Source organism: Paenibacillus sp., assembly GCF_035645195.1.
Classification (GTDB): Bacteria; Bacillota; Bacilli; order Paenibacillales; family YIM-B00363; genus Paenibacillus_AE.
The window spans coordinates 1-111,729 of the sequence record NZ_DASQNA010000013.1; the positions used below are offsets into that span (position 1 = coordinate 1).

At 60.8% G+C, this 111,729-nt stretch carries 116 protein-coding genes and 1 pseudogene (1 of these 117 only partly in view); 12 read left to right on the forward strand and 105 right to left on the reverse strand.

Features of this window, described 5'->3' with window-relative positions; translation table 11 throughout:
* Positions 1-281: 281 nt before the first annotated feature.
* From VE009_RS05455 to xerA, 3 genes are all read right to left on the reverse strand, one after another.
* Entirely contained in the window at positions 282-749 is a 468-nt protein-coding gene (locus VE009_RS05455; protein ID WP_325006386.1) for a hypothetical protein, read from the reverse strand.
* A 144-nt stretch (positions 750-893) separates the two neighbouring features.
* Entirely contained in the window at positions 894-1,280 is a 387-nt protein-coding gene (locus VE009_RS05460) for a hypothetical protein (protein ID WP_325006387.1), read from the reverse strand.
* Positions 1,277-2,431, reverse strand: coding sequence for a site-specific tyrosine recombinase/integron integrase (gene xerA / locus VE009_RS05465; protein ID WP_325006388.1), 1,155 nt, complete (start codon positions 2,429-2,431; stop codon positions 1,277-1,279). Before xerA ends, VE009_RS05460 begins: the two co-directional genes overlap by 4 nt.
* A gap of 246 nt (positions 2,432-2,677) precedes the next feature.
* Between xerA and VE009_RS05470 the strand changes: the two genes are divergently transcribed.
* Positions 2,678-2,806: a hypothetical protein gene (locus VE009_RS05470; protein WP_325006389.1), complete on the forward strand. Its 129-nt coding sequence runs from the start codon at positions 2,678-2,680 to the stop codon at positions 2,804-2,806.
* 60 nt (positions 2,807-2,866) lie between these two features.
* Here VE009_RS05470 and VE009_RS05475 read toward each other — a convergent pair whose 3' ends face one another.
* The 56 genes from VE009_RS05475 to sucC all read right to left on the reverse strand — a co-directional run bounded on the left by VE009_RS05475 (position 2,867) and on the right by sucC (position 58,245).
* Complete coding sequence (locus VE009_RS05475) at positions 2,867-7,177, reverse strand: PolC-type DNA polymerase III (protein WP_325006390.1); 4,311 nt, start codon at positions 7,175-7,177, stop codon at positions 2,867-2,869.
* A 144-nt stretch (positions 7,178-7,321) separates the two neighbouring features.
* On the reverse strand, positions 7,322-8,779 hold the full coding sequence (gene proS, locus VE009_RS05480; protein WP_325006391.1) for a proline--tRNA ligase: 1,458 nt from the start codon (positions 8,777-8,779) through the stop codon (positions 7,322-7,324).
* Between the two features lie 8 nt (positions 8,780-8,787).
* Positions 8,788-10,068: an RIP metalloprotease RseP gene (gene rseP / locus VE009_RS05485; protein ID WP_325006392.1), complete on the reverse strand. Its 1,281-nt coding sequence runs from the start codon at positions 10,066-10,068 to the stop codon at positions 8,788-8,790.
* Between the two features lie 122 nt (positions 10,069-10,190).
* Complete coding sequence (locus VE009_RS05490) at positions 10,191-11,330, reverse strand: 1-deoxy-D-xylulose-5-phosphate reductoisomerase (protein ID WP_325006393.1); 1,140 nt, start codon at positions 11,328-11,330, stop codon at positions 10,191-10,193.
* 10 nt (positions 11,331-11,340) lie between these two features.
* Positions 11,341-12,135 carry a phosphatidate cytidylyltransferase gene (locus VE009_RS05495; RefSeq protein ID WP_325006394.1) on the reverse strand — a complete coding sequence of 265 codons (795 nt, stop codon included), beginning with the start codon at positions 12,133-12,135 and terminating at the stop codon, positions 11,341-11,343.
* A 31-nt stretch (positions 12,136-12,166) separates the two neighbouring features.
* On the reverse strand, positions 12,167-12,931 hold the full coding sequence (locus VE009_RS05500; protein ID WP_325006395.1) for an isoprenyl transferase: 765 nt from the start codon (positions 12,929-12,931) through the stop codon (positions 12,167-12,169).
* 84 nt (positions 12,932-13,015) lie between these two features.
* Positions 13,016-13,570 carry a ribosome recycling factor gene (gene frr, locus VE009_RS05505; protein WP_325006396.1) on the reverse strand — a complete coding sequence of 185 codons (555 nt, stop codon included), beginning with the start codon at positions 13,568-13,570 and terminating at the stop codon, positions 13,016-13,018.
* 5 nt (positions 13,571-13,575) lie between these two features.
* Entirely contained in the window at positions 13,576-14,301 is a 726-nt protein-coding gene (pyrH, locus tag VE009_RS05510; protein WP_325006397.1) for a UMP kinase, read from the reverse strand.
* An 87-nt stretch (positions 14,302-14,388) separates the two neighbouring features.
* On the reverse strand, positions 14,389-15,039 hold the full coding sequence (gene tsf, locus VE009_RS05515) for a translation elongation factor Ts (protein WP_325006398.1): 651 nt from the start codon (positions 15,037-15,039) through the stop codon (positions 14,389-14,391).
* 109 nt (positions 15,040-15,148) lie between these two features.
* A complete protein-coding gene (gene rpsB / locus VE009_RS05520; RefSeq protein WP_325006399.1) occupies positions 15,149-15,847 on the reverse strand; it encodes a 30S ribosomal protein S2 in 699 nt (232 codons plus the stop codon).
* A 221-nt stretch (positions 15,848-16,068) separates the two neighbouring features.
* Complete coding sequence (locus VE009_RS05525; protein WP_325006400.1) at positions 16,069-16,563, reverse strand: hypothetical protein; 495 nt, start codon at positions 16,561-16,563, stop codon at positions 16,069-16,071.
* Entirely contained in the window at positions 16,550-17,185 is a 636-nt protein-coding gene (locus VE009_RS05530) for a DUF6115 domain-containing protein (RefSeq protein ID WP_414694786.1), read from the reverse strand. Before VE009_RS05530 ends, VE009_RS05525 begins: the two co-directional genes overlap by 14 nt.
* 32 nt (positions 17,186-17,217) lie before the next feature.
* Positions 17,218-17,541 carry a hypothetical protein gene (locus VE009_RS05535; protein WP_325006402.1) on the reverse strand — a complete coding sequence of 108 codons (324 nt, stop codon included), beginning with the start codon at positions 17,539-17,541 and terminating at the stop codon, positions 17,218-17,220.
* Positions 17,542-17,586: 45 nt separating this feature from the next.
* Complete coding sequence (locus VE009_RS05540; protein WP_325006403.1) at positions 17,587-18,999, reverse strand: FapA family protein; 1,413 nt, start codon at positions 18,997-18,999, stop codon at positions 17,587-17,589.
* Positions 19,000-19,025: 26 nt separating this feature from the next.
* A complete protein-coding gene (locus VE009_RS05545) occupies positions 19,026-19,817 on the reverse strand; it encodes a FliA/WhiG family RNA polymerase sigma factor (RefSeq protein ID WP_325006404.1) in 792 nt (263 codons plus the stop codon).
* Between the two features lie 16 nt (positions 19,818-19,833).
* A complete protein-coding gene (locus VE009_RS05550; protein ID WP_325006405.1) occupies positions 19,834-20,214 on the reverse strand; it encodes a hypothetical protein in 381 nt (126 codons plus the stop codon).
* A 3-nt stretch (positions 20,215-20,217) separates the two neighbouring features.
* Complete coding sequence (locus tag VE009_RS05555; RefSeq protein ID WP_325006406.1) at positions 20,218-20,712, reverse strand: chemotaxis protein CheD; 495 nt, start codon at positions 20,710-20,712, stop codon at positions 20,218-20,220.
* Complete coding sequence (locus VE009_RS05560) at positions 20,709-21,296, reverse strand: chemotaxis protein CheC (RefSeq protein ID WP_325006540.1); 588 nt, start codon at positions 21,294-21,296, stop codon at positions 20,709-20,711. Before VE009_RS05560 ends, VE009_RS05555 begins: the two co-directional genes overlap by 4 nt.
* A gap of 36 nt (positions 21,297-21,332) precedes the next feature.
* Positions 21,333-21,794, reverse strand: a complete 462-nt coding sequence (locus tag VE009_RS05565) for a chemotaxis protein CheW (protein ID WP_325006407.1) — start codon at positions 21,792-21,794, stop codon at positions 21,333-21,335.
* Positions 21,795-21,822: 28 nt separating this feature from the next.
* On the reverse strand, positions 21,823-23,943 hold the full coding sequence (locus tag VE009_RS05570) for a chemotaxis protein CheA (protein ID WP_325006408.1): 2,121 nt from the start codon (positions 23,941-23,943) through the stop codon (positions 21,823-21,825).
* A gap of 3 nt (positions 23,944-23,946) precedes the next feature.
* Positions 23,947-25,176, reverse strand: coding sequence for a chemotaxis response regulator protein-glutamate methylesterase (locus VE009_RS05575; RefSeq protein ID WP_325006409.1), 1,230 nt, complete (start codon positions 25,174-25,176; stop codon positions 23,947-23,949).
* A gap of 21 nt (positions 25,177-25,197) precedes the next feature.
* Positions 25,198-26,112 (reverse strand): MinD/ParA family protein, encoded by a 915-nt coding sequence (locus VE009_RS05580; RefSeq protein ID WP_325006410.1) that lies wholly within the window; start codon positions 26,110-26,112, stop codon positions 25,198-25,200.
* Positions 26,102-27,391 (reverse strand): flagellar biosynthesis protein FlhF, encoded by a 1,290-nt coding sequence (gene flhF, locus VE009_RS05585; protein ID WP_325006411.1) that lies wholly within the window; start codon positions 27,389-27,391, stop codon positions 26,102-26,104. The genes VE009_RS05580 and flhF overlap by 11 nt, the downstream gene beginning before the upstream one ends.
* A complete protein-coding gene (gene flhA, locus VE009_RS05590) occupies positions 27,388-29,421 on the reverse strand; it encodes a flagellar biosynthesis protein FlhA (protein ID WP_325006412.1) in 2,034 nt (677 codons plus the stop codon). The genes flhF and flhA overlap by 4 nt, the downstream gene beginning before the upstream one ends.
* A 42-nt stretch (positions 29,422-29,463) precedes the next feature.
* Positions 29,464-30,570: a flagellar biosynthesis protein FlhB gene (flhB, locus tag VE009_RS05595; protein ID WP_325006413.1), complete on the reverse strand. Its 1,107-nt coding sequence runs from the start codon at positions 30,568-30,570 to the stop codon at positions 29,464-29,466.
* A gap of 21 nt (positions 30,571-30,591) precedes the next feature.
* Positions 30,592-31,377 carry a flagellar biosynthetic protein FliR gene (gene fliR, locus VE009_RS05600; protein ID WP_325006414.1) on the reverse strand — a complete coding sequence of 262 codons (786 nt, stop codon included), beginning with the start codon at positions 31,375-31,377 and terminating at the stop codon, positions 30,592-30,594.
* A 6-nt stretch (positions 31,378-31,383) separates the two neighbouring features.
* Positions 31,384-31,653, reverse strand: a complete 270-nt coding sequence (fliQ, locus tag VE009_RS05605; protein WP_325006415.1) for a flagellar biosynthesis protein FliQ — start codon at positions 31,651-31,653, stop codon at positions 31,384-31,386.
* 22 nt (positions 31,654-31,675) lie between these two features.
* Positions 31,676-32,431: a flagellar type III secretion system pore protein FliP gene (fliP, locus tag VE009_RS05610; protein WP_325006416.1), complete on the reverse strand. Its 756-nt coding sequence runs from the start codon at positions 32,429-32,431 to the stop codon at positions 31,676-31,678.
* The gene (locus VE009_RS05615; protein WP_325006417.1) at positions 32,428-32,985 is read right to left on the reverse strand and encodes a flagellar biosynthetic protein FliO; all 558 of its coding nucleotides are present in this window, start codon (positions 32,983-32,985) and stop codon (positions 32,428-32,430) included. Before VE009_RS05615 ends, fliP begins: the two co-directional genes overlap by 4 nt.
* A complete protein-coding gene (locus tag VE009_RS05620; protein ID WP_325006418.1) occupies positions 32,986-33,348 on the reverse strand; it encodes a response regulator in 363 nt (120 codons plus the stop codon). It abuts the gene before it with no gap.
* A 72-nt stretch (positions 33,349-33,420) separates the two neighbouring features.
* The gene (gene fliY / locus VE009_RS05625) at positions 33,421-34,734 is read right to left on the reverse strand and encodes a flagellar motor switch phosphatase FliY (RefSeq protein ID WP_325006419.1); all 1,314 of its coding nucleotides are present in this window, start codon (positions 34,732-34,734) and stop codon (positions 33,421-33,423) included.
* On the reverse strand, positions 34,724-35,722 hold the full coding sequence (gene fliM, locus VE009_RS05630) for a flagellar motor switch protein FliM (RefSeq protein WP_325006420.1): 999 nt from the start codon (positions 35,720-35,722) through the stop codon (positions 34,724-34,726). Before fliM ends, fliY begins: the two co-directional genes overlap by 11 nt.
* A gap of 60 nt (positions 35,723-35,782) precedes the next feature.
* Positions 35,783-36,250, reverse strand: coding sequence for a flagellar basal body-associated FliL family protein (locus VE009_RS05635; protein ID WP_325006541.1), 468 nt, complete (start codon positions 36,248-36,250; stop codon positions 35,783-35,785).
* A gap of 9 nt (positions 36,251-36,259) precedes the next feature.
* Complete coding sequence (locus tag VE009_RS05640; protein ID WP_325006421.1) at positions 36,260-36,481, reverse strand: flagellar FlbD family protein; 222 nt, start codon at positions 36,479-36,481, stop codon at positions 36,260-36,262.
* An 82-nt stretch (positions 36,482-36,563) separates the two neighbouring features.
* Positions 36,564-37,385 carry a flagellar basal body rod protein FlgG gene (gene flgG, locus VE009_RS05645; RefSeq protein ID WP_325006422.1) on the reverse strand — a complete coding sequence of 274 codons (822 nt, stop codon included), beginning with the start codon at positions 37,383-37,385 and terminating at the stop codon, positions 36,564-36,566.
* A gap of 82 nt (positions 37,386-37,467) precedes the next feature.
* A complete protein-coding gene (locus tag VE009_RS05650; RefSeq protein WP_325006423.1) occupies positions 37,468-37,851 on the reverse strand; it encodes a TIGR02530 family flagellar biosynthesis protein in 384 nt (127 codons plus the stop codon).
* Positions 37,848-38,291: a flagellar hook capping FlgD N-terminal domain-containing protein gene (locus VE009_RS05655; protein WP_325006424.1), complete on the reverse strand. Its 444-nt coding sequence runs from the start codon at positions 38,289-38,291 to the stop codon at positions 37,848-37,850. Before VE009_RS05655 ends, VE009_RS05650 begins: the two co-directional genes overlap by 4 nt.
* A 16-nt stretch (positions 38,292-38,307) precedes the next feature.
* Positions 38,308-39,774 carry a flagellar hook-length control protein FliK gene (locus VE009_RS05660; RefSeq protein WP_325006425.1) on the reverse strand — a complete coding sequence of 489 codons (1,467 nt, stop codon included), beginning with the start codon at positions 39,772-39,774 and terminating at the stop codon, positions 38,308-38,310.
* An 85-nt stretch (positions 39,775-39,859) separates the two neighbouring features.
* Entirely contained in the window at positions 39,860-40,777 is a 918-nt protein-coding gene (locus tag VE009_RS05665) for a hypothetical protein (RefSeq protein WP_325006426.1), read from the reverse strand.
* A 30-nt stretch (positions 40,778-40,807) separates the two neighbouring features.
* The gene (fliJ, locus tag VE009_RS05670; protein ID WP_325006427.1) at positions 40,808-41,248 is read right to left on the reverse strand and encodes a flagellar export protein FliJ; all 441 of its coding nucleotides are present in this window, start codon (positions 41,246-41,248) and stop codon (positions 40,808-40,810) included.
* Positions 41,249-41,256: 8 nt separating this feature from the next.
* Positions 41,257-42,588 (reverse strand): flagellar protein export ATPase FliI, encoded by a 1,332-nt coding sequence (fliI, locus tag VE009_RS05675; protein WP_325006428.1) that lies wholly within the window; start codon positions 42,586-42,588, stop codon positions 41,257-41,259.
* A complete protein-coding gene (locus VE009_RS05680; protein WP_325006542.1) occupies positions 42,585-43,421 on the reverse strand; it encodes a FliH/SctL family protein in 837 nt (278 codons plus the stop codon). Before VE009_RS05680 ends, fliI begins: the two co-directional genes overlap by 4 nt.
* Position 43,422: 1 nt before the next feature.
* On the reverse strand, positions 43,423-44,445 hold the full coding sequence (gene fliG / locus VE009_RS05685) for a flagellar motor switch protein FliG (protein ID WP_325006429.1): 1,023 nt from the start codon (positions 44,443-44,445) through the stop codon (positions 43,423-43,425).
* Between the two features lie 14 nt (positions 44,446-44,459).
* On the reverse strand, positions 44,460-46,046 hold the full coding sequence (gene fliF, locus VE009_RS05690) for a flagellar basal-body MS-ring/collar protein FliF (RefSeq protein WP_325006430.1): 1,587 nt from the start codon (positions 46,044-46,046) through the stop codon (positions 44,460-44,462).
* Between the two features lie 44 nt (positions 46,047-46,090).
* Positions 46,091-46,411 (reverse strand): flagellar hook-basal body complex protein FliE, encoded by a 321-nt coding sequence (gene fliE / locus VE009_RS05695; protein WP_325006431.1) that lies wholly within the window; start codon positions 46,409-46,411, stop codon positions 46,091-46,093.
* A 44-nt stretch (positions 46,412-46,455) separates the two neighbouring features.
* A complete protein-coding gene (gene flgC, locus VE009_RS05700) occupies positions 46,456-46,905 on the reverse strand; it encodes a flagellar basal body rod protein FlgC (protein ID WP_325006432.1) in 450 nt (149 codons plus the stop codon).
* On the reverse strand, positions 46,905-47,282 hold the full coding sequence (gene flgB / locus VE009_RS05705) for a flagellar basal body rod protein FlgB (RefSeq protein ID WP_414694787.1): 378 nt from the start codon (positions 47,280-47,282) through the stop codon (positions 46,905-46,907). Before flgB ends, flgC begins: the two co-directional genes overlap by 1 nt.
* A gap of 399 nt (positions 47,283-47,681) precedes the next feature.
* On the reverse strand, positions 47,682-48,464 hold the full coding sequence (gene codY, locus VE009_RS05710; protein WP_325006434.1) for a GTP-sensing pleiotropic transcriptional regulator CodY: 783 nt from the start codon (positions 48,462-48,464) through the stop codon (positions 47,682-47,684).
* Between the two features lie 25 nt (positions 48,465-48,489).
* Complete coding sequence (gene hslU / locus VE009_RS05715) at positions 48,490-49,893, reverse strand: ATP-dependent protease ATPase subunit HslU (RefSeq protein WP_325006435.1); 1,404 nt, start codon at positions 49,891-49,893, stop codon at positions 48,490-48,492.
* A 9-nt stretch (positions 49,894-49,902) separates the two neighbouring features.
* Positions 49,903-50,454: an ATP-dependent protease subunit HslV gene (gene hslV / locus VE009_RS05720; RefSeq protein WP_325006436.1), complete on the reverse strand. Its 552-nt coding sequence runs from the start codon at positions 50,452-50,454 to the stop codon at positions 49,903-49,905.
* Positions 50,455-50,479: 25 nt separating this feature from the next.
* Positions 50,480-51,385 carry a tyrosine recombinase XerC gene (xerC, locus tag VE009_RS05725; RefSeq protein ID WP_325006437.1) on the reverse strand — a complete coding sequence of 302 codons (906 nt, stop codon included), beginning with the start codon at positions 51,383-51,385 and terminating at the stop codon, positions 50,480-50,482.
* Between the two features lie 68 nt (positions 51,386-51,453).
* Entirely contained in the window at positions 51,454-52,773 is a 1,320-nt protein-coding gene (gene trmFO, locus VE009_RS05730) for an FADH(2)-oxidizing methylenetetrahydrofolate--tRNA-(uracil(54)-C(5))-methyltransferase TrmFO (RefSeq protein ID WP_325006438.1), read from the reverse strand.
* Between the two features lie 18 nt (positions 52,774-52,791).
* Positions 52,792-54,891: a type I DNA topoisomerase gene (topA, locus tag VE009_RS05735; RefSeq protein WP_325006439.1), complete on the reverse strand. Its 2,100-nt coding sequence runs from the start codon at positions 54,889-54,891 to the stop codon at positions 52,792-52,794.
* Between the two features lie 20 nt (positions 54,892-54,911).
* Positions 54,912-56,006, reverse strand: coding sequence for a DNA-processing protein DprA (gene dprA / locus VE009_RS05740; RefSeq protein WP_325006440.1), 1,095 nt, complete (start codon positions 56,004-56,006; stop codon positions 54,912-54,914).
* Positions 56,007-56,114: 108 nt separating this feature from the next.
* The gene (sucD, locus tag VE009_RS05745; protein ID WP_325006441.1) at positions 56,115-57,047 is read right to left on the reverse strand and encodes a succinate--CoA ligase subunit alpha; all 933 of its coding nucleotides are present in this window, start codon (positions 57,045-57,047) and stop codon (positions 56,115-56,117) included.
* A 37-nt stretch (positions 57,048-57,084) separates the two neighbouring features.
* The gene (gene sucC, locus VE009_RS05750) at positions 57,085-58,245 is read right to left on the reverse strand and encodes an ADP-forming succinate--CoA ligase subunit beta (protein WP_325006442.1); all 1,161 of its coding nucleotides are present in this window, start codon (positions 58,243-58,245) and stop codon (positions 57,085-57,087) included.
* A 290-nt stretch (positions 58,246-58,535) separates the two neighbouring features.
* Between sucC and VE009_RS05755 the strand changes: the two genes are divergently transcribed.
* The gene (locus tag VE009_RS05755; RefSeq protein WP_325006443.1) at positions 58,536-60,134 is read left to right on the forward strand and encodes a YifB family Mg chelatase-like AAA ATPase; all 1,599 of its coding nucleotides are present in this window, start codon (positions 58,536-58,538) and stop codon (positions 60,132-60,134) included.
* Between the two features lie 19 nt (positions 60,135-60,153).
* Here VE009_RS05755 and VE009_RS05760 read toward each other — a convergent pair whose 3' ends face one another.
* The 13 genes from VE009_RS05760 to VE009_RS05820 all read right to left on the reverse strand — a co-directional run bounded on the left by VE009_RS05760 (position 60,154) and on the right by VE009_RS05820 (position 69,324).
* Positions 60,154-60,528 (reverse strand): YraN family protein, encoded by a 375-nt coding sequence (locus VE009_RS05760; protein WP_325006444.1) that lies wholly within the window; start codon positions 60,526-60,528, stop codon positions 60,154-60,156.
* The gene (locus tag VE009_RS05765) at positions 60,525-60,821 is read right to left on the reverse strand and encodes an EscU/YscU/HrcU family type III secretion system export apparatus switch protein (protein ID WP_325006445.1); all 297 of its coding nucleotides are present in this window, start codon (positions 60,819-60,821) and stop codon (positions 60,525-60,527) included. Before VE009_RS05765 ends, VE009_RS05760 begins: the two co-directional genes overlap by 4 nt.
* Positions 60,818-62,728 (reverse strand): hypothetical protein, encoded by a 1,911-nt coding sequence (locus tag VE009_RS05770; protein ID WP_325006446.1) that lies wholly within the window; start codon positions 62,726-62,728, stop codon positions 60,818-60,820. The genes VE009_RS05765 and VE009_RS05770 overlap by 4 nt, the downstream gene beginning before the upstream one ends.
* A 75-nt stretch (positions 62,729-62,803) precedes the next feature.
* Positions 62,804-63,421, reverse strand: a complete 618-nt coding sequence (locus VE009_RS05775) for a ribonuclease HII (protein WP_325006447.1) — start codon at positions 63,419-63,421, stop codon at positions 62,804-62,806.
* A 99-nt stretch (positions 63,422-63,520) separates the two neighbouring features.
* Positions 63,521-64,393, reverse strand: coding sequence for a ribosome biogenesis GTPase YlqF (gene ylqF / locus VE009_RS05780; RefSeq protein WP_325006448.1), 873 nt, complete (start codon positions 64,391-64,393; stop codon positions 63,521-63,523).
* A 50-nt stretch (positions 64,394-64,443) separates the two neighbouring features.
* The gene (lepB, locus tag VE009_RS05785; RefSeq protein WP_325006449.1) at positions 64,444-65,022 is read right to left on the reverse strand and encodes a signal peptidase I; all 579 of its coding nucleotides are present in this window, start codon (positions 65,020-65,022) and stop codon (positions 64,444-64,446) included.
* 100 nt (positions 65,023-65,122) lie between these two features.
* Entirely contained in the window at positions 65,123-65,467 is a 345-nt protein-coding gene (rplS, locus tag VE009_RS05790) for a 50S ribosomal protein L19 (RefSeq protein ID WP_325006450.1), read from the reverse strand.
* Between the two features lie 160 nt (positions 65,468-65,627).
* Complete coding sequence (trmD, locus tag VE009_RS05795) at positions 65,628-66,395, reverse strand: tRNA (guanosine(37)-N1)-methyltransferase TrmD (protein ID WP_325006451.1); 768 nt, start codon at positions 66,393-66,395, stop codon at positions 65,628-65,630.
* A complete protein-coding gene (gene rimM, locus VE009_RS05800) occupies positions 66,392-66,913 on the reverse strand; it encodes a ribosome maturation factor RimM (RefSeq protein WP_325006452.1) in 522 nt (173 codons plus the stop codon). The genes trmD and rimM overlap by 4 nt, the downstream gene beginning before the upstream one ends.
* A gap of 85 nt (positions 66,914-66,998) precedes the next feature.
* Positions 66,999-67,229, reverse strand: coding sequence for a KH domain-containing protein (locus VE009_RS05805; RefSeq protein ID WP_325006453.1), 231 nt, complete (start codon positions 67,227-67,229; stop codon positions 66,999-67,001).
* 23 nt (positions 67,230-67,252) lie between these two features.
* On the reverse strand, positions 67,253-67,525 hold the full coding sequence (gene rpsP, locus VE009_RS05810) for a 30S ribosomal protein S16 (RefSeq protein WP_325006454.1): 273 nt from the start codon (positions 67,523-67,525) through the stop codon (positions 67,253-67,255).
* A 36-nt stretch (positions 67,526-67,561) separates the two neighbouring features.
* Positions 67,562-68,947 carry a signal recognition particle protein gene (gene ffh, locus VE009_RS05815; RefSeq protein WP_325006455.1) on the reverse strand — a complete coding sequence of 462 codons (1,386 nt, stop codon included), beginning with the start codon at positions 68,945-68,947 and terminating at the stop codon, positions 67,562-67,564.
* Between the two features lie 17 nt (positions 68,948-68,964).
* On the reverse strand, positions 68,965-69,324 hold the full coding sequence (locus VE009_RS05820; protein WP_325006456.1) for a putative DNA-binding protein: 360 nt from the start codon (positions 69,322-69,324) through the stop codon (positions 68,965-68,967).
* A gap of 151 nt (positions 69,325-69,475) precedes the next feature.
* Here VE009_RS05820 and VE009_RS05825 point away from each other — a divergent pair, with 151 nt between their 5' ends.
* On the forward strand, positions 69,476-70,114 hold the full coding sequence (locus VE009_RS05825; protein ID WP_325006457.1) for an MOSC domain-containing protein: 639 nt from the start codon (positions 69,476-69,478) through the stop codon (positions 70,112-70,114).
* A 524-nt stretch (positions 70,115-70,638) separates the two neighbouring features.
* Positions 70,639-71,469 (forward strand): IS1595 family transposase, encoded by an 831-nt coding sequence (locus VE009_RS05830; protein WP_325006458.1) that lies wholly within the window; start codon positions 70,639-70,641, stop codon positions 71,467-71,469.
* Between the two features lie 313 nt (positions 71,470-71,782).
* Here the strand turns inward: VE009_RS05830 and ftsY are convergent, their stop codons facing one another.
* From ftsY to VE009_RS05915, 17 genes and pseudogenes are all read right to left on the reverse strand, one after another.
* Positions 71,783-72,799, reverse strand: coding sequence for a signal recognition particle-docking protein FtsY (ftsY, locus tag VE009_RS05835; RefSeq protein ID WP_325006459.1), 1,017 nt, complete (start codon positions 72,797-72,799; stop codon positions 71,783-71,785).
* 17 nt (positions 72,800-72,816) lie between these two features.
* Positions 72,817-76,389, reverse strand: coding sequence for a chromosome segregation protein SMC (smc, locus tag VE009_RS05840; RefSeq protein ID WP_325006460.1), 3,573 nt, complete (start codon positions 76,387-76,389; stop codon positions 72,817-72,819).
* A gap of 72 nt (positions 76,390-76,461) precedes the next feature.
* The gene (gene rnc / locus VE009_RS05845) at positions 76,462-77,148 is read right to left on the reverse strand and encodes a ribonuclease III (protein ID WP_325006461.1); all 687 of its coding nucleotides are present in this window, start codon (positions 77,146-77,148) and stop codon (positions 76,462-76,464) included.
* A 9-nt stretch (positions 77,149-77,157) separates the two neighbouring features.
* A complete protein-coding gene (gene fabF / locus VE009_RS05850) occupies positions 77,158-78,396 on the reverse strand; it encodes a beta-ketoacyl-ACP synthase II (RefSeq protein WP_325006462.1) in 1,239 nt (412 codons plus the stop codon).
* A 134-nt stretch (positions 78,397-78,530) separates the two neighbouring features.
* Positions 78,531-78,764 carry an acyl carrier protein gene (gene acpP, locus VE009_RS05855; protein ID WP_325006463.1) on the reverse strand — a complete coding sequence of 78 codons (234 nt, stop codon included), beginning with the start codon at positions 78,762-78,764 and terminating at the stop codon, positions 78,531-78,533.
* 62 nt (positions 78,765-78,826) lie between these two features.
* The gene (gene fabG, locus VE009_RS05860; protein ID WP_325006464.1) at positions 78,827-79,567 is read right to left on the reverse strand and encodes a 3-oxoacyl-[acyl-carrier-protein] reductase; all 741 of its coding nucleotides are present in this window, start codon (positions 79,565-79,567) and stop codon (positions 78,827-78,829) included.
* 19 nt (positions 79,568-79,586) lie between these two features.
* Complete coding sequence (fabD, locus tag VE009_RS05865; RefSeq protein WP_325006465.1) at positions 79,587-80,528, reverse strand: ACP S-malonyltransferase; 942 nt, start codon at positions 80,526-80,528, stop codon at positions 79,587-79,589.
* A gap of 62 nt (positions 80,529-80,590) precedes the next feature.
* Positions 80,591-81,580, reverse strand: a complete 990-nt coding sequence (locus tag VE009_RS05870; protein ID WP_325006543.1) for a beta-ketoacyl-ACP synthase III — start codon at positions 81,578-81,580, stop codon at positions 80,591-80,593.
* Between the two features lie 7 nt (positions 81,581-81,587).
* On the reverse strand, positions 81,588-82,589 hold the full coding sequence (gene plsX / locus VE009_RS05875) for a phosphate acyltransferase PlsX (protein WP_325006466.1): 1,002 nt from the start codon (positions 82,587-82,589) through the stop codon (positions 81,588-81,590).
* The gene (fapR, locus tag VE009_RS05880) at positions 82,573-83,169 is read right to left on the reverse strand and encodes a transcription factor FapR (protein ID WP_325006467.1); all 597 of its coding nucleotides are present in this window, start codon (positions 83,167-83,169) and stop codon (positions 82,573-82,575) included. The genes plsX and fapR overlap by 17 nt, the downstream gene beginning before the upstream one ends.
* Positions 83,170-83,321: 152 nt before the next feature.
* A complete protein-coding gene (gene rpmF, locus VE009_RS05885) occupies positions 83,322-83,498 on the reverse strand; it encodes a 50S ribosomal protein L32 (protein WP_324893331.1) in 177 nt (58 codons plus the stop codon).
* Between the two features lie 47 nt (positions 83,499-83,545).
* A complete protein-coding gene (locus tag VE009_RS05890) occupies positions 83,546-84,043 on the reverse strand; it encodes a DUF177 domain-containing protein (protein WP_325006468.1) in 498 nt (165 codons plus the stop codon).
* Positions 84,044-84,104: 61 nt separating this feature from the next.
* Complete coding sequence (locus tag VE009_RS05895) at positions 84,105-85,307, reverse strand: copper amine oxidase N-terminal domain-containing protein (protein ID WP_325006469.1); 1,203 nt, start codon at positions 85,305-85,307, stop codon at positions 84,105-84,107.
* 255 nt (positions 85,308-85,562) lie between these two features.
* Complete coding sequence (gene arsC, locus VE009_RS05900) at positions 85,563-85,985, reverse strand: arsenate reductase (thioredoxin) (protein WP_325006470.1); 423 nt, start codon at positions 85,983-85,985, stop codon at positions 85,563-85,565.
* 33 nt (positions 85,986-86,018) lie between these two features.
* On the reverse strand, positions 86,019-87,311 hold the full coding sequence (locus VE009_RS05905) for an arsenic transporter (protein WP_325006471.1): 1,293 nt from the start codon (positions 87,309-87,311) through the stop codon (positions 86,019-86,021).
* A gap of 12 nt (positions 87,312-87,323) precedes the next feature.
* On the reverse strand, positions 87,324-87,671 hold the full coding sequence (locus VE009_RS05910; protein ID WP_325006544.1) for a metalloregulator ArsR/SmtB family transcription factor: 348 nt from the start codon (positions 87,669-87,671) through the stop codon (positions 87,324-87,326).
* Positions 87,672-87,698: 27 nt separating this feature from the next.
* A pseudogene (locus tag VE009_RS05915) lies at positions 87,699-88,079 on the reverse strand (arsenate reductase ArsC); the annotation flags it as partial.
* A 222-nt stretch (positions 88,080-88,301) separates the two neighbouring features.
* On the opposite strand from VE009_RS05915, the gene VE009_RS05920 reads away from it, so the two are divergent.
* From VE009_RS05920 to VE009_RS05935, 4 genes are all read left to right on the forward strand, one after another.
* Positions 88,302-89,960 (forward strand): PhoX family protein, encoded by a 1,659-nt coding sequence (locus tag VE009_RS05920; RefSeq protein ID WP_325006545.1) that lies wholly within the window; start codon positions 88,302-88,304, stop codon positions 89,958-89,960.
* 147 nt (positions 89,961-90,107) lie between these two features.
* Positions 90,108-90,305, forward strand: a complete 198-nt coding sequence (gene tatA / locus VE009_RS05925; RefSeq protein WP_325006472.1) for a twin-arginine translocase TatA/TatE family subunit — start codon at positions 90,108-90,110, stop codon at positions 90,303-90,305.
* A 33-nt stretch (positions 90,306-90,338) separates the two neighbouring features.
* Complete coding sequence (gene tatC / locus VE009_RS05930) at positions 90,339-91,073, forward strand: twin-arginine translocase subunit TatC (RefSeq protein WP_325006473.1); 735 nt, start codon at positions 90,339-90,341, stop codon at positions 91,071-91,073.
* A 95-nt stretch (positions 91,074-91,168) separates the two neighbouring features.
* Positions 91,169-92,437 (forward strand): nucleotidyltransferase, encoded by a 1,269-nt coding sequence (locus VE009_RS05935; RefSeq protein ID WP_325006474.1) that lies wholly within the window; start codon positions 91,169-91,171, stop codon positions 92,435-92,437.
* On the opposite strand, the gene VE009_RS05940 is transcribed toward VE009_RS05935, so the two are convergent.
* Complete coding sequence (locus VE009_RS05940) at positions 92,389-93,447, reverse strand: PDZ domain-containing protein (RefSeq protein WP_325006475.1); 1,059 nt, start codon at positions 93,445-93,447, stop codon at positions 92,389-92,391. The two genes, VE009_RS05935 and VE009_RS05940, sit on opposite strands and share 49 nt — an antisense overlap.
* 92 nt (positions 93,448-93,539) lie before the next feature.
* On the opposite strand from VE009_RS05940, the gene VE009_RS05945 reads away from it, so the two are divergent.
* Complete coding sequence (locus VE009_RS05945) at positions 93,540-94,805, forward strand: nucleoside recognition domain-containing protein (RefSeq protein ID WP_325006476.1); 1,266 nt, start codon at positions 93,540-93,542, stop codon at positions 94,803-94,805.
* On the opposite strand, the gene coaD is transcribed toward VE009_RS05945, so the two are convergent.
* From coaD to VE009_RS05960, 3 genes are all read right to left on the reverse strand, one after another.
* Positions 94,802-95,311 carry a pantetheine-phosphate adenylyltransferase gene (gene coaD / locus VE009_RS05950; RefSeq protein WP_325006477.1) on the reverse strand — a complete coding sequence of 170 codons (510 nt, stop codon included), beginning with the start codon at positions 95,309-95,311 and terminating at the stop codon, positions 94,802-94,804. The genes VE009_RS05945 and coaD overlap by 4 nt on opposite strands.
* Positions 95,308-95,874 (reverse strand): 16S rRNA (guanine(966)-N(2))-methyltransferase RsmD, encoded by a 567-nt coding sequence (gene rsmD, locus VE009_RS05955; RefSeq protein WP_325006478.1) that lies wholly within the window; start codon positions 95,872-95,874, stop codon positions 95,308-95,310. The genes coaD and rsmD overlap by 4 nt, the downstream gene beginning before the upstream one ends.
* A 318-nt stretch (positions 95,875-96,192) precedes the next feature.
* Positions 96,193-97,782 (reverse strand): ATP-binding protein, encoded by a 1,590-nt coding sequence (locus VE009_RS05960; RefSeq protein WP_325006479.1) that lies wholly within the window; start codon positions 97,780-97,782, stop codon positions 96,193-96,195.
* A gap of 264 nt (positions 97,783-98,046) precedes the next feature.
* Between VE009_RS05960 and VE009_RS05965 the strand changes: the two genes are divergently transcribed.
* Positions 98,047-98,172 carry a hypothetical protein gene (locus tag VE009_RS05965; protein WP_325006480.1) on the forward strand — a complete coding sequence of 42 codons (126 nt, stop codon included), beginning with the start codon at positions 98,047-98,049 and terminating at the stop codon, positions 98,170-98,172.
* A gap of 76 nt (positions 98,173-98,248) precedes the next feature.
* Positions 98,249-99,820 (forward strand): sensor domain-containing diguanylate cyclase, encoded by a 1,572-nt coding sequence (locus tag VE009_RS05970; protein ID WP_325006481.1) that lies wholly within the window; start codon positions 98,249-98,251, stop codon positions 99,818-99,820.
* On the opposite strand, the gene abc-f is transcribed toward VE009_RS05970, so the two are convergent.
* The 9 genes from abc-f to VE009_RS06015 all read right to left on the reverse strand — a co-directional run bounded on the left by abc-f (position 99,811) and on the right by VE009_RS06015 (position 110,223).
* A complete protein-coding gene (abc-f, locus tag VE009_RS05975; RefSeq protein ID WP_325006482.1) occupies positions 99,811-101,685 on the reverse strand; it encodes a ribosomal protection-like ABC-F family protein in 1,875 nt (624 codons plus the stop codon). The two genes, VE009_RS05970 and abc-f, sit on opposite strands and share 10 nt — an antisense overlap.
* A 376-nt stretch (positions 101,686-102,061) precedes the next feature.
* The gene (locus VE009_RS05980) at positions 102,062-102,421 is read right to left on the reverse strand and encodes a YolD-like family protein (RefSeq protein ID WP_325006483.1); all 360 of its coding nucleotides are present in this window, start codon (positions 102,419-102,421) and stop codon (positions 102,062-102,064) included.
* A 47-nt stretch (positions 102,422-102,468) separates the two neighbouring features.
* On the reverse strand, positions 102,469-103,707 hold the full coding sequence (locus VE009_RS05985; RefSeq protein ID WP_414694788.1) for a DNA polymerase IV: 1,239 nt from the start codon (positions 103,705-103,707) through the stop codon (positions 102,469-102,471).
* A gap of 88 nt (positions 103,708-103,795) precedes the next feature.
* Positions 103,796-104,086, reverse strand: a complete 291-nt coding sequence (locus VE009_RS05990) for a stage VI sporulation protein F (RefSeq protein ID WP_414694785.1) — start codon at positions 104,084-104,086, stop codon at positions 103,796-103,798.
* 171 nt (positions 104,087-104,257) lie between these two features.
* A complete protein-coding gene (locus tag VE009_RS05995) occupies positions 104,258-105,163 on the reverse strand; it encodes an ABC transporter substrate-binding protein (RefSeq protein WP_325006485.1) in 906 nt (301 codons plus the stop codon).
* Positions 105,164-105,191: 28 nt separating this feature from the next.
* Positions 105,192-107,243 (reverse strand): ATP-dependent DNA helicase RecG, encoded by a 2,052-nt coding sequence (recG, locus tag VE009_RS06000; RefSeq protein ID WP_325006486.1) that lies wholly within the window; start codon positions 107,241-107,243, stop codon positions 105,192-105,194.
* Positions 107,240-108,100, reverse strand: coding sequence for a DegV family protein (locus VE009_RS06005; RefSeq protein ID WP_325006487.1), 861 nt, complete (start codon positions 108,098-108,100; stop codon positions 107,240-107,242). The genes recG and VE009_RS06005 overlap by 4 nt, the downstream gene beginning before the upstream one ends.
* Before the next feature lie 27 nt (positions 108,101-108,127).
* Positions 108,128-109,846, reverse strand: coding sequence for a DAK2 domain-containing protein (locus VE009_RS06010; protein WP_325006488.1), 1,719 nt, complete (start codon positions 109,844-109,846; stop codon positions 108,128-108,130).
* Between the two features lie 17 nt (positions 109,847-109,863).
* The gene (locus VE009_RS06015; protein WP_325006489.1) at positions 109,864-110,223 is read right to left on the reverse strand and encodes an Asp23/Gls24 family envelope stress response protein; all 360 of its coding nucleotides are present in this window, start codon (positions 110,221-110,223) and stop codon (positions 109,864-109,866) included.
* 162 nt (positions 110,224-110,385) lie between these two features.
* On the opposite strand from VE009_RS06015, the gene rpmB reads away from it, so the two are divergent.
* Complete coding sequence (gene rpmB, locus VE009_RS06020; RefSeq protein WP_325006490.1) at positions 110,386-110,574, forward strand: 50S ribosomal protein L28; 189 nt, start codon at positions 110,386-110,388, stop codon at positions 110,572-110,574.
* Positions 110,575-110,750: 176 nt separating this feature from the next.
* Here the strand turns inward: rpmB and spoVM are convergent, their stop codons facing one another.
* The 3 genes from spoVM to rsgA form a co-directional block, all read right to left on the reverse strand.
* Positions 110,751-110,831 (reverse strand): stage V sporulation protein SpoVM, encoded by an 81-nt coding sequence (gene spoVM, locus VE009_RS06025; protein WP_138196790.1) that lies wholly within the window; start codon positions 110,829-110,831, stop codon positions 110,751-110,753.
* A gap of 140 nt (positions 110,832-110,971) precedes the next feature.
* A complete protein-coding gene (rpe, locus tag VE009_RS06030; RefSeq protein WP_325006491.1) occupies positions 110,972-111,631 on the reverse strand; it encodes a ribulose-phosphate 3-epimerase in 660 nt (219 codons plus the stop codon).
* A gap of 1 nt (position 111,632) precedes the next feature.
* Positions 111,633-111,729, reverse strand: partial view of a ribosome small subunit-dependent GTPase A gene (gene rsgA / locus VE009_RS06035; protein ID WP_325006492.1) — the 3' portion only. 821 nt of this gene lie beyond the right edge of the window; the window shows 97 of its 918 coding nt (coding positions 822-918); the start codon falls outside the window, past its right edge; its stop codon occupies positions 111,633-111,635.

The following is a 111,729-nucleotide window of genomic DNA, read 5'->3' on the forward strand; positions in this document are numbered from 1 at the left end:
AACGTGCCAACTATACAGTGTCGGTTCCCCGACGATTTCAATTGGAGTTATTTTCATGTCTTTTAAAAGAGCTTGTGTAAGTCTAAAAAATATCACGGATACTCTTCCTTTCACTGTTTCGCACTGGTTTCACATAACGTCTTCTGCATTCACGAACCCTGAAGGGGTTGTCCGCAGCTCCAGCTTCCTTCGAATCATCGTCTGCGGACCGAGGGGCAGCGTAGCTGGCCTGATGCGTGAATGCGGTGTTATATGATGCCGGACACTTCGGAGCTTTACCATCAAAAATCTTTCATTGCTCGATAGTCACCAGTCTTATGGAATTGACTTACCCCGATTACTTCATTAATATAACCCTTGATTTCAATGATTGGGCTCTCTATATCAATATTCTTATTATCTTCGTACATTTCCTCGGGAGCAAATACTGAGAGTAGGACTTCTTCCCCTGGTTTGATATCAAGTTTATTATCCCTTGCCTCTATTTTAAATTCATTCCCCTTCAAGCCTGTTCCGGTTATAATCGGGAAACTCAAATAAACATTATTCTGTTTTATTACTTGCTTGGATTTGTTATGCAGTCTAAGTGTATAATTTATCCCACGTGGATTTTCTTGATGCTCTACTATCTCCAAACTTATATTATCGATATCTTGCGAGGTAACTATAACTTCATTGTTACACCCCGCAATAATCAGGGAGAGTAAAAATATAACAAAACAAGTTAATGTCTCAATATTCCGCTTCATGAGTTACCCCCTAATCAAAAAATGTCCGGTTTCATATAACTTCTTATTTGTGTATTTCTGGTAATTCCTCCGCCTCGGTTGGATTTGCGTATAAATGTTCTGCGAAGTGCTGATATTCCGGCGGAGTCGTAGGCCCGTGCCGCATCAATCAAACTTGTGCAACCAGTACCGCCAGATGGCCAAGGTCCAATGATTGTTCAGGAACGGGACCAGCTCGTCTACACTGTGGAAGCGGCGGTGAACGTACCATTCGCGTTCTTTTTCACGGTGGGTGAGCTCGTCGCTGAAGCCGTAAAACAGGACTAGGTAGGTTGGCTGCTTGCGCACACGGAAAGCCTCGGCTTCGTCGGGCGTGCCAATGCGGACGTCGGCACGTTCGTGCACTTGTGCGAGCACGGTTTGAACGTCGGTCTCCCCGGTGCCGGAAAAAACGAGAATGCGCACCGAGGGGAAAAAGACATCCTTGAGCACGGTAAGCAGGATCATTAAAGCAAGCACGGCGAGGTAAAACATCTTTAGCTTTTTCCTCACGGAAGATCCCCCTCCCGCAGGGCATCCTGGCCAGCCATCAAACGATCTAACGGGCTTTGGATGCGCCGAATTTCCCGCGTGCTGACATGGGTGTACAGCTCCGTAGTCTTGACGTTCTTATGGCCGAGCAGCTCTTGGATGTGGCGCAAGTCGACGCCGGCCTCCAACAGATGGGTGGCGAATGAATGCCGCAGGCTATGGACGGTAACGTCTTTCTGGATGCGAGCCTTCGTTTTCGCCTGCTCGAACACTTTTTGGACGGATCGCTCGCTTAAGTGCCTTCGGGGGTCTTGGCCTGGGAACAGCCACGTTTCCGGACGCGCTTCGGCAAGGTATTGCTGCACCAGAGAGAGCGCGGCGGCGGAAAGCATGCTATAGCGGTCTTTCCGCCCCTTGCTTTGGCGTAAAAACACGGTGTTTCGTGCGAGGTCAAGATCTTGGACGCGCAAGCGAACGACTTCTCCGACGCGGAGCCCGGCTGAGTACGTGAGGGACAAGATCGCGCGATGCTTCAGGAACGTGACCGCCTGCAGCAGCCGCAGCACCTCCGCTCCGGACAATACATTCGGCAGCTTCTTTTCCCGCTTCGGGCGAACATATCGGACAGTGGCCGGTGCTTGTTTGCAAACGTGACGCATGTAGAACGACACCGCGCTGATCGCTTGATTGACGTAAGAATGGGAATGACCGGTTTGGAGCAGCCGTTCGCTGTATTGAGTCACGACGTTAGCATCCCACTCGGTAGGCGTCCCTTCCGCTGCGGCGAGGAATCGCCTGACATGACCCGCGTAAGCGCGGATCGTTTTTGCACTGTACCCTCGGAGCCGCAGCTCCTGCAGCAGGACGTCTAGGTCGCGATCGGCCTCTACAGTAGCGGAGGCAGCGGAAGTGTCAACGCCCCGCTCCGCTTCGATGCGAGACGACGAAGGCAGTTCGGCATAAAGAACCCAAGCGTTAGCCATCTCCGCGCCGCGAAACAATTCAAGAAGCGCCACCGCATTCGTTCGCGTGCGCGGCACGAGCCACATGCGTCGGTCCGGGTCGTATTCCCGGAACGGGATCGTCCGGATGTGCGAAAGCACCTCTTCGTCCCAAGGGCGCCATGCAATGCCAAGCCTACGCTCGTCGATCGCCGTGAATGTAACTTTCATGATACGATGTCCTCCTCATTATATGGGAACTTCCCTATTTTGGAAATAAAAAAGACCGCAACGCCCCGGCGGGCGTGCGGTCTCCGATGCTTTCGGAAGTCCGTGTAACGTCGTATAAAATTACCATACCATGGAAAGCTGGAAATGTCGAGGGGCGCCGCTCGCCGTGAATGGAGGGATGACCTCCGGTACAAAATAAGGGCGTCGCGGTACGCCGCGTTCACATACGAAAGGGGTAGACGAACGATGGCTAAGCAAAGAAACAAGCAAAAGCAGCAACAGCAGCAAGATCAAGGCGGTCTGACCGGCGCAGTGAAGCAAGTGACGAAGTCCGTAAAGAACGCCTTCACGGGCGGCAACGACAACCAGCAGTAACAAAGCGAAGGGAACGCGTCCGGCTTCGCGGCCGAGGCGTTCCCTTGCTCCATACATAAGTTAGAATAAGGACAATTGATTCGTTTCCGGCAGGCCGCGGAAGCAGCCCATCCCGGTCAGCAGCTCGATGATCGTCTTGGACGCCTTCGAGCGCTGCTGGAAGTCCTCGATCGAGAGGAACGGACCGCCTTCGCGAGCGGCGGCGATGTTGCGGGCCGCGTTCTCGCCGATGCCGGCCACCGCGGAGAACGGCGGAATGAGCGAATCGCCGTCAACCAAAAATTTGCGCGCATCCGACTTGTACAAGTCCAAAGACTTGAACGTAAACCCGCGCGCGGTCATCTCCAACGCCATCTCGAGCGGAGAAATCATATTCTTCTCCTTCGTCGTAGCGTTGAAGCCCTTCTCTTCGATCTCGATGATTTTCGCAAGAATGGCGTCATAGCCTTGCGCGAGCAGGTCGAGATCGAAATCTTCCGCACGCACCGTAAAGTACGTCGCGTAGTATTGAATCGGGTAGTACACCTTGAAGAACGCCGTCCGCACGGCGGAAATGACGTACGCGGCTGCGTGCGCCTTCGGGAACATGTACTCGATGCGCAGGCACGAGTCGATGTACCATTTCGGCACGCCGCATTTTTTCATTTCTTCGATCCATTCGTCCGTGAGGCCTTTGCCCTTCCGTACGCTTTCCGTAATTTTAAACGCGAGCGCCGCGTCCATTCCGGCTTTATAAATCAAGTACAGCATGATGTCGTCGCGGCAGCCGATAACCGTCTTGATCGTACAGGTGCCGTTCTTGATCAGTTCCTGCGCGTTGCCGAGCCATACGCCGGTGCCGTGCGACAGACCGGAAATTTGGAGCAAGTCGGCGAACGTTTTCGGCTGCGTTTCTTCTAACATCTGGCGGACGAAGCGCGTCCCCATCTCCGGCACGCCATACGTCGCGACCGGGGAACGAATTTGCTGCGGCGTCACGCCGAGCGCCTCCGTCGACGAGAAGATGCTCATTACTTTCGGGTCGTTCATCGGGATCGTCGTCGGGTCGACGCCGGTCAAATCCTGCAGCATCCGCATCATCGTCGGATCGTCGTGCCCGAGAATATCGAGCTTGAGCAGGTTCGCGTCGAAGGCGTGGTAGTCGAAGTGCGTCGTTTTCCAATCCGCCGACGTATCGTCCGCCGGGAACTGCACCGGGGTGATGTCTTCGACTTCGATATAATCCGGAACGACGACGATGCCGCCGGGATGCTGGCCGGTCGACCGCTTCACGCCGGAGCAGCCGAGCGCGAGCCGGCTTTCTTCGGCGCTCCGCCAGCGGACCGCCTTCTCTTCCTCGTACTTCTTCACGAAGCCGTACGCCGTCTTCTCGGCGACGGTGCCGATCGTGCCGGCGCGGAATACGTTCTTCTCGCCGAACAGCACCTTCGTGTAGTTATGCGCATGCGGCTGGTATTCGCCCGAGAAGTTCAGATCGATATCGGGAACCTTGTCGCCTTTGAAGCCGAGGAACGTCTCGAACGGGATGTCCTGCCCTTCGCCCTTGAGCGGCTTGCCGCAGCGCGGACAGTCCTTGTTCGGCAGGTCGAAGCCCGAAGGATACGAACCGTCGAGGAACCATTCGCTATATTGGCACTCCAGGCACAAGTAGTGCGCCGGCAGCGGGTTCACCTCGGAGATGCCGAGGAACGTCGCGACGACGGACGAGCCGACGGAGCCCCGGGAGCCGACGAGATACCCATCTTCGTTCGACTTCTTTACGAGCCGTTCGGAAATGAGGTAGTTCGCCGAGAAGCCGTATTTGATGATCGGGACGAGCTCCTTCTCGAGCCGCGCCGTGACGACCTCCGGGATCGGATCGCCGTACAGCTTGCGCGCGGTGTCGTAGCACTTGCTGCGAATCTCTTCCTCAGCGCCGTCGATGATCGGCGTGAACAGCTTGTCCGGGAACAGCTCGAACGTTTCGAACCGGTCGGCGAGCTCCGACGTGTTTTTCACAACCACTTCGTGCGCGACGTCATCGCCGAGGAACGAAAATTCCGCCAGCATCTCCTTCGTCGTCCGGAAGTGCGCCTCCGGCTTGCGCTGATCCTTCAGCGGGCTGAAGCCGGTGATGCCGTGAATCGTAATGTCGCGGAATAGCTTCTGGCGCGGGTGCGCATAGTGTACGTTGCCGGTCGCGACGACCGGTTTGCCGAGCTTCTTGCCGATCGCGAGCACCGTTCGGATCGCCTGCTGCAGCTGCGCGGCGCTGCCGACGAGCCCTTTGTCGACCAAATGTTCGTAGAACGTCAGCGGCTGAATTTCGAGCACGTCGTAAAACTCCGCCACGCTCTCCGCTTCTTCGAGCGATTTGTTGAGCACCGCTTCGAAAAACTCGCCCTTCTCGCAGCCGGACATGACGAGCAGTCCTTCCCGCAGCTCTTCGAGCTTCGACTTCGGAATGCACGCGACCCGGTTGAAATATTCGGTATGCGACAACGAAATAAGTTTATATAAGTTCTTCTTGCCGACCGCATTGAGCGCGTAAATGTTGCAGTGGAACGGTCGCGTATTGGACAAATCGGTGCCGACATAATCGTTCAGCTGCGACAGCACCTTCATATTCCGGCCGTCCGCCTCTTTGAGCAAATGCGTCAGCACTTCGCCGAGCGCCTTCGAGTCGTCGATCGCGCGGTGATGGCTCTCTAGCGACACTTTGAACTTGTCGGCGAGCGTGTTGAGACGATGGTTTTTCATCGATGGGAACAACAGCCGCGCCAACTCGAGCGTATCCAGCACCGGATTCGGCATTTCCGGCAAGCCGTGGCGTTTGCACGCCGCCTGCAAGAAGCCGGTATCGAATCGCGCGTTATGCGCGACGAGCACTGCGTCCCCGACCCATTCGACGAACTTCGGAATGATCTCGGATTCCTCGGGAGCGCCCGCGACCATGTCGTCCGTAATGTTCGTCAGCTGCGTGATGTTGTACGGAATTTTCTCGTGCGGGTCGATGAACGTTGCGAACTCGTCGACAACTTTGCCGTCGACCATTTTGACGCCGGCGAGCTCGATGATTTTGTTGTTCACGACCGACAGACCCGTCGTCTCGACGTCGTACACGACGTACGTCGCGCCCGCGAGCGGCCGATCGTCCGGCTTCAGTACGACCGGGACGGCGTCGTTGACGACGTTCGCCTCCACGCCGTAAATCATCTTGATGCCGTTCTTTTTCGCGACCTTCGCCGCTTCCGGGTACGCCTGCACTGCCGCGTGGTCGGTGATCGCGATCGCTTTGTGGCCCCATTTGGCAGCCAGCTTCACGTATTCGCCGATGTCGCTCACCGCGTCCATCGTGCTCATCGTCGTGTGCAGATGAAACTCCACGCGCTTCTCCGCGGCGTCGTCCATCCGCTCCGGCGGCGCGAGCACCTCGTTCAGGTCGTTGACCATCATGACGAGCTCCGGTACCTGCATGAATCGGTCGTACTCGACCTTCCCGCGCAGACGTACCCATTTGCCGACGGTAAGCAGCTTCAGCGTCTTCACGTCTTCCTTCGTTTTGGCGAAGCATTTGCACTGGAGCGAATCCGTGAAGTCGGTGATCGAGAACTGGAACAGCGTGCTGCCGTTGCGCAGCTCCTTCACCTCGAGCTGGAAGACGGTGCCCTGAATCGTAACCTTCTTCTCTTCTTCTTGGATGTTCTGGATCGGCACCGGCTGGTCTTTGATGTCGTAGCCGTACATCAGCTTATCCGGCGCATCGCTGGCCGCCGGCTCCGGTTCGCCCCCGTACGCCGCCTCGGACAGCAGCTCCTGGGTGAACATCCGCTCTTCCTCCAGGATTTTCGCCTGAAACCGTTCGTACTCCTCCGCCCGGTTTTCCGTAACGGAAAATTTCACGCGCAGCTCGCGCGCGAAATATTTCGAGTAGAACGTCTTGATCAGCTCGTCGACGCCTTTCTTCTTCGCCAGCTCCAGCGCGGTGTTGTCCAGCAGCGTCACATTGACGAGGTTGCCTTCCGTCTCCACCTTCGCCTTCGCCAGCCAGCCGTTGACCGATGCGACCTCGCGCTGCGCCCAATCGACGAACAGCGGCCAATACGCGTCGATCAGCTCGGCGTCCGCGACCTCCGGATCGTAGACGAGCACGAAGCGAATCGCAGCGACCTGCGCGAACCGCTCGACGACCGCCTTGCAGAACGCGCGGTACACGTCCGCAGGCACGAGCGTCGATTTGCGCAGGACGAACGTCCACTCGCGGTTCGTCCGGCTCGTCTCCACCCGATCGATATACCCGTCCCGAAAAAAAGAATCGATTACGTCGGTCGGGATGCCCGCCTGCTTCATCAGAAGCTCGAATCGATTCCGTTTGTCAGCCACAACGCTCAAAAGGGTCTCCTCCTACATCTCATACTTTTGCAACCGGCCCTCTTGACTCTGCAACTTTGCCTCTTTAGTTTGTGAAAACGCAGCGCGAACGCAGCCGTCCCCGGGAGAATACCGGGACCGGCGCGTCCGCGCGGCGGGAAAAGCTTAGTACGCCCGAGCGAAGGCGACCGTATGCTTGGCGTCGCCGCCGCACACGAGACATTTCGTTTTGCGTTCGGTCGGCTCGAACGGAATGTTCCGGCTCGTCGCGCCCGTTTCTTCCTTCACTTTGGACTCGCAGTCGCGCGAGCCGCACCAGCCGGCGAGGACGAAGCCTCTCAGCTTCTCGTCGTTCGCCTTCAGCTCGTCCAGCGTGTCGACGCTGCGAAGGTTTTCGTTCATGAATTGCAGCGCCCGCGCATACAGCTCCGCGTGCACGTCGTCCAGCATCCGCTGCACTTCGGCAACGATGTTGTCCAGCGCGACGATGCGCTTCTCGCCACTGACGCGCGAAGCGAGGACGGCTTGTCCGTTCTCCAAGTCGCGCGGCCCGAGCTCGATGCGAACCGGAATGCCGCGCATTTCGTACTCGTTGAACTTCCAGCCCGGGCTCAGGTCCGAACGATCGTCCATCCGGATGCGCACGCCCGCTTTCTTCAGGTCGGACAGCACTTCGGCCGCCTTCGCCAGCACCGGCTCGCGCTTCGCCGGCGGACCGATCGGGATGAGCACCGCCTGCGTCGGCGCCACCTTCGGCGGCAAGACGAGACCTTTGTCGTCGCCGTGCACCATGATCAGCGCGCCGATGAGCCGCGTGGACACGCCCCAAGAGGTCGTATGCACGAACTGCTGCTTGTTCTCGCGGTCTAAATATTTAATGTCGAAGGCGCTCGCGAAATTCGTGCCGAGGTAGTGCGACGTACCGGCTTGGACGGCCCGTCCGTCGCGCATCATCGCCTCGATCGAATACGTGTCGACCGCGCCGGCGAACTTCTCCGATTCCGTCTTCTGCCCGACGATGACCGGAATCGCCAGCACGTTCTCGACGAATTCGCGGTACGTCTCTAGCATGAGCATCGTTTCCTTACGCGCGTCTTCCTCGTTCTCGTGCGCCGTGTGGCCTTCTTGCCACAGGAACTCGCTCGTCCGAAGAAACGGCAGCGTCCGCTTCTCCCAGCGCACGACGTTCGCCCACTGGTTGATCAGGACCGGCAAATCGCGGTACGAGTGAATCCACTTCGCGTACATATGCCCGATCATCGTTTCCGACGTCGGACGAATGGCGAGACGCTCCTCGAGCTTCTCCCCGCCCGCCTCGGTCACCCACGGCAGTTCCGGATTGAAGCCTTCGACGTGCTCCTTCTCTTTCTCGAAGAAGCTCTCCGGGATGAATAACGGGAAATACGCGTTCCGGTGACCCGTCGCCTTGAACCGGTCGTCGAGCTGACGCTGGATCAATTCCCAAAGCTCGTAGCCGTCCGGCTTAAAGACGATACAGCCGCGCACCGGCGCGTAATCCATCAGATCCGCCTTGCGGATCGCATCCAAATACCAACGGGAAAAATCTTCGCTCTGCGGCGTAATTTCCCGATTGCCTGCCTGATTGTCCGTGTTTTTCGTCATTAGACCCGTTACCCCCGAAACAAACGCAAAATATCGTTATATGTGACAGCGACCATAAGCAGCATCAGCATCGCGAAGCCGATGAAGTGGACGAGGCTTTCCCGATCGCGGTCGATCGGCCGGCCGCGAATCGCCTCGAGGCCGAGGAACAGCAGTCGGCTTCCGTCCAGCGCCGGCACCGGCAGCAGGTTGAAGATCGCCAGGTACAAGCTCAGCATCGCCGCCCACCACGTGTAATACAAAAGGCCGGCGTTCGCAAGCTGCAGCGTCATTTCCGCCATGCGGACCGGTCCGCCCAAGTCGTCCAGCGTGAACTGGCCGAGAACGAGCATTTTGAAGCCTTCGAAAATGGTTACCGTCGCCGCCCACATCGTCGTGAAGCCGTTCGTCAGCCCTTCCTGCAGCGTGGCCGGCCGGGTGAGCGGCATCATTTCGACGCCGACGCGGATTTGCGCATTGCCGTTCGGATCCTCCGCCTCGATCGGCGTCATCTCCACGGCCACAGGTTTTCCGTCGCGCAGCACGACCCACTCCATCGGCTGGTCGGGAGACGAGGTGACGAGCTCGCGGATTTTCGACGAATTCGGCCCGATCTCGATGCCGTTGATCGATTGAATGATGTCGCCCGAACGAATGCCCGCCGCTTCCGCCGGTTCGCCCGGCGTTACCTTGTTGACGACGACGTTCACCGCGACGCCGTTGAGGAACGCGAAGGCGATGAACAAGCCCGCCGCCAGGATGACGTTCATCATCGGGCCGGCGAATATCGCCATCGCCCGCTGCCGCACCGTCTTGCCGGCGAACTGGCGATCCCACGGCGCGATCTGCATCGCTTGGCCGCGGGCGATCGTCACCGCTTCGGGATCGATCCGATACCGCTCTTCGATGCCGTCGACGTCGAGCCGAAGCTCCAGCCGATGCTCGAGGTCGATCGATTTCACCTCGCCGCGCACCGCGTTCATCCGCTCGTCGATGCGGTCGAGATACAGCCGCTTGACGACGTCGCCGTCCGCCTCCACCGCGATCGTCTGGCCGGGCGCGACGTTCACCGTCTCCGGATCCTCGCCCGCCATGCGGACGTAACCGCCGAACGGAAGCAGCCGCAGCGTATATTTCGTCTCGCCTCTGCGGAACGCGAACACCTTCGGGCCGAAGCCGATCGCGAATTCGCGCACGAGAATGCCCGCCCGCTTCGCGAAATAAAAATGACCCCACTCATGAATCGTCACCAACACGAAAAACAGTAAAACCGTCAGGGCGATGTTCTGCGGAGTCAATTGAGCCGTCATCAAAGTAAGCCGTTCCTCCTTACGCTCCCGGATGCAGCACATCCCAATCCCGGGGCAGTATGTCCTTATAGCTTACCATTATTCCCGAGGACGCTTCAAGAGAACGGAAACCGGGAGAAATTTCACAATTTTGCCGCGAAATCCCTTGCCCACGCGTCGGCTTCCCGAATCGCGCCGAGATCGGCCGCGCCGACGACGTCGTGCTTCGCGAGCGTCGATTCGACGATCGACTCGATCGCAAGGAACGGCACGGCGCCGGATAAGAAACGCGACACCGCGACCTCGTTGGCGGCGTTGAACACCGCCGTCGCCGTCCCGCCCGCGCGGCCCGCTTCATACGCGAGGCGCATCATCGGGTACCGCTCGAAGTCCATCGGGCGGAACGTGAGCTTGCCGAGCGCCGCGAGGTCCAGCGAATCGGCCGGCGAGCTCGGCCGTTCCGGGAAGGTAAGCGCATATTGGATCGGCACCCGCATATCCGGAACGCCCAATTGCGCGATGACGCTTTTATCTAAAAATTCGACGTACGAGTGAATGATCGATTCCGGGTGGACGAGCACGCGAATGCGGTCGTAGTCGACGCCGAACAGCCAATGCGCCTCGATGACCTCGAGGCCCTTGTTCGCCATCGTCGCCGAATCGATCGTCACCTTCGCGCCCATCGACCAGTTCGGATGCTTCAGCGCGTCGGCGACGGTCACGTTCGCGAGTTCGTGCCGCCCGCGGTCGCGGAAGCTGCCGCCGGACGCCGTCAGCGTCAGCGCCAGCACATCGTCGATGCGCGAGCCGTTCAGCGATTGGAAGATCGCGGAATGCTCGCTGTCGACCGGGATGAGCGGCACGCCGCGCAGCCGCGCGCGCTCGGTGACGATGCGGCCGGCGGCGACGAGCGTCTCCTTGTTGGCGAGCGCGATCGCCTTGCCCGCGTCGATGGCGGCGAGCGTCGGCTCGCAGCCGGCGCTGCCGACCATCGCCGACACGACGACGTCGGCGTCGTTCTCCGCCGCCACCGCGCGCACCCCTTCGTCGCCGTACAGGACGCGGGTGCCCGCCGGCACGAGCGCCGCGAGCCGCTCGGCATGCGCCTTCGTCGCGACCGACACGATCTCCGGCCGGAACCGGTGCGCCTGCTCCACGAGCAGCTCCACGTTCGAGCCCGCCGCGAGCGCCGCCACGCGAAACCGCTCCGGATGATGCGCCGCGATGTCGAGCGTTTGCGTGCCGATCGAGCCCGTGCTTCCCAAAATCGCGATTGTTTTCATGAAACCTCTCCTATTGCGGCAGCAGCCCGAGCAGATGGACGAACGGAAACACGATGATCCACGAATCCGTCCGGTCCAGGATGCCCCCGTGGCCGGGCAAAATCGTGCCGGAATCTTTAATGTTGCGCACGCGCTTGTACGCGGATTGGATCAGATCGCCGAGCTGGCCGAGAACCGACACGAGCAAGCCGATGGCGACGGCTTCCCGCACGGTGAGCAGTTCGGGGCGAATCATCGCGAACGCGACCGCCGTCGCGATCGACACGAGGATGCCGCCGACGGCGCCTTCCACCGTCTTCTTCGGCGAAATCGACGGCCACAGCAGCTTCTTCCCGAGCAGCCTGCCCGCGAAATACGCGCCGACGTCGGTCAGCCAAATGCAGCCGAACAGCAGCAGCGTCCAGAAGAGCCCCTCCGGCATCCAGCGCGTGTAGATCATATAGTGAAACCCGACGCCTATGTAAACGACACCGATAAACAGCAGCGCGATTTTATCGATGCTCGTCCGATTTTGCGAAATGACCGTCAGCGCGAAAAACAAAAACATGAGCAGCCAGACGACCGTCTGCTGCGGCGGCACGCTCCAGCCGAACAGCATGTTCCATGGCACGACCAGATACAGGATGCCGGCGAAGCCGACGAGCGACGCGGGTTCCCTCGCTTTGGCCCCGTTCAGCCTCACGAACTCCTGGTAGGCGATGACCGCCAGCAGCGTGATTAGCAGCGTATACCAGCCGCTGCCCGCGGCCAGCATCGTCAGAAAGAAAAGCGCGGCAAGCAATCCCGTAATGATGCGTTGACGCATGTCAGCCGTACTCCCTTCTTCGCCGCCTCCGTTACAGCTTCCCGTATCGGCGCGCGCGCCCTTGATAAGAACGAATGGCTTCGTGGAAATGCTCCGTACTGAAATCCGGCCAGAACACGTCAGTAAACCAGAGCTCCGTATACGCGAGCTGCCATAGCATGAAGTTGCTGATGCGCACCTCGCCGCTCGTCCGGATCAGCAGGTCGAGCTCCGGCAAACCGTCCGACTGCAAAAACGCGTTGATATCGGCTTCCGTCAGCTCATCGGGGTCGAGCCGGCCGTCCCTCGCCGCCTCGGCGACTTGACGCATGCCGAGCAGCAGCTCGCGGCGGCCGCCGTAATTCATCGCAAAATTCAAAATAAGTCCGGTATTATGCCGAGTCTCCTCGATGGCCGCATCGACCGCCCGCAGCGTATGCTCAGGGAGCCCTTCCCGCTCTCCCATCATGCGGATGCGCACGTTTTTCGCCTTCAGCTCCTCGATTTCCAGCGGAAAAAATTCTTGAGGCAGCTTCATGAGAAAATCGACTTCTTCTTGCGGACGCTTCCAATTTTCGGTCGAGAACGCGTACAGCGTTAACGCCTTGATGCCGAGCGCATCGGCGGCGATCGCGATCGTCTTGACGTTCTTCATGCCGGCTCGGTGGCCGGCGATGCGCGGCATCCCGCGCTGCCGGGCCCACCGCCCGTTGCCGTCCATGATGATGGCGACATGCTTCGGAACGTTGTCAAGGCGCACCGGCTCGTCCGTCGACGGCTTCTTTCCCTCTCGGAACCACCCGAAAAGACGGTTCATGACGCTTCCCCTTCCGCTTCCCGCGTTAACGTGTTTATGCAACAACCCCCTGCCGCATGAAGCCAGGGGGCCGTTCGAGTACGATCACACTTCCATGATTTCCTTCTCTTTAGCGGCAAGCACTTTGTCGACTTCCGCCACGAACCGGTCGGTCAGCTTTTGGATGTCGTCCTGATGGCGCTTGGACTCGTCCTCCGAAATCTGATCCTTCTCCAGCTTCTTGATGTCGTCGTTCGCGTCGCGGCGAATGTTGCGGATCGCTACCTTCGCCTCTTCGCCGAACTTTTTCGTCATTTTCACGAGGTCCGCACGGCGTTCCTCCGTCAGCGGCGGCATCACGAGGCGGATCGCGTTCCCGTCGTTCGTCGGCGTAATGCCGAGATCCGATTTCATGATCGCCTTCTCGATCGCCGAGAGCGAGCTCTTATCCCACGGCTGGATGAGCAGCGTGCGAGAATCCGGCGTATTGATGTTCGCCAGCTGGTTGACCGGCGTCGGCGTGCCGTAATATTCGACTTGGATGCGGTCGAGCAGCGCCGGCGTGGCCCGGCCCGCGCGCAGCGTGGACAGGTCGCGCTTCAGCGCGCCGATCGCTTTCTCCATCCGTTCTTCTGCGTTCTTCTTAATCGTTGCCGGCATAGAAATTACACTCCCTTCAAGATCGTCGTGCCGATTTTTTCGCCCTGCACGACGCGGCGAATGTTCCCCGGTTCCGAGATCGAAAACACGACCAACGGAATGTTGTTGTCCATGCACAAGGAGGCTGCCGTCGAATCCATAACGCCAAGGTTTTGGTTCAGCATTTCCATATACGTAAGCGTATCGTATTTGACTGCTTCCTTGTTGACGAACGGATCCGCGGAGTAGACGCCGTCGACTTTGTTTTTCGCCATCAAGATCACTTCCGCTTCGATTTCGGCGGCGCGCAGCGCAGCCGTCGTATCGGTCGAGAAGTACGGATTGCCCGTGCCCGCGGCGAAAATGACGACGCGTCCTTTCTCCAAGTGCCTCATGGCCCGGCGGCGAATGTACGGTTCGGCCACCTGCTGCATGTTGATCGACGATTGAACGCGCGTCGGCACGTCCAGCTTCTCCAAGGCGTCTTGAAGCGCCAAGGAATTCATAACGGTCGCAAGCATGCCCATATAATCGGCGGTCGCGCGGTCGATGCCTTTGGCGCTGCCGGAAATGCCGCGCCAAATGTTGCCGCCCCCGACGACCACGGCCACCTCGACGCCAAGCCGCACGACTTCCTTCACCTGTTCGGCGATCGTCGAAATCATTCCCGCTTCGATGCCGTACCCCGCTTGGCCCGCGAGCGCTTCGCCGCTCAGCTTCAATACGACACGCTTGTAAACCGGTTTACTCAAATTGCCCAGCCTCCGTTTCGCTTCCCGTAAAGCACCTGCTTCTTCTCTTAAAAAAGAAGGAACACGCCGTGTTCCTTCCGTCTCTTCTTACTTGTTCACTTGCGCCATGACTTCTTCGACGAAGTTATCCTGTTTCTTCTCCAGGCCTTCGCCGAGCTCGAAGCGGACGAAGCGGCGGATCGAGATGTTCTCGCCGATGGTGGCGATCTTTTCGTTCACGAGCGTTTGGATCGTTTTTTCCGGATCTTTGACGAACGTCTGCTCCAGCAAGCAGAACTCTTCGTAGTACTTGCTCATGCGGCCTTCGACCATTTTGTCGACGATGTGCGCCGGCTTGCCTTCGTTGAGTGCTTGCGCGCGGAGAATTTCTTTCTCCTTCTCAAGCTCTTCTTGCGGCACTTCTTCGCGGGTTACGTACTTCGGGCTCGCTGCCGCGATTTGCATCGCGACGTCTTTCACGAACTCGCGGAACGAATCCGTCTTCGCGACGAAGTCCGTTTCGCAGTTAACTTCTACAAGAACGCCGATCCGTCCGCCAGCGTGAATGTACGACTCTACGAGACCTTCCGTCGCGATCCGGCCCGCTTTGTTTTTCGCTGCGGCGAGACCCTTCTCGCGAAGAATTTCGCTCGCTTTCGTCAAATCGCCGTTCGCTTCCTCGAGTGCCTTTTTGCAATCCATCATGCCTGCGCCCGTCTTTTCGCGCAGTTCCTTTACCAATGCCGCAGTAACCGCCATTATGGTATCCTCCTTTATATGGTAGAGCGTTAGTCTATGTATCCGAAAAAAAGGGGAGTGATCGGTTTGATCAACCCCCACCCACCCTTTTCTTAGGTCTTACATTCCATTATGCGCTCGTTTGCTCGCCTTGATGCGCTTCGATCACGGCGTCCGCCATTTTCGACGTGAGCAGCTTGACGGCGCGAATCGCGTCGTCGTTACCCGGGATGACGTAGTCGATCTCGTCCGGATCGCAGTTCGTGTCGACGATGCCGACGATCGGGATGCCGAGCTTGCGAGCTTCGGCAACGGCGATGCGCTCTTTGCGCGGGTCGATGATGAACACCGCGTCCGGCATGCCGCGCATATTCTTAATGCCGCCGAGGAACTTCTCGAGGCGCTCGTGTTCTTTCTTCAGCAAGATGACTTCCTTCTTCGGGAGCAGGTCGAACGTGCCGTCCGCTTCCATACGCTCAAGATCTTTCAAGCGGTTAATCCGCTTCCGGATCGTTTCGAAGTTCGTCAGCGTGCCGCCGAGCCAGCGCTGGTTGATGTAGAATTGACCGCAGCGAGCGGCTTCTTCCGCAACCGAATCTTGCGCTTGCTTCTTCGTGCCCACGAACAAGATCGTGCCGTTGTTTTCTGCGACGGATTTGACGAAATTGTAAGCCTCTTCGACCTTCTTAACCGTCTTTTGCAAATCGATAATGTAAATCCCGTTACGTTCCGTGAAGATGTACTTGTCCATTTTCGGGTTCCAGCGACGAGTTTGGTGACCGAAGTGCACGCCCGCCTCCAGAAGCTGTTTCATGGAAATTACTGCCATCTTACACGCACCTCCTCTAAAATGGTTTTTTTGGCCTCCGCCCTCCGCATCTTTCCCCCGGACTTCCGCCGAGCGGAAGCACCCCGAAGAAAATTGGAAAGGCGTGTGATTTTTCACACCGTCAACAAATATACCATATCCACCGAGTTGTTCGCAACCTTCATTTCTCAAAAAAACGCCGTCCTCCGCATCCATATGCTGGATCGGCGGAACCGGCGTCGTTACGGCGTCGTCAGCGCTTCGATGAGCTCGTCCGTCGTCGGAACGCGGTCGAACCGGTAATGCTTCGCTTGGACCTTACCGGCGAGTCCCCGCTCCTGCATTTCGAACAGGAAGCCGTTGTAATCGTCCACCAGCCCGAGCTCGTACACAAGCTTCGCCACGTCCTTCAGCTCCGAGCCGGAGCCCACCGTGAAGGCGTAGACGACGGCCGGCTTCGCCGCATCCTCGGGCGCCGCGCCTATCGCTCCTTCCGCCTCCAGCTCGGCGCGAAGACGTCGCTCCGCCTCGGCCGCCCGCTCCTGCATCTGCTGCTCCGTAAACCAGGCCACTCGGGCGTCCTTCAGCACATAGCCGCTCGCGGCCGCAGCCGCTTCCAACTGAGCTTCGGACATCGGACCGGCCGACGACTCGCCGATGGAAGCGAGCTGCAGCAGCACCGATCCGGCGATGAGGCCCGTCCCGAGCCCGTACAGATACGATTTACGGCTGACCATGCTGCGGTTCCTCCTGTTTGGCGAGCCCGATAATCAGCTGTACCTCGCCTTTGTTTTTCCCAAGTTTCTTCGCGATATATTCGATCGATTTGCCGGCGTCGTACAGCTCGAACAGCTCCTGATACCGAGCCTTGACGGTGCCGGCGAAACGCGAAGAACGCGGCGCCTTCGCTTCGTCGTCCGCCGCGGAGACCGCAGGCGCGCCTGCCGCGGGAACGCCTGCGCTTTCCGCCGCGGACGACGCTGCCGGCACAGGAGGCGAAGCCTGCGCTAGCGCGGCGGGAGCGGCGGGCTCCGGCCGAACGGCTTCCGCGAACGCGCTCCCCGCAGAGGCGGAGCGAGCCGAGTCGACGGCCGCGGCGGCGGGCGGCGCGGCTTGCTTCTCGAGTTGCTCGATTCTCGACAGCAGCGACGAGGTCCGCTTCTCGTGCTCGCGCTTCATGTCGCCGACCATGCGGAGCAGCTCTTTGTTTTCTTGTTCGATTTCGTCCGCGAACTGCTGCAGCGTATCGCCCATGGAATCGAGAAACTCCTCCGGCGCCGGCTTCCGCTCCTGCGTGCGGGGCAGCAGCGACGCGTAGAGCAAAATCACGAGACCGAGCAGCGAGACGATCATCCACATTTGCAACGGCCTTCACCCTAACTTTCCGCTTCCTATAATGAAATATCGATATGCCGTCCCTTGAACGGATGACCCGGTTCCGCCGCGCCGCGGCGTTCGTCATCGTCCGCCTTCCGCCGGCGGGCGTTCCCCTCGCGCGCGCCGCTTCGCGCGCCTCCGCCGTCCTCCCGCACGTTCAGGAAGTCGGCGCCGTCCGCGCGAACGGCTTGCGTTCGCTCCCGCTCCGCCCGCTTCGCGGTTTGGTTCGCGAGCGACGCTTGGTCGTAGCCCGGTTTTTGGTTGAGCTGATTTTGAACGTTCGTCGCTTCGGTGGTGCGCGGGACCGCGATTTGCATTTCGACGCCTTTCATGCTCATCTTCCCTACCCCCGTTTCCGAGCGCCGCCGTCGCCGGCGACGGCGTCACATGTGCGAAGATAACGTAATTTCGCCCCCCTGCAATTGGAAGGCCACGCGCGTCGTAGAATCCTTAATGAATCGGGTATATCGTCCGATGACGACTTTCGTTCCGGCGTATACCGTGCCTATGATTTCGACCTTCGCTTTTTCGATGTCTTCCAGGCTCGATTCGATCTCCCAGATTCGCTCCTTCGCCGCCGTCAGCTCCTCCGTCGTCGCTCGTCTCGCGGTTTGCAGCTTGGAGCGCATTTCGAGCTTCTCCTGCGTCAGCGTGCCCGCGGCCGCCATCTGATCCAGCAGCGTCAGCGCCTTCTCCGTTTTGTCCAAATTTTCGGAAATTTGTTTGATCGCCGAACGCAGCTGCACCAATTCCGCCCGCAGCTCCGGGCTGACGCCGACCTCGAGCGCCGTCGCCGTGGACGTCGTATTGCCGACCGTCCTCGCCTGGATATACTCTCCCGCTTGGACGCTGCCGCCGACGATCAGCCCCTTGGTTCCTTTGCAGACGACGCTTTTGCCGGCTCTGACGTTCGAATGCAGAATGCTTTGGCTGACGATGACGTTTTGGCCCGCGTAGACGTTCGCTTCCTGCATGAACGAGCTTTTCACGTCGAGCCCGGCTTTGACGAACCCTTTGCCCGCGGCGAAAATGCCGGAGGCGATATCGACGGACCCTTCCGCTTCCACCTCGGCGCCTTCGACCCCTCCGGTGATCCGGATGTCGCCCGCCGCTTTGATCCGAAAGCCGGTCAGCACGCTGCCGCGGACGACGACCGTGCCGATGAAATCGATGTTGCCGACCGAATAGTCGACGTCGCCGTTCACCTCGTATACGGGGAACACGTTGATTTTGCCCCGTTCGGTCACGGTGACGAGCCCGTCGATGACCGCGTACATGTTCATCTTCTCCGCGTCGACGACGACGTTTTTCCCTAGCTTGAAACGGACTTCTTTCCCGTCTTTGCCGGGGATCGTCTCGCCGGTGACGGCCATGCCGGGCGTTCCCTTCGTCGGGAGCACCCGCTGCGCGATCAGCTGTCCTTTCGACGCGTTATTCAGCTGCATCAGCTCGCGGTAATCGACCGCGCCGCCTTCCAGCTCCAGCGGTTTGCGCTGCCTGTTCTCCGAATTGAACAAATTCTCTATGAAACCGTCTTTGCCTGGAACGGGATGGGTGCCTTGCGCGATTAACAGCGGTGCGGAAACGTACGACAGCGGGTTGATCAAAAAATCGGCGAGCGCGCCCTCCAAAATGCCGAACACGACGCCGTTCGCCTTCAGGAGCTGCTCGAGCCCCTCCTTCGATAACGATCCTGCCGCATCCGGATCTATCAACTGCATGAACGCGCTCATCCGATCTTCCGAAACCGAAACCGCTACCGCCGCTCCCAAGTTCGTAGGAAAATCCGCCGCCACACCGTTCCCTCCTCGCCCTAGAGCATTTATTGCTGCATCAATTGATCCTTCGCGCGTCCCAATTGGCCCCGCAGCCGCAATATCGCTTTCGAGTGCAATTGGGAGATGCGCGAGGGCGAAAGCGACATCACTTCCGCGATTTCGCTCAGCGACAGCTCCTCGTAATAAAACAGCGACACGACCGTGCGCTCTTTCTCCGTGAGCCGTTCGATCGCCTTGGCGAGACTCTCCTTCAGGTACAGCTCCCTGACGCTGTCCTCTGGATTTTTCGCGCGTTCGTCCACGAGCATCGTCAGCCTCGTCTCCGATTCCTCGTCCCGAATCGGGTCTTCGAGCGAGCAGATCGACGCGACCGACACTTCTTGAAGCATCGTCTGAAACTCTTGTTCCGACACCTGCAAATACGCGCTCATTTCGCCGTCCGTCACGCTGCGGAGATGCTCCTGCTCGAGCTTCTGGTACGCTTCCTCGATTTTGCGCGCTTTCTCGCGCACCGAGCGCGGCACCCAGTCCGCCTGGCGCAGCCCGTCGATGATGCTTCCGCGGATGCGCCATGACGCGTACGTTTCGAATTGAAGCCCGCGCTCCAAATCGAATTTCTCGACGGCGTCGATCAACCCTATTATACCATAACTGGCAAGATCGTCTTTAGACACATTGCGAGGCAAGCCGATGGCGAGTCGGCTCGTCACGTAATCCACCAATCCCAAATAATGCTCGATCAGGCGGCTTTTCGCTTCCGGATCGCCCGAATGCTTCCAGCGCAGCCATAGCGCTCCGGTATCGTTCGCCTGAGCCTGCGGGGAGGAAGTTTCCATCGACTTGATTCACCTCCTACTTCTCCGACATGTGTCTTAGCGCTTGCGCGAGAAACTCGGGATCGATCTCTTGGTCGGTTTTCGTCAGCTTCGGCGGCGAGAGGGGCGTAAACTGCGGCGCTTCGTCTTCCTCCGGAGTGACGATGTCGATCGCTGCGCCTTTGCCTTCTTCTTCCGCCGCCTCGCCTTCCGCCGGCTCCGGCTCCGGAGGCGGAGTCAGCGCGATCGCTTTTCCGATCATCCATCGCACCGCATACGTAAGGGCGAACGTCATCGCGAAGCTGACGCCCGCGCGGTACGCCGCCGTGGACAACGGATTGTTCGAGAACGACAGCAGGAAGATGAGCGTTCCGAGCGCTCCCGCGGCGACCCCATTCCAGCGCCACGAGCCGATCATCGGTTACAGCTCCTTCGTCCCGTGCAGGACGCTGCGGACGTACAGCACGCCCGTAAGGCTCTCGATTTCGATCGTTCGTCCATAATTCCCACCCGTATCTTCCGCTTTTATCGGTATGTTGTACCTGACCAGCCCTTCCTTGCACGCTTCTACATTGCGAGGGCCGATGCGCATCGTGTCCCCCGCGGGGGACGAGAAGGTGAACATTTGGGCGCCGCCCGCCAGCTTCGCTTCGAGCCGCGCGATCGACGCGCCCAGCGCCCTCATCCGCGCAAGCAGCTCGGGCAGCGCCGTGTCGGCGTATTTCGCCTTGTTGATCGCCGCGTCTTTGGCGATCGTCGACGACGGCAGCATAATGTGCGCCATGCCGGCCACCCGGGTAACCGGATCGTACAGAGTTAAGCCGACGCAGGATCCGAGACCCGTCGTCCGCAGCGCGCCGCGGCTCGTCGCGTTCAGATCCGCCATGCCGACCTTCACCACGAGCTCTTCCGTCATTCGGGAGGCACTCCCAACGCGGCGAAGATGGTCGCGAACGACTCCGGATCCGGAATGAAAAACAAGTTGCCCTCTACGCGATCGATGCCATCGAAGAACGACGTCTCGATCAAGAGCGCCCGGTCGCCCATGTCCCCGAATTGGAGCAGCCCGTACGCCAGGATGGGGCCGGCCATGTCGACGGCGAAGCCCGGCACGGTCGGGGACAGCGACAGCCTCGTGAAGTCCGCGAGCGACGACAAGTAAGAACCTGCTAAAATGTTGCCGATTTCGGACAGCGCCGACACCTCGAGCTCGGTGAACGGCTCCCCGTCCGGCGATTCGATGCGCACCAGCTCCAGCAGCAGCTGCTTGGCCGATGTCTGCGACAGGATAAAGAACAAATTGCCGGGCGCGTCTCCCTCCACGCGAAGGAACACCGCGACGACGACCGCTTCCGGACCGCCGACCTGCTCGGCGATTTCGTCGAAAGGGACGACATTGACGCGGGGCACGGACATATCAACGGGTTTGCCCAACAGCTTCGACAATGCGGTGGCGGCATGTCCGGCACCGATGTTGCCTACCTCGCGCAGCACGTCCATTTGGGTGTCGCCGAAGCGTTCGAAATCGCTCAAGGGTCAGTCCTCCATTTGCTCCAATTGGATAATTTCGGATTTATTCAGCACCTCGGACAAATTGAGCATGACGAGCAAACGCGATTCGCCGACGCGGGCGATGCCGCGCAAATATTTCGCGCGAATGCCGCCGACGATTTCCGGCGGCGCTTCGATCCTCTCCGGATCGACGTCGATGACGTCGTTCGCCGCGTCGACGATAAAGCCTACGTCGATATCGCCTACGCTGACCATGACGATGCGCGTGTTCTCCGTCGGCTCCGATTCGGGAAGGCCGAACCGGGACGCGAGATGGATGACGGGCACGACGACGCCCCTGAGGTTCACGACGCCCTTGACGAACGGAGGCGTCTTCGGAACGCGCGTCATCGGCATCATCCGCTCGATCGTTTTTACGTGCTCCACTTCGATGCCGTACTCTTCGTTGCCGATGGAAAACACGATCGTTTTCACAACCGCTGCCATAGCTGCACTCCCTTTCTGCCTACGCAGATTATTTGATCAACGCATTCGGATCCAATATGAGCGCGACTTGGCCGTCGCCGAGAATGGTGGCGCCGGACACCGCGAATACGTTCGTTAAGTATTTGCCAAGCGATTTCAGGACGATCTCCTGCTGGCCGATCAGCTCCTCCACCGCGATGCCCGCGAGGCGGTCGCCTTTGCGGACGATGACGACTTCCGTCTCCTCTTCCCCGTCCTCCCGGTAGTCCGGCACCTCGAACAGCCGGCTGAGGCTGATGAGCGGAATGACGCTGGAACGGAATTCGAACATGTTGACGCCGTGCACTTTGCGGATCTGCTCCTTGCGGACGATCGCCGTCTCGACGATGCTGGAGAGCGGAATGGCGTACTTCTCGCCGCCGAGCTTCACCATCATCGCCATAATAATCGACAGCGTGAGCGGCAGCTGGATCGAAAATTTGGAGCCTCGGCCCGGCGTCGACGTGACGTGAACGCGGCCGCCCAGCGATTCGATCTTGGATTTGACGACGTCGAGTCCGACGCCTCGGCCGGAAATGTCCGAGATGACCTCGGCCGTGCTGAAGCCCGATGCGAACAGCAGCTGGTACACGTCTTCGTCGCTCATCAGGTCGCCCTGCTCTTTCGAGACGATGCCGTTCTTGATCGCCCGCTTCAAGATGACGTCGCGGTTAATGCCTTTGCCGTCGTCCTCCGCCTCGATGAACACGTGATTGCCGCTGTGGAACGCGCGAAGGTGAACCGTTCCCGTCTCGGGCTTGCCGGCTTTCAGCCGCTCCTCCGTCGATTCGATGCCGTGGTCGACCGAGTTGCGGAGCAGATGCACGAGCGGATCGCCGATTTCGTCGACGACGGTCCGATCCAATTCGGTGTCCGCGCCGCTGATGAGGAGATCGACCTTCTTGCCGAGCGTCTTCGCCACGTCGCGCACCATCCGGGGAAATCGGTTGAATACCGATTCGACCGGCATCATCCGAAGCTTCATGACGACGTTCTGGAGGTCGCTGCTGACGCGGCCCATATGCTCGACCGTTTCGATCAGATCGGCGTTCTTCACTTCTTTCGCCAGCGACTCGATGCGGACGCGGTCGATCAACAGCTCGCTGAACAAATTCATCAGCGCGTCAAGCTTTTCGATGTCGACGCGGATGGTGCGGGTTTGCGCCGGCGGCGCCTTCGGCGCGGCGCTCCCCGCCGCTCTCGGCTGCGCGTCGGCGGCCGGAGCCGCGGCGCGCTCGGGCGCGCTCCCTGCGGATGGCGCGGGCGCGGGAGCCGCCGCGGCGGCTGCGGCTTCGCGGGCGCTCGATGCGGCCGGAGCGGCCGGAGCGGCGCCGCCCGCTAAATCCGAAGCCTCGATCGGCGCGACCGTGGCGCTCGCGATCTCGGAGACGCCTTCGATGCTAGATTGGATCGCCTTCGCGTCCGACGAGCTCAGGAAGACGAGCGTAAATTCGTAGTCGAATTTATCCGCTTCGATGTCCTCCGCGGGCGGAGACGACTTGACGACCTCGCCCAGCTTGCCGAGCGCGTCGAACACCATGTACGCCCGGACCGCTTTCAGCACGCAATCTTTGCGAAGGGCGACGTCGATCCGATAGGCGAGATGGCCGGCTTCGATCGACTGCTGCACGATCGAGATTTGATACTGGTCCAACAAGGCGCGGACGCCTTGGGCGCCTTCGGCCGGCTGCGCGTTCCCCGCCGCCGGCGCGGCTTGTCCGGCCGCTGCCGGCGCCGCGCCGGCGCGGAACGAGCCGTCGACGATCGCCTTGAGGTCGGCGACGATCGCGCTTACGTCGGAGTTGCCGGTGCCCCCGGCGACGATGTCGGCGATCATCGCCTCCAGCGCGTCCAAGCTCCGGAAGACGACGTCGAAGATGAACTCTTCCATCTTCAGCTTCCCGTTCCGGACGAGATCGAGCACGTTCTCCATCTCGTGCGTCAGCGAAGCGATATCCTCGTACCCCATCGTAGCGGACATGCCTTTCAGCGTGTGCGCCGAACGGAACATATGTTGAACGAGACCGATATCGTCCGGAGCGTTCTCCAGCGCCAGCATATTGTCGTTCATCGCTTGCAGGTGCTCTCTCGATTCGTCAATAAACATGGATAAGTACTGGTTCGTATCCATCCGTTACACCTCCTCGGCCTGAGTCACTTCCTTCGTGATTTGCGCGGCGATTGCCTCGAGCGGGAGCCGATGGACGACGCAACCCAACTCGACCGCCGCCCGCGGCATGCCGTACACGATGCAGCTGGACGCATCCTCGGCGATCGTTCGCCGCACGCCTTGTTCGTACAGCAGCTTCATCCCTTTGGCCCCGTCGCTGCCCATGCCGGTCATCAGCACCGCCGTCCGGTCGAGCTCGCGGCATTCCGCGAGCGATTCGAACAGCATGTCCACCGACGGGCGATGACCGCTCTTCGGCGGGTCGTCCGTGAGGCGCAGCCTGTAGCCGCGGGGCTCCTTGCGCAGCACGAGATGCTGCCCGCCCGGGGCGATGTACGCCGTGCCGGGCAACGGCTCGATCCCGTCCTCCGCCTCCGCCACCTCGATGGCGCACAGCGTGTTGAGCCGCTGGGCGAGCGACTTCGTAAAGCCCGGCGGCATATGCTGCACGATGAGCACCGGCGCCGGGAAGTCGGCCGGCAGCCGGGTCAGCACCTGCTGCAGCGCCCGCGGGCCGCCGGTCGACGTGCCGATCGCCACGATGCGATTCGTCGGCCGGCTCGGCGGCTTCATACGAGGAGGCGGCGCCTCCGCTGCGCCGGACGACGCCGGCGGCCGCGCGAGCGGCTCGACCGGCTTGCGCACCGGCGCGAACGCCTTCGGAGGGCTTGCCGCGTCCGGCCGGCTCGGCTTCGGCGCCGGGACCGGCGGACGCGCGGGCTTCGCCGGCGGAGGCGCCGCGGCGGACGCGGGCGGCGGCGGAGGCGGAGGCAGCGGCGCCGGCTGCAGCCGCAGGGCGACCGTCTCCTTCTTGTGCTCGACGGCCGCCCGAAGCGTCGCCGTCAGCGTTTCCTGCATATGCCTGAGATCGGTCTTGGCGACGAAGTCGAAAGCGCCGAGCTCCAGCGCGCGAATCGTGGCGGCCGCGCCCTCGCGGGTCGAGCTGCTTAGCATGATGACCGGCGTCGGCGCTTCGCGCATGATGACCGGCAGCGCCTCGAGGCCCGTCATTTCCGGCATTTCGACGTCCATCGTCACGGCGTCCGGCTTCAGCCGCTTGACGGCGTCGACCGCTTCGAACCCGTTGCGAGCCGTGCCGACGACCTCGAGCGTCGCGTCCGCGTTAATGAGGTCGGACACGAACGTTCTCATGAAGGCCGAATCGTCGACCACCAGAATGCGATAGGGGGACATGAGCTCCCTCCTTCCCCGTGGTTATCTCATGAACGAGAGCATGCGGCTCAGGAACCGCTTGACGCCGCCGGCGGCGTCCATCGACGGTTCGGCAAGCGGCGCGCGCGAGGACGATTCGAACCGGCGCACCAGCTCCTTCAATTCGCGCGTCGCGGCCGTCTCCGGAAACATGACGGAGAACGGCGTCTGCTTTTTTACCGCTTTCGACACGTTCGCGTCGTCCGGGATGTACCCGAGCGTCGGGATGTCCAGCTGCAAAAACTGCTGAGACACGAGCCTGATTTTATCGGCGGTCTGCTTGCCTTCCAGACGGTCGGTCACCCGGTTGACGACGAGCTGGAACCTAACGCTCGGCTCCCGGGCGTGCACCATTTTAATGATCGCGTACGCGTCCGTGATCGACGTCGGCTCCGGCGTCGTGACGACGATCGTCTGCTCTGCCGCCGTGATGAACTTGAGCGATTCCTTGGATAACCCCGCGCCGGTGTCGAACAGGATGAAATCGACCGTGCCGCTGAGCGACATTACCTGGGACGAGAAATACTCCAGCTCCTCCGGCTTAAGCGACAGCAAGTCGTTGAAGCCGGACCCTCCGGCGATAAACTGCAGATCGTTGTAGCCGCGGCAGATGATTTCCTCGATCGTCTTCTCCCGTTTCAGCAAATGGTACAAATTGTACTTTGGCGACACACCCATCAAAACGTCGATGTTGGCCATGCCGATGTCGGCGTCGAACACGAGCACTTGATAGCCGAGCGACTGCAGCTGCAGCGCGAAATTGAGCGTGAAATTCGATTTGCCGACGCCGCCTTTGCCGCTCGTGATCGTGAAAATGCGCGTTTGGCGATCCGGCGTCTCCGTACCCGGGACCGGCATCCGTCCGCGTTCTTCCTGCCTTACGAGGTTGCGAAGCGCTTCCGCTTGGTCATTCGTCATGAGGTTCACCTACTAGTTCGTCGGCCATTTTATTCGGATCGGCCAAATGGATGTCGTCCGGGACGGTCTGTCCGTTCGTCACGTACGACAACGACAGCGGGTAGTCGTGGAGCAAGTTGACGACCGAGCCGAAGGACGCCGTCTCGTCCGCTTTCGTAAACAGCACCTTCTCGACGCCGAATTTGTAGAAATTGTCCGTTACGGCTTTCATGTCGGCATATTTCATGCTGAGCGACAGCACAAGGAACGTATCCCGCCGTTCTTCGATCCTGAGCAGCGAATGAAGCTCGGAGACGGCCATTTCGTTCCGGAAATTGCGCCCCGCCGTGTCCATCAAAATCATGTCGCGGTCTTCCAGCTTCTCGAGCGCCTTCTGCAGATCGAGCGCCGAAAACACGACCTCGATCGGCACGTTCAGGATCGAAGCGTACGTCCGGAGCTGCTCGATCGCGGCGATCCGGTACGTATCCGACGTGATGAGCGCGATCGATTTGCGCGCCTTCAGCGTCTGTTCGGCGGCGAGCTTGGCGATCGTCGTCGTCTTGCCGACGCCCGTCGGCCCGACGAAATGGACGAGCCGCGCATCCTCGCGAATGCGTTCGATCGGCCGCCTCGTCAGCAGCTCGACGATGCGCGCCTTGACGGCGTCCGCCGCCTCCTGCGCCGTCACGTCCGACAGCGGACGTTCGCCGAACGCCGCCGCGGCTTCGTCGACGAGCGACTGCGCGAGCGCCGGCAGCACGTCCTGCTCGATCAGCCGCGAGCGGATCGACGCGAACGGGGCCGGAAGGTCCGGCTCCGCGGCGACGCCGGACTGCGCGCTCGCGAGCTTCAGCATCATTTCCTTCATCTGCTTTACTTCCTGCAGCAGCGCGTCCTCACTCGCGGACGGCGCCGGCGCGGACAAGACGGCGGCCTGCGCCGCGGGCGGAACGAACGGCGCGGGCGCGGGCGCCGCATCGATTCCGCCGTATAGGGAGCCTCGCTCCGGAATCGCCGGGTCAGGCTTCGCGCGCGATGCGGGCGGCGGGCTCGGGCGCTGCGGCGCCGGCTTCGGCGCGGGAACCGCGGCCGGACGGCCGGAGCGAATCGGCGCGCTCGATTCGGGATGGGAATCGGTCGCGGCGACGACCTCGACCTTCTTCTTCGCGAACAAGCCGAGGAAGCCGCCGACGCGAATCTCCTTCGTATTGATGATGACCGCGTCCTTGCCGAGCTCGCTGCGAATTTTTTGCAGCGCGTCGGGCATCGAGTCGACCACATATTTTTTTACCTTCATACGTTCACCACCCCAATGCTTTGGACTTCGACGTTCGGTTCAAGCTCGCTGTACGAGAGCACCGTAATATCCTGCATCGCGCGCTCCAGCAGCTGCTTCAAGTACATGCGTATCGTCGGCGACGTCAGGACGATCGGCGTGCCGCCCGACTGGACGAGCTTCGACGCCTGCTCCGCCACTTTCTGCACGACGGTTTGCGAGCTGGCCGGATCCATCGCGAGATAGCTGCCGTGCTCCGACTGCTGCACCGCTTCGGCGATTTTCCGCTCGAGCGACGGGCCGACCGTCACGACGCGCAGCGTGCCGCTTCCGGGCGCGTACTGCTGCGTAATTTGACGGGATAAGCTCTGACGCACGTATTCGGTCAAAATGTCGGGATCCTTCGTGTACGTGCCGTAATCGGCCAGCGTCTCGAAAATCGTCACCAAATCGCGGATCGACACCTTCTCCTTCAGCAGCTTGGCCAGCACCTTCTGCACCTCGCCGATCGACATGATGTTCGGGATCAGTTCGTCCACGAGCGTCGGATACGATTCCTTCAGGTTGTCCACGAGCGACTTCGTCTCCTGGCGGCCGATCATCTCGTGCGCGTGGCGCTTGATGACTTCGGTCAAATGCGTCGCCACGACCGACGGCGGGTCGACGACCGTGTAGCCGGACATTTCCGCCCGATCCTTCGTCGCCTCGTCGATCCACAGCGCCGGCAGCCCGAAGGCGGGCTCCATCGTTTCGATGCCGGTCACGCTGTCGTCATCGATGCCGGGGCTCATCGCCAAATAATGGTTCAGCAGCAGCTCGCCCCGCGCCACCGCGTTGCCCTTGATTTTGATCACGTATTCGTTCGGCCGAAGCTGAATGTTGTCGCGAATCCGGATGACCGGCACGACGAGCCCGAGCTCGAGCGCGCATTGTCGGCGGATCATGATGATTCGATCGAGCAGGTCGCCGCCCTGCTGCTGATCCGCGAGCGGAATGAGTCCGTAGCCGAACTCGAATTCGATCGGGTCGACCTGCAGCAAATTGACGACGCTCTCCGGGCTGCGGACCTCTTCGATTTGCTGCTCTTCGACGAGCATCTCCTGCTCCGCTTCCCGCTTCTTCACCATGCCGTCCATCCGGTACGCGGCGAACGCGAGCATCCCGCCGACCGGCACCGTCAGCATCGGACCGATCGGCGTGAACAGGCCGAGCGCGACGACCGTGCCGCCGACGATGTACAAAAGACGCGGATACGCGGACATCTGCTCCGTCAAATCGGAAGCGAGGTTGCCTTCGGAGGCGGCGCGCGTCACGATGAGGCCGGCCGCCGTCGAAATGAGCAGCGCCGGAATTTGGCTGACGAGGCCGTCGCCGATCGTCATGATCGAGTAAATTTCCATGGCTTGTCCGAACTCGAAGCCCTTCATGGACATGCCGATGATAATACCGCCGATCAGGTTAATAAAGAGGATGATGATCGAAGCGATCGCATCCCCTTTGACGAACTTCATGGCGCCGTCCATCGCGCCGTGGAAATCGGCTTCCGATTCGATTTTTTTCCGGCGCTCGCGGGCTTGCTGTTCGTTGATGAGGCCCGAATTGAGGTCCGCGTCGATGCTCATCTGCTTGCCGGGCATCGCGTCGAGCGTAAAGCGGGCGCCGACCTCGGCGACGCGCTCCGAGCCTTTCGTAATGACGATGAACTGCACGATGACGAGAATGAGGAACACGATGAAGCCGACCGCGATGTTGCCCTGCGCGACGAACGAACCGAACGTCTCGACGACCTTGCCCGCATGCGCGTTGGCGAGGATGTTCCTCGTCGTCGACACGTTCAGCGCGAGCCGGAACAGCGTCGTGATCAGAAGCAGCGAGGGGAAGATGGAAAACTGCAGCGGCTCCTTCGTATTCATCGCCACGAGCAGCATCGTCAGCGCGAGCGAAATGTTGATGATCAGCATAAAATCGAGCAGATGCACGTTCACCGGCACGATCATCATGAGGACGATGCCGATAATGCCGATCAGTACCGCTAAGTCTTTGATTTTCATCCGTTTCCCCTCCCTTCCCGGCGATCGAATACGGACGCGGCTTTACCGTCTCGCCGCCGCGCCCTTTCCTTTCGTCTTATACACGTACGCGAGCACTTCCGCGACCGCATGGAACATTTCTTGCGGAACCGATTGGCCGATGTCGACCTGCGCGTACAGCGCGCGAGCCAGCGGCTTGTTTTCCATCAGCGGAACGTCGTGCTCCTTGGCGACTTGTTTGATGCGAAGCGCCAAGTAATCCGCGCCCTTCGCGATGACCCGCGGCGCGTCCATCTCGTTCCCGTCGTAGCGGATGGCGACCGCGAAGTGCGTCGGGTTCGTGATGACGACGTCCGCCTTCGGCACTTCCTGCATCATCCGCTGCAGCGCCATGCGGCGCTGCTTTTCGCGTATTTTCGATTTGACGAGAGGATCGCCCTCCGTCTTCTTATGCTCGTCTTTGATGTCCTGTTTCGACATGCGAAGGTTTTTCTCGTACTCCCACTTCTGATACGCGTAGTCGAGCAGCCCGAGGATGAGCAGCGCGGCGCCGGCAAACAGGCCGAGGCGCAGCGTCAACGACGCGATATATGCGAACATCGCTTCCAAAGGCACCGATGCCAAAGTGAGCAGCGTCGTCCGTTCGCCCCATAGAATAAAGAAAGCGATCGTGCCGATGATAAACACCTTCAGCATCGATTTCAAAAATTCGACGACCGAGCGCATCGAAAAAATTTGCTTGAAGCCTTGGATCGGATTGAGCTTTTCCAATTTCATTTTGAGCGGCTCCCCCGTAAAGAGGAACCCGACCTGCGCGTACGTCGACAGCAGCGCCATCACGACGCCGACCGCGAAAATCGGCAGAACGAGCAGAAATCCCTGCCGTATGAGCTGCGAAAACATGACAATAATATTGGCGTCGGTCACGTCCCAAAGAATGTACTCGGACAACCCCGCCCGGAACATGCTGACGATGCCGTCGCCCATCGAGGCGCCGTACATGGCGAGCAAACCGAAAGCGCCCAGCATGATGAGTGCGCCGGGCAGCTCCATGCTTTTCGCCACTTGGCCTTTTTGGCGAGACTCCTGACGTTTTCTTGGCGTCGCGGTTTCCGTTTTTTCTTGGGCGAACAACTGCAAATTCAGCGACAGCCGAAGCTCGCGCGGCATGGGGCACCTCCCGGTTCTCAATTATGCGGCGCGCAGGGCTCTCATCATTTCGTACAAATGCTCGAACAACGTATGGAACAACGTTTGAAACAAGGCGACGAAGCCGGGAATGAGCAGCAGCACGATGCCGAGACCGACGATGATTTTCAGCGGCATCCCGACGACGAACACGTTGAATTGCGGAGCCGTTTTGGCCAAAATGCCGAGCGCCAGGTCGACCAAAAACATCGACGCGACGATCGGCGCCGCCATTTGGAACGCGAGCGTAAAGGCGGCGGATACGCTTTTGGTCAGCAGCTCCGACGGCGGTCCCGCCGCCAGCGCCGCGAAGAACGAATTGTCCAGCGGGATGAGCTCGTAGCTGTCCATTATGCCGATCAGCAAAAAATGGTGACCGTCGTACGTAAGGAACAGCAGCATCGCGATCATATACTTAAAACTGCCGAACACCGGACTTTGCGCGCCCGTCATCGGGTCGATGACGTTGGCGATGCCGAAGCCCATCTGCATATCGATGAACGAGCCGGCGATCTGCACGACCGTGAAAAACAAATAGGCGACAAACCCGAGCAGGACGCCGATCAACGATTCCCGAACGACGTAGTACAGATACTCCCCGTCGATCGGAATCGCCCGTTCCGTGCCGGCCGCGAAAAAGGCGAGCAGCGAAGCGAATACGGCAAGGCCGATGCGAAATTGCGGCGGCACGTTGCTTTGCGTCGCGAACACGGGCGCCGTTACGAAAAAACCTGTCATCCGGCAAAAAACGAGCAAAAAGTTCGGGAAAAACTGCAGTACCTCTTCCATCCGGCATTACCCGATATAACGATACAAATTGTCGAGAATATGAAACGTAAAATCGACCAGCTTTGACAATATCCAAGGGCCGAAAAACAAAATCGCGATCAAGACGACGACGATTTTCGGAACGAACGCGAGCGTTTGCTCCTGGATTTGCGTCGTCGCTTGGAAGACGCTGATGGCAAGGCCCACGACGAGCGCCAGAAGCAGCATCGGGGCGCTGGCCATCAATGTCGTATATATCGCTTCTCCCGCGATCCGAATGACCGTGTCCGAGCGCATCGTGGTTCCCCTCCTTCGTTCGTCACGTATGGAAGCTGAGCAGCAACGACTTCACGACCAAGTACCAGCCGTCGACGAGCACGAACAGCAAAATTTTGAACGGCAGCGAAATCATGACCGGCGGCAGCATCATCATCCCCATCGCCATGAGCGTACTGGAGACGACCATGTCGATGACGAGAAACGGCACGAAAATCATGAAGCCCATCTGAAACGCCGTCTTCAGTTCGCTGATCGCGAACGCCGGAACGAGCGCCGTCAGCGGAATATCCTCGTACGACGTCGGACGAGGCATGTTCCCGTAATCGAGGAACAGCATCAAGTCTTTCTCGCGCGTCTGGCTCGCCATAAACTTCTTTAACGGGACGGCCGCTTGATTCAGCGCTTCCGTCTGGGAAAGCTCCCCTTCGAGATAGGGCTGCAGCGCGGTTTCGTTGATTTCGCCGATCGTCGGCGCCATCACGAACAGCGTGAGAAACAAGGCAAGGCCGATCAGCACCTGGTTCGGCGGCATCTGGTTCGTCGCGAGCGACGTTCGAACGAAGCCGAGGACGATCACGATGCGGGTGAAGCACGTCATCATAATAAGAATGCCGGGCGCCAAGCTTAGCACCGTCAGCATCAATACGATGCTTAACGTCGACGATACGTCCGAAGGCTCGTCCGACGTGCCGATCGACAGGTCGATGCCGGGAATCGGCGTTCCCGCCGCGATGGCGGCCTGAGGCGCGAACGCGAAAGACAGGCCGAGCAGCAGCAGCGGCAGCCAGCGTTTCATCGCTTTTCCTCCTCCTCCATCCATTCCTTCATGGCCTCCTTGCGTTGGATGCCCTTCAGCTTCTGGGAGAGGAGTTCGCGGAACGCTTCGTTCGACTGCCATTCCGTCTCTTCGCTCGGCGGCTGCTTGCGGCGGCTCGCGATCCATTGAGCGATCGCGGCGACCGCGCCGCCCGCGGACGGGGCCGGGCCCGGATCGAGCGCTGCCAGCAGCGCTTCGGCTTTCTCCGGATCGTCGATTTTATCAAGGAGCGTTACGTTCTCGCCCACCCCGACAACATAGACCGAATCGCCGATCTCTACGATCTGCAGCGATTTGTTCGGTCCGAGCGGTACGCCGGCATGGACGAGCAGCGAACGCTTGCCCGACCAACGTTTGTTTCTCCCCGCCAGAAACCGGATCAAGACGACGATCAGACCGACGACGACGGCCAGGACGACGACGACCTGGATCATGCTGCCGTAAAACTCGCCGGTCGAAAAATCGCTCGGCGGCGAAGCGTCCGGCGTCTGCATCGATTCGCCGAACGTTGCGACGAGAATGGGGTATATCATTTAGCCCAACGTCTTCTTGATCGCTTCGATGACGCGGTCGGCTTGGAACGGCTTGACGATGAAGTCCTTCGCGCCCGCTTGGATCGCGTCGATGACCATCGCCTGCTGACCCATCGCGGAGCACATGATGACCTTCGCGCTCGGATCGATTTTTTTGATTTCTTTCAACGCCGTGATTCCGTCCATCTCAGGCATCGTAATGTCCATCGTAATGAGGTCCGGATTCGATTCCTTGAATTTCTCGATGGCTTGCGCGCCGTCGCTCGCTTCGCCGACGACCTCGTAACCGTTTTTGGTCAAGATGTCCTTAATCATCATTCTCATGAACGCTGCATCGTCTACCACTAAAATTCGGTTTGCCATTCGATACAATCCTTTCGATCGGTAGTTTGATAGTTTGCAAGTACGGATGCCGTACGGACTGCCTGCTGTTGGTTACTGTAACTTTTGGATCCGGTCCCACGGGCTGACGATGTCGGTGACCCGGACGCCGAAGTTTTCGTCGATGACGACGACCTCGCCCTTGGCGATCAGCTTGTTGTTCACCAGGATGTCGACCGGTTCCCCCGCCAGCTTATCCAGCTCGACGATCGATCCTTGGGACAGCTCGAGAATGTCCTTGATTTGCTTCTGAGTTCTCCCTAATTCAACAGTAACCTTAAGGGGGATGTCCAGAAGCAAATTAAGGTTCGTATTCTCCGTCCCGGGAGTCCCGAAGCCGGCCAAATCGGCGAACTGCGCCTGCTGCACGTTCCGATTCGGCGGCGGCGGGGGCGGAGGCGCGTACTGCGGCTGCTGCGGCGCCCCGTAAGGCGCTGCGTACGGCTGCGGCGGGTACGGCGGCGGGTACGGCGCCTGATAGTGCGGCGGCGGCGGCGGATACCCGCCGTACGCCGGCGCCGGCGGCTCCGGATATGCCGGAGGCGGCGGCGCGTGCTGCGGCTGCTGCGGCGGCGCAGGCGGCGGGGCCTGCGCCGCCGGGGCGGGCGCCGGAGGCGGCGATGCCGCCGGCCGCGGATTCGACGGCGGCGGCGATTCGCCGGCCGAGGTGCCGCCCATCAAAATCGACACCATGTCTTTGGCGAACCAGACCGGCAGCAGCTGCATAATGCTGGAATCGATCAAATCGCCGATCGTCAGCCGGAACGAAATTTGGATGAACGCTTCCTCCGTCAGCAGCTTGTCGCCTTCGCCGGCGGCGAAGTTCAACACGTCGATGCCCGGAGGCGAAATGTTGACGAACCGATTGAATATCGTCGACATCGACGTCGCCGACGACCCCATCATTTGGTTCATCGCTTCTTGAACGGCGCTGATGTGAATTTCGTTCAGCTCCGTTTCTTCCGGGTGCCCGCTGCCGCCGAGCATGAGATCCGCGATCACCTGCGCGTCGCGCGTTTTGATGACGAGCAGGTTAATGCCGTGGAACCCGTCCACGTAATTGACATGCACGGCGACGTGCGGATTCGGGAACGTGCCCGCGACGTCGTCCTTCGCGATGGCGGACACCTTCGGCGTCGTAATGTCCACTTTGCGTCCGAGCAGCGTGGACAGCGCGGTCGCTGCGCTGCCGAACGTAATGTTGCCGATTTCGCCGAGCGCGTCCTGCTCGATCGGCGACAAATAGTCGTCGATCGACAGCCCGGCATCGAAACCGCCGCCCCCGAACGAATCGACGCCGCTCGCGTCTTCCGACTGCCTCAGCAGCGCGTCGATCTCCTCTTGGGATAAATAATCTTTATTCGTCATGCTCTTCTTCTCCTTCGGTCACAAGATCCGTGATTTGAACGGCCAACTTGCCTTTCACCGTACCCGGCGTTCCGATATATTTCGGTCGGTCCCCGATTTTGATTTCCAGAGGATCGTCCACCGATTTGTTCAGGGCGATGACGTCGCCGGTCGCCAGCTGGAGAAACTCCCGGATCGTGATGGTGGATGTGCCCAATTCCGCTATAATCGGGAGGGTCGCCCGTTGAAGCCTCTCTTGCAGCACTTCCATCTCTTCCGGCGCTCTCGTTTTCTTCGGAGAGAAGAACAGATTATTCACGGATAAGCGCGGCATGATCGGTTCCAGCACGACGTGCGGGATACATAGGTTGATCATCCCTGTCGTATCGCCGATTTTCGTGCTTAAGCTGATCAGCGCGATCGTCTCGTTGGGCGAGACGATTTGCATGAACTGCGGGTTCGTCTCGAGCGCTTCCAACCTCGGATTGATCTCGATGACGGTTTTCCAAGCCTCTTGGAGGCTGTCGAACGCTTTGCTGAATATGCGTTCCATCACGATCGTTTCGATTTCCGTTAACGTCGTGATTTTCGACGGGGACGTCCCCGTGCCGCCGAGCAGGCGGTCAAGCATCGCGTACGCGACGTTCGGATGCACCTCGAGCACCATGCGTCCCTCGAGAGGCTCCGCTTCGAAGATGTTTAAAATCGTCATTTTCGGAATCGATCGAATGAATTCATCGTAAGGCAGCTGTTCCACTTGAACGACGTTGATCTGCACGAACGTTCTAAGCTGCGCCGAGAAATACGTCGTCAGAAAGCGGGCGAAATTCTCATGGATCCGCGTAAGACTTCGAATATGATCCTTCGAAAACCGGACGGCGCGCTTAAAGTCGTAGGAGCGCACTTTCTTTTGGGTTTCTTCTTTTTTTAGCTCTTCGGCGTCCATTTCGCCCGAGGACAACGCGGCTAACAGCGCGTCGATCTCGTTCTGCGAAAGCACGTCCACCATGGGGTTCACCCTCTTTTTTGTGCAAAATCAACTCGCCAAGCTCGAACGGCGTGCGAAGCGTTATTGTTCGGTAACGATAAACTTCGTAATGTACACATGTCTGACTTTGCCCTCGTGCAGCAGTTCGTTCGTCTTGTTGATGAGCGCCGCCGTAAGCGCGTCTTTGCCTTCGCTTCCGCGCACTTGCTCGGGCGTCATGTCGGAAAGCGTCGTATTGATGACGTCTTTCATTTTATATGCGAGAAGCTCGAATTCGTGTTTGGCATCCGCGCTGTCCAGCTCGAAGGTGAAGCTTGCGTTCACGAAAAAGGCAGGGTCCGCCAGATTCGTAATGATGTCGTCGATCGCATACGTCATCTCCGCCAGCTTTTCCGCGCTGATATATTCCGCTTCGACCTGCCCCGCCTGTTCCCTGGCGGCCTCGCGCGGATCCGCGGGCTCCGTGTTGACGAAACTGTTCCACAGCACGAAGGCGGCGCCGACGATTAACGTGACGGCGAGCAGAATGACGATGATCCAAGGCAACATTTTTTTCACTTACGACTCCTCCGTTTGCTGCAGCGCTGCGGTCGGCCTCACGAGCCCGATGCGGGATAAGTACTCCTGGGTGAGCGCGACCAATTCTGCCGTTTTTTCCGTGACCACGATTTTTTTGCCGGTCGTCAGCGTAATGATCGTATCCGGAGTTTCCTCCACCGTTTCGATAAACAGCGCGTTTACGGTCACCCGCGTGCCGTTGAGCCGGGTCACGGTGATCATAAACCACTCCTCCTCCTCCAAGATCCGTCCGGAGGCCGGGAAGGCGCGCCCTCCCGGCCCGGTACGGAATCCTTATGCCGAATTATCGCTTCAGATTCACGACTTCTTGGAGAACTTCGTCGGAAGTCGTAATAATGCGGGAGTTCGCCTGGAAGCCGCGCTGGGCGACGATCATTTCGGTAAACTCGTTCGTCAGGTCGACGTTCGACATCTCCAACTGGCCGGAGATGATCGCGCCGGTGCCGACTTCCGCGTTCATCGCCGTCGAAATTTCGACCTCGCCGTCCGGATTCGCGTTCGCGTTCACCCGGTACATATTGCCGCCGATTTTCTCCAGCGCGTTCGGGTTCGCCACTTTCACGACGCCGATTTGGAAATCGGTCGGTTCGCTAGTGCCGTCGGCGTTCACCGCGATGATCGTGCCGTCCTGCGCGATGGAGAACGCCGTTACTTCTTCGTCCAAAATGATGTTGCCCCCGTCGACCGATCGGACGAAATATCCTTCCGCGGTGACGAGCTGGCGGTTGCCGTCAAGCGTGAAGTTGCCCGCGCGCGTTAAGTACGGCACGTCTTGGTCTTCGGTCGCCGCTACCGCGAAGAATCCGTCGCCGTCGATTCTGAGGTCGGTGACGATGTTCGTCGTCATCGCGCTCCCCGGCGTATGGATCGTGTCGATCGCCGCGAGCGTCGAGCCGAGGCCGACTTGCTTCGCGTTCACGCCGCCTCGCGTGCCTTCCTCCGGCGCCGTGATGCCGGAGATCGTCTGACTAAGGATGTCCTTGAACATCACGCGGCCCGATTTAAAACCGACCGTATTGACGTTCGCGATGTTGTTGCCGATGACGTCGAGTTTCGTTTGAAACCCGCGCATGCCGGAAATACCGGAATAAAGCGATCTAAGCATGAATTGCATCCTCCGCTTTGTTGGAATGGTCGTTGCGCTTCAGTCGGTCCGCGCAACCTTGGGCTTCCGTCAAGGGCCAGCCCTATTTGACGACGATGGTGCTGTCGATTTGCGTAAACACGTGGTCGTTCATCGAGGCTCCGTCCATCGCGGTGACGACGGTTCGGTTTTTCACGTTGACGATGAACGCCATGTCTTGAAACAGGACGAGCGAATCTTTCGCCCCTTTGGCGGCCGCTTTGTCGACGGCGCCTCCGATGCGGCTCAGCTGTTCCGGCTCGAGCCGGATGCCCCGCTGCGCCAATCGCTGTTCGGCATGATGGCTGAATTTCAGAAACTGACGATCCAGTACGTCGCGGAACGCCGGTCCGTTCGTCTGCGCCGCCGGCCTCGCCGCCGCCGGCTTCGGCGGAAAAAATCCCGCCCGATTCGGATATAACTGGTTGATCGTCTGACGTTCGTTCATGGCGCCTGCTCCTCCGCCGGCTGCCGCATGGCGACGATGTCGGAGAACGGCACCTGCTTGCCGTCGATTTCGGCGTACTGCGCCCCGTCCTTGATCAGGATCGAATCGACGATGCCCGACTGCGTTCCCGTCGGCTTCCCGTCCATGTCGTACGTCGTCCAGGTCGCCTCGAGTCCGATCATGCCGGAGGCGATGCCGAGCGACTGGCGCAGCCCTTTGATCTCGTTCGTCATGTTCATCATTTGTTCAAGGGAGGAAAATTGCGCCATTTGCGCGATAAATTCCCGGTCCTGCATCGGCGACGCAGGATCTTGGTTCTGCAGCTGCGTGATCAGGATTTTAAGAAATTGATCTTTCCCTAGCACGCTGCCGTTTTGGCCGTTCCGTTCCGGCGTCGGGTTCGAGCTGGAATACGTCGGCCATTGCACGTTGCTGACCATTGCGATTCACCTCCGCTTACGCCTCGGCCCGGAACGAATTGCCGATGACGTCCAAATTCGCCGCGTTCAGATTCGCCGTTACGGAAAGGACTTCCGCCCAATCTTCGGCATCCTGCTCCTCGCGGGAACGACCGTCTCGATTCGGTTCGCGTCCGGCTTGCTGTTCTCTCCGTCCTTCCTGCTCGAAGCCGGAAGGCTGACCGTTAGGCTGTTGTTGAGATACGACGAGACGTTCGACCGTCACGCCTTGGGATTGCAGATTTAAGCGCAGCGCCGACAAATTCGATTCCAGCGCGTCTTTCGCCATCGCAGATTCCGTCGTAATCGTCGCGGCCAGCTGACCGTTCTGCATCGTCAGCTTCACCTGCACCTCGCCGAGATGCTCCGGCTTCAGCTTCAAAATCGTCTCGGCTTTGAAATCGCCGCCGCCCGACGATTGGCGCAGCATCCACTCCTTCAGCTGCTCCGTCGCTTCCGGAAGCGTCATGCGAGGCGCCGCCGCCTCCGCTCTCGGCTGCGCGTCCGTCGCGTTCGCTTTCAACGCGTCCCACGCGGACGATGTCAGTATCGGCTCGCCTTGAGACGCCGCTCCCGCGGTATCCGCTCCATGGGCCGCGGCATCCGCCGCTCCGACCGCCGCCGTCGACGCCGCTTCGACCGCTGTTACGCGGACGAGCGATACTTTCGCCTGCATCGCAGACAAATGCGACCAGCGCGCGTTCGCGTTCCGGGCGCCTTCCGACTTCGGCGCTTCCACGCTGCCGTTCGCCTTCGCGAGCAGCTCCGCCAGCGCCCCTGCCGCAGGCTTCATGCCCGCCGCGCTGCCGCCGCGCGTCTCCGCCGCTCCGCGCTCCGCGGATCCGTCCGCCGCGTTCTCGGCTCCGGCGTCGACCGCCGCGAGCAAGCTCGCCGCTTGCGCCAGCACGAGCGGCGCCTGTTTTGCGGCCGCGAGCAAATGCGGTTGATTCGGATCGGCTTCCAGCGCTTTCGCCAGCCGGCCCCACAGCTCCGCGATCGGCTGCGCGCCCGCAGCGCCGTTCTCGCCCGCCTGCGCCGTCGCCGCGTTCAAACCGGTCGGAGCGACGTCTTCGAGCAGCGCGGACATCGCAAGCTCCGCGTTCGCGAGCGCCATCCATTCGGACACTTCCGGCTGGTTCGCAAGCTGCTGCTGCTGTTCGGCCGTCAGCGACGCGATCCAAGCGGACATTTCCGCCAGCAGCGCGTCCAGCGCGGTCTGATCTTCTTCCGCCGCTTCGGTCTGCGCGCCTTCCGGCAGCGCCGCGCCCGCGAGCCATCCGAGCATCGCCGCTTCCCGCCCTTCCGCCGGCATCGCCGAACCGCCGAGCAGGCTTGCGATCAGCGCCGCGAAGCCCGAGCTTTCCGCCGGCGCGCCCGTTCCCGCGGCGCCGCCGCCGGAAATCGCCGCAACCGCCGTCGTTTGCACCGAAGCGCCCGCTATTGCCGTTTGCACACCATTCATCATTGTTGTATTCACCTCCTTTCCCTGCGGCTCCGGCATGCGCTCCGCCCCGGCTGCGGCAGGGGACCGTCATTCGCCGAACGCGCCCTTACCCGAGCCTTGCCGCGATTCTCGCCGTGCGTCCCTTGTCCAGTTTCGCGAGCGAATCGAGAATCGTCGCACGCGACGACTCTTCCATCCCCCGGAGGATGAGCACGACCTGCGACTGCTCCATCTCGAGCAGCACTTCGGCCGCGCGGTCCGGCGTCATTTGCGCGATCGTGCGGCTCAGCTCCTCGGTCGTCAGCTCCGCCGACGCATCCGCGGCGGCGGAACCGAGCGCGAGCCGCTCCTGCAGCGCGGCGATTTGCAAATCTTTCGACGGCACGGCGTCCTTGAGCAAAATCGACGTCTCCGCCGCGACGGCCGGGTCCATTCGTTCGAAGATGTCGACCTGCTGCTCCTCGTCCATCTCCCGCATGACGAGCACCCGTTCGCTGAGCGTCAAGTTTTCGAGCAGCGGCGCCGCTTTGCTTGCCTTCATGCTGCCGTATACGGCGGCCAGCTTCTTGACGTTAGCCGCGTATTCCTCTTCGGACGCCGCCTCCGCCGCAGCCTGCTCTTCCGCCGCTTGCTTCGCTTCAAGCTCCGCCTGTAACTGCGCGATCCGCTGCTCCTTCTCCGCCGACTCGGCGCGCAGCTGCGCGAGCTCCGCTTCCTTCGCGGCCAAATCGGCGCGAACCGCCGCGGCCTCGCCGCTCTCCGCCGCCGCGCCCTCGCCCTGCGCGGCCGTTTGGTCCGCCGCGCGCATCGCCTCCCGAAGCTCCGCCTCGGTAGGCTTCGGATCGGGCAGCACCGCCGCGATTCCCGGCACCTTGTTGCCGGCTCGCAGCATCTCGTTCACTACGTCATAACCGAACACCGTAAGCAGGACGCCGGTCAGGAGCAGCGTAAACAATACCGGAAGCGTATAGAAAAGCAGCCGCTCCACAACAGAATACGATCGCTCCTCCTCCAACTCCGCCACGCTTCTCCCTCCTTCCATCGCCCAATGTCTTTAGTAAGCGTATCGGCTGCGCGCCGTCGCCATCTCGTCCAATTCATGCTGCAAGCGGCGTTCCGCTTCCTTGCGATGCTCGGCGAGCGCCTTGTCCTTGGCGTTGAGCCATATTTTTTCGTCCATCGATTTGTCGGTCAGCCGCTCGCGCAGCTCCGCGACGCGCCGTTCCGCTTCGCGCATTTTGCGTTCCGCCGCCTTGATGCGCTCGTCCAAATAATCGATATACCGCTGGCTTGCGATCACTTCCGCCATCGCAAGGGCGCCGAGCGCCTCCTCCGCCAGCCTCGTCTGCGCGCGTTCCTTCTCTCCCGCCGCTTCTCGCAGCTCGCTCTCCGCTTCGCGCAGCGCGCCGAACGCCTCGGCGAGCCGCGACTCCGCTTCCTTTTTCTCGTTCGTTTTCACGTCGAGCACCTTTTGGAACGGGTACACGAATTTCATGGATCGCGTCAACCTCCGAAGAACTGTCGAATCAAAGTCTCCTGCGCTTCCTGCAGCGTCGTCTTCTCGTCCGTCGCCTGCCTCGTAAAGCCGTGTATCGCTTGGATCGAGTCGATCGCTTTATCGATCTCGAGGTTCGATCCCGCTTTATAAGCGCCAATATTGATCAAATCCTCCGCGTCCCGGTACACGGCGAGCAGTTCCTTCAGCCGATTGCCGGCGGCGATCTGCTCCCGCGGGGCGATTTCGTTCATGACGCGGGAGACGCTGGCGAGCACGTCGATCGCCGGGAAATGCCCCCGGTTCGCGAGCTTGCGGTCCAGGACGATATGGCCGTCCAGGATGCCGCGCACCGCGTCGGCGATCGGCTCGTTCATGTCGTCGCCGTCGACCAGCACCGTGTAGAACGCGGTGATCGAACCTTTCGGCCCGGTCCCGGCGCGCTCGAGCAGCTTCGGCAGGCTGGCGAACACCGAGGGCGTATACCCTCGGGTCGCCGGCGGCTCGCCGACGGCGAGGCCGACTTCGCGGAGCGCCATCGCGTACCGCGTAACGGAGTCCATCATCATCATCACGTTCAGCCCGCGGTCCCGGAAATATTCCGCGATCGCGGTCGTGATGAGCGCGCCCTTCATCCGGATCAGCGCCGGTTGATCGCTCGTCGCGACGACGACGACCGATCTCGCGAGCCCTTCCGGGCCGAGGTCGCGTTCGATGAAATCGAGCACTTCGCGTCCGCGCTCGCCGATCAGCCCGATCACGTTGACGTCCGCCGACGTGTTGCGGGCGATCATGCCGAGCAGCGTCGACTTGCCGACGCCGGACCCGGCGAAGATGCCGACCCGCTGCCCTTTGCCGATCGTGAGCAGCCCGTCGATGCAGCGAACGCCGACCGACAGCGGCTCGAGCACGCGCGGGCGCTTGAGCGGCGGAATCGGCGCGTTGTTCGCGGGCACCTCGGTCATCCGCAGCGGCAGCGAGGAGCCGTCCATCGGCAGTCCGAGGCCGTCCAGCACTTTGCCGAGCAGCTCGTGCCCCGCCTTGACGGCGAGCGGCTTGCCGGTGCCGACGACGTCGCAGCCGGGTCCGATCGCCGTCAGTTCGCCAAGCGGCATCAGAATGACTTTGTTGTTGCGAAAGCCGACGACCTCGGCCTTGACCGGCGGCGCGCCTTTGCCCGGGTGAATGAGGCATACGTCGCCGAGCTTGACGTCGGGACCCTCGGATTCGACCGTGAGGCCGATCACCTGCGTCACCTTGCCGTTAATCCGGATCGGATCGACCGAACGCAGCGCTTCCACGTACTTCTCGATGTCCGGCGCCTTGAACGCTCCGTTCACGCCGATCCCTCCTCGTCGTCGCCGCGGGAGGCGATCTCCATGAGCGCCGTTTTCAACTCGGAGAGCTGCGTATCGATGCGGGCGTCGATGCTGCCGAACGCGGTGCGCACGACGCAGCCGCCTTCATCGACCGTCGCGTCGGGCACGATGACGAGCTCCGCCTCGGAGTCGACGGACAGCGTCAGCTCCGCCCTCGCATCCTGCATCTTCGGGAACTGGGACGGCGCGACGCACAGCGTGATGAGCCCTTTCTCGCGCCGGCGCTCGAGCGTCCGCTTGACCTGCGCAAGCGTCCATTCGGGCGCGACGGCCAGATGTTCGCCGATGATTTTCTTCGCGACCGACGTGGACAACTCGACGAGGAACGGCTCGGCTTCGGCGATGACGCGCTCCTTCACCCGATGCGCTTCCGTCACTAGACCGCGGGCTTCCTGAATCAGGCCTTCGTACCGCTGCGCGATTTCCGCCTCCGCCTGCTTCAGGCCTTCTTGGTAGCCCGCTTCGTATCCGGAGCGCTTGCTCTCCTCGACGACGCGCAGATCCTCGATCCTTCGCTCGTCCCACCATTTATCGATTTGCTCCGACGCTTCGCCGAGCCTCCGTTCCGCCTCTTCCGCGGCGCTGCGCAGCAGCTCTTCCGCCGCCTGCTTGGCGTCTTCGAGCAGCCGCTCCGCGTCGGCGGCCGCCTGCGCTTCCCGCTCGGACGGCGCCGGATGCGCGCGGGCGAGCGCATCGTTCGCCGGTTCCGGCGAAGCCGCTTCCGGCGGCCGGTAAGCGAAGGCTTCCAGCTTTCGGGTTTCTTCCAGAGGAATGTACCGATTCGACTTAATCACATTAGACAATGATATCGTCTCCTCCGCCGCGGGCGATAATAATCTCTCCGGCTTCCTCGAGTCGTCGCACCGTCGCTACGATGCGCGTTTGCGCCTCTTCGACGTCCCGAAGTCTGACGGGACCCATAAATTCCATTTCTTCTTTGAAAGAATCCGCCATCCGCTTGGACATGTTGCGGAATATCGCTTCCCGCACCTCTTCGCTCGCAACCTTGAGCGCGAGCTGCAGATCCGCGTTTTCGATATCCCGGATGATCCGCTGAATGGAGCGGTTGTCGAGATTGACGATATCTTCGAAGACGAACATGCGCTTCTTGATTTCTTCCGCCAGCTCCGGATCCTGAATCTCGAGCGAATCGAGAATGGTACGCTCCGTGCCGCGGTCGACGCCGTTGAGAATTTGCACGATCGCTTCGATGCCGCCAGCGGACGTATAATCCTGCGTGACCGTCGCCGACAGCTTCTGTTCGAGCACGCGCTCCACCTGCGAGATAACCTCAGGCGACGTGCTGTCCATAATCGCGATCCGTTTCGCGACGTCCGCTTGCTTCTCCTGCGGCAGCGACGACAAAATGATCGCCGCCTGCTCGGGGTGAAGGTACGATAGCACGAGCGCGATCGTTTGCGCGTTTTCGTTTTGGATAAAGTTGAGAATTTGACCGGCGTCCGCCTTCCGGGCGAAATCGAACGGCCGCACCTGAAGCGTCGCCGTCAACCGATTGATGATGTCCATCGCCTTGCTCGGGCCGAGCGCCTTCTCCAAAATTTCTTTGGCGTAGTTGATGCCGCCCTGCGTGAGAAACTCCTGCGCGACCGCGATCTGGTGAAATTCCGCCATGATCGCGTCCTTCTCGGCGTTATCCACTTTGCGGACGTTGGCGATTTCCAGCGTCAGCTGCTCGATTTCCTCGTCTCGCAGATGCTTGAACACTTGGGCGGACACCTCGGGACCGAGGGTGATGAGCAGAATCGCCGCTTTTTGTCTGCCTGTCAACATTTGCTGCTGCGCCTGGGCTTTTGCCATTCCCTTATCCCCCTTTATTCATCCGCCAGCCATGTACGCAGCAAATTCGTGAATTCCTCTGGCTTTCGTTTCGCCAAATGCTCGAGCTGCTTCCGAATTTGGTTGTCGTTGCCGACCTGTTCGATGTCGAGCACCTGCTCCGGCTGCTGCGTCTCCGCCGCCGCAAGCTCGATCTCGGCCTGCGCGAGCGCCTCCGCTTTCGCCTTCCGACGGCGTACCACGGCGAATGCGCCGGCCGCGACGACGGCCGCGACGGCGGCGCCCGCAGCCGCGTACAGCAGCATTTGGTTGTCCGTCGTTTCCGCCGTTACGGCTGCGCCGTTGAACGAGCGGGAAATGACCGACACCTTGGAAGCCAATTGCTCCTCGCTGAGCGTCTGCCCGGAGTTCGCAAGCGACGCCCCGACGATGCTCGTAAGCAGCTGTTCCACCTGGGCGACCGTCTCCGGATCGTCCGTCGAGTTGATGCCGACGGAAATGCTGAGGTCCTTCACTACGTAAGGACTCGAAACGATTTCTTCCGATATGCGGTTAAAATCGAAATTTTCGATGATATCGCTTTTCTCCGACTCCATGCTGCCCTGTACCGACGAGCCCGGATAGCTCGGAACGTCCGTCTCTCCGGTGCCGACCGTGCCGCCGGTTTCGCCGCCTGTGCTCGTCACCGACTCTTCGCTCGCTTGGCGCGAAACGATGATGCCGGTGCCGTCTTCCGCGTTGACCGGCTCGACGCGGTTCGCCGAGCTCTTTTTCTGGTCGAAGTTGAGCGTGGAGAACACGCTGACGATGACGTCGTCTTCCCCGAGCAGCGGCGCAAGGAAGCTCATGATATTGCGCTGTAAATCGAGCTCGAATTGCTTCTTAAGCCGAAGCTGCTGTTCGATTTGGCCGGTCGAGGCGCCCATGCCTCCTCCGAGCCGCGAGGACGGCAGCAGCTCGCCGTTCTGGTCGGAAATCGTGATGTTGTCGATCGACAAGTTCGGCACGCTGCGCGCGACCAAGTTGTAAATCGTGTCGATCTTCGCTTGATCCGGCGGAAACCCCGGCGTGAAATTGACGACGACCGAAGCGGTGGACTGCTGTCCCGCTCCGTCCGGATTCAAAAATACGCTTTGTTTCGGGACGTTGATGAGCACCTCGGAGCTGCTGACGCCGCTGATTTGATTGATCAAGCGTTGGATTTCTCCCGATCTCGCGTCGGCGTTCAGCACGTCGAACTGCGAGTCCGTCATGCTCCAACTGTTCATGTTTTCACGGAAAATTTCGTAGCCGATCGCCCCGTTCGTCACGAGACCTTGGGAGGCGACGTCGATTTTCACCGAGGACACCATCGTGCTGGGCACGCCGATCGTTCGACCGTCCACGCTAAGCTTGTACGGGATGGCGTTCGATTCCAAATACCCCTTCACGTTCGCGGCGTCCGTCGGATTCAAATCCGTGAAGGCGACGGAATACTCCGTTTTGGAAAACTGAAAGACGAGCAGAGCGATCGTCGCGACGCTTAACACGAAGGCGCCGACAAACAAGAATCGCTGTTTGTTCGTATATTGACCCCAGAACCGAAGTAGCGATTCGCGGTACCGGGCGAGCGTTTCGTTCACTGTGTCACCTCATTACACGGCTCAGGTCGAGTGGAACCACCTCATTACAGCTGCGTTCTCATAATCTCTTGGTAAGCTTCGATCACCTTGTTGCGAACTTGAACGGTCAGCTGCATACCGAGCTGCGCTTTCTCCGCGGCGATGACAAGGGTATGCACGTCGGAAATTTGACCGGTAACGAATTGCTCGTTCAATACGCGCACTTGCTTCTCTTGCGCATCCACCGATTGCAGCGCCTTCTCCAGCACGTTCGCGAACGCTCCCGTAATTTGCCCGACGCCTCCCGGATCGGAAGAAGTTTGGGCGGTCGAACCGCCCGCGGCGGGAGTCGCTATGGAAAATGGTTTCAATCCAGCAATAGACATCATTCTCTCTCCTTTACTTGCGCGATTTAGCGAACCCCATCCGTTTATCTTCCGATCTCTAGAGCTTTCGTGATGAACGATTTCGATGCGTTAAGCGCTGTTACGTTCGCTTCGTACGAACGCGTGGCGGAAATCATGTCCACCATCTCCTTCAGTACGTCGACGTTCGGCATCAGCACGAAGCCGTTCGCGTCCGCGTCGGGATGCGTCGGGTTGTATACTTGTTTGTAAGGCGCCGGGTCGTCATAAATGCGGGTCACTTTCACCCCTTGGCTCGCGCCGTCGCGCATCGTACCCTCGAGCACGTCTTTGAAGGACACTTGCCCCTTCGGCTCCATGACGACGAGCTTGCGCGTGTAGGGCACCCAGCGGCCGTCCACGAATTTGCCCCGCGTCGTCTCCGCGTTGGCGATGTTCGAGGCGATGACGTCCATCCGAAGGCGCTGCGCCGTTAATGCCGAGGAGCTAATGTCGAATCCGTTCGTTAATCGCATTATCTGCCCTCCACCGCGGTTCTCGCGAGCTTGATCTCATGGGACGCTTGCTGCACCAACGCGTTGTAGCGCAGCTGATTTTTGGCCATGAGCGACATTTCCGAATCGATATCCACGTTGTTCAAGTTGTTGTTCATGACGGAATTTTCGTCGACGACGATTTTAGGCTTAATTTCCTGCGACGTTCTGCCGATATTAATGTGGCGGGGGTCCGTACGGCGGCCGACAACCTTCGCCGGCGAATCGGTCAACGATTGCTGAAGCAGCGACTCGAATTGGACCTCGGACCTTTTGAATCGAGGCGTATCCACGTTGGCGATATTGTTGGCGATGACTGCCTGCCTGAGGCTGGCCGCGTCCAACGTCCGCTCAATCATGCGGAAGTGGCTGCCGTTCACGTTGAGCACAAGTGATCCCCTTCCTATTTCCCAATGATTTTATGCCTATTTTTCAAACCCTTCTTTAGGTCAGATAATCATATTCCACAGCGCATGAATTTTTTCCTTCTTGTTTCGACAAATTTTTTATCTATTTTTGTTTCCATATCGATATTGAATAAAACTGTAAAAATGTCGTAAACGTAAGAAAAACTTCTATCGAAGTACATTACAAGATGAGCGACCGCGGTAAAGCGGAAGTTTTTCTTGGTATAGAATTTACTCGTTCCGAAGTCAGCGAAACTCATAAATTCTATATCGATCAAAAAAACCCTATTGCAGCAAGTGCAATAGGGTTTTACCGTTTGTCGAAAAAATGTCGATCTGTCGAACGTCGGTTTAGTGGTTGCCGCTCTTCACGATTTGTTCGACCAATTGGTCGTTCAAAATTTTGATGTACGTGCCCTTCATCCCGAGCGAACGCGTTTCGATGACGCCCGCGCTTTCGAGCTTACGGAGCGCGTTCACGATGACGGAACGGGTGATGCCGACACGATCCGCCACCTTGCTCGCGACAAGAAGCCCTTCCTTGCCGCCGAGCTCTTCGAAAATATGCTCGACCGCCTCCAGCTCGCTGAAGCTGAGCGAACCGACCGCCACCTGAACGGCCGCTTTCGTGCGCGCCTCGAGCTCGCTTTCCTCCGCCCGTTCGCGCAAAATTTCCATGCCGACGATCGTCGACCCGTACTCGGCGAGCACGAGGTCGTCCTCGCCGAACGGACGATCCGCCCGCGTGACGACGAGCGTGCCGATCCGGTCGCCCGCGCCGAGAATCGGCACGACCGTCACGAACTGATCCTCCATCAGCTCGTGAACGCGCTCGACCAAGTTCCGGTACGGGCTGTCCTCGTCGTCGTTCCCGGTCGTCTCGTCGATGCTGGTGAACCATTGGTTCGCCTCTTGCGGAAACCGGCGTTCCTCGAGGACGTAACGGGACAGCTCGTCGCCTTGCGGCAGACGCGCGAGACCGCAGCCCAATATTTTCCCTTTTCTGCTGACGACGAATACGTTGGCGCCGATAATGTCCCGGAGCACCTCGCCCATCTCCATGAAATTAACGGAAGTGCCGGCCGCTTTCTGGAGCAGTTTATTCAAACGCCTCGTTTTGGATAACAATGTCATGATGCTGCACACAAGCCTCTCACATTTATAGGATGTACTGACTCAAATCGCGGTTTTTCGCCACCTCGCCGAGCTTTTCTCGCACGTATTCCGGCGTAATGACAATTTGCTCCAGATTGATGTCCGGCGCCTCGAAGCTCAAATCCTCCAGCAGCTTCTCTAAAATCGTATGAAGGCGTCTCGCGCCGATATTTTCGGTGTTTTGGTTCACTTCCGCCGCGATGCGGGCGATTTCGGAAATCGCCTCCGGCGAAAATTCGACCTCGATGCCTTCGGTTTGCAGCAGCGCTGTATACTGCTTCGTCAGCGCGTTCTTCGGCTCTTTCAGGATCAGCTCGAAATCGCTTTGCGTCAGCGAGTTCAGCTCCACGCGGATCGGGAATCGGCCCTGCAGCTCCGGAATGAGGTCGGACGGCTTCGCGACGTGGAACGCGCCCGCGGCGATGAACAGCACGTAATCGGTTTTGACCGGACCGTATTTCGTCATGACCGTGGAGCCTTCCACGATCGGCAGAATGTCGCGCTGCACGCCCTCGCGGGAGACGTCCGGACCGGTGCCGCGCGAGGAGCTTGCGATTTTGTCGATCTCGTCGATGAAAATGATGCCCGATTGCTCCGCCCGGCGGATCGACTCCTGCGTCACGTCGTCCATGTCGATCAGCTTTTGCGCTTCTTCCTGCGTCAGCACCTTGCGGGCTTCCTTGACCGGAAGCTTCCGTTTTTTCGTCCGTTTCGGCAGGAAGCTGCCGAACATTTCCTGCATGTTCATGCCCATTTGCTCGTTGCCGCCTTGTCCCGCGAGCATGTCGAGCATATTCGGCGCGTTCTCTTCGATCTCGATCTCGATCATCTCGTTCTCGAGCGCCCCGTCGGCGAGCTTCCGCCGCACCGTTTCGCGCCGCTCGTGCAGCGTCGGATCGTGCTCCTGCGCCGGCTGCGCCGGCTGCTGCGCGCCGCCGAAAATCATTTCGAGCGGGTTTTTCATCGGCTTCTCCCGCTGCGGGCTCGGCACGAGAATGTTGACGATCCGCTCGTTCGCGAGCGCCTCCGCCCGGTCCTTCACCTTCTCCGTCCGCTCGGCCTTCACCATGCGGATCGCCGTCTCGACGAGATCGCGAACCATCGATTCGACGTCGCGTCCGACATATCCGATTTCGGTAAATTTCGTCGCCTCGACTTTGACGAACGGCGCGTTCACGAGCTTCGCGAGACGCCGCGCGATTTCCGTTTTGCCGACGCCCGTCGGCCCGATCATCAGCAAGTTTTTCGGCACCACTTCGTCGCGGATGCTCTCGTCGAGCAGGCTCCGGCGGTACCGGTTGCGCAGGGCGACCGCCATCGACCGCTTCGCTTTCTTTTGACCGACGATGTACTTATCGAGTTCCGCTACGATTTGTCTTGGCGTGAACGCCTCGTTCGATGTGGACATAGCGCTTCCTTACCCCTCCATCTCCTCGACGATGATGTTGTCGTTCGTATACACGCAAATTTCCGCCGCCATCTTCATAGCCGCGAGCGCGATTTCTTTCGCTTCCATATGATCGCCGGCGTACCGCTTCAGCGCCCGGCCCGCGGACAGCGCGAAGCTGCCTCCGGAGCCGATCGCGAGCACGCCGTCGTCCGGCTCGATGATTTCGCCGTTGCCCGAAATGAGCAGCAAATGCTGCGCGTCCATCACGATCATCATCGCTTCCAATCGGCGCAGCACGCGGTCCGACCGCCACTCCTTGGCTAGCTCCACCGCGGCGCGCTGCAGGTTGCCGCTGTGCTCCTCGAGCTTCCCTTCGAATTTCTCGAACAGCGTGATCGCGTCGGCGACCGATCCGGCGAAGCCCGCCGCGACCTTGCCGCGGTACAGCCTGCGCACCTTCTTCGCGCCGTGCTTCATGACCATCGCGTTGCCGAACGTCACTTGCCCGTCGCCGGCGATCGCTCCTTTGCCTTTGTGCCTGACCGCGAATATCGTCGTCGCGTGAAATTGGGAATCCATCGTGTCTCCTCCTCGTTTCTAGAGGCTATGCCCTCGGATGGGCTCGATTGTATATCGATTGCAGGTGGTCCTTCGTAACGTGCGTGTACACTTGCGTCGTGGACAAATGCGCGTGACCGAGCAGTTCCTGCACGCTTCGAAGATCGGCGCCCGCCTCCAGCAGATGCGTCGCGAACGTGTGGCGCAGCGTGTGCGGGCTGATCCGGTTCAAATCCGCGATGCGGTCCACGTATTTGTCCAAAATGCGGCGCACGCTCCGGTCGCTGAGCCGCGTGCCGTCGCGATTGAGGAAGAGCGCCTCCTCGCCGGCGCCTTGCGCCGACTTCGCGAGCAGTTCCGCGCGCCCTCTCTCTAGGTATACGCGAAGCGCGTCCGCGGCATGTTCGCCGACCGGCACCCAGCGCTCTTTCCCGCCTTTGCCGTACACGAGCGCCATGCCGAGCTCGAGCCGGACGTCGCCGACGTCGAGCCCGACGAGCTCGCCGACGCGGAGGCCGCTGCCGTACAGCAACTCGAACATCGCGCGGTCCCGCGCGCCGAGGCTCGTCGCGGCGTCCGGCTGCGCGAGCAGGCGGAGCGTCTGATCCGCGTACAAAAACTTCGGCAGCGGCTTCTCCAGCTTCGGGCTGCGCACCGACGCCAGCGGATTCGAAGAGATTTGGCCCTCCTGCGTTAGAAAGCGAAAAAACGATCGCAGCGCGGACAGCTTACGCGCGACGGATCGCTTCGCCAATTGCTTTGCATGCAGGCTGGCCAAGAAGGATCGTACCGTCACGTGCGTGACGGACGACCACTCCTTGACGGATTGCTCGCCGAGAAATTCCAAAAACTGCGCCAAATCGGAGGCGTAATGACGAATCGTATGCGTAGAAGCGTTATGCTCCATCTCCATCGACAGCAAAAATCGTTCGACCCACTGATCCGAATTCATGCGGTTTCCCCCGTGCCGCGGCGTACGTTCAAAGCGCTTCTTTCATCGTATCACAGCGCCGATTGCGTTTACAAGACAGGCTGACGGACGATTGTCGCAAAATTCCGAATTCGTTCGAGAGCGCGGTGGGCGATCGCTTCGTTCTTCTCTTTCTTATTGCGAATGCGCTCCTCGAGCGGCGGGAACAGTCCGAAATTCGCGTTCATCGGCTGGAAATGCCGGAAGTCGGCCGTCGTAATATAGTGGGCCATACTGCCGAGCGCCGTGTCCTCCGGGAATACGAGCGGCTCCTGCCCGAGCGCGTGCCGCGCGGCGTTGATGCCGGCGATCAGCCCCGACGCGGCCGACTCGACGTAGCCTTCGACGCCGGTCATTTGGCCGGCGAAGAACAGGTCCTCGCGGTCGCGGTACTGGTACGTCGGCTTCAGCAGCTTCGGCGAGTTGATGAACGTGTTCCGGTGCATGACGCCGAAGCGGACGAACTCCGCGTTCTCAAGCCCCGGGATCATGGAGAACACGCGCTTCTGCTCGCCCCATTTCAGATGCGTCTGGAAGCCGACCATGTTGAACAGCGTGCCGGCCGTATTGTCCTGCCGCAGCTGCACGACGGCGTATGGCTGCTTGCCCGTGCGCGGATCGACGAGGCCGACGGGCTTCAGCGGCCCGAACAGCAGCGTCTGTTTTCCGCGCTTTGCCATTACCTCGATCGGCATGCAGCCTTCGAAGTAAATTTCCTTCTCGAATTCTTTCAGCGGGGCCGCCTCGGCCGTGACGAGCGCGTCGTAGAAGGCGTTCCATTCGTCCTCGTTCATCGGGCAGTTCAGGTACGCCGCCTCGCCTTTGTCGTAGCGGGAGGCGAGGAACACCTTGTCCATGTCGATGGAATCCTTCTCGACGATCGGCGCCGCCGCATCGTAGAAGTAGAAATAATCTTCGCCGGTCAGCTTCTTGATTTTCTCCGACAGCTCCGGCGACGTCAGCGGTCCCGTGGCGATGACGACGATGCCGGACGGAATGTCCGGCATCTCCTCCGTGCGCACGTCGATCAGCGGATGCTCGCGCAGACGCGACGTCACCTCGCCCGAGAAGCCGTCGCGGTCGACCGCGAGCGCCCCGCCCGCAGGCACGGCATTATGATCGGCCGCGGACAGGATGAGCGAATCGAGCAGACGCATCTCTTCCTTCAGCACGCCCACCGCGTTCGTCAGTCCGTTCGCCCGCAGGCTGTTGCTGCAGACGAGCTCCGCGAATTTATCGGTATGATGCGCCGGCGTTTTGCGCGCCGGGCGCATTTCGTACAGCGTAACGCGTACGCCGCTCGACGCGATTTGCCAGGCCGCTTCGCTGCCGGCGAGACCCGCGCCGATGACGGTCACATGCGGTTCCATGCTTGCATTTCTCCTTTATTAAGCTTCCTCTTGCTCCTGCTCTTCATGCTTGTGCGTGCAGACGGTGCATTGAATCGTCGCGCCGCTGCGCGTCCGCTTCTTGACGAGCAGCTCGCCGCAGTCGGGACAAGGATCGGCCACCGGCTGATCCCACGACACGAAATCGCACTCCGGATACGTGTCGCAGCCGTAAAACACGCGGCCCCGCTTGCTGCGCCGCTCGACGATGCGCCCCTTCTTGCATTTCGGGCACGCCACGCCGACATCCTTGACGATCGGCTTCGCGTTGCGGCAGTCCGGAAAGCCCGAGCAGGCCAAAAACTTGCCGAACCGGCCCATTTTGTACACCATCGGCCGCCCGCATTTGTCGCACATTTCGTCCGACACTTCGTCCTGCAGCTCGACTTCCTTCATTTCTTCTTCGGCCACTTCAAGCCGTTTCTCGAACGCCCCGTAAAATTCGGAAAGCACCTTGACCCAATCCGCTTTCCCTTCTTCGACGAAATCGAGATCCTCTTCCATGTGCGCCGTGAATTCGACATCGAGAATTTCCGGAAAGAACTCCTCCATCATCGCGACGACCATATCCCCGAGCTCCGTCGGGAAAAACTTTTTCTCCTCGAGCGCGACGTAGCCTCGTTTTTGGATCGTTTCCAAAATCGGGGCGTACGTGCTCGGACGGCCGATGCCGAGCTCTTCCAGCGCCCGAACGAGGCGGGATTCCGTATACCTTGGAGGAGGCTGCGTAAAATGCTGTTTCGGCTCGATCGAACTCGTCTTCAGCTCTTGCCCTTTCGCAAGCGGCGGCAAAAACTTGTCTTCGTCCGCCGCGCTCACGCCGTCGTCGTTGCCTTCGACGTACACTTTCATAAAGCCCGGGAACTTCACCTTCGAGCCGACCGCCCGGAACGTCACGCCGCCTGCCGTCAGGTCCGCCGTGACCGTGTCGAGCACGGCCGACGTCATTTGGCTCGCGACGAAGCGCTCCCATACGAGCTTATACAGGCGGTATTGGTCGCGCGACAAGTACGGCTTCACCGCTTCGGGCTCGTATTTGACGGACGTCGGGCGAATGCCCTCGTGCGCATCCTGCGCGTTCGCGTTTTTCTTCGTGTAATTGCGAGGCGTCTCCGGCACGAACGCCGGTCCGAACGCGCTCGCGATATATTCGCGGGCTTCCTCCTGCGCGACGGGCGAAATGCGCGTCGAGTCGGTACGCATATACGTAATCAAACCGACCGTGCCCTCTTTGCCGAGATCGACGCCCTCGTACAGCTGCTGCGCGATCTGCATCGTCTTGGCGGCGCGGAAATTCAACTTGCGCGCGGCTTCCTGCTGCATCGAGCTCGTGATGAACGGCGGCGACGGGTGGCGCTGACGCTCCCGCTCCTTGATCTCTTCGACAACGAACCGGTGATCGCCGATCGCCGCGAGCACCCGCTTCACTTCATCCTCGTTCGGCAGCTCTTTCTTCTCGCCGCCTTCGCCGTAAAACTTCGCCTCGAACGTCGCGCCGTCGGTCGCAAGCTGCGCCGTGATCGACCAGTATTCTTCCGGCTCGAACGCTTTGATTTCCTTCTCGCGGTCGGAAACGAGCTTCACCGCGACCGATTGCACGCGGCCGGCGGACAGCCCTTTCTTGACCTTCTTCCACAGCAGCGGGCTGATCTTGTAGCCGACGAGCCGGTCCAAGATGCGCCGCGCCTGCTGCGCGTTCACAAGGTCCTTATTGATCGGGCGCGGATGCTTGAACGCTTCCTTCACGGCCTGCTTCGTGATCTCGTTGAACACGACGCGGCATTCCTCGGTATCGTCCAGCTCCAAATAATGCGCCAAGTGCCAGGCGATCGCTTCCCCTTCGCGGTCGGGGTCGGCCGCCAGATAAACGCGCTTGACCTTTTTGCGGGCGTCCTTCAGCTCTTTCAGCACGTCGCCCTTGCCGCGGATCGTAATATATTTCGGCTGGAAGCCCTGGTCGATTTCCACGCCGATTTGGCTTTTCGGCAAATCCCGGATATGGCCCATCGACGCTTTGACGATATACTTGCTTCCTAAATATTTGCCTATCGTCTTCGCTTTGGCCGGCGATTCAACGATGACGAGCGTATCGGCTGCCATCTCCCCTGCACCCCATTCCGTCAGTTCACTTTCACGATATACTGCGACCCGGGCAGCGCCCGAATCCGATTCTTTACGAGTAACGATAACAAAACCGTATGCAAATGTCCAAAACTATGACCCGTTCTCGCGATCATTTCGTCGATCGTCATCGCTTCGCCGCCCATGACGGCGACGAGCTCCGCCTCCTCCGGCGTCAATCCGGCGGTATCGACCGCGCGCGCCGGGGCGGCCGATGTCCCGGGCCGCTGCCCGATTTCCTCGAGCAGCTCGGCCGGCGACAGCGCCAGCTTCGCTCCGTCGCGGATCAGGCCGTAGACGCCGGCGCTTTTGGCCGACGTTATGTGCCCCGGCACGCCGAACACGTCACGCCCGTGCTTCAGGGCGTAATCGGCCGTCTGCAGCGAGCCGCTTTTGGCGGCGGCCTCGACGACGAGCGTGGCGCAGGCGATGCCCGCGATGATCCGGTTGCGCCAAGGGAACGTCAGCTTCGACGGCTTCGCGTTCCAGGCGTACTCCGTCACGACGATGCCCTTCGACGCGATGGCGCGCTGCAGCGCATGATGCTCGGGCGGGTAGACGACGTTGAGCCCGTTGCCGAGCACGGCGATCGTCGCCCCCGTCGTCCGGAGCGCCCCCGCATGCGCGTACGAGTCGACGCCGCGCGCGAGCCCGCTGACGACCGGCACGCCGGCGGCGGCCAGCTCGGCGCCGAACCACCCCGCGACCTCGCGTCCGTACGCGGTCGGATGACGCGAGCCGACGACGGCCACGGAGGCCCGCTGCAGCAGTTCGAGGTCGCCTTGCGCGTACAGCACCCAAGGCGGCCGGTACATGTACCTCAGCCACGGCGGATACGCCGTATCGAAGAACGTGATCGGGGCTACGCCGCGGCTCTCATAGAACCTAAGTTTACCCGCTATGGATTCATTCGTCAAAAGCGCGTCGATTTTGGCGGCCAATTCCGTCGGCACGCCCGCGCCCGCGATCCTCGCCGCGGCCGGTTTGTCGAGCAGCGCCGTGAAATCCGGGAACGCGTCCGCGATTTTTTCGATCGTCTCCCAATCGACGCCTTCGATTTCGTGGACGGCCAGCAGCACATCCCTCTCCTTCATCATCATCCATTCCCCTTTCGCTCGGAAAATAAAAGAACCTCCCGCCCTCGGCCTGCTGGCCGAAAACGAGAGGTTGCTTACCTGCTCATGTGTTGCTATGCTTTCAAATTACTTGCGGACGATGCACTTGTCAAGCAGACCCTTCTCTTCGAGAACGGCGACGAGCGTCGAACCCATTTCGGAAGGCGTCGGCGCGACGCGGATGCCGCAGCGCTCCATCGTCGCGACTTTCTCGGCCGCCGTGCCTTTGCCGCCGGACACGATCGCGCCCGCGTGGCCCATGCGGCGTCCTGGAGGCGCCGTCTTGCCGCCGATGAAGCCGACGACCGGCTTCGTCATGTTCGCGGCGATCCACTCCGCCGCTTCTTCCTCGGCGGTGCCGCCGATTTCGCCGATCATGATGACCGCGTACGTATCCGGGTCTTCATTGAACAGCTTCAGAATGTCGATGAACTCGGAGCCCTTGACCGGGTCGCCGCCGATGCCGACCGCCGTCGACTGGCCGATGCCGCGGGACGTGAGCTGGTGCACCGCTTCGTACGTCAGCGTGCCCGAACGGGATACGACGCCGACGTGGCCCGGCAGGTGGATGTAGCCCGGCATGATGCCGATCTTGCACTCGCCCGGCGTGATGACGCCCGGGCAGTTCGGCCCGATCAGACGAGTTTTCTTGCCTTCCATGTACTTGCTGACCTTCACCATGTCGAGCACCGGAATGCCTTCCGTGATGCAGATGACGAGGTCGAGCTCCGCGTCGACCGCTTCCATGATCGAGTCCGCGGCGAATGCCGGCGGTACGTAGATGACGGAGGCGTTCGCGTCCGTCGCTTCTTTCGCTTCCTTCACCGTGTTATATACCGGAAGCGTCACTTTCGAGCCGTCTTCGAGTTCGAAATCGACGTTCGTGCCGCCTTTGCCGGGAACCGCGCCAGCGACCATTTGCGTGCCGTAGTTGAGGCCGCCGAGCGTATGGAACATCCCCGTTTTGCCGGTCATGTTTTGCGTGATGACGCGGGTATTTTTATTCACCAAAATACTCATTGGGATTCCTCACTTCCTTTAATCTGTAATGAGGCGATTACTTAACGAGCGAAACGATCTTCTGCGCGCCGTCCGCCATCGAATCCGCGGCCACGATGTTGAGGCCCGACTCGTTCAAAATTTGCTTGCCGAGCTCGACGTTCGTGCCTTCCAGGCGCACGACGAGCGGCTTGTCCAAGCCGATTTGGCGAGCTGCCGTCACGACGCCGTTCGCGATGACGTCGCAGCGCATGATGCCGCCGAAAATGTTGACGAAAATGCCTTTCACTTTCGAGTCGGAGAGGATGATCTTGAACGCTTCCGTAACCTTCTCCGTCGTCGCGCCGCCGCCGACGTCGAGGAAGTTCGCAGGCTCGCCGCCGTAATATTTAATGATGTCCATCGTCGCCATCGCGAGGCCTGCACCGTTGACCATGCAGCCGATGTTGCCGTCGAGCGCGATGTACGACAGATCGAACTTCGAAGCTTCGATTTCCTTCTCGTCTTCTTCGTCCAAGTCGCGAAGCTCGACGATGTCCTTGTGGCGGAACAGCGCGTTCGAATCGAAGTTCAGCTTCGCGTCGAGCGCCATCACTTCGCCGTCGCCCGTGACGACGAGCGGGTTGATTTCCGCGATGGAGCAATCTTTCTCGACGAACGCTTGATACAGCGCCGTCATGAACGATACCGCTTTGTTGACGAGCGGACCCGGGATGTTGATCGCGTACGCCAGCTTGCGCGCTTGGAACGGCGCGAGGCCGACCGCCGGATCGATCACTTCTTTGAAAATTTTCTCCGGCGTATGCGCCGCTACTTCTTCGATTTCCGTGCCGCCCTCTTCGGACGCCATCATCGTGACGCGGCCCGTGCCGCGGTCGACGACCAAACCTATGTAATATTCTTTCTTAATATCGCAGCCTTGTTCGATCAAGAGACGCTTGACTTCTTTGCCTTCCGGCCCCGTTTGATGCGTTACGAGCGTCTTGCCGATCAACTCGGACGCGTAATTGCGCACGTCGTCGAGGCTTTTTGCAATTTTAACGCCGCCCGCTTTCCCGCGGCCGCCGGCGTGGATTTGCGCTTTCACGACAGTGACCGGCGTGCCGAGCTTCTTCGCCGCTTCGACGGCTTCGTCGGCCGTGAACGCCACGTATCCCTCCGGAACTTTCACGCCATACTGCTTGAGCACAGCTTTCGCTTGATACTCGTGAATGTTCATCTGTAAACCTCCTATTCGATTCTATGGACGCCTACTACTCGATTGCCAATGAGCATGGGACACCAACTTTTCCATTGTATCACGAACGTGGAACATTTTCCTCACAATCAATCAACTTTCGACATTAATTTTGCTTGTATCCCTTATAACTTTTCCAAATAGTGCACAGAACATTTTGGCTGTCTTACAGTTGTTTTCGACGGGAATCGTGCTAAAATTATGGGTAGAGCAAGCGATGAGGAAGCACCTCTCCTTCGAGACCAACCATCGAAGAGAGGTGTTTTTTAATTATGTACGGCATTTGTTACGGAGCGTGCATGCACGGAATCGACGGAAAGACGGTGCGCGTGGAGGTCGATTTGTCGAACGGGCTGCCGACGTTTTCGATCGTGGGACTGCCGGACAGCGCGGTGCGCGAGTCGACGGAGCGGGTGCGGGCGGCTTTGAAAAACGGTTCGTTCGAATTCCCGCTGCGGCGAATTACGGTCAATTTGGCGCCGGCGGACGTGCGCAAGGAAGGCGCGGCGTTCGACCTCGCGATCGCGGTAGGCATTCTTTTGACGAGCGGGCAGTGGCCCGCCTCGCTCGCCGACGGCACGTTGTTTTTAGGCGAGCTGAGCCTGCACGGCGACGTGCGTCCGGTCCCCGGCGTGCTCGCGATGGCGCTCGCCGCGCGGGACGACGGCTTTTCGCGCCTCGTCGTGCCGTGGGACAACGCGCGGGAAGCGGCGCTCGTCGACGGGCTGGAGATCGTCCCGGTGAGACGCCTCGCGGACGTTCTGTCTCCCGGGCGGGACGATGCCGAAGACGGCGCCGACGGGGCCTCTGCGGGAAAGCGCGTGCCGCAGAAGGCGGAGCCGCCCGGCGAGGAGCTCGATTTCGCCGACGTCGTCGGCCAGCTGCAGTCGAAGCGGGCGCTCGCCGTGGCGGCGGCCGGCCGCCACAACGTGCTGTTTATCGGTCCGCCGGGCTCCGGCAAGACGATGCTGATGCGGCGGCTCGGCACGATATTGCCGCCGCTCGACGACGACGAGGCGCTCGAGGTGACGAAGGTATACAGCGCGTCGGGAATGCTCGCCGACCGCGGCGCCCTCGTCCGGCGGCGTCCGTTCCGCGCCCCTCATCATACGATTTCGACGCAGGGGCTCATCGGCGGCGGCGCCTCCCCGCGGCCCGGCGAGGCGAGCCTCGCGCATCGGGGTGTCTTGTTCCTCGACGAGCTGCCGGAATTTCCGCGCGCGGTGCTCGAGGCGCTGCGGCAGCCGCTCGAGGACGGCGCCGTGACGATCGCCAGGGCCAAAGGCGCCTTCACCTTCCCGGCGCGGTTCGCGCTCGCGGCGACGATGAATCCGTGCCCATGCGGGTACGACGGCTACGAATTCGACAACCGCGGCTGCAGCTGCCCGCTGCCGCGGAGAATCGCGTACTTGTCGCGGCTGTCCGGCCCGCTCATCGATCGAATCGACATGACGATGGACGTGCCGCGCTTAACCCCCGGAGAGGCCGCCGCCTGGACTCAGACCGGCGCTGCCCTGGATACAGGGCGGCTGCGGGAGCTCGTCGAGCGGGCGCAGGCGGCGCAGCGGGAACGGTACGCCGGGACGGGCATCCGCTGCAACGCGGAGCTGTCCGGCAAGTTGCTGCGCCGGTACTGCCCGCTGAGCCCCGATGCGTCCGAGCTGCTGCTCCGGGCGTACGGCTCTCTAGGCCTCAGCGCCCGCGCCCACGACCGCGTACTTAAGGTCGCGCGCACGATCGCGGACGTGGAAGGCGCGGAGCGCATCGAGGCGGCGCACATGAACGAGGCGCTGTCCTACCGCGCGTTCGAGCTGCGGCAGCAGCGCCTCCGAGAAGGAACGAAGCTCGGAGCCGACGCCCCGAGCCGATAAGTCGATAGGATCACGCGTACTAAAACGCGTCCTCGATATAATCAAGGGAGACAACGATCCCTTCTCCGTCCAACACGACGCCCGCGCAATCGAACCGGAAGCGCGCGGCCGCCGAAGACGTCTGCTGCAGATACGCTTCGGCGACGCGCCGCACCTTGCTTCGTTTCTTCGGCGTGACCGACTCGAGCGGCGCGCCGAAGGCGCCGAGCGTCCTCGCAGATCGCGACCGCACCTCGACGAAGGCGATCGTCCCGTCCTTCGCCGCGATGACGTCGATCTCGCCGATGCGGCAGCGCCAATTGACGGCGAGGATCTCGTACCCGCGATCTTCCAAGTACGCCGCGACGGCCTTCTCCCCGGCGGCGCCCAACGGACGCCGGCGATCCCCGATCAACGCGCTTCATCCTTTCGCTCGACGCTCTCCCTCGCCGCTTGATCCGTCCGGTACACGAAGCTCAATATTTCCGCCACAAGCCGGTACAGCTCCGGCGGAATTTCTTGCTCCAAGTCGAGTTTGGCAAGCACCTCGACGAGCGACGCGTCCTCGCGCACAGGCACCCCGTGCTCGGCAGCGATCGCCACGATCCGTTCCGCCACGTGCCCCTTCCCTTTCGCCTTGACGACCGGAGCCGCGGCGGCTTCGTTCGAATACGACAGCGCCACCGCCTGTTTCGGTTGTTTCGTCATACGCGCAGATCGACTCCTTTGTACGTTTGCGGCGCATACGCGGAAAGAATCGGCTTCGCGGAGGCTCCGCCGGCCGTTTGCGTCTCCTTCGGCTTCGGGGAGTGCTTGAACGCCAGCAGCTGATAGCCGATGTCCTTCAACGCCGCCTCCATGTACGTTTTCTGCGCCGCGATCGCATCCGCCACCGCCGGATGATCGTTCCACACGTGCAGGCCGACGACGCGGTTCGACACCGTCACGTCGACCCACGTTTCCCCGATCGCCGCAAGCGACAGCTGAAACCACAAACGGCAGTTTTCCGCGTCGAGCTCCCCTTTTTTTCCGCGTCTCGTATGAATATGCACTGCCGCGTTCCCGTCGCCGTTCCCGTCGGGCCCTTTCAGCGGAATAAACATCGCGACATGCGCGAACGGCGCCGTCTTGTCCTGCGCCAGCAGCAATTGCTGCCCGGTCACCGATTGCAGCGCGTTCTGTGCCGCTTCCTTCAGCGCCGGCGGCGCGTCGTCGCTGGCCGCAATTTGCGAGAGCAGCGATTTCAGCGTTTCGGCCGGCGATTTCTCGGCGGCGGCTTGCGCCGTCTGCTGCCCCGCCTCCGCGCCGACGGGCAGCGGCAGCGGCGCTTGCGGCGCAATCTCGACTCCCGGCCGGCCCGGACGCGCCGGCGTTTCCGCCGCGCCTTCGTCGGTCGGCGCCGCCGCGTTCGCCGCGAGCTCCGCCGTGCGCTGCGTCTGCGCCGCATCGAGCTTCAGCCATTCGCGCTCGGCGTCGATGCCCAGCAGCTTTAGGAACGTCATGAGAGGCGGTCGGTCCGCGCTCTTGCCCGTTTCGGCAGGCGCTCGCCTCGTTTCCTCGGCGCTTAACTTCGCCGACTCGGCCGACGCACGCGCCTGCCCCGACGGCGAGGGCGCCTCGTCCGCGGCAGCGGCAGCTGCGCTTGGCGCCGCGCCCGGCGCCCCTTGCGGCGGAGCGCCTCCGTCCGACGACGCTCCGCCGGCAGCCCCGTGGGGCCGTCCCGCAGCACCCGGCGCACCTGCAGGCGAAGCCGCGTTGGCGGACGCTTCAGACGGCTGCGGCAGCGCTCCCGGCTGCGGGTCCATCGGCGCTTGCCCTGCCGGAGCTTGTCCCGCTGACGGCTTAGCCGCCGCCGCACCCGACGAGGGGAGCGACGAGGAGGCACCGCTTATCGCCCGGCCGGGCGCGGGCGTCTCCCCGCCGTCCCCGGCCGCTCCGAGCGCCTGCCCCAGCGCCGTCTCCGCGCGCTCGAGCGCCGCCAGCAGCCCGGCGGCCGCCTGCTTCGTCGCCGCGCTCGTCTGCGGCGCGGCGAGCGCCTCGCGCGCTCCGCTCTCGAGCGCGCGCAGCAACTCCGTGGCCGGCGGTCCCGACATCGCCGCATGCAGCGCGCGCACCGTCTCCGCCGTCGCGGGCAATCCGCGCTTTACCGCCGTCGCCGCTGCGCGCAGCAGCGCTTCCGCGTCGCCGGACGGCGCCAGCGCTTCGACCGCCGCGGCGACGGAAGCCGCCGTCGCGCGGGACAACGGCGCGCCCTCTTCGTGCAGGACGCGCACGACGGCGCGATGCAGCGGCGTGTCTTTCAACCCGAAGCTTTTCAGCACCGCTTCGAACGATTCCGCGCCGACGTCGGAAGCCGCTTGGGCGAGCGGCCTCATCGACACGACGTTCGCCGGAGAATCCGGCTGCACCTGCAACAGCGTCCACTGCCCCGGCGCGACGGGCGTCTCCAGCTTCGCGCGAACGGTCGTCCCGCCGACCTGCAGCAGCGCCTCGTTCTCCGCGAACAGTTCCAGCACGACGGCGCGCACGACTTGTCCGGGACGCAGCTCCGCCGTCTTCGTTTCCGCCGGCGACGCCTCGCCGAGCACCGCCCGCATCAATCGTCCGACATCCATCGCCGTTTCCCCTCTCAACCATCCGATTACTTACTTACTATATCGTCGGAACGGCGCCGGAACGTTACGGGTATCCTAAAACAATTCCAGTTGCGTCAGCCGCTCCGCCATGACCTTGCCCAAGAACGATTGCCGGTGCAGCGGACTCGGTCCGAATTCGATCAACCGTTCGCGATGAAACTTCGTGGCGTACCCTTTGTGCGCCGCGATGCCGTATTCGGGATACATCGCGTCCCATTCCAAACAGAGCCGATCCCGCGTCACCTTCGCCACGATCGAAGCCGCCGCGATCGACAGCGACAGCGCGTCGCCGTGAATGATCGCCGTCTGCGGAATCGGCAGGTCGACCGACTCCGCATCCACGAGCAAATGCTCCGGCGCCGTCCCCAACGCTTCCACCGCGCGCTTCATCGCGAGCCGGGACGCTTGCCGGATGTTGATGCGGTCGATCGTCTCCGCGTCGACGCGCCCGACGCCGATCGCGATCGCCTGCGATTCGATCGCCGGCAGCAGCGCCTCTCGCTGCTTTTCGCTAAGCTTCTTGGAGTCGTCGACTCCGTCCAAGCGGCAGCCGCGCGGCAGCACGACCGCGGCCGCGACCACGTCGCCGAACAAGCAGCCCCGGCCGACCTCGTCCACCCCGGCGACCGCCGCGACGCCCTGCGCCCAAAGCTCGTTTTCGTATGTAAGCATCCTTTACTCCCCCAAAAACCTACGCTGCATTAGGAAAATTGTACACGAAAAAAAGCCCCCCGTCTCCGTTGGGGCTTTTCCATCTTTGCCCATATGCCGTTATGGCGCATCCGCCGGCAGTTCCAACGAGATGCGCCCGAGCTTCCCGGTACGCAAATCGTGCAAAAACACATCCGACGCCTTCGACAAATTGATTTTGCCGCCGCTCATAATCGCGCCGCGCCGTTTGCCGATCGCTTCCAACAGCCCTACGACTTCGTGAGGATTGTCGAGATCCTCGGGCAGTTCGTCAATGCCGTATCGTTCCTGAAAAACGGAAGGATAATGCGTGCATAAGTATTTTGCCAGGAAGAACGCAACATCTTCCGAATGCAAAATTTCATCTCGAATCGCACCCGTCGCGGCCAAACGGAAGCCGACCTGAGGATCCTCGAACTTCGGCCACAAAATGCCCGGCGTATCGAGCAAATCCATCTCTTTCCCGACCTTGATCCACTGCTGCCCTTTGGTGACTCCGGGGCGATCCCCCGTCGCGGCGACATGGCGTCCGGCCAATCGATTGATCAGCGTCGATTTGCCCACGTTCGGAATGCCGACGATCAGCGTCCGAATCGGCCTCGGCTCCATGCCCTTTTTCCGCCAGGCTTCGAATTTCGGAGCCATCAATTCTTTGGCCCTCGGCAAAATGTCCCTTACGTTCGTCCCCGCGTTCGCGTCGATCGGCAGCACTTTAATATGATCCGCCGCCAGCTTCTCCACCCAGCGCTCCGTCGCCGCCGGATCCGCCAAGTCGCTCTTATTGAGCAGCACGAGCCGCGGTTTTCCGCCAAGAATTTCCCCGATCATCGGGTTGCGGCTCGAATCCGGCAACCGAGCGTCCAACAGCTCGATCGCGAGGTCGATCAGTTTCAACTTTTCTTCGATCTGTCTTCTCGCCCGGGTCATATGCCCCGGAAACCATTGAATCGTCATTGCGCTGCCCTGCCTTATCGAAGTAGCGGCGGCCGAAGACCGCCGTACGGTTAGTCATGCCCGATGATTCGAATGCTCCCCAACGGCCAAATGACGACATCCGCCCTGCCGACGATTTGCTCGTACGGGATAAAGCCGATATCCCGGCTGTCGTGCGAGTTGGGGCGGTTGTCCCCCATGACGAATACATGCCCTTCCGGCACCGTTTGCGGAGGATAATCCTTGTTGTTGTAGGTTCCCCCCGATGCCGCGGCCGTATCCACCGGTTCTTGAATATACGGCTCCGACAGCTGCTCCCCGTTGATCAACACCGTGTCGCCGCGAACCTCCACCGTCTCCCCGGGAAGGGCGATGACTCTCTTGATGTAATCCGCGCCGAACCCCGAATGAAACACGACGACTTCGCCGCGTTCGGGCTGCCGGATATCGTACATTATTTTGTTTACGATAATCCGTTCCGCGGTATGAAAACTCGGCTGCATCGAAGGGCCGTCGACAATGTACGGCGAGAACAAAAACATGCGGATGACGACGACGAGCACGCCTGCGACGACGAGCGCCTTCGCCCAATCCACCGCTTCTTTGCGCCAATTCGCAGCGTCCGGACGTCCGTTCGAGGACTCCTCCATAGTTCCGTATCCTCCCAGCAAGCCACGTGATCGTAACTTTTTTATGTAGTATAAAGAAAAAAGGACTTGGTGATGTATCACGCCAAGCCCCCTGTACTGATTATCGAATCTCTTTAATTCTAGCCGCTTTACCGCGCAGGTTGCGCAGGTAGTAAAGCTTCGCACGGCGTACTTTGCCTCGACGAAGAACTTCGATCTTGTCGACGCGCGGGCTGTGCAGCGGGAACGTACGCTCGACGCCTACGCCGTAAGAAATTTTACGAACCGTATACGTCTCGCTGATGCCGCCGCCGCGACGCTTGATCACGACGCCTTCGAAGATCTGGATCCGCTCGCGCGAACCCTCTTTTACCTTAACGTGCACGCGAAGCGTGTCGCCGGGACGAAAGCTCGGAAGATCGCTGCGCAGTTGCTCGCGAGTGATTTCTTGAATCAAGTTGCTCATGGTATTACCTCCTTCCGCCATAGGCGTTCGTATCGCTCCCGGAATGTACAAGCATTCCGCTCCTTGCCAATAGAGGACCGCCCGATATCCAATTCAAGGCGACAGCCTTGAAACACACAACTAAGATCATATCACATCGCCCAGAAGATGACAAGGGAAACTATTGGCGCTCCGAGCGTTCCGCTTCCCAACGCCGGATCAGCGCCCGTTCCTTGTCGGAAAGCTCGGCCGCGTCCAGCAGGTCGGGCCTCCGGGACCAGGTGCGATAAAGCGATTGCTCCCTGCGCCACTGCTCGACGTTGGCGTGATGGCCCGAGAGCAGTACGTCCGGCACCTTCCAGCCCCTGTACTCCGCAGGCCGCGTGTAATGGGGGTATTCGAGCAATCCGGTGCTGAAGCTGTCCGTCACGGAAGATTGCTCGTTGCCGAGCGCTCCGGGCAGCAGGCGGACGACGCTGTCGACGACGACGCAAGCGGCGAGCTCGCCGCCCGTCAGCACGAAATCGCCGATCGAAATTTCGTCCGTCACCAAATGCTCCCGAATCCGCTCGTCATACCCTTCATAATGGCCGCACACCAGAATCAGATGTTCTTCCTTCGCGAATTGTTCGGCCTTCTTCTGGGTATATCTTTCCCCCTGCGGACACATGAGCACGACTCTCGGCGGGCGCCCTGCCTGCGCCCCTTCCTTTCCCGATTCGGATACGACGTGCTCCACCGCATTGAAAATCGGCTCCGGCTTCAGCACCATCCCGCCGCCGCCCCCATACGGATAATCGTCGACCGTTTGATGCTTATTTTCGGAAAACTCTCGAAAATTGACCGCGCGAAGCGAAACGATACCCTTCTCCTGCGCTTTCCCGAGAATGCTCGCATGGAAGACCCCGTGGAACATTTCGGGAAACAACGTAAGCACGTCGATTCTCATTCGAGCAGCCCTTCCATCAACCGGATCGTAACGACCTTCTCCTGTATGTTCACGTCGATTACCACATCGGCGATGTAAGGTAAATACGCCATCTTGCCGTTCTTCTGCTTTACGACCCATACGTCGTTCGCGCCAGGCCGAAGAATGTCCGTGATGACGCCGACGGACTCTCCTTCTTCGGTTTTCACTTCGCAGCCGATGATATCGTGAAAATAATATTCGTCGCGCTGCAGCCTCGCGCGTTGGTCCGACGGCACCTTAAGGCTCCAGCCTTTGTAAGGCTCGACCAAATTGATGTTGTCGAACTCTTTAAGCTTCACGATATAGACCGTTTTTTGGGGCCGGGCGTTAACGATCGTTACGGTTATCGATTTCGATTCGTCCGGCGCGACGAGCAGCAGCTCGTTACCGTTACGAAAACGCTCTTCCGGGAAATCCGTCTCCGGCCATACCTTCACTTCGCCTCGGATGCCGTGCGTGTTCACGACTTTGCCGACGGTTAACAGTTTCGGTTTCATCTCGTCCTCGCTTTCTCCAAGACTCACTTGGATAGGCAAGAGGGCTAGGACCGTACGGTCCTAACCCTCTCATTGCGGTTTGCGGTTATGATGCGATTTCTACGGCGATTCGTTTTCCGCTTTTGGCGGACGCGGACGTCACGACAAGGCGCACCGCCTTAATAATTCGGCCGCCTTTGCCGATGACCTTCCCGACGTCATCCGGATGAACCGATAGTTCATACAGGATCGAATCGTCGTCTTCCTTGACATCCACATGCACGTCGTCCGGATGGTCGACCAACCCTCTGACGAGTGTTCGTACCAATGCTTCCATCTCGCACCTCCGTGCCGCCGCGATTACTTCTGCAGCTTGGACTCGTGGAACTTCGTCATGATGCCCGCTTTGCTGAACAAGTTGCGAACCGTGTCGGACGCTTGCGCGCCGTTTTGGAGCCACTTGAGTGCTTTCTCTTCGTCAAGAGATACGGCCTCGGAGGAAGCAAGCGGGTTGTAAGTGCCGATTTCCTCGATGAACCGTCCGTCGCGCGGGGAGCGCGAGTCGGATACCACCACGCGATAGAAAGGAGCTTTGTGAGCGCCCATACGCTTTAAACGGATACGTACTGCCATGAAACTGTCACCTCCTTCAAAGGATGAACTTTGTATTTAAAACGGGAACCGGCCGCCGCCGAATCCTTTGCCTTTCATCATGCTCTTCATGTTTTTCAGCTGCTTCGCGCCTTTGCCGCCCATCATGCCCGAGAACTGCTTCATCATCTTCTTCATATCCTCGAACTGCTTCAGCAGTCGATTAACGTCGGCCACGGTCGTGCCGCTGCCGGCCGCGATCCGCTTGCGGCGCTTCGCGTCGATGGCGACGAGGCCTTGCTTTTCCGCCTTCGTCATGGACAGGACGATCGCTTCCGTCCGAGCCATCTGCTTCGGATCGATCTTCGCGTTCTGCAGCTGCTTCATATTGCCGACGCCGGGAAGCATTTCGAGCAGGTTTTCGATCGGCCCGAGCTTTTTCACCTGCTGCATTTGCTCGAGGAAATCTTCGAACGTAAACTCCGCTTTGCGGAATTTCCGTTCCATTTCCTTCGCCTTGTCCTCGTCGATGTTGGCCTGCGCCTTCTCGATCAAGGACAGCATGTCGCCCATGCCCAAAATGCGCGATGCCATCCGCTCCGGATGGAACGGCTCGAGCGCGTCGAGCTTTTCCCCCATAGCCGCGAACTTGATCGGCTTGCCGGTGACCGCCTTGACCGACAGCGCCGCGCCGCCGCGCGTATCGCCGTCGAGCTTCGTCAGCACGACGCCCGTCAGTTCGAGCTGCGAGTTGAAATGCTCGGCCACGTTTACCGCGTCCTGACCCGTCATCGCGTCGACGACGAGCAAAATTTCGTCCGGTTTCGTCTCTTCGCGGATGTCATGAAGCTCTTTCATCAATGCTTCGTCGATGTGAAGCCGCCCCGCGGTATCGATAATGACGTAATCGTTATGATGCTCTTTCGCATGCGCCATAGCCGCCTTCGCGATGTCGACCGGATTCGCCTGGTCTCCCAAGGAGAAGACAGGCACCTTCACCTGCTCGCCGAGCACCTGCAGCTGCTTGATCGCGGCCGGACGGTAAATGTCCGCGGCCACGAGCAGCGGCCGGTGATTTTGCTGCAACAGCAGCTTCGCCAGCTTGCCCGTCGTCGTCGTTTTACCGGCACCCTGCAGGCCGACCATCATAATGACCGTAGGCGGGCGATTCGACTTCGCCAATTTCGCGTTCGTCCCGCCCATCAGATCCGTCAACTCTTTGTTCACGATGTTGACGACCGTCATCGCAGGGTTGAAACCTTTTTCGAGCACCTGACCGACAGCCTGCTCTCTCACTCTGCCGATGAAATCCTTCACGACCTTGAAGTTGACGTCCGCTTCCAGCAAGGCAAGCCGCACCTCGCGCAGCGCTTCGTTCACGTCGTCTTCGGTTAATTTCCCTTTACCTCTTAGCTTGCTGAATACGCTTTGCAATCGGCTGGACAATCCTTCGAACGGCGCCATCGGCTTCGCCTCCTTTCTTACCCTCCGGACACGATGTCCTGCAATACCCCGCGGATACGATCCGATTCGGACGAATCGACCAAGCGTTCAAGCTCCTTCGCTAGCCGTTCCGCGGCTTGTTGCCGGCGTTCGTGCTTCGCGAGCAGCTGAAGCTTGTCCTCGTATTCCTCCAACATCGTCTCCGCGCGCTTTATATGTTCGTATATCGCTTGCCGCGAAACCGCGAACTGCTCCGCGATTTCGCCCAACGAATAATCCTCGTGAAAATAATACGATAAAAACGTACGCTGTTTCTCCGTAAGCAACGGTTCGTAGAAATCGAACAGCATATTGATTCGGTTCGTCTTTGCCAGCGCATCGCGATCCTTATCCGTCATCCGCTCGCCTCCGCTCCGAATCGAGTGTCAAGGCTGCAGTCTTTACAGCAACATAGGTTAGTGTACTCGATAGCCTTCCTCGTGTCAAGGTTAAATCCTTGATAGCGATCCAGCACATATGATACTGTGTTGGCATGGGAGGAGAGATACTATGCGACTGGAACTCGTTTCCATAAACGTCGGGAAACCGACCGTCATCCGATACGGCGGGAGAGAAATCGTATCCGCCATCATAAAACATCCCGTCAACAGCCGCGTCGCGCTCGCATCCGAGCCTTTGCAGGGAGACGAGCAAGCGGATCGAGTGCACCACGGCGGGGCGGACAAAGCGATCTGCGCTTATTTCATCGATCATTATCCGCATTGGGAGAAAACGTTCGGCAAACCGCTGCACCCCGGCGCTTTCGGCGAAAACTTCACTTTAAGAGGCGCTAACGAAAACGACATCCGCATCGGAGACGTTTTCCGGCTTGGAGAGGCGAAACTGCAAGTAACCCAACCGCGCGTTCCCTGCTATAAATTAGCCGCTCGCCACGAACGATCTTCCCTCGAAGCCGAAGTTTTGGATACGGGGTATACGGGATTTTATTTCGCAATAATCGCCCCGGGAAGCGCGGCGGCCGGCGATCGGCTTGTGCTCGAAACCCCGCACCCTGCCGGCGTCACGGTCACCGAAGCGAATCGTATCATGCATAAAGACAAGACCGACGCGGCAGGGCTGAAAAGATTGCTCGGCGTAGAGGCGCTGGCCGAAAGCTGGCGGCAACAATTGTCCAAACGACTGCTGTAACGCGGAAGTATCGAACGGAGAGCGTCAAGCTGCTAACTTTCGCTCTCCTTTTTTGCCCCTAGGATAACCGCACCGCCTTCTGATCGCACCGTTCCCGCTTCGTTTATTTATTCCGGTACTATACAGGTCTCGTACTGTCCGGGAAGCCGTCCTGTTCGCCCCCCAGCACTCGCCGATCCGCTCGCCCCCGGCACACTCCCATTCAAAATTCTCTACTCGCTATCCCCTTCGCTCAGGTTATCCCTTGCTATGGGTCCTCGCAACTTACTCTTACCTCTATACACGCTATCCCCGCTGCTCAGGATACGGATTACCGGAATTTTCATTCTGATTCGTAATCATTATTCCCAATATTCGACATGCTCCCGCAATCCGACGTCACCTTTCACCATCCTCGTTTCGCTATCCCTTTAACTCAGAACTATTCGCCATGAAAACAATGAATATCGGAAAAGTTTATTGATCCAGAACATGTGTTCTGATATCATATGGGTAGGAACACTGGTTCGGTTGGAGTGGTTTTTATGGAGGATATTATTTCGTTCTTCTTCCGTCGGAAATGGCCCAACGGTTTTCGCTGCCCGCGGTGTTTCCACACCCAGGCTTATTCGGTGAACACCCGCCGGCTCCCTCTATTCGAATGCAAAGCCTGCAGCCACCAAACGTCGCTGACTGCCGGTACCATATTGGAAGGAACCCGTACTCCGCTTCACAAATGGGCCGAAGCAATGCGTCTCGTCTCCTGCGATCGGAGCATCAATGCCGTTCAACTTGCCTCTCAAATTCAGGTAACTTATAAAACGGCTTGGGCCATGCTGATGAAAATTCGCAAGGCACTTTCCGCCGAGGAATCGCAAACTCCACTCCAAGGACGCGTATCCTGCAGCGTCGCCTTCTACGGTCGAAGAAATTGCCACTACATCCGCCATCCTCAGGAGCATGCCGTTCTAGTCGCAATGGGAACAACCGATACAGATAGCCGATCCATGATTAAATTTCAATACATCACGCCTAATGACATGATTGGGAAACGACTGCGGCCCTACGCAATGTTTCAATTCGCACAGCAGCATACGAAAAGCTGTACGGAGTTTCGCATGTTAAACCGCATACAATATTATCGAAGCTTCGTTCTGCCTGTCGTTTTCGAGAAAGTCAAAACATGGATTAACAAAACGTTCCGCGGTATCGGGCCGAAATACCTCCAATACTATTTGGACGAGCACTGCTTCCGTCAAAATAAAGCTTCCCATGGCGCAAACATATTCGACTCTCTAGCCATGGTGTGTTTACGTACGCCCAAATCGCCGCTGCTTCCTACATTACAGAATGCAGGGCTATTTCTAGCGTCGTAAGCTGTAAGATCGGTAGAACCTCTGTTTCAGAAAATGGCTGTGAGACAACCACACTCTTTTCAACCTGAGCGACGGGGATAGCGGTGACATGATGCGGTTTCGAACCGTACGGAAGCGGCAGCCGAATGTTCGTTATCCGAATTCTCCGGCAGTCCTCCCCGCATAGGCAACAGCTTGCTGAGCGCTTATACGTACCGTACCTTCCTGTCCTGAGCAGAGGGGATAGCGTGAAGAGAGAGGCGGAAAAGAGAAAACAAGCCCGCCGCCGAACACTCGGCAACAGGCTTGCGCGCAAACGATTTGAGAGAAGCAGTTACGTACGAGGGGACTCCGACGATTCCGATTCAGCGTCGGGTCCGCCGATGCCTTGAAACAGGGCATGGACGAATTGCTGCGCGTCGAACGGCAGCAGGTCGTCGATTTTTTCGCCGAGGCCGACGAGCTTCACCGGGAGTTCCATCGCCTGGCGGATCGCGATAACGATGCCGCCTTTCGCCGTGCCGTCGAGCTTCGTCAGCACGAGTCCCGTGACGCCGGTTTTTTCGCCGAACAGCTTTGCCTGTTGAAGGGCGTTTTGCCCCGTCGTGGCATCCAGCACGAGCAGCACTTCATGCGGCGCCTCTGGTACTTCTCTGCGGATGACGCGGAAAATCTTGTTCAGCTCTTCCATCAGATTCACTTTATTTTGCAAACGTCCCGCGGTATCGCAAATGAGGACGTCGACGTTACGCTGCTTCGCCGCATGCACCGCGTCGAAAATGACGGCGGCCGGGTCGGAGCCCTGCCCTTGCCGAATGACGTCGACGCCGGCCCGCTCGCCCCACACCTCGAGCTGCTCGATCGCCGCGGCGCGGAACGTATCGCCCGCCGCGAGCAGCACCGATTTGCCCTCTTTCTTCAAACGGTGGGCCAGCTTGCCGATCGTCGTCGTTTTGCCGACGCCGTTGACCCCGACGATCAGATAAATCGTCAATCCTTCCGCCGCGGTCTTCAGCTGCTCCGGAGCTTCTTCGTCGCCGCCCAGCAGCTCGACGAGCTTCTCGGACAAAACCGGGCGCAGTTCCGCGGGGTCCTCGATTTTCCGTTTGCGCACCTCGGTCCGAAGCTCATCGATCAAATTCATGACGGTGTTGACGCCTACATCAGCGCCGATGAGAATTTCTTCGAGTTCCTCATAGAACGCTTCGTCGATCTTTTTGCGGCGGGAGAACAGATCTTCCACCTTGCCGACGAACGCGTTGCGCGTTTTGGACAAGCCTTCTTTGAATTTATTCGTTACTTCTTCCGCTTTGGAAGCGATATTTTCTCGAAGCCGTTTGAAAAAACTCACTTTATCTCTCCCGCTCCTTACGCCGTCATCGGCTCTTCATCTTGATCGAGTCGTACCGACACCAGCTTCGACACGCCGCCTTCCTCCATCGTCACGCCGTACAGCACGTCCGCTTCTTCCATGGTGCCTTTGCGATGAGTGACGACGATGAACTGCGTTTGCATCGAAAATTCCCTCAAATATTGCGCGAATCGCGCGACGTTCGCTTCGTCGAGCGCCGCTTCGACTTCGTCGAGCACGCAGAACGGCACCGGCTTTATTCGTAAAATCGCGAACAGCAGCGCGATGGCCGTCAGCGCCCGCTCGCCGCCGGAGAGAAGCTGAAGGTTTTGAAGCTTCTTCCCAGGGGGTTGCGCGACGATGTCGATGCCGGTCTCGAGCAAATTGTTCGGTTCCGACAAGACGAGATCTGCGCGTCCCCCGCCGAAAAGGCGAGCGAACACGTCCGAAAATTGCTCGCGGATCGCTTGGAACGATTGCAGGAACCTCTTCGACATTTCTTCGTCGATTTCGCGGATAACGCCGTACAGTGCCGTCTTCGCCTCGATCAAATCGTTCTTTTGCCCCGTGAGGAATTCGTACCGTTCGGATACGCGGGCATACTCTTCGATCGCGCCGAGATTGACTTCGCCGAGCGCCGAAATCGCCCGCTTCAAATCGCGCACCTCGTCTTGGGCGGCCGGAACGTCCTCCGGAATTTCGTAGCGTTCTTTCGCGAGCTCGTAGCTCAATTCGTAATCTTCGGCCAGCTTCCGAAGCAGGTTGTCGAGCTCGACGTCCAACCGGTTGACCTTGATATCGGTTTGACGCGTCTGCTCCTCTAATGCACGGAGCCGGTTGCGCTCCTCGCGCGTAACGTTCTCTTCGCGCTCCAACGCCGCCGTTTTCTCCGCGCGTTCCGCACGCGCGTACTCGAGACGCTCCGCGCAGCGCTCTTTGCGAATGCGAAACTCGTTCGCCTGCTCGGTGCGCGTGCTCGCTTCCCGCTCGAGTCCCGCCAATTCCTCGACGAGCCGGGCTTCCGCCGCCTGCGCCGCGGCCCTCTCCTCTTCCAAAGCGTCGGAATCCGCCCGAATGCGCGACAGCTGTGCGGCGATCGCCTGCTTGTCCTGCGCGACGGCCGCCGCTTGGACCTTCCATTCCGTCAGCTGCTGCTGCGTTTCTTCCTTCGCGGATTGGACCGCCTTCCGGTGAAGCTCCGCTTCGCGAATCATGTTCGTCAGCTCCGCCTCCTCGGCGGCAAGACGTTCGATCCGGGCGGCGAGCTCGACGCGGCGGTCGGCCTCGTTCTGCGCTTCCTCTGATAACGTCTCCGCATCGGATACAAGCAGCTCGACATGCGCTTTCGCGTTCCGCAGCTCCGATTCGATTCGGTTCAGCTCGGATCTCGCTTCCGTCTCCTCGCCCCGCCGCTTCTCGCCTGCATCCCGGCACAGCTCCAGCTGCTTCTGTGTGGACGCGAGTTCTGCGCGGACGGCGTCGACCGATTCGCGAAGCCTTGCGATCTGCTTCTCGGAGGTTTCGATTTCCTTCGTAAGTTCTTCGATTTGGCGGGTTCGGCCGAGCAGCGATACGTTCTTCTTCTGTAAGCTTCCGCCCGTCATCGAACCTCCCGCATTGACGACATCGCCTTCCAGCGTCACGACCCGGTAACGGTATTGCAGCCGGGAGGCGATCCGGTTCGCCTGCTCGAGACTTTCCGCGATGACGACATTGCCGAGCAAGCTGCGCACGATGCCCGAATACGTCGGATCGAAGCCGACCAAATCGGAAGCGACGCCGACGAAGCCGTCGGCGGTCGCCGCGGATCGGCGCTCCATGTCCGGTATCGAACGCGGCTTGATGACGTCGAGCGGCAGGAACGTCGCCCTGCCGAGCTGCCGCGATTTGAGGTATTGGATCGCTTCGCGGGCACGCGCTTCGTTATCGACGACGATGTGCTGCAGCGCGGCGCCGAGCGCCGTTTCGACAGCCAGCTCGTACTCGCCGGGAACACGGATGATTTCCGCGACGGCGCCGCGGATGCCGGGCAGCGAGCCTTTCTGCTTCGCTTTCAGCACTTCTCTGACGCCGAGCGCGAAGCCGTCGTAATCGTCCTGGAGATCCTGAATCGTCTGTTTCCGGGAAACGAGGCCGTCGACCTTTTGTTCCCATTTCCGCACGGTCGATTGCGCTTCCTCCAGCAGCCCCTGCTTCTCGTGAATGAGCTGGCTGAGCTCCATGTAACGGTTCCGTTCGGCTTCGATCTGCGCCTTCAACTGCTCTAGGCGGGATTGCCAGTCGGCGCGGGCCGACTCGAGCTCTTGGACGCGGGCTTCCGCCTTGGTTCGCTCCTCGGTAAGTCGCGCCGCGCGGCGATCGTGCTGCTCGGCTTGCGCCTCGACGTATTTAAGCTCGTTGCGGGCGGACGCCAGCTCGTTCAGCTTGTCCAGCAACTCCGCCTTCAGGCGTTCCTCCGTCTCGCCGAGGAGGCCGCCCGCTTCCGCGAGCAGCCGATCCTCTTCGACCCGAATGCGGCGGTTCAATTCGTTCAATTGCTGCGTCAGCGCCGCAAGACGGCTCTCGAGCTCCGCCGATTCGACGCCCCTCTCCTCCAGCTTACGGGAGATCGTGCGAATCGTTTCGCGCTGCGCCTCGGCGTTTTCCTCGGCGTGCTTGCGGCGCTCCTTCAGCACCTCCCCGGCGCTGATCGACTTCTCGAGCTCCTCGCTCGTATGGAGCAGCTCCGCTTGTAGCGCTTCCAGCGATTCCTCCAGCTTCCGCAAGGCGAGGCGCTGCTCTTCGAGTTCCGCGTCGTGCGCGGAAACGACGGAAGCCACCTTTAATTCTTCGTCGCGAAGACGATTCAACGTTTCCGACGCCTCCGCCCACGAGCGGTGCAATTCCCCAATGTTATAAACATACAGGGAAACTTCTTTCGATTTCAGCAATTCCTTTAACCGCTTGAACTCGGTCGCTTTCTGGGATTGCTTTTTCAAAGGCTCCAGCTGGTCCTCCAGCTCCGAGGCCAAATCGTTAATGCGAACCAAATTCGCCTCGGTTTCCTCGAGGCGCTTCGTCGCTTCTTTTTTTCTGGATTTGTATTTCACGATGCCTGACGCTTCTTCGAATATGCCGCGTCGATCCTCGGACCTCGTGCTGAGAATTTCTTCGATTCGGCCTTGGCCGATAATCGAATATGCTTCCTTCCCGATGCCCGTGTCCATGAACAGCTCGGTAATATCCTTCAAACGGCAGGCTTGGTTGTTGATGAAGTATTCGCTGTCGCCGTTGCGGTGCAGCCTGCGGGTGACCGTCACTTCGCTAAAATCGAGCGGCAGCGAATTGTCGGTATTGTCGAGCGTAAGCGACACTTCGCTGAAGTTAACCGCTTTGCGCGAATCGCTGCCGGCGAAAATGATGTCCTGCATATTGCCGCCGCGCAAGCTCTTCGCGCTTTGCTCCCCAAGCACCCACCGAATGGAGTCCGATATATTGCTTTTGCCGCTGCCGTTCGGCCCGACGACCGCCGTAATGCCGGAAACGAATTCCAGCTCCGTCCGGTCGGCGAACGACTTGAAACCGGCGAGTTCGAGTCTTTTAAGGAACAAGTGAATTCACCCCAGCCTATTGTAGCACATTCCGTTCGTTCCCGCGCCGGGCAATCGTCGTCGCGCGCTTCGCTACTTGCCGTCCGACAGCTTCCGCAGCGCTTCGGCGGAGGCTTCCTGCTCGGCTTCCTTCTTCGTTCGGCCGACGCCTCTGCCGTACGGCTCGCCTTGGATCCGGACCTCGACCACAAATTCGCGGTCCTTCGCTTTCCCCCGTTCCTCGACGACGGCGAGCTCGATCGCGCCGAGCGATTGCTGGTGCGCTTTCTCGTACAGGCGCGATTTGGCGTCGATGACGCCGCGCGCGATGTACGCCTCGATTTCCGGGAACATCGTGCGGGACAAAAATTCGATGACCTGATCCCACCCCGCGTCCAAGTAAATCGCGCCGACGAACGCTTCGAACACGTCCGCGAGCAAGGACGGCCGCTCCCTGCCGCCGGACAAATCTTCGCCCCTGCCCAAAAGCAAATAGTCTCCGAGCGAAAGCGACTTGGCCAGTTTGCTGAGCGCCTGCTCCCGGACGATCGCCGCGCGGACGAAGGTCAGCTTGCCCTCCGGCCAGTCCGGGTACACGCGGAACAAATGTTGTGACGTCGCGAGCTGCAGAACCGCGTCGCCGAGAAACTCGAGCCGTTCGTTATGCACCGCGTCCTTATGTTCGTTCACGTATGAAGAATGGGTAAACGCTTCGCGTAGAAGCGAAGCGTCTCGGAAATGGATATTCAACTGCTGCTGAAGGCGTTCGAAATCGTTCATGCTACCCGCCTAAGCTTCAAATTTCTTGAGGATGATCGTCGCGTTGTGACCGCCGAATCCGAAGGAGTTCGAGAGCGCCACGCGCGCGTTCGTTTCGCGCGGCACGTTCGGCACGTAGTCGAGATCGCACTCCGGATCTTGATCTTCAAGGTTGATCGTCGGCGGAAGCTTGCCGCGCGACAGCGCCAGCGCGCAAATGACGGCTTCGACGCCGCCGGCCGCGCCGAGCAAGTGGCCCGTCATGGACTTGGTGGACGAAACGGCCAGTTTGTAGGCGTGGTCGCCGAACGTCGCTTTGATCGCCGTCGTTTCGGAAATGTCGCCGACCGGCGTCGACGTCCCGTGCGCGTTAATGTAGTCGACTTCCTCCGGGGAGATGCCCGCGTCCGCCAGCGCTTTGCGCATGCAGCGCGCGGCGCCGTTCGGATCCGGATCGGTCATATGGTGCGCGTCGCCGCTCATGCCGTAGCCGATCACTTCGCCGTAAATGCGCGCGCCGCGCTTCGTCGCGTGCTCGAGCGTCTCCAGAATGAGCACGCCCGCGCCTTCGCCCATGACGAAGCCATCGCGGCCGACGTCGAACGGACGGCTCGCGCGCTCCGGTTCGTCGTTGCGCGTCGACATCGCCCGCATCGAGCAGAAGCCCGCGAGGCCCGTCGGGCGAATCGTCGCTTCCGCGCCGCCGCAAATCATGACGTCCGCTTCGCCGTTCTGCAGGAGTCGGAACGAATCGCCGATCGTATGCGTGCCCGTCGCGCAGGCCGTCACGGTCGTCGAGTTCGGACCTTTCGCCCCCGTCATGATCGACACTTGCCCGGAGGCCATGTTCGCGATCATCATCGGGATAAAGAACGGGGATACCCGTTTCGGGCCTTTCTCGAGCAGCGTGCGGTACTGATCCTCGAACGTGCCGAGACCGCCGATGCCGGAACCAATATAGACGCCAACGCGTTCAGGATCCGCATCTTCGGTCACGGACAATTTCGCGTCCTCCAGCGCCAGCTTCGCCGCCGCGGCGGCGAACTGCACGTATCGATCCATGCGGCGGGCTTCCTTGCGATCGATGTACGCCTCCGGATCCCAGTCTTTGATTTCGGCCGCGATGCGCGTCGGGTACTCGCTCACGTCGAACGACTCGATTGCCGAGACGCCCGATTTGCCGGACATCAAATGATCCCAAAACGTATCCAAATCTCTGCCGAGCGACGTAATGGCGCTCATGCCCGTAATGACGACTCGATGTTTCATGCCAGACCACCTCAACGTTCCGTAATTGATAATTTATATATTAAAACGCTATTTCGTCTAGCTCAAAGCGCTCATTAGATGTGGAGAAGTCCCGCTTCGCCAAGAAACGGGACTTGCGTAAGGTTTGACTCGAATTACTTATGAGCTTGTATGTAATTCACTACTTCGCCTACCGTAGTGATTTTCTCCGCATCTTCGTCGGAGATTTCCATATCGAACTCATCTTCCAATTCCATTACCAATTCGACGACGTCAAGCGAGTCGGCGCCCAAGTCCTCCTTGAAAGATGCTTCAAGTGTAACTTCAGCCTCATCTACGCCAAGGCGGTCGACGATAATTTTCTTTACGCGATCTAATACGTCGGACATCCGGTTCACCTCCTCTTTGGTATTATACGAAACGGGAACGCAAAAAGCCATATTTGAAAACGTTACATGTACATTCCGCCGTCGACGTGGACGGTTTGACCCGTCATATAAGACGCTTCGTCGGACGCCAGGAACCGGACGACCTTAGCGACCTGCTCCGGATTGCCCAGCGTGCCGAGCGGAATTTGCTTCAGCATCGACTCCTTCAATTCAGGAGAGAGCTTCTCCGTCATGTCCGTGTCGATGAAGCCCGGCGCGACGCAATTGACCGTAATGCCGCGCGACGCGAGCTCGCGGGCCGCCGACTTCGTGAGGCCGATGACGCCGGCTTTCGCCGCGACGTAGTTCGCCTGCCCCGGGTTGCCGAGCGCGCCGACGACGGACGAAATATTGACGATGCGGCCCGAGCGCTGCTTCATCATCGGTCGCGTAACCGCCTTGATGCAGTTAAACACGCCTTTCAGATTCGTGGCGATGACCTCGTCAAACTCTTCTTCCTTCATCCGCATCAACAAGTTGTCGCGCGTGATGCCGGCGTTGTTGACGAGAATGTCGACTTTGGCGAACGCCTCGATCGCGGCCGACACCATCGCCTCGACGTCCGCGGACGACGCAACGTTCCCTCGAACCGCGATCGCCTTCCTGCCCAACGCTTCGACCGCCGCGACGACTTCTCGCGCGGCCGCTTCGTTGCCGGCGTAATTGACGACGACGTCGGCGCCGCTCGCCGCCAGCTCGAGCGCGATCGCTCGGCCGATGCCGCGGGACGCTCCGGTCACGATCGCCGCTTTCCCTTCCAACATCGCAATTCCTCCTTTCAATTTAGCGTAGCGCCTGCACGGCGGCTGCCGCCGCCTCCGCGCCGTTCACCGTCACGATGCGCACGGTTTTGTCGATTTTCTTGATCAAGCCGCTGAGCACCGAGCCGGGGCCGAATTCGACGAACGTATCGACGCCGAGCGCGATCAAGCGCTGCACGCTGTCTTCCCAGAGGACCGGCGCGCAAACCTGCTGCACGAGCAGGCGGCGGATGTCGTCGGGCGACGAGACGGGTTCGGCCGTCACGTTGGCGACGACGGGTACCGCGGGAGCCGCGATGTGAACCGTTGCGAGCAGATCTTCCAACCTCGCCGCAGCCGGCTGCATGAGACTGGAGTGGAACGGTCCGCTCACCTCGAGCGGCACGACGCGCTTCGCTCCCGCCTCCTTGCCGCGGGCGACGACCGCGTCGACGCCTTCCTTCGATCCGGAGACGACGATTTGTCCGGGGCAGTTGACGTTCGCGAGCTCGACCCGCCCGACTTCGCCCGTCACCGCTTCGCACAGCGCGCGCAGCGCGTCCCGTTCGGCGCCGAGCACCGCCGCCATCGCGCCGAGGCCTCCGGGCACAGCCTCTTCCATATAACGCCCGCGCATATGTACGAACCGCGCGGCTTCCGCCGGCGTCAGCGCGCCCGCCGCCGCCAGCGCCGTCCATTCGCCGAGGCTGTGCCCGGCGACGTAATCCGGCGTCAGGTCCGCGCCGCCCGCCGCCCGGAACGCCTCTAAGTACGCGAGGCTCGTCGTCAGCAGCGCCGGCTGCGTGTTCGCCGTCGATTTCAACGCTTCCTCCGGTCCTTCGAACGCGATCGTCGACAGCGAATAGCCTACTGCCGCATCGGCGTCGTCGTACAGCTTTTTGACCTCGGGGATGTGCAGCGCGTCTTTCCCCATGCCGACGATCTGCGCGCCTTGGCCGGGGAAGACGAATGCCGTCTTGCTCATCGTTCACCCTCCCATGAAAACCGCTAATTTACGTTTTAAGTGCAGGAATTTTATCTATTGCGTTACCAGGTCAGCACCGCGCCGCCCCACGTGAGGCCGCCGCCGAAGCCGACGAGCACGACCGTATCGCCCTGCTTGACGCGACCTTCCTGGACCGCCTCCGACAGCGCGATCGGGATCGTCGCGGCCGAAATGTTGCCGTACCGATGCACGTTGATCATCACTTCGTTCTCGGTCAGCTCCAGCTTTTCCATCGCCGCATGGATAATGCGGATATTCGCTTGGTGCGGAACCAGCAAGTTGATGTCGCTCTTCGACTTGCCGGCCTTCGCGAGCACGCTCTCGGTCAGATTTTCCATAATGCGGACCGCGAATTTGAACACTTCTCGGCCGTTCTGCCAAATATGGTGCGTGACGCCTTCCGGCAAGCAATCCGCCGTCGGGTACCGCGAACCGCCGACGCAGCCGCCACGCAGGAGCGGTCCGCCCGCACCGTCGGCGCCGAGCTCGAACGCTTCGAATCCGCGCCCCTGCTCCGTCGGGCCGAGCACGACCGCGCCCGCGCCGTCGCCGAACAGGATGCACGTATTCCGATCCGTGTAGTCGGTCACGCGGGAGAGTACCTCCGCGCCGACGACGAGCACGTAGTCGTACATGCCGGAGGCCACGAAGTTCGCCCCGTTCGCGAGACCGTATACGAAGCCCGAGCAGGCTGCGGCCAAATCGAATGCGGCCGCCTGTCTCGCGCCGAGCTTATCCTGCAGAATGCACGCCGTCGACGGACACATCACGTCCGGCGTCATTGTAGCGACGATGATAAGGCCGAGCTGGTCGGCGGTAATGCCTGCGCTCTGCAGCGCCGCAACGGACGCCTCGTAAGCCAAATCGGAGGAGGCTTGATGCTCGGCCGCGATGCGCCGCTCCTTGATCCCCGTCCGCGTGACGATCCACTCGTCGTTCGTTTCTACCATCGATTCCAGCTCTTGGTTCGTCAAAATGCGTTCAGGCACGTAATGCCCCGTGCCCAAAATGCCGACCGGTCTGCCGATCATCATGACCTCATTCCCCTTTCCCTAGCTCCGAAGCGATCGTGCCGACAACGTCCGACCGAAGGGCCGATACCGTTTGGCGCACCGCGTTCTTGATCGCCCGCGCATCGCTCGATCCGTGGCTCTTCATGACGACGCCCGTAAGTCCGAGCATCGGAGCCGCTCCGACTTCCCTGTAGTCCATCTTGTCCCGGAACTTCCGCAGTCCCGGGCGCAGCACGGCCGCAGCCAGCTTAGACAGCGTCGTCCGCGTAAACTCTTGCTTCAAGGCGCCGAACAGCGTCTGCGCGGTGCCTTCCAACGATTTGAGCATCACGTTGCCGACGAAGCCGTCGCAGACGAGCACGTCGCAGACGCCGTTCAAAATGTCCCTCGCCTCGACGTTGCCGACGAACCGAATCGGCGCCGCTTCGAGCAGCGGGTACGCCGCCTTCGTCACTTCGTTGCCTTTCCCCGGCTCCGTGCCGACGTTCAGCAGCCCGACGCGCGGCTCCTTGATGCCATGCACCTTGCTGCGATAAACGCTGCCCATGACGGCGTATTGCGCCAGCTGCTCCGCGGTCGCGTCCATGTTGGCGCCGAGGTCGAGCGCCAGCACGCCGACGCCGTCCATCGTCGGAATCATCGGCGCGAGCGCCGGGCGCTCGATGCCTTTGAGGCGGCCGACGACGAGCAAGCCCGCAGTCATCAGCGCGCCCGTATTGCCGGCCGAGATGAGCGCGTCCGCTTCGCCGCCCTTCACCATCGACGCCGCGACGACCATCGAGGCGTCCTTCTTGCGGCGGACGGCGCGAACCGGCTCCTCGTCGGCCGCGATGACCTCGGAGGCGTGGCGGATTTCGACGTTGGACAGCGACGCGGCGCCGCTTGCGGCGAGCAGCTCGCGAATGCGCGCTTCGTCTCCGACCAAAATGATTCGGGCGTCGGCGAACTCCTTCGCCGCTTCCGCGGCGCCCGCGACGATGCCTTCGGGAGCGTTGTCTCCCCCGAACGCGTCAATGGCGATTCGCATCGTTCGAAACTCCTCTCGCTTCGGCCGTTTTCCCCGACCGATAAATCACAAAATGTCCTTGAAACACGAGATCGTCCCCGACGTAGGTGAACACTTCGACCTTCGCCTTCCCCTTGTCCCCGGGGGCCGATTTCACGTACCCTTTGGCCACGCACCGCTCGCCGAGCCGAACCGGCCGCAGGTAGCGGATGTCCGCCGACGCCGTCAGCGCGACTTCGTCGTTGATAAGCGCGACGGCCAGCGAATTCGCCTGCGCGAAGATGTGGTGCCCGCGCGCGATGCCGGTTCGGGAAAACACATGCTCCTCGCCGACTTCCAGGATCGAGATGCCCGATTTGTCTAATTGCAAATCGATGACGTCCCCGATCACTTCGTCCATCGGCAGCGAGCGGACGACCGATTGCGAAACGGCGGCCATCTGTTTTATTCTTTCCCGAACTTCGGGAATGCCAAGCTCCATTCGGTCGAGCCGAATCGTCTGGATGCTGACGCCGAATTCGGCGGCCAGTTCCTCGTCCGTGACGAACGGATTATTCTGTATGGTCGCCGCCAGTCGCTCCTGGCGCGCCGGTTTCGGCAAACGTTGGATGGCGGACACCTCCGCTTCGCGGAATAGTAACGTCGTTAAGAATTAGTACCAGGTCTTAGTACTAGTATATATTACTTAACCAAAAAGATGCAACAAAAAAAGCATTCCGCCGAAACGGAATGCTTCCTTTATGTGTTGTGTCATCAGCCTTGCTTCACGATGTCGCGGGATTTGTACGTTCCGCAAACTCTGCATACGTGATGGGCCAACTTCAGCTCGCCGCAGTGGTCGCACTTCACCATGCCCGGAACTTCCAACTTGAAATGAGTCCGGCGCTTGTTCTTGCGCATTTTCGACGTTTTTGCAAATGGTACTGCCATGTTCCCACCTCCTTGCAAGAGTGCTCGTGAAACTACACCGTAATGTTTTACGAAAAAAAGTCTTTGAGACCGGCGAGACGCGGATCGATCCGCTCTTGTACGCAATCGCAAGTCTCGGCGTTCCGGTCTTTGCCGCACACGGGACACAGCCCCTTGCACGCGTCGCCGCAAACCGCCGCCATCGGCAGCTGGACGACGAACGCTTCGCGCAGATAAGGCGTCAAATCGACGACCTCGTCCGGGACATGATGAATGTCCTCGTCGCGCTCGGCGATGCCGCGCTGCATCGTGAACATCTCCGTTACCGAAAATTCCGCTTTCTCCGTCACTTTGCGAAGGCACTTGGAGCACACCAATTCCAGTTCGGCCGTTAATGTGCCTGTGACGATCGCCGTGCCGGAATCGGACCGCGCGGTCAAGTTCGCCTCGATCGGACCAGCCATACGAATGTCGTTGCGTCCGGTGACGGGATCCTCCATCACGAGACTTCCGCGAAGCTCGATGGGTGCGCCTCTCGCTGCCAACTCGCGCAAATTGATATTCACGAAGCATCACCTCAAACACACAAAGATTATTATATCCAGTAACTTCGCCCTTTGTCAATCCTCAATGCGGAATCGATAATATTTCCGTTCTGCCTTCAATCGTCGAGTACAATTTCCACTGCCCGTTCGTCAATCTGCGCAGCGTATGAATCGTCTCCGTGCGCCGATCCGCGAGCTTCGGACCCGCCGACTTGCGCATCGTCTGCACCGTATGCACGTACATCTCGTCCTGGGAACGCTCGAGTACCGTCAACGATTCCAACTCGTGAACCAAATCGTATGCGCCGAACATCCATGGAAGCGTCGCCTCCGTCGCCTTGCGCATCGGGGAATCCGCGTGGACGATCTTCAACGCGGCGTTCACGTCTTCTTGATTTAAGGCTTCCATATATGCAGCGATCGTATTCCGGGCGACCGTTTCTTCCTCGGGCGCCGACGCCTCGCCGGGCGGCGTTCCGAACGGCGACGTCCACTCCCGCGACAGCAAGGCCGCGTCGTACAAACGCCACGCGCCGTCGGTTCCTTGGCGCATCGTCACCTTCATGTCGACCCGATTGTCGACATAGAACGCCCCTGCCGTCTTCGCGTTCGCCTCCGTGACGCGCAGCGTCGCGACGCCGCCGTGCACCGATTCGACGACGAGCGACTCGAGCGTCGTCCGCACGTCGCGGCGGGCGTACGCGTCCGCGAGCGTCGTGCGGAGCGAGGCGCGAAGCGGCGACGCCGCATGCACGAGGCGCAGCACCGCGGCGGCGTCTTCCCGGTTCGCGGCCGCGAGATACGCCTCGTAGGCGGCCTTAACGCCCGCTTGCTGCTCTTCCGCCGACGGGCCGCTCGCGATGCGGATGCTGCGCTCCGCGCCGTCCCACGCAACCGAAGCGCCTGCCGTCTCGCTGACGAACCGAAGCGGCACGAACGTGCGGCCCCCGACGATCGCCGGCGCCGCCAGCAGCGGCTTCGCCGTGCCGTCGACTGTCGCCGACGCCGCGCCGACCGTCAGCGTCAACGTCTTGCCGCCGCCGCGGCCTGTCACCGTCTTCGTCGCCGCGTCCCACGACACTTCCATCCCGAGCCGCTCGAACAGCGCCCGGAACGGTACGAACGTCGTGCCGGCGGCGATGTACGCCGGCGCGTCCGCAACGAGCTCTTCCCCGTTAAACCAAATTCGGATCGGCTTCTCCTCCGCCGTCGCCGCGCCCGGCAATCCCGTCGTCAACAGCAGAGCGAACGCGGCGGCCAGCTTCGTCCAACGCGATGTCTTCATCGTTATTCACCATACTCCTGCTCTCTGCAAATCTTTCTTGGTCAAATCTCTCATCGACAAATCTCGCAACGACATTGTTACATTGTAGCAAAATGAGAGGACGGAAACTAGCGCGGAAAAGTTGCAGACGTCGTTTGTCGTCTACAAAAACAGCAGGATGAAGACTATATATTGAGGTTCTTACGAACGATAAAACGACAAAAACCGCCTTGAACAGGCGGCTTCTGTGCTGCTTTCTCTTGAGCGACCTCGATTTTACTTGCCTTCCTTAACGAACTGTTCGATTCTCTGCTTGATGGAGTCGCGAACCTCACGGAACTTCGTCATGATTTCTTCTTCTGTACCCGTCGCTTTCGCCGGATCCTCAAAACCCCAGTGCCAGCGCTCCGCCTTATCGTTTCTAACGACAGGGCAATGATCGTTCGCATGTCCGCAAAGCGTAATGATGTAATCCGCTTTTTTGAGCGTCTCTTCGTCGATCACGTCGGAAGTGTGGGTAGAGATGTCTACGCCAGCTTCCTTCATGACCTGAACCGCTCTCGGGTTTAAACCATGCGCTTCCAAGCCCGCGCTCTTCACTTCGTACTTGTCGCTCCCGAGCGCTTTCAAGAACCCGTCCGCGATTTGACTCCGACACGAATTGCCCGTACAGAGAAAGTACACTAATTTTTTATCCATGTTCTTATCCTCCCGAATGTGTTGGTTTGAAATTTATGATAAAAGGGTTAGCCACGAATAAAGTCCGACAAGGGTAATGAACAGGGTCGGCACCGTCAGAATAATTCCGACTTTAAAGTAATAGCCCCAAGTAATGTTTACGCCTTTGCGGGAAAGGACGTGCAGCCATAAGAGCGTGGCGAGGGAACCGATCGGCGTTATTTTGGGCCCTAAATCAGAACCGATGACGTTGGCGTACACGAGAGATTCTCGGATAACGCCGGACGTGCCGGCAGCGTCGATGGCGAGCGCGTTAATCATGACCGTCGGCATGTTATTCATGATCGAGGAAAGAATCGCCGCCAAGAAGCCCATCCCGACCGTCGAAACGAATAAGCCTTGTTCGGCCAACGTCCGAATCAGACTGCCCAGCATATCCGTAAGTCCAACGTTCCGAAGGCCGTAAACGACGACATACATCCCAATGGAGAAAATGACGACAGCCCATGGAGCCCCTTTAATGATCTTCATTGTTTCGACGGCTTTGCTCCGCCGGGCGACGATAATGAAAAATATGGCCACCGCCCCCGCAACGATGGAAACAGGGATATGTACGAAGCCACTGATCAGGTAGGCGACTAAAAGAACGCCGAGAATCACCCAAGACCAAATGAACAGACCGCGATCTTTGATCGCTTCATTCGGTTTTTTGAGCTGATCGACATCGTAATTTTCCGGAATGTCCTTCCGGAAGAACAAGTAAAGCACCGCCAAACTGGCCCCGAGGGAGAACAAGCTCGGCACGATCATTCGGCCGGCATACTCTACGAACGTGATGCCGAAGTAATCCGCGGAAACGATATTGACAAGGTTGCTAACGATGAAAGGAAGCGACGTAGTGTCCGCAATAAATCCGCTTGCCATTACGAACGGCAAAATCATTTTATCGGGAAAACGCAGCGCCCGAACCATCGCCAGGACGATCGGAGTTAAGATCAGCGCCGCGCCGTCGTTCGCGAACAGGGCCGCTACGGCCGCGCCGAGCAGGATGACGTATACGAACATGCGCTTGCCGTTCCCTCCGGCCAAACGAGCCATATGGAGGGCAGACCACTCGAAAAATCCGATGTCGTCGAGAATGAGCGAGATGAGAATGATGGCGACGAACGCTAACGTCGCATTCCATACGATTCCGGTAACGGTGACGACATCCCCGAGGCTTACGACTTGAAACAAGAGCGCCAGGATCGCCCCGGCGGAGGCGGACCACCCGATGTTCAGACCTTTCGGCTGCCAAATGACGAATGTTAACGTGACAAGAAAAATAATCGATGCGATGAAAATCATGACGGCCTCCAATTAATTGCAGGAAGTAGTATTGGTCAATCGGCGCAGCTTATCTTTTGCCGACGGCAAGGTAGCGATGACGGGTTCGAAATGAGGCTTATCGTTGATGTTTAATGAGTAATACACCCACTGCCCCCGCTTCGATTCGTTTAACAATCCGGCGTCCTTGAGCTTTCTTAGGTGCTGACTGATATTGGGCTGACTGGTTTGCAAAATTTCCACCAGCTCGCAAACGCAAAGCTCCTGTTCCTTCAGCAGCGAAACGATCGTTAAGCGATTTTTGTCGCCGAGGAGCTTAAAAAATTCGGCAAATTCCTCCGTGCCGGCAGACGGCGCTGCCGCGCCGTGGACGGCTTGCAATACGTTTAAATTCGAAAGCAGTTCGAAGACCTTTTGCTTTATGGCGTCCCTCGCTTTCCGAACTTCCGCAATATCGCCGCTCGGGAGCGGATCGGGAATATCCCATTGGTAATTCTGAATTCCGAACGGAACGACAGGGCAGCGCTCCTTGATTTGCTCGCACAGTTTTACGACAACGCTTGCGTTCATGAAGATGTTCATGTCGATCGGTTTCGAAGCGTGCGTCGCGATGTCGATGCCGTCTTCGCGCATGACCTCGACGGTCAATGGATGGATTTCTCCGGCTTCGATTCCTGCGCTATGAACGATGACATTCGATCCGCCATAGTATTTCGCATAGGCTTCGGCGATTTGACTTCGGCACCGGTTTTGCATGCATAGGAAGTAAATGCGGTACGGCTTATGCATCGGTCAAGTCCTCCTAAATATTCGCTCATTATCATATAATTAATTACTTATTTTTAAAAGTCAATATAAAGTTCATCGATCTTTGGTCATTTACAAAAACAACTCAATATCGTTGATCATTTACAAAACAAATAAAAATCGTTAACACGGAGAAAACATTCGCCCCATAAGCTTGTCCTCGAAGTCATTATTCTCATGGGAGTGAGATTTTTGGACAAAAAGATGGATCGACGCACGTTCTTGTCTTACCTCGGCACGGGCGCAGCCGCGCTGGCCGCAGCTTCCGCCGGACTCGGCGTTCTCGAGGGCAAAGCTTCCGCGGCCTCCCGCACCGCAGACCACATGTTCGGCTTCAAGACGAACAAAGTCAGCGGCTACTTCAAGCCGATTTCCCCGTCCAGCGAAGACAAGCTGATTCTTCCCGAGGGCTACCGTTACGACGTCGTCGCGGCGTTCGACGACGTGATCAACAAAGCCGGCGAGAAGTTCGGCCAAGGCGCCGATTATAACGCATATATTCCGATCGAAGGCTCTACGCGCGGCCTCTTGGTGACGAACCACGAGTATACGAACATTTTCGCGCTCGGCCCGATCGCCGAAAGCGGCAAAACGAAAGCGCAAAAAGAAAAGGATCTCTACTATCAAGGCATGTCCGTCATCGAAGTGTACCAAGACGAAAACGGCGTGTGGAAGATGGACACGTCGTCAAAGTACGCCCGCCGCATCAACGGCTTCACGCCGTTCGACATTACCGGTCCGGCGAAGGGCATCCCGGCGCTGAACAACGCGTCGAAGGCGCAAGGCACGTTCGCGAACTGCTCCGGCGGCGTCACGCTGTGGAACACGGTGCTGTCCTGCGAAGAAAACTTCAGCGACACGGCCGAAGAGAACGACCTGCCGCAAACGCACTACGGCTGGGTCGTCGAGATCGATCCGTTCGACGCGAAGTTCTTGAAAAAGCACACGGCTCTCGGCCGCTTCAACCATGAAAACACGGCGATGGGTCTTGCCAAAGACAACCGCGTCGTCGTATACATGGGCGACGACAAGCGCGACGCTTGCGTGTATAAATTCATTTCCTCGGGCAAATACGACCCGGCCAAAGGCCGCGCCAACTCCGCGCTGCTCGAGAACGGCACGCTGTACGTCGCCAACTTCAAAAAAGGCGAATGGGTGCCGGTCACGTACGAAGCGCTCTCCAAGGCGCTTGCGAACGAAAGCTTCAAGGCGCCGACGGGCGTAAAAGGCACGCGCGAAGAGCTGCTCGCGAAGTTCAAGAGCCAAGGCGACGTCGTCACGAACTGCCATGAGGCGGCGCTCATCTTGGGCGGCACGCCGACGGACCGTCCGGAGGACATCGAAATTTCGCCGTTCGACAACACGGTGTTCATCTGCCACACGAACAACGACGCGCACGGCAACATTCACGGCCACATTACGCGCATTTTCGAAAACGGCGACGACCTCGGCGCCCTCGGCTTCGACTTCGAAATTTTCGCCGCGGGCGGCCGTCAATCCGGCTTCTCGTCCCCGGACAACTTGGCGTTCGACTCCAACGGCAACCTGTGGGTCGTCACGGACATTTCGACGTCGAGCCATAACAAGGGCGTATACAAATCGTTCATGAACAACGGCTTGTTCGTGATCCCGACGTCCGGCCCGAACATGGGCGTAGCGATGCAGTTCGCGTCCGGTCCGAGAGACAGCGAAATGACGGGGCCGTTCTTCACGCCGGACGAGCGCACGCTGTTCCTCTCCGTGCAGCACCCGGGCGAAATGACGACGGACCTCAGCAAGCCGACGAGCCTCTGGCCGAACCGCCCGGGCGATACGAAAGCGCGCTGCGGCGTCGTTGCGATCAGCGGCTTCAAGCTGGGCTAATCGCGTCTTCGCACCATAAATTCTCGTACACTTTCTTTTGCGGATTTGCTATAATTTATCCTACACGCATCGTAGGATACACGCGGCGCGAAAAGCGGGTCTCCCCGTTTTTCGCGCGCGATTTTATTCGGGGGAGTTGTCCACAATATGTCGTTAGCCAGCATCGGGATTCCCGGGCTTATCTTAATTCTTGTAATCGCGCTGATCATCTTCGGGCCGTCGAAGCTGCCCGAGCTCGGGCGCGCGTTCGGCCGGACGCTCAGCGAGTTCAAAAATTCGACGCGCGAACTCGTGTCGAATGATGAGAAAGACGAAGATAAATTGCTTGCGGAGAAAAAATCCTAATTCGTCTTGGGAGTCGTTATGAGCGGACAAGAGATGCAAGAACCTCAAATGCAAGAAATGAACCTAACCGAACATCTTACCGAGCTGCGCAAGCGGATCATCATCACATTGGGCACCTTTCTGGCCGCCCTTTGTGGTGCTTTTGTTTATGTGGAACAAATCTATTTGTGGCTGACGCGCGACCTGGACGGGAAGCTCCAGGTGCTCGGGCCGACGGACGTGCTATGGGTATATTTCATGATCGCCGGCGTATTCGCGATCGCGGTGACGATCCCGGTCGCGGGCTTTCAGGTGTGGCGCTTCGTGGCGCCGGGGCTTCGTCCGATCGAACGAACGACCGCGCTCGGCTACATTCCGGCGCTCGCCGTGCTGTTCGTCGTCGGGCTCGCCTTCGGATACTTCGTCATTTACCCGATGGTGCTTACGTTCCTGAACAGCTTGTCCGGCAATTTCGTGACGGCGTATACGGCGGAGAAATATTTCCGCTTCATGATCAATATGACGGTGCCGTTCGGCGTGCTGTTCGAGATGCCGGTCATCGTCATGTTCCTGACGTCGCTCGGCCTGCTGAATCCGAAACGGCTCGCCAAAGTGCGCAAGGTCGCGTATTTGCTGCTGACGATCGTCGCCGTGACGATTACGCCGCCGGATCTCGTCTCGGACATTCTCGTCATTATCCCGCTCTTCCTGCTGTACGAAATCAGTATCGGGCTGTCGCGAGTCGTATATCGCAAACGCATCGAGAAGCTGGAAGCGGTCGGCGAATAACAGGGCGAGCGACGTAACGGGTGACGTATAATGAAGAAAACCTCCCCTTCCCGTTCGCGGGCAAGGGGTGTTTTTGCACATGGAGGGATTGCGGAATGGGTCGCGTCTTAGGGGTCATCGTGGAATATAACCCGCTGCACAACGGGCATGCGTACCATTTGGCCGCATCGAAGGAGGCGGCCGGGGCGGAGGCGGTCGTCGCGGTCATGAGCGGCCATTGGCTGCAGCGCGGCGAGCCCGCCCTGATGAACAAATGGGCGCGGGCGGAGGCCGCTCTTCATGCGGGTGTCGACCTCGTGCTCGAGCTGCCGGTCGCCTACAGCGCGCAGCCGGCGGAATGGTTCGCGTACGGCGCCGTCGCCGCGCTGCACGCGACGGGCGTCGTCGACGCGTTCTGCTTCGGCAGCGAGAGCGGCGACATCGGCGCGCTGCGCGCGCTCGCGGCGAAGCTCGCCGCCGAGCCCGCGGAGTTCGCGGCGCTGCTCCGGGAGCGGCTCAAGACCGGAGCCCCCTACCCCGCCGCCTACGCCGACGCCGCAGGCGCGCTGACGGGCTCGCCGGACGCCGCCGCGCTGCTCGCCGAGCCGAATAACTCGCTCGGCTTCCATTATTTGCTCGCGCTCGAGCGGCTCGGCGCCCGCATGACGCCGCTGACGATCCGCCGCGTGAAAGCGGGCTATCACGACGCGAATTTCGCGGACGCGTCGATCGCGAGCGCAACGGCGATTCGCAAGCGGCTGCTTGCCGCAAGCGGCGACGCCGCCGAAGCGCTCGACGCCGTCGCCGCGTACGTGCCGGAGGCGACGCTGCGCATCCTGCGGCGCGAATGGGAAGCCGGGCGCGCGCCGATGCATTGGGAGCGGTACCGCGCGCCGCTGTTTCACCGGCTGCTGACGCTGCCGGAATCGCGGCTCGCGGCGCTGCGCGACGTCACGGAAGGGCTAGAGCGCCGCATCAAAAAAGCGCTCCCCGCCCTGCCGCCGGACGCATCCGTGGAGGCGCTCCTCGACGCGCTCAAGACGAAGCGGTATACGCGCACGAAGCTGCAGCGCATGCTGACCGCGGTCTACTTGGACCACGCCAAGGAGGCGCTCGGCGCCGAGTCGCTGCAAGCCGGTCCGCCGGCGCTGCGCGCGCTCGGCTTTACCGACGCCGGGCAGGCGCTGCTCGCGCGGATGAAGCGCACGGCGTCCGTGCCCGTCGTCACCCGCATCGGCCGCGACGCGCACCCGCTGCTCGCGCTCGACGCGGCGGCGACCGCGGCGTACGCGCTCGGCTATGCGACGGCCGGGCCGGACGATTGGTTCGCCGACTATTACAAGCCGCCCGTTCGCGTCTCCTTCTCCGGCAGCGACGCCAAATAATCGAGCGCCTCCCGCAGCGAAGCGACCGGCACGATCCGCATGTTGGTTCCGAGCTCGGCCGCTTTCGCGCGCGCCGCATCCGCGTTGTCCGCCGGGACGAAAAACAATTCCGCCCCTTTGCGCGACGCTCCCGTCACTTTGTGGCCGACGCCGCCGATGCGGCCGACCGTCCCGTCGGGCGAAATTTCCCCCGTGCCGGCGATGACGTACCCTTTCGTCCCGTCCCCTTCCGTAAACCGATCGTAAATTTCCAACGCGAACATCAACCCTGCCGACGGTCCTCCGATCGAGCCGGGCTTCACCGTCACGCGGTACGCCGGATCGACGCTCGCGACGGTCTGGAGCATGCCGTACGTAATGCCGAGTCCCGGCCGCGGCGGATCCGCGTTCGGGATCGGGCGCAGCGTCAGCCGCTCGGACCGTTCGTCGCTTCCGCGGCGGAACGTTACCATGGCGTCGTCGCCGGCCGCTTTGCCCGAGAGCGCCGCCTTGACGTCGTCCTCCGCCGCAAGCGCTTTCCCGTCGATGGCGAGCAGCACGTCGCCCGGACGTAGCGCGCCGTCGGCCGCCGAGCCGTCCATCACCGTGAAGACGGAGATCCCTAGGCTTCGCGGCTCGTACGGGATCCCCAGCTCGCGGTACGCCGCCTCGATCGCGTTCGCGTGAGACGCCCGCATTTGGAGCCGCTGCCTCGCGACGTAATCGGTCCGGCTCGCCCCGCGCGTCACCGTCTGCTTGTCGAGCAGCTCCGCGTCCGGATCGAGCCGCGCCCATGCGTACGCGAACACGTTCGCGTACATCCAGCGCACGGTCGTGAGCATGTAGGCGCCGTCGGTTTCGTCCGCTTCGGGCGCTGCCGGCGTCTCGACCATCGGCCGCGTCGACGCGACCGGCCCCGGCTGATACACGATATATGGCACCGGGACGGCGAACCACAGCAGGAGCGCCGCGGCGAGACCGAGGAACGCCGGCCACGCCGTCCGAAGAAACATTCGTACATTCGGATTCATCGCCGCACTCCTTTCGGGATGGGGCTTGGTCTTTTTCGGACACGCGTTGCGTAAGATGGTATCAGGAACGAGGAATGTCCGGGGGAGTGGGAATGATAGAACGAAGCGAAACCGTCCGCCGGGCGCAGACCGGGCTGCTGGCGGCCGCCGCCGTCGTGTTGGTCGGCATGATCGTCGCTTATCCCGGCGAAGCGTTCGCCGCTTCGATGTCCGGGCTTACCGTCTGGTGGGAGATCGTCTTTCCGGCGCTGCTCCCTTTCTTTATGCTGTCCGAGCTGCTGCTCGGCTTCGGCGTCGTGCACGCGCTCGGCGTCCTGCTCGAGCCGCTCATGCGCGTGCTGTTCCGCGTGCCCGGCGTCGGCGGCTGGGCGCTCGCCGCGGGCTTCGCCGCCGGCTTTCCCGGCGGCGCGAAGGCGGCCGCCGACTTGCGCCGCGACGGCCTCGTAAGCCGCGCCGAAGGCGAGCGGCTGCTCGCCGTGTCGCATATCGCGAGCCCGATCTTCCTCACGGTCGTCGTCGCCGTCGGCTTCCTCGGCCGTCCGGAGCTCGGGCTGCCGCTGACGGCGGTCCATCTCGTCTCCGCGCTCGTCACCGGCCTCATCGTCTGCCGCCTCCCGTCGCGGGACGCGGCGGAGCCGGCGGCAGAGCCGCCCGCGGACGACCGCGGCGGACGGCCGGGGACGGGGCCGCTGCTCGCCATGGCCGAAGCGCGCCGCCGGGACGGCCGCCCGCTCGGCCGGCTGCTCGGCGACGCCGTCGCCTCCGCCGTCCAATCGCTGCTCGTCATCGGCGGCCTCATGATCGTCTTCTCGGTGCTGCTGCGCCTGCTCGGCCTGCTCGGCGTCGCCGACGCGATCCGAAGCGTCGCGCAGCTCGCCCTGACGCCGTTCGGCCTGCCGGGCGCGCTCGCGGACGCATCCGCCGCCGCCCTGCTCGAGGTGCACCTCGGCGCCTATACGGTCGCGCAGGCGGGCGGCGCTTCGGTCTGGGCCGCTGCGCTGCTCGCCGCCGTCGTCGGCTGGGGCGGCCTGTCGGCGCACGCGCAGGTGAAAAGCCTCGTCGGCGGCACTGACCTGCGCTACGCTCCGTTCCTGCGCGCGCGGCTCGTGCATGCGGCCGTCTCCGTCCTCGTCGCGTTCGCGCTGTGGGAGCCGCTGCTCCGCTGGTTCGGCGGCGTCTCGCCGACGTTCGCGGCCGCGCCGGGCGCCGGAGTGGCTGCCGCGGGGCTCGGCGCGCACGGCCTGTGGCCTCACATGCCGGCCATGGCGCAGGCGCTCGCCGCCTTCGCGCTCGCCGCCGCCGTCCTATCCAGCGTCGCCGCCGCGCTCCGCGGAGCCGCCCGCCTCCGCCGCCGCTAGGCGAACTTCGCCCGGAGCGCTTTCTCGACGGCCGGCGGCACCAAATCGGCGACGGGGCCCTGGAACTTCGCGATTTCTTTCACGATGCTCGAGCTGAGGAATGAGTAATCCGGGCTCGTCATCATGAAGAACGTCTCCACGTCCGGGCTCAGCTTATGGTTCGCCGTGGCGAGCTGCAGCTCGTACTCGAAATCGGATACCGCCCGAAGGCCGCGCACGATGACGTGCGCGTTCTTTTTCGCCATATAATTGATCAGCAAATCCCGGAAGCCGTCGATCTCCACGTTCGGCAGATCGGCGGTCACGTCCCGCAGCAGTCCCATCCGCTCGTCGAGCGTGAACAGCGGGTTCTTGGACGTGTTGTTCAGCACCGCGACGATCAACCGGTCGAACTGCTTCGCGGCCCTGCGGATAATGTCGAGGTGACCGTTCGTAACCGGGTCGAAGCTGCCGGGGTATACCGCCACCTTCATCGGACTGTCTTGTTGGGTCGTGCCGCCGTTCATGGCTCCATCTCCTTCGCAAAGCTGAATATGCTGAGGGCGGTGTCTCCGTAATCCGACCTGCGCCGCAGCGCGAAGCCGCCGAACCGCTCCGGATACGCGTGCGACGCTTCGTGCTCGACGACCGCCGTCGCTCCGTCGCGGAGCAGCCCCTGCTTCTCCATAAACTCCAAATATTCATGCGCGTTCTTCATCCGATACGGCGGATCGAGAAACACGAGATCGAACGCGCGACCCCGCTTCGCCAGCGCCCTCAGCGCCTGCATCGCGTCGTTGCGGTACACCTCCGCCGCCGCGTCCACCTTCGCCGCCGCGACGTTCGCCTGCACCGTCTCGACCGCCTTCCGATCGCTGTCGACGAACACCGCGCGCTCCATGCCGCGGCTGAGCGCCTCGATGCCGAGGCCGCCCGTGCCCGCGAACAAATCGAGCGCCTCGCCGCCGTCGAAGTACGGGCCGATCATGCTGAACAGCGCTTCCTTCACTTTGTCCGTCGTCGGACGCGTGCCGGTGCCGGGCACCGGCTTCAGCGAGCGCCCTTTCGCGCTCCCCGAGATGACTCTCATGCTGCTTTGACCTCCATCGCGCCGCTTATCGCAACCGTCGCTTTACCGTTATCGTACCACACGGACGTTTTCTTGAAAAATGTTCCGTCCCCATGTATAAACTTTCCCCAAATGGCAATGCTAGAGCTAACGACATCACGGATGTCGTAGACAACCGCGGAGAAGACTTACGTTTCCCCATAAGCTCTTCGTCCGGTTTCTCCTCTCCCATGAGGGGGCTGCGAAAGCAGCCTCCGAGCTATTGATGCGCAGAGCCTTATCGCTCTGCGTTTTTTTTTGCGCCAAACGCGAAAAAAAGCAGCCGTCGGCTGCTCTTCGTTATGTAGTAGTGGACTCCTTCTCGGCGGCGGCATTCAACACCGGCTTCAACAGATGGTCCAAGAGCGCCTGCTGCAGCGTTCCCTTCATGACCGCCCGCTCTTGAAAGGAGAGACCGAGGCGGATCATCACTTTGACGATTTCCGGCCGCAGCCCCGTAATGATAACCTTGCAGCCCATCATGCCGACCCCGTCGATGACGCTGATCAATTGCCGGATGACTTCGGGCTCCATTTCCACGACGCCGGACAGGTCGATGACGAGCGTCTCGATCCGGTCGGTACCGATTTGCGTGATGACGACGTCTTCGATCGTAGCGGAACGGAACGAGTCGATCGGACCGATCAAAGGCAGGATGGACATCGTCGGCGTCAGCGGAATGATCGGCACCGACAAATCTTCCACCATCTCCCGCTGGGCGCGGATCAGGTCGTCCTTGTACTGCGAATAGCTGATGAACAAATGATTCGAGAACATGTCCATCAGGTCGTTGATTCGCTTCTCCAGTCCGTAGAAGCCTTCCAAATCGAACGTCAGCTTGTTCGCCTTATCGAAATTGTACAAGAAATCCCACATGACGCGCCGCACCGTTTGGATCCACTCGAGCTTGAACGCGAGCGTCAGCGAATGCTTCGCCCAAGCGACGCCCTCCATCTTCGCGAACGAAATGACTTCGTGTTCCCGGCCTTCGACGATATACAGCACCAGCTTGTGCGCGTTTTCGAGCAAATTGATGTTTCCGACCCGCAAAATTTCGTCGATTTTATCCCGGACGTTGACGGCTTCCTGCAGCAATCTTTCTTCGAAGGCACCGCGGTTCATGATAAAGAAATCTTTGAGGTTGTCTGTGTTCGTGTCGATCATTTTCAGAAGTACCACCTCTCTGCGTTTGCTGCCCGTTCCCCTCGGGAAGCGGATCGAAAATCTCGTCCCTTGCTGCTCTTCGCTCTCCACCTCGATGACGCCGTTGTTCTGATAGACGACCGAAAACACGAGCGTAAGCCCCATGCCGGTGCCGGCTTCCTTCGTCGTGAAAAAGGGCGTGCCGAGCAGCCCCAGTTTTTCTTTCGGAATGCCGACTCCGTCGTCCTGCACGAATACGGTGACCGCATCCTCCGAAACCGTCTGGCCGATCGTGATCGTCCCTTCGTTCGGGATCGCTTCGAAAGCGTTCTTCATCAAATTGAAAAACGCTCGTTTCAGTTGATTGCGCTTGCCGTAAATGTACGTCCCAGGCTTTTCGAATTGCTTTACGAGCTCGACGCGGTAAAATTGGTCCTGGAATAACTGGGTCAACATTTCCAGTTCCGCCGCCAAATCGATCGAGACGAACGGTTCGTCGTCCAAATCCGGTTTAGATACCTGCAGCAAATTTTGCAGAATAACGATCGCGTTATTCAACTCGGTCTCGGCGATATCGATGTACTTCGGCTCGTTTCGCTCCTTGAGCAGCTGCAGAAACCCTTTGACGGCCGTCAACGGATTTCGAACCTCGTGCGCGATGCCTGCGGCGATTTGACCCACGGAAGCCAGTTGACTTAGGTGAATATCGCTTTTTGGGCGGCCTTGCGGTTTCTCGGTTCCTGGCATCGTTGATTCCTCCGGTTGGTTCTGCGAATCCGAATCTCCTGAACGCGAGCGTTACGCGCGCATGTTCGCGATTCGCATATGTACGGCTCGTCCGTTCGCGCTTTGCGTATCCTATTATAACGGGAAATTCCTATAAGTTCTATCCCCCGTGGATGATTTATACAAACTTCAGACGATTGTCTCCGCTCGCCGCGCGATAATTTCCTTATTTCGGGGGACACTATTGCCGCTAGCCGACAATCGGACGGAAGGAGGGATTCGGGCATGAACGAGCGCGAAGCGGAAGCCGAATTGGAGCAGGCGAACGAAACGGCGCCGGAGGCGCAGCCGGAAACGGCGGCGGAGGAAGAAGCCGAAACGGTGCACGTCGAGTGGGCGGGATTCATTTGACGCGATCCGCGCCGGACCTCCCCGATTCCGTCGGCGGCGGACGCATCCGGCGGATCGGGTTCGGGAGGGAGCGCGCATGAAGCAAGCACGGTTCCGCGGGTTGAAGCTGCATCATTTGGTCATCGCCCTCGTGGCGGTCTCCGTCCTGCTGACGTTCGCCGTCATCGCGGGCGTCGGGTTTTCGGCCGGGAGGGCGTTGTGGACCGCCGATACGCTGGACGCGCAGCGGCTTAACGCGGCGCAATTGGCGGGAGCGACCGACGAGTTGTTCGCGTCGTTGAAATCCGGCTTGAAAACGGTCGCGGAACATGCCGCCGGCGAGACGGACACACAGCACCTGCACTTATTTCTTGATATCGTACGAGAGGGAAGCGGCTTCAATGTCGCGTTCATCGCCGACGAAAACGGGTTCGTCCTGGATGCGTCCCCGCGGAATCTCGGACTGGTCGGCCGCAAGCTGACGACGGTCGGCGCTCTTGAGGCGCTCCGAGAACGCAAGGCGCTCGTTTCCGAGCCGTATCTTGGCGTATTGAATCGCTTAATCGTGCTGATCTCCCATCCGATCTTCGACGCGCAAGGCCGGTACCTCGGGTTTGCGGGCGGCACGATTTCGCTGCACGAACCGAATTTGGTCAGGGCGCTGATCGGAACGAATCCGTTCAACGAGGCGGGAAGGCACGTGTACGTCCTTTCTTCCGCCGGCAACGTCATTTATCATCCGGACGACGCTCTCGTCGGGAAGAACGCGGCGGCGTTCGCCGACCTGCGGGACGTATTCGCGGCGGGAAGCGAGCAGGAACGAATCGCCGTCTCGCTGCGCCACGGCATGCTCGCCGGCGTCGGATCGGTGCCGGAAACCGATTGGCTCGTCGTCTCCCAAACGCCGCAGCGAACGGTATCGCGCGCCATTCGCCGCATCGTCACGCGCATTTTGCTGTCCGCGCTGCCGCTCGCGGCGCTGATCGTCGCGCTGATTTACGTGCTGGTCCGGTTTATTTCTTCCCCGCTGTACAAGCTGGCCCGGTATGCGGAGCGGCTGTCGGAAGAGCCCGGGGCGGCGCCGGCGGCCGAGCTTCCCGCCATTCACGATTGGAACTACGAGGCGAACCGGCTGTTCGATACGCTGGCGAAAGCGTCCTTCCAAATCCGGCATCGGTTCGATGCGCTGTCGGCGGAAGCGACGACGGATCAACTAACAGGACTATACAATCGACGCATGATGGATCGCCTGCTGCACGAATGGGAACGCCAGCGGCTGCCGTTCTGCTTGCTGGCGATCGACGCCGACCATTTCAAACAAGTGAACGACCAGTACGGGCACCAGGCGGGGGACGAGGTGCTGCAATTTATCGCCCGTCTCGCGTCGCGGACGGTTCGGGGGCAGGACGTCGTCTGCCGATACGGCGGCGAAGAGTTCGTCGTGCTCGCCCCCGGCGCCGACCCGGATACGGCCCGCGCGCTCGCGGAACGGCTGAGAAGCCGTATCGGGGAAACCGCCAGCCCGATCGGCCGGCGGGTCACGGTGTCGATCGGCGGCGCCGCGTTCCCGCTTCACGGAGACACCGCCGAAGAGGTGATCCGCCGCGCCGACGAAGCGTTATATCGGGCGAAGGCGGAGGGGCGGAACCGCGCGATCGTTCACGACTGACGCAAGGCCTCAATTTCCTCGAGGACGCGGGTCAGCTCCCGCAGCCTCTCCCGTCCCTCGTCGTCCAGCTCCGTCTTCGCCATCAGCGCGGCGCGTTCCAGCTCCGCCCGGCGGTACGCGTCCTCCCGCTCGCGCTCTTCCGCCGACGCCGGCGGCCCGTCCGGGCGGCGTTCGTATTCCGCGTACGGCATGTCGTATACGCGCCAGCTGCCGTCCCCGGGCAGCGAGACGACGCGGTTCGCGACCGCCCGCAGAAAATACCGGTCGTGCGACGCCGCGATCAGCGCCCCGGGGTAAGCCGCCAGCGCTTCCTCCATTCGTTCGCGCGCGTCGACGTCGAGATAGTTCGTCGGTTCGTCCAGCACGAGCAGGTTGGCGCCGCTGAAATACAGCTGCAGGAACGCCGCGCGGCACCGCTCGCCCATGCTCAGCTCCCCGATGCGCCGGAACGCGTCGTCCCGCGAGAACAGGAAGCAGCCCAGAATCGTTCTCGCGAACGTCTGCGTCATGTCCGGCACGCGCAGCAGGCTGTCGAGCAGCGTCTCGTTCGGGTCGAGGCCCTCGAGCCGCTGCGAGAAATAGCCGACGCGCAGTTCCGGGTGCCGGCGGACGGACCCGCCCGCCGGCGTCAGCTCGCCGGCGAGAAGCCGCAGCAGCGTCGTCTTGCCCGCGCCGTTCGCGCCGACGACGGCGATTTTGTCGCCGCGCCCGACGGCGAGGCGCCCTTCCCGGACGATCGGCGCCGACTCCCCCTCGTAGCCGAACGCGACGCCCTCCGCCTCGATCAGCGTCTTCGCCTCGAACGTTCCTTCGCGGAACGCGACGCGCAGCTGCTCCGCCTCCCGCGGCTTCTCGACCCGCTCTTTCTCGAGCCGCTCGAGCTCCTTCTCCTTCGCGTGGTACCTCGCCGTATGCTTGTTGGCTCTGGCGGCGTAGTACGGCTTCGTGATGCCTTCCGCCTTCGCCGCGTCCCGGCTCGCCTGCAAATACCACTGCTGATACATCCGGATCGACTCCAGGATGTTCTCCCGCTCCCGCTCCTGCTTGCGGTAAGCGGCGATTTGCGTTCGCCGCTCGAGCTCCTTCTGCTCCCGGTACGCCGCGTAGTTGCCCTTATACGACTTCGCGCCGTCCGGACCCAGCTCGACGATGCGGTCGACGACGGCGTCGAGGAACGTCCGGTCGTGCGACACGACGACGACGGCACCGGGATACGCGCGCAGCCACGACTGCAGCCAAACCACCGTATCGGCGTCGAGATGATTCGTCGGCTCATCGAGGAAGAGCGCCTTCGGCCGGCGGACGAGCAGGCGGGCGAGCGCGGCGCGCGTCCGTTCCCCGCCGCTGAGCGCCGCGAGCGGCAGGCTCCACGTCCGCGGCGGAAGCCCCACCTGCGCGAGCGCCCGCTCGACCTCCGCCTCCCAGGCGTACCCGTTCCGCGCCGCGTACGCATCCAGCGCTTCGGCGTACCGCGCCGCGGCCGCCTCCAGCGCCGACGCGTCCGGCGCTTCCGCTTCGGACGCCTCCCGCAGCTCCCGCTCCCGGCGCAGCAGCTCCTCCCGCGCGGCCGCGAGGCCCGCGTCCGCGGCTCGCACGTAGTCGATCGTTACGGTCGACTCGCTCTCCTCCGGCCGCTCGGGCCGCTGCTCCAGCAGCCCCCACGCCTCCGCCGGCACGAATCGCTGGACCGTGCCTTCGTTCGGCTCGACGTCGCCGCGCAGCACGCCGAGCAGCGTCGTCTTGCCGGCGCCGTTGCGCCCGAAGACTGCGAGCTTCTCCCCTTCGCGCACGTCCATCGTCACGCCGCGAAACACTCTCTGGCCGCCCCACTCTTTCGACACTCCGTTCGCTTTCACAATAAACATATAGAGATTCCCCATTTCCGAATCGTTGTCCGCGCCCCCTCGGGGCCGCGGCGAAGATCCGGCAAACGCAACACGCGCCCGGAAGCAACGCTTCCGGGCGCGAGGAAATCAAAGGATGACGTATGGGGGAACCGGACGACGTCTGAACGACGCCGACGAACGGCGAAAATACGCCGACAAAGAGTCCGCTCCCGCGCGCACACTGATCCCGCTTCCCCCGCCTTTCGGCAGAGCGTTTGCCGCATCTATTCGCGTCAAACCGTCAAGCGCATCGAATCAGTGTACCAGCTCCATCGGTCGTCGGAATCCTCCTTGCGTCATGTTCTGATGATCAATTCAATGGCATCTTACCTTATTTTGGCTCCGAATGCAATCGTTATGCGCCCCCTGCCCGAAACGGCGCCACGTGCACGATGTCGGCGAGCGGAATCCATACCGTCTCCCCCTCCGCCGTCAGCTTCACGTAGCGGCGAATCGGATCGATGCTCGCGACGACGCCGACCTTCGTCTCGTCGCCGTACGCCCCGAACGTCGTCACCGCCGCCGGCGCCCGGCTCTCGAGCGCCTCCGCGAGCGCCGCCGACAGCTCTTCGAGACGCTGCTCGTCGAGCTCCGGCCGCTGCCGCTCGGAGAGCCGCTCGCGGTGCGTGCGAATCGCCGATTTATGCTCCGGCAGCATCATGCGCGACGCCTCCCAGATGCCGTTGCCGCGCAGTTTTTTTCCTCGTATCGCCATGATGAAAGCGCGCCTCCTTGCTTCCGTGTCCTACTCTGCGTCCGTCGTTATTTGTAATGTCCGCCGATTTTCGCGGACCGGCCGTACGCCTGCCCGGCAAGGCCCGCCGATACGGCGCGCACGAGCGCGGACGGGCCGTAGCGCGCCTTGATCGCGTCCGTCGTCCGCTCGAGCGCCCGGTACGTCTCCCGCTCGTCGTCGAACTCGAGCTGGTACGTGTCGTCGCGCGCGAGCCCGCCGAGCGCGATGCTGAGCTGCCGCACCGGCCGGCCGTTCCAAAACTTGTGGAACAGCTCCTTCGCCGCCCGGTACACGTGGTTCGTCGCTTGGGTCGGCACCGGCAGCGTCGTCTGGCGGGAGAAGCCGAACTCGAAGCCGGCTCCCGCGCAGCCGACCGACAGCACCCGCCCCATCACTCCGCGGAACCGGCACCGGCGGCATACCTCCTCGGCCAGCTCCAGCAGCACCGTCTCGATGTCGCGCGCCTCGCCGTAGTCCCGCGGCAGCGTCATCCCGTGGCCGATCGCCTGCTGCGCGCCCTCGTGCGTGCCCGGAGCGACCGGCGAATCGTCGATGCCGTGCGCCGTGCGCCACAGCACCTCGCCGTTGATACCCCAGCGGCGCTGCAGCGTCGCGAGCGGCGTCCGCGCCAAGTCGCCGATCGTATAGATGCCCATCCGGTTCAAATGGCGCATCATGCGGCTGCCGATGCCGAACATGCCTTGGACCGGCAGCTTCCACAGCTTCTCCTCGACCTCCGCGCGGCGCAGGACGTACACGCCCGACTCGTTCTTCTTCGCGTACTGGTCGCACGCCATCTTCGCCAGCACTTTGTTGTCGCTGATGCCGATCCGCGCGTACACCCCCGTCCGCTCGAGAATGTCCCGCTGCATGCGCCGCGCCGTCTCGACCGGATCGCCGTGCATGCGCAGTCCCCCCGTCAGCTCGCAGAACTGCTCGTCGATCGAGAACGGCTCGACCGCGTCCGCGTACCGCTCCAGGATGCGCGTGATTTGCATCGAGACGTCGATGTACGTCTGCATCCGCGGGCGGACGACGATCAGATCGGCGCACTTGTTGAGCGCCTCCCCGAGCCGCTCCGCCGTCGTCACGCCGTACCGCTTCGCGACCGGGCAGGCGGCCAGCACGATGCCCGAGCGCAGCTTCGGATCGCCCGCGACGACGACGGGCTTCCCCGCCGTCTCCGGCCGGCTCGCCTTCTCGACGCTGGCGTAGAAGCTCTGCATATCGGCCATCATGACGACGCGTCCTTCCTTCATGCCCATCACCTTCGCAAAAAAATAAGAATATATGTTCGGCAAGGATACCCCTATTATATACCGAACGTACATTCTTATCCAGAGGCCGAACCGCCTATCGGAACATATTCCATAATTTAAGCAAATGGATCGCGTTGTTCGGATCGATACGCTGGTCGACGACGAAGCGGACGATCCGTTCGACTTCGCCGTCCGTCGGCTTTTCGCCGAGCGCCTTGCAGGCAAGGCCGACGAGGCGCTTGACCGTCGCGCGGTTTTGCAGGTCGGTCTTGGAGACGTTCGCGAGCACCGTCTTCACCCGCTCCTTCGCCGCGCGATCTTTCATTTTCGCTTTGACGCGTTCCACCATGTCCGCGCTGATGCCGTATTTTTCGTATCCGGGCACGCCGCACACCTCCGTCCGGTTTCATTCGCGAGGCTCGCCATATACGTATATGTATGTAGGCCACGCGGCGAAACTGCCTGGCCGGCGAAAACGGACGACCCCCCGGCCGCCGCGGACCGCCTCCATAACGCAAAAAAAGCGGCCCCGCCAGGGACCGCCGTAGTAAAGCCGTTACAACCGAACGAACGAGCCGCGCAGCCGCTCAGGCAACGGGAACCGCTTCGGGTGGAACAGCGCCGCCAGCAGCTCGACGCCGTCTACGAGGCTCGCGCCGGGCATCGTAAACAAGTTCGCGTCGGCGGCGTAGACGCGGCCGGCGGCGACGGCGCGCAGGCCGGACCAGCCCGGGCGGCCGGCGAGCGAGGCGCGCGCTTCCGCGGCCGCCTGCTCGAGCGTCAGGCCGCACGGCGCGACGACGATCGCCTCGGGGTCGAGGGCGAGCGCGTCGTCCCAGGACAGCGCGCCGGAGCGGCCGCCGGGGACGGCGAGCCGGTCGACCCCGCCCGCCGCCGCGATCTGATCCGGGATCCAGTGCCCGGCGCGGAACAGCGGGTCGATCCACTCGAGGAACAGCGCCTCGACCCGCGGGACGCCCTCCGTCGCGGCGGCGGCGGCCGCAAGGCGCGCGCGCAGCGAGGCGAGCAGCCGCTCGCCCGCTTCCGGCGCGCCGAGCTCACGCGCCACCGTGCCGATGCACGCGAGCACCTCCTCGAGCGTATGCGGCACGAGCGGCACGATGCGCGGCGGCGACGCCCAATCCGCCACCGCCGCCTCCGCCGTCGCCGTGCCGATCTGGCATACGCCGCACAAATGCTGCGTGAAAATGACGTCCGGAGCCGCTTCGCGCAGCAGCGGCTCGTCGATCCGATACAGCGTCTCCCCGGCGGCCGCCGCCGATCGCACCGCCTCGTCGATCTCGCCGCTCGTCAGTGTCCGCCCCTCGAGGGCGGAACGGACGATCCGCGGCACCGCAGGCGGCGCGTCGCACTCGAACGTCGCCCCGACGAGCGACGCCTCCAGCCCGAGCGCCTTCACGATCTCCGTCGCCGCCGGCAAAAACGAACAAGCTCGCGCCATGATTCTCTCCCCCTGCCAAGGACGGCCGTCAATCGATCAGCTCGCCCTGCAAAATTTGCTCGCGGGCGAGAATCGCCCGCAGCTCCGCGTACGCGGCGCTCGTCCAGAACGTCTCGTCGCGGACGAGCTCGGCCGCGTCGTCGCGCGCCGCCTCGAGCGCCGCGAAGTCCAGCGACGGATCGGCGAGCTTGAACTCGGGAGCGCCGCTCTGCTTCGTGCCGAAGAAATCGCCGGGGCCGCGCAGCTCCAGGTCGCGGCGCGCGACCTCGAACCCGTCGTTCGTCTCGACCATGACGCTCATCCGCTCGCGGCCCGCCTCCGACTTCGGATCGGCGACGAGCACGCAGTAAGACTGATGCGCCCCGCGCCCGACCCGCCCGCGCAGCTGATGCAGCTGCGAGAGGCCGAACCGTTCCGCGTCGTACACGACCATCACCGTCGCGTTCGGCACGTCGACGCCGACCTCGACGACCGTCGTCGCCACGAGCACGGCGACGTCGCCTGCGCCGAACCGGCCCATGACGTCGTCCTTCTCCGCCGGCGTCATCCGGCCGTGCAGCAGACCGACGCTGGAGGGCCCGAACACCGCCTGCAGCTGCGCGTACATGTCGAGCGCGTTCTGGTAGTCGAGCTTGTCCGACTCCTCGATGAGCGGGCAGACGACGTACGCCTGACGCCCGGCGGCCGTCTCCCGGCGGATAAGCTCCAGCACCTTGTCCATCGCGGACGGCTTCACCCACGACGTGCGGATCGGCAGCCGCCCTTTCGGCAGCTCGCGCAGCGTCGACACGTCCATGTCCCCGAACGCCGTAATCGCGAGCGTGCGCGGGATCGGCGTCGCCGTCATCGTCAGCACGTCGGGATGCAGCCCCTTGCGCCGCAGCACGCTGCGCTGCGCGACGCCGAACCGGTGCTGCTCGTCGGTGACGACGAGGCCGAGCGCGCGGAAATAAACGTCGTCCTGGATGAGCGCGTGCGTGCCGACGACGACGTCGATCATGCCGCTCTGCAGCCCGGCCAGCACGCCGCGCCGCTCCGAACCGCGCAGCGAGCCGATGAGCAGCGCCACCTCGACGCCGAACGGCTCGAACAGCTTCCGCAGCGATCTAGCGTGCTGCTCCGCCAAAATTTCCGTCGGCACCATCAGCGCCCCCTGCAGCCCGCCCTTCACGCAGGCGAACAGCGCGACGGCCGCCACGACCGTCTTGCCGGCGCCGACGTCGCCCTGCAGCAGCCGGTTCATGCTGTGCGGCGCCTCGAGGTCGTTCAGCACCTCGGCGATCACCTTCTTCTGCGAGTCGGTCAGCTCGAACGGCAGCGCCCGCACGAAGCGGCGCACCTCCTCGCGGTCGAACCGATGCGCGACGCCCTCCTTGCGGCGGTTCGCCCAGGCGCGGTACGCTTGAATTTTCAATTGGAACAGAAACAATTCCTCGTATACGAGCCGGCGCCGCGCGTCCGCGCCCGGCACGTCGCCGCCCGGCTGATGGATGCCCCGCAGCGCGTCCCGCCGGGGCAGCAGCCGATATTTGCGGACGAGCGCCGGCGGCAGCAGCTCGCCGACTTTGTCGCCGAACTGATCAAGCGCCGCATGAATCGTCTTGCGCATCCACGGCTGCGTAATTTCGCCGCCCACCGCATACACCGGCAGGACGGAGCCCGCCTTCTGTACGCGGGACGACGCGAACTCGGTGTTCGACACCGTCAGCTGCTTGCGGGCGCGGTCCCATTTGCCGGTCAGCGTCGCCTCCCCGCCGTACGGAAGCCGCTCCTTCAAGAAATGCTGATTAAACCATACCGCCGTGAACGAGACGGTGCCGGACGCCGCCTTGCACACCATCCGCGTCCGCTTGCCGAACCGCTGCACGTTCGGCTCGCTGAGGACGATCGCCGACACGGTCACCTTCTCTCCGTCCTGCGCCTCCTCGAGCGGGCGGATGCGGAAATCCTCGTAGCGGATCGGGAACAGCTCGAGCAGATCGCCGACGGAAAAAATCCCGAAGGAGGCAAGCTCGCGGGCCTTGGCTTCGCCAACGCCGCGCACCTGCTCCACCGGGATCGAAAACAGCTCTGTGCTCATGCTTTCACGGAGGTGACGAACACGCCGAGCGTGCCCGGGCCGACGTGCGTACCGATGACGGGGCCAAGCTCGTAATACGCCGTGCGCCGCACCGCGAACGTGTCCTTCAATACGCCGGCGAATTCCTGCGCGCCCTCGAGCGCTTTCGCGTGGACGAACGTCACGTCGACTTCGGAGCCGCCGAATTTCTCGCGCAGCAAATCGACGATACGGCCCATCGCCTTCCGGCTGCCGCGCACTTTATCGACCGGGAAAATGACGCCTTCTTCGGCATCGATCGATAAAATCGGCTTGATGTTGAGCAGCGAGCCGAACAGGGCGGACGCGCGCCCGATGCGGCCGTTCTTATGCAAATATTCCAGCGTGTCGACGAGGAAGTACAGCTGCGTCCGCTCCTTGATGTCCCGGATCAGCTCGAGGCACTCCTCGACGCCGGCGCCGTTCGCCGCCGCTTCGGCCGCCGCGATCGCCATCATGCCGAAGCCGAGCGAAGCGCTCTTGGAATCGACGAGATGGATGTTCGGTTCGCCCTCGAGCAGCGACTTCGCGAGAACGGCCGATTGATACGTGCCGCTGAAAGCCGAGGACAAATGGATCGAAATAATGGCGGTATCCGGCTCCTGCAGCAGCTTCTTGTACGTCTCTACGAAATCCGCCGGAGAAGGCTGGGACGTCGTCGGCATCTCCTTCGCCGCGGCGAGCTTGTCGAAAAAGTCCCGCGAGGAAAGCGTCACCGAATCCAAATACGTTTCGTTGCCGAAATGCACTTTGAGCGGCACCATTTCGATGCCGAGCCGCTCGCGGACGTCCGCGGGCAAATCCGCCGTGCTGTCCACTACGATGCGCACTTTCACCATAAAGGTCACCTCGAATCGAGAATTGGCCTACTCGGCCGAGAACAAATACGAATACACCGGCTGGCCCCCGGGAAGCAGCTCCACTTCGATGTCCGGATATTCGGTTTCGAACAGCGTCCGCAGCTTGTCGGTGACGGCCTGCTCGGCCGAATCGCCGACGTAGACGGACAAGATTTCTTCCCCGTCCTGAACCATCGCGCGAATGAGCGTCGCGCACGTTTCGAACGGGTCGCGGCTCGAGACGACGATTTTGCCGTCCAAGATGCCGATGTAGTCGCCTTCCTGAATGTCGACCTCGTCGATCGTCGTATCGCGCACCGCGAACGTCACTTGCCCCGATTTGACGCGCTTCGCCGCCGCCAGCATCGCTTCCCCGTTCCGTTCGAACTCGGCGCCCTCTTGGAACGCGAGCACGGAGGCGATGCCCTGCTGGATCGTCTTCGTCGGCACGACGTAGACGGGCTTGTCGGCGAGCTCCTTCGCTTGGTTCGCCGCCATGACGATGTTCGAGTTGTTCGGCAGCACGAACACGCGGTCCGCCGGCACGCTCGCGATGGCGTTCAGGATGTCTTCCGTGCTCGGGTTCATCGTCTGGCCCCCGGAGAGCACGTAATCGACGCCGAGGCTTTGGAAAATGTCGCTTAAGCCTTCGCCCGCGGCGACCGCGATCATGCCGAACGGCTTGCGCTCGGGCGCGGCGGCGGGCATGCCGACGATGTGGCCTTCCTCGTAATCCTGCGACAAAATGTGGCTGTGCTGCTCCCGCATGTTCTCGATCTTAATTCGGGTCAGCTCGCCGAATTGCTGAGCGTACGTCATCACCTCGCCCGGCTGTTCGGCGTGGATATGAATCTTCACGAGCTCGTCGTCCGCGACGACGAGCAGGGAATCCCCCATCTCTTCCAGCTTGGCGCGGAACGCCGGCTCGTCGAAGACGAGGCCGGGCACCTTCCCGCCCGGGGCGAGCTGTACGATGAATTCCGTACAGTAGCCGTGCTCGATCGATTCCGTCGCGATGTGCGCCTGCACGGGCGCGTGCGCTTCGGCCGAAGCGCGCGCCGCGGCGATCGCCTCCGGCGGAATGATCGAATAATCGGTTTTCGCCGCGGCTTCCGCATCGCCGGCGGCTTCGCCGGTGAGCGCCGCGAGGAACCCTTCGTACACGTAGACCAACCCTTGTCCGCCGGAATCGACGACGCCGACCTGCTTCAGCACCGGCAGCAAGTCCGGCGTCCGGGAGAGCGAGAGCTTCGCCGCTTCCAGCGTGTCGCGCATGACGGCTTCGAGATCCGCGTTGCGGCGGGCGCTCTGCACGGCCGCCTTCGCGGCATCCTTCGAAACCGTCAAAATCGTGCCTTCCACCGGGCGCACGACGGCGGCGTACGCCGTTTCGACCCCTTGCTGCAGCGCGGCCGCGAACTGCGAGGCGTCCGCCCGCTCGAGCGAAGCCACGCCCTTCGAGAAGCCCCGGAACAATTGCGACAAAATGACGCCGGAGTTGCCGCGCGCTCCCATAAGCAAGCCCTTCGACAACACCTCGGCGGCTTGGCCGATGTTCGGAGAAGTCCGCTTCTTGAGCTCCTCCGCCCCGGAGGTCAAGGTGAGATTCATGTTCGTGCCGGTGTCTCCGTCCGGAACGGGGAATACGTTCAGGGCGTTCACCTTCTGCACGTTCGACTGCAAACGTTCGGCCGCCGCCGACACCATCGCGTGAAATGCCGCCCCGTCAATAAAGCGCTTACTCAATTCGACATTCTCCTTCCTTATGTTGAAACGCGGACTCCCTGAACAAGGATATTGACGAAGTGAACCTGAAGGCCCACGATATCGTTAAGCACGTACTTGACTTTCGATTGGATGTTGTGCGCCACTTCGGAAATTTTCGTGCCGTAGCTCACGATAATATACAAATCGATATGCACGCTCTCGCCTTCCCGGCGCACGTCGACCCCTTTGCTCAGGTTGTCCCGGCGCAGCAGCTCGGCGATGCCGTCCTTCAATTTGTTCTTGGAGGCCATGCCTACAAGTCCATAACATTCTAATGCCGCGGAGCCGGCGATCGTTGCGACGACTTCGTCGGTAACGTAGATTTTCCCTCTTTCCGTATCCAGCTGAATGGGCATGGAATCCTCTCCTTCGCGCTATGTAATATTATGGACTAAACCTCATTGTACTATATAAGAGCGAAGAAATAAATGCAACAAGTCAACAGCTTTCAATTGACGCCCAGAATGGTTCTATGATATATTTATAACCATGTTTGCCACGGAAGGGTGGTGTCTGCAATGTCCAGAGTATGCTTTATTTCCGGCAAGAAGCCGGGATCCGGCAACCACGTATCGCACGCGAACAACCGGAACCGCCGCTCGTGGGGCGTTAACGTTCAGAAGGTACGGATTCTCGTGAACGGTAAGCCGAAGCGCGTGTACGTGAGCACTCGCGTTTTGAAATCCGGGAAAGTAACCCGCGTCTAATTTCAAACACGCCGTTATCGCGGCGGGGTTGCCGCTGTCAAGAGGAGGATGCTTCGCGCATCCTCCTCTTTTTCATTGCCGCCGCCGCATCTACATTATGCATTCTCCCCCGGAAAAGGACAAAAAGCACCTGAACGGTGCTTTCTTCATCTCCCCCGCCTTAGGTTCGGGACGCGTTAGTTTTTGTTAAAAGCGTTTAACAAAGTCTTCACGAACCCGCCTAAGAATTTAGGTAGTTTGATTGTATAAAACTTCATCTCTACCCCTCCTCGCAAAGTATCCCGCTCCATTCCCGTCCGTTCCCACTGCCAGCCCTTATAGCCCTATTGTATTCAGGGATTCCGGAAATGTGCCTACTTTCGCGAATCGGGGACGAAAAAATGTTCCAAGCCGGACGCTACCGCGCCGCCGCACGCAGCTCCGCCATCGCCTTCGCCCGATCGCGGACGCCGAACACGGAGCTGCCCGCGACGAGCACCGATGCGCCCGCTTCCGTAACGAGGCGCGCCGTGTCCGGAACGATGCCGCCGTCCACCTCGATGGCGACGCTGCCTTCGAGATTCGCTTCGCGAATCCACTCGCGCAGCTGCGCGATTTTCGTCAGCGTCGAAGGTATGAATTTTTGGCCGCCGAAGCCCGGGTTGACCGTCATGACGAGCACGAGATCGATGTCGCCGAGCACCGGCTTCACCCATTCCGCCGGCGTTCCCGGATTGATCGCGACGCCGGCCTTCACGCCTCGCGCTTTGATCGACTGGATCGTTCGATGAAGATGAACGCACGCCTCCGCGTGCACCGTCACGCCGTCCGCGCCGGCGTCCACGAACGCGTCTACGTACGCCTCCGGCTTTTCGATCATGAGATGCACGTCCATGAACAGCGACGTGCGGGGGCGCAGCGCCTCGACGACGAGCGGCCCGAACGTAATGTTCGGCACGAATTTCCCGTCCATCACGTCGAGATGGAGCCAGTCGGCGCCGCCGACCTCGATATCGCGCACTTCCTCCGCGAGCGTCGCGAAATTCGCGGCCAACAACGATGGTGCGATAATCGCCATATTAGTACCTCCGTTTTCTCTCCCGTACTTCCGTCGCGAACGCCGCGTAATGGTCGTACCGCTCCGCGTCCGCTTCCCCGTTCTCGACCGCCTGCCGC

What these genes read in the sequence shown, in the direction of transcription:
- VE009_RS05455 (WP_325006386.1), bottom strand. Translation starts at nt 749, where the DNA reads ATGAAGCGGAATATTGAGACATTAACTTGTTTTGTTATATTTTTACTC.
- xerA (WP_325006388.1), bottom strand. Translation starts at nt 2,431, where the DNA reads ATGAAAGTTACATTCACGGCGATCGACGAGCGTAGGCTTGGCATTGCA.
- VE009_RS05470 (WP_325006389.1), top strand. Translation starts at nt 2,678, where the DNA reads ATGGCTAAGCAAAGAAACAAGCAAAAGCAGCAACAGCAGCAAGATCAA.
- proS (WP_325006391.1), bottom strand. Translation starts at nt 8,779, where the DNA reads ATGACGAAAAACACGGACAATCAGGCAGGCAATCGGGAAATTACGCCG.
- rseP (WP_325006392.1), bottom strand. Translation starts at nt 10,068, where the DNA reads ATGACGGCTCAATTGACTCCGCAGAACATCGCCCTGACGGTTTTACTG.
- VE009_RS05490 (WP_325006393.1), bottom strand. Translation starts at nt 11,330, where the DNA reads ATGAAAACAATCGCGATTTTGGGAAGCACGGGCTCGATCGGCACGCAA.
- VE009_RS05495 (WP_325006394.1), bottom strand. Translation starts at nt 12,135, where the DNA reads ATGCGTCAACGCATCATTACGGGATTGCTTGCCGCGCTTTTCTTTCTG.
- VE009_RS05500 (WP_325006395.1), bottom strand. Translation starts at nt 12,931, where the DNA reads ATGAACCGTCTTTTCGGGTGGTTCCGAGAGGGAAAGAAGCCGTCGACG.
- frr (WP_325006396.1), bottom strand. Translation starts at nt 13,570, where the DNA reads ATGCCGGCAACGATTAAGAAGAACGCAGAAGAACGGATGGAGAAAGCG.
- tsf (WP_325006398.1), bottom strand. Translation starts at nt 15,039, where the DNA reads ATGGCGGTTACTGCGGCATTGGTAAAGGAACTGCGCGAAAAGACGGGC.
- rpsB (WP_325006399.1), bottom strand. Translation starts at nt 15,847, where the DNA reads ATGGCAGTAATTTCCATGAAACAGCTTCTGGAGGCGGGCGTGCACTTC.
- VE009_RS05525 (WP_325006400.1), bottom strand. Translation starts at nt 16,563, where the DNA reads ATGGTCAGCCGTAAATCGTATCTGTACGGGCTCGGGACGGGCCTCATC.
- VE009_RS05530 (WP_414694786.1), bottom strand. Translation starts at nt 17,185, where the DNA reads ATGTGGATGATCGTCTCGCTGCTCGGTCTCGTGATTTTGCTCTACGCG.
- VE009_RS05535 (WP_325006402.1), bottom strand. Translation starts at nt 17,541, where the DNA reads ATGAGCATGAAAGGCGTCGAAATGCAAATCGCGGTCCCGCGCACCACC.
- VE009_RS05545 (WP_325006404.1), bottom strand. Translation starts at nt 19,817, where the DNA reads ATGGAAACTTCCTCCCCGCAGGCTCAGGCGAACGATACCGGAGCGCTA.
- VE009_RS05550 (WP_325006405.1), bottom strand. Translation starts at nt 20,214, where the DNA reads ATGATCGGCTCGTGGCGCTGGAATGGGGTCGCCGCGGGAGCGCTCGGA.
- VE009_RS05555 (WP_325006406.1), bottom strand. Translation starts at nt 20,712, where the DNA reads ATGACGGAAGAGCTCGTGGTGAAGGTCGGCATGGCGGATCTGAACGCG.
- VE009_RS05560 (WP_325006540.1), bottom strand. Translation starts at nt 21,296, where the DNA reads ATGGACGTGCTGCGCGAGGTAGGCAACATCGGTGCCGGACATGCCGCC.
- VE009_RS05565 (WP_325006407.1), bottom strand. Translation starts at nt 21,794, where the DNA reads ATGGCAGCGGTTGTGAAAACGATCGTGTTTTCCATCGGCAACGAAGAG.
- VE009_RS05570 (WP_325006408.1), bottom strand. Translation starts at nt 23,943, where the DNA reads ATGGATACGAACCAGTACTTATCCATGTTTATTGACGAATCGAGAGAG.
- VE009_RS05575 (WP_325006409.1), bottom strand. Translation starts at nt 25,176, where the DNA reads ATGTCCCCCTATCGCATTCTGGTGGTCGACGATTCGGCCTTCATGAGA.
- VE009_RS05580 (WP_325006410.1), bottom strand. Translation starts at nt 26,112, where the DNA reads ATGACGAATGACCAAGCGGAAGCGCTTCGCAACCTCGTAAGGCAGGAA.
- flhF (WP_325006411.1), bottom strand. Translation starts at nt 27,391, where the DNA reads ATGAAGGTAAAAAAATATGTGGTCGACTCGATGCCCGACGCGCTGCAA.
- flhA (WP_325006412.1), bottom strand. Translation starts at nt 29,421, where the DNA reads ATGAAAATCAAAGACTTAGCGGTACTGATCGGCATTATCGGCATCGTC.
- flhB (WP_325006413.1), bottom strand. Translation starts at nt 30,570, where the DNA reads ATGCCGCGCGAGCTTCGGCTGTCGCTGAATTTGCAGTTGTTCGCCCAA.
- fliR (WP_325006414.1), bottom strand. Translation starts at nt 31,377, where the DNA reads ATGGAAGAGGTACTGCAGTTTTTCCCGAACTTTTTGCTCGTTTTTTGC.
- fliQ (WP_325006415.1), bottom strand. Translation starts at nt 31,653, where the DNA reads ATGCGCTCGGACACGGTCATTCGGATCGCGGGAGAAGCGATATATACG.
- fliP (WP_325006416.1), bottom strand. Translation starts at nt 32,431, where the DNA reads ATGAAACGCTGGCTGCCGCTGCTGCTGCTCGGCCTGTCTTTCGCGTTC.
- VE009_RS05615 (WP_325006417.1), bottom strand. Translation starts at nt 32,985, where the DNA reads ATGATATACCCCATTCTCGTCGCAACGTTCGGCGAATCGATGCAGACG.
- VE009_RS05620 (WP_325006418.1), bottom strand. Translation starts at nt 33,348, where the DNA reads ATGGCAAACCGAATTTTAGTGGTAGACGATGCAGCGTTCATGAGAATG.
- fliY (WP_325006419.1), bottom strand. Translation starts at nt 34,734, where the DNA reads ATGACGAATAAAGATTATTTATCCCAAGAGGAGATCGACGCGCTGCTG.
- fliM (WP_325006420.1), bottom strand. Translation starts at nt 35,722, where the DNA reads ATGGTGGACGTGCTTTCGCAGAACGAGATCGACGCGCTGTTAGCCGCG.
- VE009_RS05635 (WP_325006541.1), bottom strand. Translation starts at nt 36,250, where the DNA reads ATGTTGCCTTGGATCATCGTCATTCTGCTCGCCGTCACGTTAATCGTC.
- VE009_RS05640 (WP_325006421.1), bottom strand. Translation starts at nt 36,481, where the DNA reads ATGATCACCGTGACCCGGCTCAACGGCACGCGGGTGACCGTAAACGCG.
- flgG (WP_325006422.1), bottom strand. Translation starts at nt 37,385, where the DNA reads ATGCTTAGATCGCTTTATTCCGGTATTTCCGGCATGCGCGGGTTTCAA.
- VE009_RS05650 (WP_325006423.1), bottom strand. Translation starts at nt 37,851, where the DNA reads ATGAACGAACGTCAGACGATCAACCAGTTATATCCGAATCGGGCGGGA.
- VE009_RS05655 (WP_325006424.1), bottom strand. Translation starts at nt 38,291, where the DNA reads ATGGTCAGCAACGTGCAATGGCCGACGTATTCCAGCTCGAACCCGACG.
- VE009_RS05660 (WP_325006425.1), bottom strand. Translation starts at nt 39,774, where the DNA reads ATGATGAATGGTGTGCAAACGGCAATAGCGGGCGCTTCGGTGCAAACG.
- fliJ (WP_325006427.1), bottom strand. Translation starts at nt 41,248, where the DNA reads ATGAAATTCGTGTACCCGTTCCAAAAGGTGCTCGACGTGAAAACGAAC.
- fliG (WP_325006429.1), bottom strand. Translation starts at nt 44,445, where the DNA reads ATGGCAAAAGCCCAGGCGCAGCAGCAAATGTTGACAGGCAGACAAAAA.
- fliE (WP_325006431.1), bottom strand. Translation starts at nt 46,411, where the DNA reads ATGTCTATTGCTGGATTGAAACCATTTTCCATAGCGACTCCCGCCGCG.
- flgC (WP_325006432.1), bottom strand. Translation starts at nt 46,905, where the DNA reads ATGCGATTAACGAACGGATTCGACATTAGCTCCTCGGCATTAACGGCG.
- flgB (WP_414694787.1), bottom strand. Translation starts at nt 47,282, where the DNA reads ATGATTGAGCGGACGTTGGACGCGGCCAGCCTCAGGCAGGCAGTCATC.
- codY (WP_325006434.1), bottom strand. Translation starts at nt 48,464, where the DNA reads ATGACATTGTTATCCAAAACGAGGCGTTTGAATAAACTGCTCCAGAAA.
- hslU (WP_325006435.1), bottom strand. Translation starts at nt 49,893, where the DNA reads ATGTCCACATCGAACGAGGCGTTCACGCCAAGACAAATCGTAGCGGAA.
- hslV (WP_325006436.1), bottom strand. Translation starts at nt 50,454, where the DNA reads ATGGATTCCCAATTTCACGCGACGACGATATTCGCGGTCAGGCACAAA.
- xerC (WP_325006437.1), bottom strand. Translation starts at nt 51,385, where the DNA reads ATGAATTCGGATCAGTGGGTCGAACGATTTTTGCTGTCGATGGAGATG.
- trmFO (WP_325006438.1), bottom strand. Translation starts at nt 52,773, where the DNA reads ATGGAACCGCATGTGACCGTCATCGGCGCGGGTCTCGCCGGCAGCGAA.
- topA (WP_325006439.1), bottom strand. Translation starts at nt 54,891, where the DNA reads ATGGCAGCCGATACGCTCGTCATCGTTGAATCGCCGGCCAAAGCGAAG.
- dprA (WP_325006440.1), bottom strand. Translation starts at nt 56,006, where the DNA reads ATGAAGGAGAGGGATGTGCTGCTGGCCGTCCACGAAATCGAAGGCGTC.
- sucD (WP_325006441.1), bottom strand. Translation starts at nt 57,047, where the DNA reads ATGAGTATTTTGGTGAATAAAAATACCCGCGTCATCACGCAAAACATG.
- sucC (WP_325006442.1), bottom strand. Translation starts at nt 58,245, where the DNA reads ATGAACATTCACGAGTATCAAGCGAAAGCTGTGCTCAAGCAGTATGGC.
- VE009_RS05755 (WP_325006443.1), top strand. Translation starts at nt 58,536, where the DNA reads ATGTACGGCATTTGTTACGGAGCGTGCATGCACGGAATCGACGGAAAG.
- VE009_RS05765 (WP_325006445.1), bottom strand. Translation starts at nt 60,821, where the DNA reads ATGACGAAACAACCGAAACAGGCGGTGGCGCTGTCGTATTCGAACGAA.
- VE009_RS05770 (WP_325006446.1), bottom strand. Translation starts at nt 62,728, where the DNA reads ATGGATGTCGGACGATTGATGCGGGCGGTGCTCGGCGAGGCGTCGCCG.
- VE009_RS05775 (WP_325006447.1), bottom strand. Translation starts at nt 63,421, where the DNA reads ATGCTTACATACGAAAACGAGCTTTGGGCGCAGGGCGTCGCGGCGGTC.
- ylqF (WP_325006448.1), bottom strand. Translation starts at nt 64,393, where the DNA reads ATGACGATTCAATGGTTTCCGGGGCATATGACCCGGGCGAGAAGACAG.
- lepB (WP_325006449.1), bottom strand. Translation starts at nt 65,022, where the DNA reads ATGGAGGAGTCCTCGAACGGACGTCCGGACGCTGCGAATTGGCGCAAA.
- rplS (WP_325006450.1), bottom strand. Translation starts at nt 65,467, where the DNA reads ATGAGCAACTTGATTCAAGAAATCACTCGCGAGCAACTGCGCAGCGAT.
- trmD (WP_325006451.1), bottom strand. Translation starts at nt 66,395, where the DNA reads ATGAGAATCGACGTGCTTACGTTGTTTCCCGAAATGTTCCACGGGGTC.
- rimM (WP_325006452.1), bottom strand. Translation starts at nt 66,913, where the DNA reads ATGAAACCGAAACTGTTAACCGTCGGCAAAGTCGTGAACACGCACGGC.
- VE009_RS05805 (WP_325006453.1), bottom strand. Translation starts at nt 67,229, where the DNA reads ATGGAAGCATTGGTACGAACACTCGTCAGAGGGTTGGTCGACCATCCG.
- rpsP (WP_325006454.1), bottom strand. Translation starts at nt 67,525, where the DNA reads ATGGCAGTACGTATCCGTTTAAAGCGTATGGGCGCTCACAAAGCTCCT.
- ffh (WP_325006455.1), bottom strand. Translation starts at nt 68,947, where the DNA reads ATGGCGCCGTTCGAAGGATTGTCCAGCCGATTGCAAAGCGTATTCAGC.
- VE009_RS05820 (WP_325006456.1), bottom strand. Translation starts at nt 69,324, where the DNA reads ATGACGGATAAGGATCGCGATGCGCTGGCAAAGACGAACCGAATCAAT.
- VE009_RS05825 (WP_325006457.1), top strand. Translation starts at nt 69,476, where the DNA reads ATGCGACTGGAACTCGTTTCCATAAACGTCGGGAAACCGACCGTCATC.
- VE009_RS05830 (WP_325006458.1), top strand. Translation starts at nt 70,639, where the DNA reads ATGGAGGATATTATTTCGTTCTTCTTCCGTCGGAAATGGCCCAACGGT.
- rnc (WP_325006461.1), bottom strand. Translation starts at nt 77,148, where the DNA reads ATGAACGATTTCGAACGCCTTCAGCAGCAGTTGAATATCCATTTCCGA.
- fabF (WP_325006462.1), bottom strand. Translation starts at nt 78,396, where the DNA reads ATGAAACATCGAGTCGTCATTACGGGCATGAGCGCCATTACGTCGCTC.
- acpP (WP_325006463.1), bottom strand. Translation starts at nt 78,764, where the DNA reads ATGTCCGACGTATTAGATCGCGTAAAGAAAATTATCGTCGACCGCCTT.
- fabG (WP_325006464.1), bottom strand. Translation starts at nt 79,567, where the DNA reads ATGTTGGAAGGGAAAGCGGCGATCGTGACCGGAGCGTCCCGCGGCATC.
- fabD (WP_325006465.1), bottom strand. Translation starts at nt 80,528, where the DNA reads ATGAGCAAGACGGCATTCGTCTTCCCCGGCCAAGGCGCGCAGATCGTC.
- VE009_RS05870 (WP_325006543.1), bottom strand. Translation starts at nt 81,580, where the DNA reads ATGATCGGCAGACCGGTCGGCATTTTGGGCACGGGGCATTACGTGCCT.
- plsX (WP_325006466.1), bottom strand. Translation starts at nt 82,589, where the DNA reads ATGCGAATCGCCATTGACGCGTTCGGGGGAGACAACGCTCCCGAAGGC.
- rpmF (WP_324893331.1), bottom strand. Translation starts at nt 83,498, where the DNA reads ATGGCAGTACCATTTGCAAAAACGTCGAAAATGCGCAAGAACAAGCGC.
- VE009_RS05895 (WP_325006469.1), bottom strand. Translation starts at nt 85,307, where the DNA reads ATGAAGACATCGCGTTGGACGAAGCTGGCCGCCGCGTTCGCTCTGCTG.
- arsC (WP_325006470.1), bottom strand. Translation starts at nt 85,985, where the DNA reads ATGGATAAAAAATTAGTGTACTTTCTCTGTACGGGCAATTCGTGTCGG.
- VE009_RS05905 (WP_325006471.1), bottom strand. Translation starts at nt 87,311, where the DNA reads ATGATTTTCATCGCATCGATTATTTTTCTTGTCACGTTAACATTCGTC.
- VE009_RS05920 (WP_325006545.1), top strand. Translation starts at nt 88,302, where the DNA reads ATGGATCGACGCACGTTCTTGTCTTACCTCGGCACGGGCGCAGCCGCG.
- tatA (WP_325006472.1), top strand. Translation starts at nt 90,108, where the DNA reads ATGTCGTTAGCCAGCATCGGGATTCCCGGGCTTATCTTAATTCTTGTA.
- tatC (WP_325006473.1), top strand. Translation starts at nt 90,339, where the DNA reads ATGCAAGAACCTCAAATGCAAGAAATGAACCTAACCGAACATCTTACC.
- VE009_RS05935 (WP_325006474.1), top strand. Translation starts at nt 91,169, where the DNA reads ATGGGTCGCGTCTTAGGGGTCATCGTGGAATATAACCCGCTGCACAAC.
- VE009_RS05940 (WP_325006475.1), bottom strand. Translation starts at nt 93,447, where the DNA reads ATGAATCCGAATGTACGAATGTTTCTTCGGACGGCGTGGCCGGCGTTC.
- VE009_RS05945 (WP_325006476.1), top strand. Translation starts at nt 93,540, where the DNA reads ATGATAGAACGAAGCGAAACCGTCCGCCGGGCGCAGACCGGGCTGCTG.
- coaD (WP_325006477.1), bottom strand. Translation starts at nt 95,311, where the DNA reads ATGAACGGCGGCACGACCCAACAAGACAGTCCGATGAAGGTGGCGGTA.
- rsmD (WP_325006478.1), bottom strand. Translation starts at nt 95,874, where the DNA reads ATGAGAGTCATCTCGGGGAGCGCGAAAGGGCGCTCGCTGAAGCCGGTG.
- VE009_RS05960 (WP_325006479.1), bottom strand. Translation starts at nt 97,782, where the DNA reads ATGCCAGGAACCGAGAAACCGCAAGGCCGCCCAAAAAGCGATATTCAC.
- VE009_RS05965 (WP_325006480.1), top strand. Translation starts at nt 98,047, where the DNA reads ATGAACGAGCGCGAAGCGGAAGCCGAATTGGAGCAGGCGAACGAAACG.
- VE009_RS05970 (WP_325006481.1), top strand. Translation starts at nt 98,249, where the DNA reads ATGAAGCAAGCACGGTTCCGCGGGTTGAAGCTGCATCATTTGGTCATC.
- abc-f (WP_325006482.1), bottom strand. Translation starts at nt 101,685, where the DNA reads ATGTTTATTGTGAAAGCGAACGGAGTGTCGAAAGAGTGGGGCGGCCAG.
- VE009_RS05980 (WP_325006483.1), bottom strand. Translation starts at nt 102,421, where the DNA reads ATGGCGATACGAGGAAAAAAACTGCGCGGCAACGGCATCTGGGAGGCG.
- VE009_RS05985 (WP_414694788.1), bottom strand. Translation starts at nt 103,707, where the DNA reads ATGGGCATGAAGGAAGGACGCGTCGTCATGATGGCCGATATGCAGAGC.
- VE009_RS05995 (WP_325006485.1), bottom strand. Translation starts at nt 105,163, where the DNA reads ATGGCGCGAGCTTGTTCGTTTTTGCCGGCGGCGACGGAGATCGTGAAG.
- recG (WP_325006486.1), bottom strand. Translation starts at nt 107,243, where the DNA reads ATGAGCACAGAGCTGTTTTCGATCCCGGTGGAGCAGGTGCGCGGCGTT.
- VE009_RS06005 (WP_325006487.1), bottom strand. Translation starts at nt 108,100, where the DNA reads ATGGTGAAAGTGCGCATCGTAGTGGACAGCACGGCGGATTTGCCCGCG.
- VE009_RS06015 (WP_325006489.1), bottom strand. Translation starts at nt 110,223, where the DNA reads ATGCCCATTCAGCTGGATACGGAAAGAGGGAAAATCTACGTTACCGAC.
- rpmB (WP_325006490.1), top strand. Translation starts at nt 110,386, where the DNA reads ATGTCCAGAGTATGCTTTATTTCCGGCAAGAAGCCGGGATCCGGCAAC.
- spoVM (WP_138196790.1), bottom strand. Translation starts at nt 110,831, where the DNA reads ATGAAGTTTTATACAATCAAACTACCTAAATTCTTAGGCGGGTTCGTG.
- rpe (WP_325006491.1), bottom strand. Translation starts at nt 111,631, where the DNA reads ATGGCGATTATCGCACCATCGTTGTTGGCCGCGAATTTCGCGACGCTC.